At 43.1% G+C, this 115343-nt stretch carries 104 protein-coding genes, 1 pseudogene and 1 other annotated feature (2 of these 106 running past the window's edge); of the genes and pseudogenes, 94 read left to right on the top strand and 11 right to left on the bottom strand.

What is annotated here, in order from left to right; genetic code table 11:
• The 30 genes from MKY19_RS27015 to MKY19_RS26870 form a co-directional block, all read left to right on the top strand.
• Positions 1-446, top strand: the 3' portion of a protein-coding gene (locus MKY19_RS27015) for a zf-HC2 domain-containing protein (protein ID WP_042192079.1). Its footprint begins 169 nt before the window's first position; only the last 446 of its 615 coding nucleotides appear in the window; its start codon lies beyond the left edge, outside the window; its stop codon occupies positions 444-446.
• 218 nt (positions 447-664) lie between these two features.
• Positions 665-1495: a diadenylate cyclase CdaA gene (cdaA, locus tag MKY19_RS27010; RefSeq protein WP_042192076.1), complete on the top strand. Its 831-nt coding sequence runs from the start codon at positions 665-667 to the stop codon at positions 1493-1495.
• Positions 1488-2945, top strand: coding sequence for a CdaR family protein (locus tag MKY19_RS27005; protein WP_339798803.1), 1458 nt, complete (start codon positions 1488-1490; stop codon positions 2943-2945). The genes cdaA and MKY19_RS27005 overlap by 8 nt, the downstream gene beginning before the upstream one ends.
• 111 nt (positions 2946-3056) lie before the next feature.
• A complete protein-coding gene (glmM, locus tag MKY19_RS27000) occupies positions 3057-4397 on the top strand; it encodes a phosphoglucosamine mutase (protein ID WP_042192071.1) in 1341 nt (446 codons plus the stop codon).
• A gap of 633 nt (positions 4398-5030) precedes the next feature.
• Positions 5031-6863 carry a glutamine--fructose-6-phosphate transaminase (isomerizing) gene (gene glmS, locus MKY19_RS26995; RefSeq protein ID WP_042192067.1) on the top strand — a complete coding sequence of 611 codons (1833 nt, stop codon included), beginning with the start codon at positions 5031-5033 and terminating at the stop codon, positions 6861-6863.
• 132 nt (positions 6864-6995) lie between these two features.
• Positions 6996-7235, top strand: coding sequence for a hypothetical protein (locus MKY19_RS26990; RefSeq protein ID WP_339798800.1), 240 nt, complete (start codon positions 6996-6998; stop codon positions 7233-7235).
• Positions 7236-7755: 520 nt separating this feature from the next.
• The gene (locus tag MKY19_RS26985; protein ID WP_076285552.1) at positions 7756-8310 is read left to right on the top strand and encodes an RICIN domain-containing protein; all 555 of its coding nucleotides are present in this window, start codon (positions 7756-7758) and stop codon (positions 8308-8310) included.
• Between the two features lie 412 nt (positions 8311-8722).
• Complete coding sequence (locus MKY19_RS26980) at positions 8723-9541, top strand: helix-turn-helix domain-containing protein (protein WP_339798796.1); 819 nt, start codon at positions 8723-8725, stop codon at positions 9539-9541.
• Positions 9542-9565: 24 nt separating this feature from the next.
• Positions 9566-10741, top strand: coding sequence for an MFS transporter (locus MKY19_RS26975; protein ID WP_339798793.1), 1176 nt, complete (start codon positions 9566-9568; stop codon positions 10739-10741).
• 264 nt (positions 10742-11005) lie between these two features.
• Positions 11006-11377 carry an iron chaperone gene (locus tag MKY19_RS26970; protein WP_339798791.1) on the top strand — a complete coding sequence of 124 codons (372 nt, stop codon included), beginning with the start codon at positions 11006-11008 and terminating at the stop codon, positions 11375-11377.
• Between the two features lie 295 nt (positions 11378-11672).
• Positions 11673-13424: a sensor histidine kinase gene (locus MKY19_RS26965; protein ID WP_339267351.1), complete on the top strand. Its 1752-nt coding sequence runs from the start codon at positions 11673-11675 to the stop codon at positions 13422-13424.
• Entirely contained in the window at positions 13421-14224 is an 804-nt protein-coding gene (locus tag MKY19_RS26960) for a response regulator (protein ID WP_042192060.1), read from the top strand. Before MKY19_RS26965 ends, MKY19_RS26960 begins: the two co-directional genes overlap by 4 nt.
• A gap of 63 nt (positions 14225-14287) precedes the next feature.
• Complete coding sequence (locus MKY19_RS26955) at positions 14288-15547, top strand: extracellular solute-binding protein (RefSeq protein ID WP_339798788.1); 1260 nt, start codon at positions 14288-14290, stop codon at positions 15545-15547.
• Positions 15548-15759: 212 nt separating this feature from the next.
• Positions 15760-17157, top strand: a complete 1398-nt coding sequence (locus MKY19_RS26950) for an ABC transporter substrate-binding protein (protein ID WP_076300954.1) — start codon at positions 15760-15762, stop codon at positions 17155-17157.
• Positions 17158-17219: 62 nt separating this feature from the next.
• A complete protein-coding gene (locus MKY19_RS26945) occupies positions 17220-18206 on the top strand; it encodes a sugar ABC transporter permease (RefSeq protein WP_339798784.1) in 987 nt (328 codons plus the stop codon).
• The gene (locus MKY19_RS26940; RefSeq protein ID WP_042192048.1) at positions 18196-19050 is read left to right on the top strand and encodes a carbohydrate ABC transporter permease; all 855 of its coding nucleotides are present in this window, start codon (positions 18196-18198) and stop codon (positions 19048-19050) included. The genes MKY19_RS26945 and MKY19_RS26940 overlap by 11 nt, the downstream gene beginning before the upstream one ends.
• Positions 19051-19246: 196 nt before the next feature.
• A complete protein-coding gene (locus MKY19_RS26935; RefSeq protein WP_339798782.1) occupies positions 19247-20212 on the top strand; it encodes a glycoside hydrolase family 43 protein in 966 nt (321 codons plus the stop codon).
• A gap of 572 nt (positions 20213-20784) precedes the next feature.
• On the top strand, positions 20785-21324 hold the full coding sequence (locus MKY19_RS26930; RefSeq protein ID WP_339798780.1) for a hypothetical protein: 540 nt from the start codon (positions 20785-20787) through the stop codon (positions 21322-21324).
• A gap of 174 nt (positions 21325-21498) precedes the next feature.
• Positions 21499-22032, top strand: a complete 534-nt coding sequence (locus tag MKY19_RS26925; RefSeq protein WP_339798778.1) for a hypothetical protein — start codon at positions 21499-21501, stop codon at positions 22030-22032.
• 212 nt (positions 22033-22244) lie between these two features.
• The gene (locus MKY19_RS26920) at positions 22245-22481 is read left to right on the top strand and encodes a hypothetical protein (protein ID WP_339267333.1); all 237 of its coding nucleotides are present in this window, start codon (positions 22245-22247) and stop codon (positions 22479-22481) included.
• A 338-nt stretch (positions 22482-22819) separates the two neighbouring features.
• Positions 22820-23725, top strand: coding sequence for an NAD(P)/FAD-dependent oxidoreductase (locus tag MKY19_RS26915; protein ID WP_339798776.1), 906 nt, complete (start codon positions 22820-22822; stop codon positions 23723-23725).
• 104 nt (positions 23726-23829) lie between these two features.
• The gene (locus MKY19_RS26910; protein ID WP_339804520.1) at positions 23830-24330 is read left to right on the top strand and encodes an isochorismatase family protein; all 501 of its coding nucleotides are present in this window, start codon (positions 23830-23832) and stop codon (positions 24328-24330) included.
• 106 nt (positions 24331-24436) lie between these two features.
• Positions 24437-25105, top strand: a complete 669-nt coding sequence (locus tag MKY19_RS26905; RefSeq protein WP_339798774.1) for a Type 1 glutamine amidotransferase-like domain-containing protein — start codon at positions 24437-24439, stop codon at positions 25103-25105.
• 215 nt (positions 25106-25320) lie between these two features.
• Positions 25321-25809: a DUF2199 domain-containing protein gene (locus tag MKY19_RS26900; protein WP_339267327.1), complete on the top strand. Its 489-nt coding sequence runs from the start codon at positions 25321-25323 to the stop codon at positions 25807-25809.
• A gap of 548 nt (positions 25810-26357) precedes the next feature.
• A complete protein-coding gene (gene yidC, locus MKY19_RS26895) occupies positions 26358-27200 on the top strand; it encodes a membrane protein insertase YidC (protein WP_339798771.1) in 843 nt (280 codons plus the stop codon).
• Between the two features lie 299 nt (positions 27201-27499).
• Positions 27500-27748 (top strand): DUF6678 family protein, encoded by a 249-nt coding sequence (locus MKY19_RS26890; protein WP_339798769.1) that lies wholly within the window; start codon positions 27500-27502, stop codon positions 27746-27748.
• A 373-nt stretch (positions 27749-28121) separates the two neighbouring features.
• Positions 28122-28526 carry a GNAT family N-acetyltransferase gene (locus MKY19_RS26885; protein ID WP_038573410.1) on the top strand — a complete coding sequence of 135 codons (405 nt, stop codon included), beginning with the start codon at positions 28122-28124 and terminating at the stop codon, positions 28524-28526.
• Between the two features lie 70 nt (positions 28527-28596).
• Positions 28597-29025 carry an SRPBCC domain-containing protein gene (locus MKY19_RS26880; RefSeq protein WP_339798767.1) on the top strand — a complete coding sequence of 143 codons (429 nt, stop codon included), beginning with the start codon at positions 28597-28599 and terminating at the stop codon, positions 29023-29025.
• A gap of 246 nt (positions 29026-29271) precedes the next feature.
• Positions 29272-29769 (top strand): LURP-one-related family protein, encoded by a 498-nt coding sequence (locus MKY19_RS26875; protein WP_042192030.1) that lies wholly within the window; start codon positions 29272-29274, stop codon positions 29767-29769.
• Between the two features lie 425 nt (positions 29770-30194).
• Positions 30195-33716 carry an alpha-amylase family glycosyl hydrolase gene (locus MKY19_RS26870; protein WP_339798764.1) on the top strand — a complete coding sequence of 1174 codons (3522 nt, stop codon included), beginning with the start codon at positions 30195-30197 and terminating at the stop codon, positions 33714-33716.
• An 82-nt stretch (positions 33717-33798) separates the two neighbouring features.
• Here the strand turns inward: MKY19_RS26870 and MKY19_RS26865 are convergent, their stop codons facing one another.
• Positions 33799-34392 (bottom strand): YdeI family protein, encoded by a 594-nt coding sequence (locus MKY19_RS26865; RefSeq protein ID WP_339267314.1) that lies wholly within the window; start codon positions 34390-34392, stop codon positions 33799-33801.
• 188 nt (positions 34393-34580) lie between these two features.
• Entirely contained in the window at positions 34581-35501 is a 921-nt protein-coding gene (locus MKY19_RS26860) for a phosphotransferase (protein ID WP_339798762.1), read from the bottom strand.
• Positions 35502-35703: 202 nt separating this feature from the next.
• Here MKY19_RS26860 and MKY19_RS26855 point away from each other — a divergent pair, with 202 nt between their 5' ends.
• The 13 genes and pseudogenes from MKY19_RS26855 to MKY19_RS26795 all read left to right on the top strand — a co-directional run bounded on the left by MKY19_RS26855 (position 35704) and on the right by MKY19_RS26795 (position 48259).
• The gene (locus tag MKY19_RS26855; protein WP_339798759.1) at positions 35704-36582 is read left to right on the top strand and encodes an aminoglycoside phosphotransferase family protein; all 879 of its coding nucleotides are present in this window, start codon (positions 35704-35706) and stop codon (positions 36580-36582) included.
• A 230-nt stretch (positions 36583-36812) separates the two neighbouring features.
• The gene (gene ahpC, locus MKY19_RS26850; RefSeq protein WP_042192019.1) at positions 36813-37376 is read left to right on the top strand and encodes an alkyl hydroperoxide reductase subunit C; all 564 of its coding nucleotides are present in this window, start codon (positions 36813-36815) and stop codon (positions 37374-37376) included.
• Positions 37377-37390: 14 nt separating this feature from the next.
• Positions 37391-38920: an alkyl hydroperoxide reductase subunit F gene (ahpF, locus tag MKY19_RS26845; protein ID WP_339798757.1), complete on the top strand. Its 1530-nt coding sequence runs from the start codon at positions 37391-37393 to the stop codon at positions 38918-38920.
• A gap of 200 nt (positions 38921-39120) precedes the next feature.
• Entirely contained in the window at positions 39121-39816 is a 696-nt protein-coding gene (locus tag MKY19_RS26840; RefSeq protein WP_339798755.1) for a methyl-accepting chemotaxis protein, read from the top strand.
• Positions 39817-39930: 114 nt separating this feature from the next.
• Positions 39931-40647 carry a purine-nucleoside phosphorylase gene (deoD, locus tag MKY19_RS26835; protein WP_076300941.1) on the top strand — a complete coding sequence of 239 codons (717 nt, stop codon included), beginning with the start codon at positions 39931-39933 and terminating at the stop codon, positions 40645-40647.
• Between the two features lie 280 nt (positions 40648-40927).
• Entirely contained in the window at positions 40928-41905 is a 978-nt protein-coding gene (locus MKY19_RS26830) for a cation diffusion facilitator family transporter (RefSeq protein ID WP_339271802.1), read from the top strand.
• Positions 41906-41978: 73 nt separating this feature from the next.
• Positions 41979-42299 (top strand): metal-sensitive transcriptional regulator, encoded by a 321-nt coding sequence (locus MKY19_RS26825; RefSeq protein WP_042131123.1) that lies wholly within the window; start codon positions 41979-41981, stop codon positions 42297-42299.
• Between the two features lie 107 nt (positions 42300-42406).
• The gene (locus MKY19_RS26820; protein WP_339798753.1) at positions 42407-42643 is read left to right on the top strand and encodes a glutaredoxin family protein; all 237 of its coding nucleotides are present in this window, start codon (positions 42407-42409) and stop codon (positions 42641-42643) included.
• Between the two features lie 104 nt (positions 42644-42747).
• Positions 42748-43076: pseudogene (locus MKY19_RS26815) on the top strand (four-helix bundle copper-binding protein).
• 206 nt (positions 43077-43282) lie between these two features.
• Positions 43283-45715, top strand: a complete 2433-nt coding sequence (locus tag MKY19_RS26810; protein ID WP_339798750.1) for a heavy metal translocating P-type ATPase — start codon at positions 43283-43285, stop codon at positions 45713-45715.
• A gap of 32 nt (positions 45716-45747) precedes the next feature.
• Positions 45748-46371, top strand: coding sequence for a nitrite reductase (locus MKY19_RS26805; RefSeq protein ID WP_339798747.1), 624 nt, complete (start codon positions 45748-45750; stop codon positions 46369-46371).
• 238 nt (positions 46372-46609) lie between these two features.
• Entirely contained in the window at positions 46610-47608 is a 999-nt protein-coding gene (locus MKY19_RS26800) for a globin-coupled sensor protein (protein ID WP_042192005.1), read from the top strand.
• Between the two features lie 33 nt (positions 47609-47641).
• Entirely contained in the window at positions 47642-48259 is a 618-nt protein-coding gene (locus MKY19_RS26795; protein ID WP_339267304.1) for a dihydrofolate reductase family protein, read from the top strand.
• Positions 48260-48323: 64 nt separating this feature from the next.
• Here MKY19_RS26795 and MKY19_RS26790 read toward each other — a convergent pair whose 3' ends face one another.
• Positions 48324-48494 (bottom strand): hypothetical protein, encoded by a 171-nt coding sequence (locus MKY19_RS26790; protein ID WP_156113190.1) that lies wholly within the window; start codon positions 48492-48494, stop codon positions 48324-48326.
• Between the two features lie 192 nt (positions 48495-48686).
• Between MKY19_RS26790 and MKY19_RS26785 the strand changes: the two genes are divergently transcribed.
• From MKY19_RS26785 to arsC, 12 genes are all read left to right on the top strand, one after another.
• Complete coding sequence (locus MKY19_RS26785) at positions 48687-49496, top strand: CPBP family intramembrane glutamic endopeptidase (RefSeq protein WP_339798744.1); 810 nt, start codon at positions 48687-48689, stop codon at positions 49494-49496.
• 136 nt (positions 49497-49632) lie between these two features.
• Positions 49633-52020 carry an ATP-binding protein gene (locus MKY19_RS26780; RefSeq protein ID WP_339798741.1) on the top strand — a complete coding sequence of 796 codons (2388 nt, stop codon included), beginning with the start codon at positions 49633-49635 and terminating at the stop codon, positions 52018-52020.
• Positions 51998-52654, top strand: coding sequence for a response regulator transcription factor (locus tag MKY19_RS26775; RefSeq protein WP_076285527.1), 657 nt, complete (start codon positions 51998-52000; stop codon positions 52652-52654). The genes MKY19_RS26780 and MKY19_RS26775 overlap by 23 nt, the downstream gene beginning before the upstream one ends.
• 62 nt (positions 52655-52716) lie before the next feature.
• Positions 52717-53244 carry a DinB family protein gene (locus MKY19_RS26770; protein ID WP_339798737.1) on the top strand — a complete coding sequence of 176 codons (528 nt, stop codon included), beginning with the start codon at positions 52717-52719 and terminating at the stop codon, positions 53242-53244.
• 16 nt (positions 53245-53260) lie between these two features.
• A complete protein-coding gene (locus MKY19_RS26765; protein WP_179085821.1) occupies positions 53261-53404 on the top strand; it encodes a hypothetical protein in 144 nt (47 codons plus the stop codon).
• Between the two features lie 370 nt (positions 53405-53774).
• Positions 53775-55736: an ATP-binding cassette domain-containing protein gene (locus MKY19_RS26760; RefSeq protein ID WP_339798734.1), complete on the top strand. Its 1962-nt coding sequence runs from the start codon at positions 53775-53777 to the stop codon at positions 55734-55736.
• Between the two features lie 27 nt (positions 55737-55763).
• A complete protein-coding gene (locus MKY19_RS26755) occupies positions 55764-56432 on the top strand; it encodes a response regulator transcription factor (RefSeq protein ID WP_042191977.1) in 669 nt (222 codons plus the stop codon).
• Complete coding sequence (locus MKY19_RS26750) at positions 56433-57758, top strand: HAMP domain-containing sensor histidine kinase (RefSeq protein ID WP_339798729.1); 1326 nt, start codon at positions 56433-56435, stop codon at positions 57756-57758.
• Between the two features lie 49 nt (positions 57759-57807).
• Entirely contained in the window at positions 57808-58356 is a 549-nt protein-coding gene (locus tag MKY19_RS26745; protein WP_339798726.1) for a GNAT family protein, read from the top strand.
• Between the two features lie 82 nt (positions 58357-58438).
• On the top strand, positions 58439-58765 hold the full coding sequence (locus MKY19_RS26740) for a metalloregulator ArsR/SmtB family transcription factor (RefSeq protein WP_042191975.1): 327 nt from the start codon (positions 58439-58441) through the stop codon (positions 58763-58765).
• Between the two features lie 89 nt (positions 58766-58854).
• Complete coding sequence (locus MKY19_RS26735; RefSeq protein ID WP_339267290.1) at positions 58855-60144, top strand: arsenic transporter; 1290 nt, start codon at positions 58855-58857, stop codon at positions 60142-60144.
• Between the two features lie 21 nt (positions 60145-60165).
• On the top strand, positions 60166-60585 hold the full coding sequence (arsC, locus tag MKY19_RS26730; protein WP_339798721.1) for an arsenate reductase (thioredoxin): 420 nt from the start codon (positions 60166-60168) through the stop codon (positions 60583-60585).
• A gap of 89 nt (positions 60586-60674) precedes the next feature.
• Here arsC and MKY19_RS26725 read toward each other — a convergent pair whose 3' ends face one another.
• Positions 60675-61886 carry an oxalate decarboxylase family bicupin gene (locus tag MKY19_RS26725; RefSeq protein ID WP_339798718.1) on the bottom strand — a complete coding sequence of 404 codons (1212 nt, stop codon included), beginning with the start codon at positions 61884-61886 and terminating at the stop codon, positions 60675-60677.
• Positions 61887-62055: 169 nt separating this feature from the next.
• Between MKY19_RS26725 and MKY19_RS26720 the strand changes: the two genes are divergently transcribed.
• The 9 genes from MKY19_RS26720 to MKY19_RS26680 all read left to right on the top strand — a co-directional run bounded on the left by MKY19_RS26720 (position 62056) and on the right by MKY19_RS26680 (position 72175).
• On the top strand, positions 62056-62910 hold the full coding sequence (locus MKY19_RS26720) for a copper amine oxidase N-terminal domain-containing protein (protein WP_339798715.1): 855 nt from the start codon (positions 62056-62058) through the stop codon (positions 62908-62910).
• A 49-nt stretch (positions 62911-62959) separates the two neighbouring features.
• Complete coding sequence (locus tag MKY19_RS26715; RefSeq protein ID WP_339798712.1) at positions 62960-64516, top strand: tetratricopeptide repeat protein; 1557 nt, start codon at positions 62960-62962, stop codon at positions 64514-64516.
• Between the two features lie 68 nt (positions 64517-64584).
• Positions 64585-64845: a binding site (T-box leader), on the top strand.
• Positions 64846-65025: 180 nt separating this feature from the next.
• Complete coding sequence (locus tag MKY19_RS26710) at positions 65026-66705, top strand: glutamine--tRNA ligase/YqeY domain fusion protein (RefSeq protein ID WP_339798709.1); 1680 nt, start codon at positions 65026-65028, stop codon at positions 66703-66705.
• Positions 66706-66779: 74 nt separating this feature from the next.
• Positions 66780-66986 carry a DUF2933 domain-containing protein gene (locus MKY19_RS26705; protein WP_339798706.1) on the top strand — a complete coding sequence of 69 codons (207 nt, stop codon included), beginning with the start codon at positions 66780-66782 and terminating at the stop codon, positions 66984-66986.
• A gap of 219 nt (positions 66987-67205) precedes the next feature.
• On the top strand, positions 67206-68513 hold the full coding sequence (locus MKY19_RS26700) for an Nramp family divalent metal transporter (RefSeq protein ID WP_339798703.1): 1308 nt from the start codon (positions 67206-67208) through the stop codon (positions 68511-68513).
• 81 nt (positions 68514-68594) lie between these two features.
• Positions 68595-69230, top strand: a complete 636-nt coding sequence (locus MKY19_RS26695) for a TrkA C-terminal domain-containing protein (RefSeq protein WP_231573348.1) — start codon at positions 68595-68597, stop codon at positions 69228-69230.
• 194 nt (positions 69231-69424) lie between these two features.
• Complete coding sequence (locus tag MKY19_RS26690) at positions 69425-70564, top strand: ABC transporter ATP-binding protein (protein WP_339798700.1); 1140 nt, start codon at positions 69425-69427, stop codon at positions 70562-70564.
• On the top strand, positions 70561-71217 hold the full coding sequence (locus MKY19_RS26685) for an ABC transporter permease (RefSeq protein ID WP_339267275.1): 657 nt from the start codon (positions 70561-70563) through the stop codon (positions 71215-71217). The genes MKY19_RS26690 and MKY19_RS26685 overlap by 4 nt, the downstream gene beginning before the upstream one ends.
• A gap of 43 nt (positions 71218-71260) precedes the next feature.
• Positions 71261-72175, top strand: coding sequence for a glycine betaine ABC transporter substrate-binding protein (locus MKY19_RS26680; RefSeq protein WP_339798695.1), 915 nt, complete (start codon positions 71261-71263; stop codon positions 72173-72175).
• Between the two features lie 72 nt (positions 72176-72247).
• Here the strand turns inward: MKY19_RS26680 and MKY19_RS26675 are convergent, their stop codons facing one another.
• Positions 72248-73399 carry an N-acetylmuramoyl-L-alanine amidase gene (locus MKY19_RS26675; RefSeq protein WP_339798692.1) on the bottom strand — a complete coding sequence of 384 codons (1152 nt, stop codon included), beginning with the start codon at positions 73397-73399 and terminating at the stop codon, positions 72248-72250.
• Between the two features lie 157 nt (positions 73400-73556).
• Here MKY19_RS26675 and MKY19_RS26670 point away from each other — a divergent pair, with 157 nt between their 5' ends.
• Together MKY19_RS26670 and MKY19_RS26665 are read left to right on the top strand one after the other, a co-directional pair.
• On the top strand, positions 73557-74564 hold the full coding sequence (locus MKY19_RS26670; RefSeq protein WP_042191948.1) for a TIR domain-containing protein: 1008 nt from the start codon (positions 73557-73559) through the stop codon (positions 74562-74564).
• Positions 74561-74797: a hypothetical protein gene (locus MKY19_RS26665; protein WP_076285512.1), complete on the top strand. Its 237-nt coding sequence runs from the start codon at positions 74561-74563 to the stop codon at positions 74795-74797. Before MKY19_RS26670 ends, MKY19_RS26665 begins: the two co-directional genes overlap by 4 nt.
• Before the next feature lie 368 nt (positions 74798-75165).
• On the opposite strand, the gene MKY19_RS26660 is transcribed toward MKY19_RS26665, so the two are convergent.
• A complete protein-coding gene (locus MKY19_RS26660) occupies positions 75166-76251 on the bottom strand; it encodes an LLM class flavin-dependent oxidoreductase (protein ID WP_339798687.1) in 1086 nt (361 codons plus the stop codon).
• Positions 76252-76493: 242 nt separating this feature from the next.
• Here MKY19_RS26660 and MKY19_RS26655 point away from each other — a divergent pair, with 242 nt between their 5' ends.
• The 10 genes from MKY19_RS26655 (at position 76494) to MKY19_RS26610 (ending at position 87126) form a co-directional block, all read left to right on the top strand.
• Positions 76494-77831, top strand: a complete 1338-nt coding sequence (locus MKY19_RS26655; RefSeq protein ID WP_339798684.1) for a PQQ-binding-like beta-propeller repeat protein — start codon at positions 76494-76496, stop codon at positions 77829-77831.
• 166 nt (positions 77832-77997) lie between these two features.
• Positions 77998-79281 (top strand): ArsB/NhaD family transporter, encoded by a 1284-nt coding sequence (locus MKY19_RS26650; protein WP_339798682.1) that lies wholly within the window; start codon positions 77998-78000, stop codon positions 79279-79281.
• 181 nt (positions 79282-79462) lie between these two features.
• Positions 79463-80239: an ABC transporter ATP-binding protein gene (locus MKY19_RS26645; RefSeq protein ID WP_339798679.1), complete on the top strand. Its 777-nt coding sequence runs from the start codon at positions 79463-79465 to the stop codon at positions 80237-80239.
• A gap of 104 nt (positions 80240-80343) precedes the next feature.
• Positions 80344-81147 (top strand): ABC transporter permease, encoded by an 804-nt coding sequence (locus tag MKY19_RS26640; protein ID WP_076285507.1) that lies wholly within the window; start codon positions 80344-80346, stop codon positions 81145-81147.
• A gap of 36 nt (positions 81148-81183) precedes the next feature.
• The gene (locus MKY19_RS26635; RefSeq protein ID WP_339798676.1) at positions 81184-82071 is read left to right on the top strand and encodes an ABC transporter permease; all 888 of its coding nucleotides are present in this window, start codon (positions 81184-81186) and stop codon (positions 82069-82071) included.
• Positions 82072-82094: 23 nt separating this feature from the next.
• On the top strand, positions 82095-83702 hold the full coding sequence (locus tag MKY19_RS26630; RefSeq protein WP_339798673.1) for an FAD-binding protein: 1608 nt from the start codon (positions 82095-82097) through the stop codon (positions 83700-83702).
• Complete coding sequence (locus MKY19_RS26625) at positions 83699-84031, top strand: ferredoxin family protein (protein WP_042191931.1); 333 nt, start codon at positions 83699-83701, stop codon at positions 84029-84031. Before MKY19_RS26630 ends, MKY19_RS26625 begins: the two co-directional genes overlap by 4 nt.
• Positions 84032-84079: 48 nt before the next feature.
• Positions 84080-85138 carry an ABC transporter substrate-binding protein gene (locus MKY19_RS26620; protein ID WP_339798668.1) on the top strand — a complete coding sequence of 353 codons (1059 nt, stop codon included), beginning with the start codon at positions 84080-84082 and terminating at the stop codon, positions 85136-85138.
• A gap of 39 nt (positions 85139-85177) precedes the next feature.
• Complete coding sequence (locus MKY19_RS26615) at positions 85178-86788, top strand: FAD-binding protein (RefSeq protein ID WP_339798664.1); 1611 nt, start codon at positions 85178-85180, stop codon at positions 86786-86788.
• Complete coding sequence (locus MKY19_RS26610) at positions 86785-87126, top strand: 4Fe-4S binding protein (RefSeq protein WP_076285502.1); 342 nt, start codon at positions 86785-86787, stop codon at positions 87124-87126. Before MKY19_RS26615 ends, MKY19_RS26610 begins: the two co-directional genes overlap by 4 nt.
• A gap of 204 nt (positions 87127-87330) precedes the next feature.
• On the opposite strand, the gene MKY19_RS26605 is transcribed toward MKY19_RS26610, so the two are convergent.
• A complete protein-coding gene (locus tag MKY19_RS26605) occupies positions 87331-87876 on the bottom strand; it encodes a glutathione peroxidase (RefSeq protein ID WP_042191922.1) in 546 nt (181 codons plus the stop codon).
• Between the two features lie 680 nt (positions 87877-88556).
• Here MKY19_RS26605 and MKY19_RS26600 point away from each other — a divergent pair.
• The 6 genes from MKY19_RS26600 (at position 88557) to MKY19_RS26575 (ending at position 94860) form a co-directional block, all read left to right on the top strand.
• Complete coding sequence (locus MKY19_RS26600) at positions 88557-89633, top strand: bifunctional 3-deoxy-7-phosphoheptulonate synthase/chorismate mutase (RefSeq protein WP_076285501.1); 1077 nt, start codon at positions 88557-88559, stop codon at positions 89631-89633.
• Between the two features lie 258 nt (positions 89634-89891).
• A complete protein-coding gene (locus MKY19_RS26595) occupies positions 89892-91268 on the top strand; it encodes a SulP family inorganic anion transporter (protein WP_256716398.1) in 1377 nt (458 codons plus the stop codon).
• A gap of 188 nt (positions 91269-91456) precedes the next feature.
• A complete protein-coding gene (locus MKY19_RS26590) occupies positions 91457-91939 on the top strand; it encodes an Rrf2 family transcriptional regulator (protein ID WP_042191916.1) in 483 nt (160 codons plus the stop codon).
• 21 nt (positions 91940-91960) lie between these two features.
• Positions 91961-92959 carry an LLM class flavin-dependent oxidoreductase gene (locus MKY19_RS26585; protein WP_076285499.1) on the top strand — a complete coding sequence of 333 codons (999 nt, stop codon included), beginning with the start codon at positions 91961-91963 and terminating at the stop codon, positions 92957-92959.
• 188 nt (positions 92960-93147) lie between these two features.
• Positions 93148-93921, top strand: a complete 774-nt coding sequence (locus MKY19_RS26580; RefSeq protein ID WP_339798658.1) for a hypothetical protein — start codon at positions 93148-93150, stop codon at positions 93919-93921.
• A gap of 105 nt (positions 93922-94026) precedes the next feature.
• Positions 94027-94860: a prohibitin family protein gene (locus tag MKY19_RS26575; RefSeq protein WP_042191910.1), complete on the top strand. Its 834-nt coding sequence runs from the start codon at positions 94027-94029 to the stop codon at positions 94858-94860.
• A 75-nt stretch (positions 94861-94935) separates the two neighbouring features.
• Here the strand turns inward: MKY19_RS26575 and MKY19_RS26570 are convergent, their stop codons facing one another.
• Both MKY19_RS26570 and MKY19_RS26565 read right to left on the bottom strand, forming a co-directional pair.
• Positions 94936-95928: a 3-oxoacyl-ACP synthase III family protein gene (locus MKY19_RS26570; protein ID WP_339267253.1), complete on the bottom strand. Its 993-nt coding sequence runs from the start codon at positions 95926-95928 to the stop codon at positions 94936-94938.
• A 10-nt stretch (positions 95929-95938) separates the two neighbouring features.
• The gene (locus MKY19_RS26565; protein ID WP_042191906.1) at positions 95939-96280 is read right to left on the bottom strand and encodes a hypothetical protein; all 342 of its coding nucleotides are present in this window, start codon (positions 96278-96280) and stop codon (positions 95939-95941) included.
• Positions 96281-96602: 322 nt separating this feature from the next.
• On the opposite strand from MKY19_RS26565, the gene deoC reads away from it, so the two are divergent.
• The 6 genes from deoC to MKY19_RS26535 all read left to right on the top strand — a co-directional run bounded on the left by deoC (position 96603) and on the right by MKY19_RS26535 (position 104083).
• Complete coding sequence (gene deoC / locus MKY19_RS26560) at positions 96603-97280, top strand: deoxyribose-phosphate aldolase (protein WP_339267252.1); 678 nt, start codon at positions 96603-96605, stop codon at positions 97278-97280.
• Between the two features lie 312 nt (positions 97281-97592).
• Entirely contained in the window at positions 97593-98885 is a 1293-nt protein-coding gene (locus MKY19_RS26555) for a homocysteine synthase (RefSeq protein ID WP_042131076.1), read from the top strand.
• A 210-nt stretch (positions 98886-99095) separates the two neighbouring features.
• Complete coding sequence (locus MKY19_RS26550) at positions 99096-100172, top strand: hypothetical protein (protein ID WP_339267250.1); 1077 nt, start codon at positions 99096-99098, stop codon at positions 100170-100172.
• 545 nt (positions 100173-100717) lie between these two features.
• Positions 100718-102682, top strand: coding sequence for a heavy metal translocating P-type ATPase (locus MKY19_RS26545; RefSeq protein ID WP_339798652.1), 1965 nt, complete (start codon positions 100718-100720; stop codon positions 102680-102682).
• A 156-nt stretch (positions 102683-102838) separates the two neighbouring features.
• Positions 102839-103780: a thioredoxin-disulfide reductase gene (trxB, locus tag MKY19_RS26540; RefSeq protein ID WP_042191901.1), complete on the top strand. Its 942-nt coding sequence runs from the start codon at positions 102839-102841 to the stop codon at positions 103778-103780.
• A gap of 69 nt (positions 103781-103849) precedes the next feature.
• Positions 103850-104083, top strand: a complete 234-nt coding sequence (locus tag MKY19_RS26535; RefSeq protein WP_042191899.1) for a glutaredoxin family protein — start codon at positions 103850-103852, stop codon at positions 104081-104083.
• Between the two features lie 265 nt (positions 104084-104348).
• On the opposite strand, the gene MKY19_RS26530 is transcribed toward MKY19_RS26535, so the two are convergent.
• Both MKY19_RS26530 and MKY19_RS26525 read right to left on the bottom strand, forming a co-directional pair.
• Positions 104349-104549 carry a hypothetical protein gene (locus MKY19_RS26530; protein WP_042191897.1) on the bottom strand — a complete coding sequence of 67 codons (201 nt, stop codon included), beginning with the start codon at positions 104547-104549 and terminating at the stop codon, positions 104349-104351.
• A gap of 215 nt (positions 104550-104764) precedes the next feature.
• A complete protein-coding gene (locus tag MKY19_RS26525; RefSeq protein ID WP_339267246.1) occupies positions 104765-105925 on the bottom strand; it encodes an ROK family transcriptional regulator in 1161 nt (386 codons plus the stop codon).
• 376 nt (positions 105926-106301) lie between these two features.
• On the opposite strand from MKY19_RS26525, the gene xylA reads away from it, so the two are divergent.
• From xylA to MKY19_RS26495, 6 genes are all read left to right on the top strand, one after another.
• On the top strand, positions 106302-107618 hold the full coding sequence (gene xylA / locus MKY19_RS26520) for a xylose isomerase (protein ID WP_042131068.1): 1317 nt from the start codon (positions 106302-106304) through the stop codon (positions 107616-107618).
• 272 nt (positions 107619-107890) lie between these two features.
• The gene (gene xylB / locus MKY19_RS26515; protein ID WP_339798647.1) at positions 107891-109387 is read left to right on the top strand and encodes a xylulokinase; all 1497 of its coding nucleotides are present in this window, start codon (positions 107891-107893) and stop codon (positions 109385-109387) included.
• A 217-nt stretch (positions 109388-109604) separates the two neighbouring features.
• Entirely contained in the window at positions 109605-111392 is a 1788-nt protein-coding gene (locus MKY19_RS26510; protein ID WP_076285491.1) for a sensor histidine kinase, read from the top strand.
• A complete protein-coding gene (locus MKY19_RS26505; protein ID WP_076300668.1) occupies positions 111389-112930 on the top strand; it encodes a response regulator transcription factor in 1542 nt (513 codons plus the stop codon). The genes MKY19_RS26510 and MKY19_RS26505 overlap by 4 nt, the downstream gene beginning before the upstream one ends.
• Before the next feature lie 786 nt (positions 112931-113716).
• A complete protein-coding gene (locus tag MKY19_RS26500) occupies positions 113717-114652 on the top strand; it encodes an ABC transporter permease subunit (protein ID WP_231573511.1) in 936 nt (311 codons plus the stop codon).
• Positions 114653-114717: 65 nt separating this feature from the next.
• A protein-coding gene (locus MKY19_RS26495) for a carbohydrate ABC transporter permease (protein WP_042131063.1) crosses the window boundary here: on the top strand, positions 114718-115343 show its 5' portion. 280 nt of this gene lie beyond the right edge of the window; 626 of the gene's 906 nt are visible here — the first part of the coding sequence; its start codon is at positions 114718-114720; its stop codon lies beyond the right edge, outside the window.

Raw genomic sequence — 115343 nt, 5'->3', positions numbered from 1 at the left:
ATCCTGTTGCCTCAGATGATCTTGTGAGCCGGATAATGAGTTCATTGCCAAAGACCAAGAAAGAAAATGCTTTTGTTACCTGGATCAAGAGACACCCTGCACTTACAGCGGCATCTCTGTTTCTTGTCGTAATGCTGATGAGTTCCGTAACTTTTTGGAGTCCAGATAGACAACTTGTAGTTAGAGGTGCAGATCTGGATCAAGTGGTTATCAAAGGGGATACTGTAATCGTACCTTCCGGCAAGATTATTACCGGTGACCTTACCATAGAGAATGGTAAAGCACAGGTATATGGGGAAGTGAACGGCAACGTAACAGTCATTGACGGTTCTCTGTATCAGGCTTCAACAGCTCATATTTCTGGGCAAGTCAAAAGCATAGACCAAGCGGTAAGTTGGCTCTGGTATAAAGTGACGAACATGTTCTCTGAAGTTGCCTACCGTTAAAGAAAGCGACAGTGGTTACCTTGAGCTGGAATATTATTTTGCGCCTCTTTTTCCGGAAAGATGGCGCTTTTTTGTTGCCTAAATTTAGAAGAATTAGAAAATGGGTGAGTGGCTAAACTTGCAACTGGAGCCCGAACGTTATAACCTAGATATTGATACAGATCTAACAGACATTTTACATAAACCCAGCTAATATGAAATGACGGGGGTTTTAGGCAATGAGTTATTTTACAGACTTAACATGGAAAGATTCCATTAAAGATATTATTGATATACTGATCGTCAGCTACATTATTTATAAAGTGCTTAATATGGTCCGCGGAACTCGAGCGATTCAGCTGCTGAAGGGGATTCTGGTCCTGGTTTTGATTTGGGCTGTGAGTACCATGCTAGACCTCTATACGCTCAAATGGCTAATGAATCAAATGTTTACATTCGGGGTGCTTGCGGTCTTTATCATCTTTCAGCCGGAACTACGAAGGGGACTGGAGCAGCTTGGACGAGGTAAATTTTTCGGACGGGCTGGGGAAAGTGATGAAGAACTCAGTAAATTAATTGGCGAAGTGATTAAAGCCGTAAATTATTTATCACATAGAAAAATAGGGGCATTAATCGTATTCGAGCGAGAGACAGGCCTTAATGAATATACGGAATCGGGTATCGCCATGCGTTCTTTAGTCAGCTCTGAGTTGCTGATTAACATCTTTATACCTAACACCCCTCTGCATGACGGAGCCCTTATTATGCAGGGGAATCAGATCGCCGCAGCTGCATGTTATTTACCTTTGTCCGAGAACCCTTTTATTAGCAAGGAACTGGGGACAAGACATCGCGCGGCTATCGGGATTAGTGAGGTTGCGGACTCTGTGTCTGTCATTGTCTCGGAGGAGACAGGACAGATTTCTCTGGCCATCAATGGTCAAATTGTAAGGGACATTAAGGAAGAATCAATGATTTCGAAGCTCCATCAAGAGCTGAGTGTAAGTTCATCGCTGAAGGAGAAAGGTTCAACTTTCTGGAAACGGAAGGGGGACAAAAATCATGGATAAGTGGATGAACAATAACAATTTCAATAAGATTCTAGCCCTTGCATTTGGGATCATACTGTTTACTATGGTTCGTATCGACACTGCGCCTGTTGGACAGACCACGGTCGATACTAAATCGAAGATTATTGAGAATGTAAAGATCGAAGAGATCGGTCTAGATAAAGATAAATTTGTACTGGAATACAAGGATGTAGATAGTGTGAGTATGGAGGTTAAGGGGAAGAACTCGGATATCTCTTTTCAGTTCTCGGACGACTATAAAGTGACCCTTGATCTAAGTAAGGTTGAGCCTGGAGATAATACGTTGCCACTCTCATATTCATTACCTAGAGGTGTAACTCTTGTCAGAATGACTCCTAAAGAGGTCAACGTACATGTAGAGCTGCGAAATACAAAATCTTTTCCCATAACATTGGTTACCAAGGGAGAACCAGCAGCGGGGTATCAATTAGGTACCCCAGTTTTGCAGCCTACGGATACTGTTGAGGTTACGCTGCCAGATAATGAGTTAAGCAAAGTGGTGAAGGTACAAGGCACTATTGAGCTAAATGGCGAGAACGAAACCTTTAAAGAGAAGAAATTGAAGCTGCATGCTTATGATAATGAAGGAAAAGAAGTGAAGGATGCCGTCATTGAGCCGGCTACCGTTTCGGTGGAATTGCCAATTACCTTGCCTTTTAAGAGCTTACCGCTGGATATCGGCTTTACCGGACAACTTCCGGGTTCTCTCGTCTTATCAAATGTAACGCCTGAGCTGGAATCAGTCGTGGTATATGGTCAAGCCAATGCGTTAGCTACATTATCTACCTATGAAGCAAGTGTCGATCTTAGCGCTATAGATTCTGCAGGAACGAAGCAGCTGAAGGTAGAACTGAAACCTCCGGCAGGAACTGAGAAAGTAATGCCTGAAACCGTGAACGTTTCATTAACGATCTCAGAAATTGCTGAACGGACGGTTGAAGCGGTACCCATCAAGTTACAGGGTGTCGGTGATGAGTTTGAAGGAAGTATTGTTAATCCAACAAGCAAGGATATAGCCCTTACCTTAACAGGTGCACCTACTTTGCTAAATCAACTAAATAAAGACGATATAGGTGTTGTGGCTGATGTGACTGGCCTGACTGCCGGGACTCACGAGGTTTCTTTACGGGTATCACTGCCTAAATTCATCGCACTGGCTAATCCAAGTGTGCCTCTTACGGTAACTGTACAGTTGCTGTCACCTGCAACGCCGGTGCCTACGCCTCATCCAGACACGGGTAGTGTAACTACTCCTGAGCCAAGCTCTGAACCTGTTATAGGCGATGAGGAGGCCACTGAGAAGCCTACCCATAGCGGAGAAGTTGGAGCTACAGCGACGCCTGTCCCCACGGATAGCAGTCCAGAGAATAATGGCACAGCTAACACAAGTACGAATTCCGAGAATCCTGTAGGTACAGGGGGAACGTAACCTTTTATTGAAATACGTCTTTTAGGATATGTCCCAAAGGTACACCAAAATAGTATTCAAATCATAGGATAGAACATTAAGCTAATGTAGCGTATTCAAAGGAGAAAAATAATGGGGAAGTATTTTGGAACTGACGGTGTGCGGGGAGTAGCAAACCGTGAATTAACTGCAGAAATGGCTTATAGCATTGGTCGCTGTGGAGGATATGTACTAGCGGGTAACGTGCATAAACCAAAGGTTGTCATTGGGATGGATACACGTATTTCCGGACCTTTGCTCGAATCGGCTCTTATTGCTGGTTTGCTGTCTATTGGGGCAGATGTAATCCGTATAGGTGTAGTGAGTACACCTGCTGTTGCTTATATTACGAGATTATTAAAGGCAGATGCAGGGGTCATGATTTCGGCATCACATAATCCGGTTGAAGATAATGGCATTAAGTTCTTTGGCGGAGATGGTTTCAAGCTTACGGATGAAACTGAGCTGCGTATTGAAGAACTAATGGATGCTGAAGTTGATGAATTGCCTCGTCCTATCGGCTCTGGTTTAGGTATGGTTACGGTTGATAATGACGCCAAGTACCTCTATCTGGAGTATTTGAAGACAACCATTTCTCAAGATTTCAAGGGAATTAAGGTTGTACTCGACTGTGCTCACGGCGCAGCGTATGAACTTGCACCAAGATTGTTCAGAGAACTGGGCGCTGAGGTTATTTCTATTGGTGCTGAGCCTGATGGATTGAATATCAATGCTGGATTTGGTTCGACACATCCAGAGACTTTGCGTGAGGAAGTATTACGTCATGGAGCGGATTTGGGACTTGCTTTTGACGGAGATGCTGACCGATTGATTGCGATCGACAATAAAGGCGATGAAGTGGACGGAGACTTTATTCTCTGTATTTGTGGGGATGCAATGAATCGTGCTGGTAAGTTGAAGGATAGCACAATCGTATCAACGGTTATGAGTAATATCGGATTCTACAAGGCTACCGAGAAATTATCCCTGAACACTGCTAAAACAGCTGTAGGCGACCGGTATGTGATGGAAGAAATGCGCCGTGGTGGTTTTAATCTAGGTGGAGAACAGTCTGGACATGTTATCTTCCTTGATTATAATACAACAGGTGATGGTATTCTGACGGCTATCCAACTGGTAGATACGCTTAAAGCTTCTGGTAAGCAACTTAGCGAGGTTAAGAGCATGATGACGAAATACCCGCAGGTGCTGGTCAATGTTCGTGTACAAGATAAGACCAATTATCCTAACAACCAGGCTATCGAAGCAGCTATCGCTGAAGTAGAAGGCAAGCTAGGCGACAATGGCCGTGTGCTTGTACGTCCATCGGGTACGGAGTCTCTAATACGTGTCATGGCAGAAGGCCCTGATAAGGCAGATCTAGATCTTTATGTGAATCAAATTGTAGAAGTTGTTCAACGCGAATTGGTATAATTCATTACCATACCTATATAGCCGGTGTAGAGAGCGATTCGGACTCGTTACACCGGTGTTTATTATTTTTGGATGGATCGTCTGAACAGGGATTTGTGAAATTTAGGTTGGTGCAGCATTGCCAAAGTAATGTAAGGTGCATATAATAGATTAAGTGTCATTCTAGAAGGAAAGCGGGGATTGTGAGGTTTGCAATAGCAAGCGCCAGAGCTTGGTCGAGCGCGGGGGAGAAGGGAAAGCTGCTACATGGTTATGTAGACAAGGGCTTGAACGGATCACGGCAGACGTAAGCTGACGAGGTGGAGGTGTTCGAAATGTTCGGCGGGGACCTCCCGGTGATGCACCAGAGCCGTAAATGGAGACGGAAAATGGAAGGGCGACCTTTCACACAACGTTTTCATGGGTGCATAAGAAATATAAAATTCATGTGTGCGCGCATCGTAAAGAAACACGTTGATTCTGCCACGGCAGAGAAGAAGGCTGTGCATTTCATGAACATAAGATGTAAGTGACAGTTTATTTTGTTGATCCAAAAATACAACAGAATATTTGCTTTTTCTCAAAAACATGCCGCACGGCACGTTTCTTTCCTTATGCCGCCACATTACGATAACTCGGACGGGGGAAATAATAATGTGTGGTATTGTAGGATATATTGGTAATCAGAATTCGCAGGGGATCTTGGTTGAAGGTTTGAAGAAGCTGGAGTATCGGGGATATGATTCCGCTGGTATAGCTGTATTCACTGGGGAAGGACTGCAGGTAGTGAAAGCACAAGGCCGTTTGGCGAATCTGCAGTCGAAGCTGGAAGGCAGCCCACTGGCAGGTAGCGCAGGTATCGGACACACACGCTGGGCAACTCACGGTAAACCATCCGATGAGAACTCCCATCCACATACGGATAACAGCATGAAGTTCTCTGTCGTTCATAACGGTATTGTCGAAAACTATCTGGATCTGAAAGAAGAGCTGATCGCTGGCGGATGCCACTTTGTCTCCGAAACAGATACAGAAGTTATTTCACACCTGATTGCTCGCGAATATGATGGAGATATCGTGAAAGCTGTGCAAAAAGCGATTACCTTCATGCGCGGTGCTTTTGCATTAGGCGTCCTGACTGAATATGAACCAGATAAATTGGTGGCTGTGCGTCAAGCAAGCCCGCTCATTATCGGTCTTGGCGAAGGAGAAAACTTTATCGGGTCAGATATTCCTGCACTGCTTGAATATACCCGTAACGTATATATTTTGAACGACGGCGAAATGGCAGTCTTGACAAGAGATGCTGTCGAACTGATGACGATTGAAGGAAACTTTATTTCTCGGGAAATGATTACTGTCGATTGGGATGCAGTTACCGCAGAAAAAGGCGGCTACGAGCATTTCATGTTGAAAGAAATTCACGAGCAGCCTAAGGCTTACCGCGACACTATGCGTGGTCGTATTAATGCTGAAGGCAACAAGGTTGTTTTGCCAGAGTTGAACATCACAGAAGAACAAATCAAGAACATCCGTAACATCCAAGTTGTTGCTTGCGGAACGGCATACAACGCTGGTGTGGTAGGACGTACTATGATCGAATCTTTGGTTCGTATTCCAGTAGAGAATGACATTGCTTCGGAATATCGTTACCGTTCACCAATCGTGACCCCGGAAACTTTGGTTATCGTTGTCAGCCAATCCGGTGAGACTGCAGATACTTTGGCAGCTCTTCGTGAAGCGCAAGCTAATGGTGCACATGTTCTGGCAATCACAAACGTAGTGGGCAGCTCTATTGCTCGCGAAGCGAATGATGTGTTGGTAACCTTGGCAGGTCCAGAAATTGCTGTTGCCTCGACCAAAGCCTACACTTCACAATTGGTCGCTTTCGGATTGTTTGCTCTTTACTTGGCTGAAGTTCGCGGTACACAAACCGAAGCTCAAGTGGCTAAGATTCTAGCAGCTATGCAAGCTCTACCAGAACAAGTGGAAGAGATCCTAGCTCAAAAAGAAGCGATCAAAGGTTATGCAGAGCAAATTTCTGAGCACAAGAACCTGTTCTTCATCGGCCGCGGCGTAGACTATGCAGTTGCTCAAGAAGGTTCCTTGAAGCTGAAAGAAATCTCTTATATTCACTCCGAAGCTTATGCTGCAGGTGAATTGAAACACGGTACATTGGCTCTGATCGAGGAAGGCGTTCCGGTTATTGCCCTGGCAACTCAGGAAGCTGTGCTTGAGAAGACCGTCAGCAACATCAAAGAAGTGAAAGCTCGCGGCGCAGACGTGCTTGCGATCACTCACCAAGAGCATTTGACTGACCTGCTTAGATCAGTGGATCAAGTGTTTGTTATTCCTAAGACATTGCCAATGCTGACAGCAGCGTTGTCTGTAGTACCTCTGCAATTATTGTCTTATTATGCTTCTCTTGCGCTGGGTCATGATGTGGATAAACCACGTAACTTGGCGAAGAGTGTTACTGTGGAGTAGGAATTGTTGGGAATGATGATGTAATGTCTGGTGAAAAAAAGTTAGGAACCAGTAAATAAAGTTTAGAACCGCTAAAGTCAGTCCCGATGATGCTCATGATATCATCGGGATTTTTCTATATAGGGAGTTATTATGTCAACTATTGGAGATAGAATTAAAAAGGGTGGATTTAAGCCAGCCTTAGATATTTTATTGGAAATAAATAATAAACCTAGCTTGGATTTATATTGGTTGTTATATGGTGAGAAACAAACAACGAGACAGAAAAATAATGCTGAAGGGAAATTTAATATAAAAGAAACTGACATGATTGAGAATTTTGATAAGCTGAATTTAGATGATCAGGACGAAATAATTGAATTTTTTAAATGAAAGTAAGCCGTTACATATAGATAGGAATAAAGTTTTTGATTATTGAATAAGAGGATTAGACTAACTGCAGTCGCCACAAGGGCTCAAGCTAGTGCTATTCCATTAAAGAGAAGTGACTCACCGGAGCAAAATCAAAATCCTCGACTCGACAACCTTGCCGTCATTGCAACTCAGCTCCAGTGCCGCCAGCGGATACATTCCGACATGTACCATTTCAACATTGTTCTCTAGCTTAACATGTTAACCTAGAGGATTTAATTGACATCTATTTTGTAAACAATGTATAATTAAGGAATATTTACCTATATTTTAATTAATTTCTTCTAGATCTATTTCTATGAACCTCATTGCGAGCGCTCGCCTTCAAACAATAGAAATAGAACCCCATCATGCGATTTGTTGAAATGGGTATTAATTACTTCTTAACAAAGGAGGCGACATTCTAATCTTCTATAATGGCAGTTTGATTGGGAGAAGTTGAAATCTGACTAAATGAAAATTAAAGGAGTGGACTTATCTTATGAAACGGTTATTCAAGAGTAAATGGTTGATAGCGATTCTGGCACTTGTATTTATTGGATCCGCAGCACCTGCTGTATTCACTCAGACGACGCATGCTGCCGGCACGCCGAACCCTCATGTCATTATAAATGTAAATAGCAATAAAACATTGGGAGTCAGTGGATGGGATAAACAAGCGGATGGCGCGCTTATCATACAATGGAATTTTAATTGGAATTCCATTGTTAATGATCAAAAATGGTATTTGGAAGCTCTAGGAGACGGCTATTATCACATCAGAAACGTAGAAAGCGGAGATTTACTGGAAGTCAGCGAATCGTCTACATCCGATGGTGCTAATGTGATTCAATGGCCGGATAATGGGGGATGGAACCAACAGTGGAGAATTATTCCAACCAATCAAGATAGAGGTGACTCGTCGTATATTATCAATCGAGGTAGCGGCAAGTATTTGGATATGTCGGGACAATCGACATCCGACGGAGGACAGGCTGTCCAGTGGGATTTTAATGGCGGCGCCAATCAGCGTTGGTTCATTCCGCCTGCATCGTAACACATATGAAGCTAATGCCGCGCCGTTTCTATACTTAGAAACGGCGCGGTTTTTTAGATAGAGAAATCCAAGTTGACACATAAATGCAATCACTAGCGTTGCATAGTTCTAGATTGACGTTGCTTCATAAGCTATAGGGCAGGATAGATTAATAAATACCGAGAGGATGCCGTGATAAGTGGCATCCTTTTGTTTCGCTAAAGGACAGTTTGGCTATAGCTAGTGCTACAATTGGCATGAGGGAAATTTCTTGAATAAATGAGTTGTTAAAATGAGCAAAACGAAAGTAATGGCATACTTCAGCAATTTTAGGGAGGATATTCCATTGAATTATAAAAGCATTCTCATCCTTGACTTTCCCCTGCACGGGAAACTGTATACTCACATTATGTTATAGATTGGAGATGATATTTTGTTCAAAATCAGTGTATTTTCCAGGCTAAGCAAAGTCTCCTTAAAAACACTGCGCTATTATGACCAGATTGGCATACTAAAGCCGAGAAAGGTGGATCACGATACTTGCTACCGTTACTATTCCGCAGATCAGCTACTAGAGCTCAACCGAATCTTAATCTATAAGGAATTGGGTTTTACATTGCCCCAAATTAAACAGCTGCTCCAGGAAGATATTACATTGGAGAATATTCAAGGGATGTTTAAGCTGAAAAGAAGCGAAATACAGCAAATCATCGATACGGAACAAGCCAAACTCGTCAGGATTGAGGAGCGTATGCAGCTTATAGAAAAAGAGGGGCAATTCGAAACGGGTCAAGAAATCAGAGTCAAAGCAGAGGGTGCTCAATTATTTCTTTATCAGAAAGCATGCGGGAAAGAAGAGGACATTCCGGATTTGCTTCGTCAATTTGATCAGTTTATAACGACGGAAACTCGTCAATTAATTCAAGGTCCTCAGGTTGTTTTGTGGAAAGAAGTCGAAGGAAAAGAGGATGAGTTTGAGTTTGAAATCGGGTATTTTTTAAACTCTGAGCTGCGATCATTTCCAGAACCGTTTCAGCTACGGACTCTTCCTCCTGAACCGATGATGGCCACAATGGCTTTTCACTCAAATTCTAATTTTGATTGTGCGGCCTGTGTTCATTTAGCGAAATGGATTGAGAAAAACAACTATCAGATCAAGGAAAACGAATCGGGTAGGGAACTATATTTACCGTTATCTCCAGAACGAGATGCACAATTCATAGAAATACAAATTCCCATTATAAATAGATAACTGAAGAAGGTGGAGTGGGGGAAATTGAAAAATAAACGGATCATTTATATTCTGGCACTGGCTGTTTTTCTGATTGGAACCATTGAATATATTATTACGGGAGTTATTGAGATGATCGCTGTGGACTTGGGAGTATCTACTTCAGAAGTTGGATTATTGGTGACTGTGTTTGCTCTCTCCGCAGCCATTGTCACTCCGGTTTTGATTGCATTAACGATCAATGCAGATCGCAAGAAACTACTAATGACCACCCTTGGTGTGTTTATTGCCAGCAACGGACTTATGTTTGTAGATCTTGCTTATGAAACAGTACTATGGATACGTATTATCCAAGGGGCTAGCGGAGGAATCGCTACTGTTGTAGCCATGGCAATAGCGACACGACTCGTTGAAAGAGAAAAAAGGGGCAATGCCATCGGTATCATTTTGATGGGGCTTAGCAGTTCGCTAGTGCTCGGTGTTCCTGTGGGCACATTTTTTAGTGAGATGTTTGGATGGAGAGTGCTATTTGTTTTAATTGGATTATTAAGTGTTCTTCCATTACTTATCATCTATAAAAAGGTTCCGGCAATAAAAGAAGAAGAAAAGGTTACCCTTAGAATGCAGCTCTCTATTTTAAGAAATCCAACCATTCTGATGGCCTTGGCTATTACGTTATTTTATGTCGGCGGCTATTCTACACTGTTTACTTATATTACTCCTTTCTTGCAAGCCACGTCCTCTCTTTCCATGACCGAAATTAGCGGTGTTCTGTTCCTGGCGGGCATTTGCAGCTTTGTCGGATCAAGGCTGGGCGGACAATTGGCAGATGCAAAAGGATCGAAATTCACCATTTGTCTCGGACTCCTGTTACAAGGGGCAACTCTTCTTTTATTCGCTCTAGCCGGTGTCAATCTCTTGGTATTAATCTTGGTTTTAATGATTTTTATGTTAGCAACGTGGAGTATTTCCCCGGCCCAGCAACTGTATCTGGTTACTCTGGCACCTCGAAATCCGGACATTGCCCTTAGTGTAAATACTTCGTTCATCCAATTTGGTTTTGCACTGGGATCTGGATTAGGCGGGCTAGTCATCAGTCGTACATCTGTCCTATATTTGAATTGGCTGGGCTTTGCCGCTGTAAGCATAGCTTTACTTCTTGCCATCTTACTATTTAAAAAAATGAGCAGTAGGACTGGAACTCCTATTGTTACTAGATAAATACGAAATGGACTGAACTAGGGTGAAACTAAAATGATATTCCGTCTTATTGAAGTGAGACAATCATGTATTCCTCATCTCTTAGAGTGAGCAATGATGTTTCTATTTTCCACCCTAAATGGTGTATAAGACAGTATAACTCTTAAGTCATAACGTTATAAAAAGTTGCACCCTATCACCCCGTTGGATATGATTATCTAACGGGGTGTTTTTTTTGTAACTACGCCTGAGCAAAAGGCGATTCTGAGGTTAGGAGTGATCGACATGGAGGTTTTTGCAGACTATTTAGCGCAAATTGATAACCCACAGCATCGGGAGCGAATGGAAGAGGTGTTGGCTTGGGTAACTAAGAAATTCACAGATTTAAAACCAAAAATTGCGTGGAATCAGCCTATGTTCACTGATCACGACACCTATATTATTGGCTTTAGCGTATCCAAACAACATATGGCTGTTGCGCCTGAAATCGCAGGAATTAATCATTTCTCAGATGCAATTGTACAGGCAGGCTATGATCACACCAAGCAGTTGTTACGGATCCGATGGGATAGTCCGGTTGATTTCTCATTACTTGAGAAAATGATCGAGTTTAACATTATGGACAAGGCAGAGTGTTCAACTTTTTGGCGAAAATAAAAAATTAGTTAGCCTCGATGATGAATACATCATCGGGATTTTTTTAATTAGGAGTAAGACACTCCTACATAAAAGGTTGCTAGAAATGGAGCTAATTACCCCGTCTGTCGGTATGGGGGGCGAAAATATTAGTTCTTTTTGTCGAATCCATAATTCTTTCTTAGCGGATCATTAGCAAACATGCTAATATAATGACTGAAAAGGTTGAAAGCCCTTACTTTTTTACGCATAGGGGCGATCATCTCATGTTCACATGATAAAGAGGGGAAGAGACTGCATGCGGCGGATACTGTCGATGTTAAAGTTAAATACGCTGCGAAATCAAATGTTGCTCGGTTTTCTCGCCGTCATGCTCATCATTCTGACGTTCGTTGGAGGGATTACGTTCCATTCAGTCTCGACGCTACTCAAGAATAATGCGGAGAAGCATATTCAGCAAACCGCGATTCAGGCTAACGGCCGTTTGGAAAGCGTTCTCGAACAGATTAATTCTCTGACGACGCTGGTCTCGACTAACGATTATATCCAGCAACTCCTTTTACGCGATATAGAGGGTCATCCCGCTACCTTTACGGAACGGCAAGCGCTGCCATCTATTATCAATCTGGTCCAAATCTACACGGACGGCATCAAATCTGTTGAGCTTTATAATAAAGACGGAGTGAGGCTGTATCCTCTCGACGGCAGCACCCTTAGAGATAAGGTACCCGAAGATTGGATCGAAATGGCGACGAGAAAGGAAGGTAGTCTCGTTTGGTTCGGTATTGATCCGCTCGATCCTACATCGCTTGTGGCGATTCGACAGATCAGCCTTATTGATCGGCATTTCACAACTGGAGGCTATTTACTCATTCGCTCAGACCGAGACAAGTTTGCACTTAAAGACTCTTTATCCGGGGAAGGGGACGGAGAAACAGTATTACTCCTCGCTCCTGATGGGCAGTTTATTACGTCTAACGATGACAGTATTTCACAAAAGACAGCAGCAAAGCTGGTGGAGGAATCTGACGATCAGAATGTTTCCATCGGCAAACGGTCCTTTATCGTTGTCAAACAGCGGTCTTCCGTGACAGGATGGACGCTACTCATCTTAACCCCGGTTAACGTCATCACCAAGGGGATTTCGGTCTTGCGGACGACCATTGTCGTATCGGCCTTGATGGGTACCTTACTGTTCACCTTGCTTTCGTTTTTCCTGTCTATACTTATTACCAGGCCTGTGTTCAGGTTGATCAAAGCTATGAGAAGTACCCGTCTAGGCATCCTGAAGCCTATCGAGAATGTATCGTCCACTATGGAAATCCAGGAACTGAATTATTCCTATAACAAAATGGTTGATAATATCAACGAGCTGATCCAGTTAGTTTATGAGAAGGAGTTATCCCGGAGTCATACGGAGTTGAAGGCACTTCAAGCGCAGATTAATCCGCATTTTTTGTTCAATACCCTAGATGTTCTGTACTGGTCACTGTTGGATAGGGATGAAGATCAACTGGCAGAGTATGTTGTTGCCATGTCTGATTTATTCCGCTATACGATCACCGGCTCGAGTAAAGGGGGATGGGTGAAGTTACAGGATGAGCTGGAGCATGTAAAGCGATATTTGCTTATTATGAAGATGCGATTTGAAGATCGCTTGGAGTGGGAAATTGAGGCTCCTTTTGAATTTTCGAATGTGGAGTTACCCCGACTGTTGCTGCAGCCCCTTGTAGAGAATGCCGTATTGCATGGGGTCGAGAGCAAGATTGAACCGGGATGGATAAAGCTAACGGTTGCTGGAGATGAAGAATGGGTCACCATTACGGTGGAAGATGACGGGATGGGAATGGACGAGGAGATGCTGCGCTCTCTTGTGGAAGGGCTGGATAGCGGAAAGGTATCTTCTTCAAAAGATTCCGGTGTCGGAATCGCTAATGTGCATAGAAGGCTTCAACTATTTTTTTCGAGAGAGAATGAGCAGGGTGCGGCAATGACCATCGATAGCCAAAAAGGTCAAGGCACCCGTATAAACATCAAAATTCCTGTTCGAGGAGACAAAATGCCATGAGAAGCCGAACAATTCTTATTGTCGACGATGAACCGAGATCTAGAGAAGGAATGAAGAAAATACTAGAGGTATGGGCAGCCGGTCATTATGAAATCCTTACGGCAAGTAATGGGATCTCGGCTATTGAAATTTTGGAGGAAATACCGGTGGAGCTCATGATATCGGATATCCGCATGCCGGGAATCAGTGGTCTTTCTTTAGTTAGCCAAATAAGGGATAAAAAAATACAGCGTCAGCCATCCGTTATTCTCATCTCCGGTCATGCCGAGTTCGAGTATGCTCAGCAAGCGATTCAGTTGTCCGTAGTTGAATATTTGCTCAAGCCAGCCAGTCGGGAAAAGCTAATCGCATCTGTGGAGAATGCCCTGAAGGCAGGGGAGGAGCAGGAACATATCGGCTTCATGCGGAAGATGGCTGATCCACAATTAATGGCCATAAGAGATGAAGATGCCGCATTAAGCGATCCGGTCCGTCAGGCGATAGACTATGTGGAAATGCATATAGAAGAGGCGATCAGCCTGCAGGAAGTAGCCGGACTTGTTCATCTGAACGGGAGCTATTTCAGTTCTCTTTTCAAGGAGCAATGCCAAATGAATTTCAGCGAATATGTCGCCCGTAGAAAATTGCAGAAAGCGAAGGAATTACTGTTGAAAACGAATCTGCCTATAGCGGAAATTGCCAGCCTTACGGGTTACCAGACGGTTAAATATTTCAACAAGCTGTTCAAGGAATACGAAAGAATGAGTCCAGGGCAGTATCGTTCTTCCATGAGGAATGGTATAGAAGCGAACATCCAATGACGGCTCGGCAAGGGGGGAATATCTACGAAGAGGATCGGATTATCCATCACCCTTTTCTTAACATTGTTGTTGATAACAACAGCTTGTAATGGGGATAAGGGGAATAGCAGCAAGAGCGACGGCGAGAAAATCACTTTAAAAATGATGCATCTATGGCCGGATAGCAATAACTCCGCGCAAAACAAAATGGTAAAAGAAATCATCAGAGAATTTGAAGAAGCTAATCCGAATATCACCATCAAGACAGAAGTTCTTGAAAATGAGCAGTATAAAAGCAAACTGAAGGTACTTGCCGCTTCCAACGATCTACCGGACATCGGATTCACTTGGGCAGCAGGCTTTATGGATCCTTATGTTAGGGGAGATAAATTTGCAGCCGTGGACGATCTTTTACAGGATGAGTTGAAAGGAAAATTCGTAGCTGGTACGACGGAGGGGTACTCCTTTGATGGGAAGACGTATGCCCTTCCTGTCGAACTAAATATAGTTCCGGTCTACTATAATAAAGAAATATTTTCAGAATTTAATCTGCAGCCTCCCCAAACCTTGGATGATCTCAAAGCGATCATTCGAACACTGAATAACAATGGCATAACACCGGTTACTCTTGGAGGCAAGGACGGTTGGCCGGCTTCCTTCTGGTACATGTATCTAGCTGATCGTATTGGGGGACCTAACCTGATGGATAAAGCTGTTGCGGATCAGGACTTTACAGATCCTTCCTTGCTAGAGGCTGCAAGACAAGTGCAAGAGTTGGTAAACCTGAACACATTCATCAAAGGCTACAACGGATTATCCAATGATGAAGCCAAGGTACAGTTCATGAACGGAAAGTCAGCCATGTTCGTTACTGGGACTTGGGAGCTGCCAGATTTCACGACCACAACAAATATAGCCCAAGAATTTAAAGTCAACATCGGTTATTTCAAGTTCCCGACAGTTGAAGGCGGCAAAGGCAACGTGGATGATTGGGTCGGTGGTCCGGGCACTGGACTATTCGTTTCCAAAAATTCTAAGCATGCTCTGGAGGCCAAAGAATTCGTCAGCTTTTTCGTTCAAAAGTGGGGAGAGCATTCTGTTGTCAATGCAGGCGTAATCCCGGCTACCAAAGTAGATACTGCGGCCATCAAGCTACCGCAAATGTTCATTGATCTATTAAACGAGTTAAATAAGGCTAATAAAGTAACTCTTTATCTGGATACACAAATGAAGCCAGTCGCATCTACTATACACATGAATCAGATTCAGGCATTGTTTGGTGAAGCCGTCACACCAGAAGAATTCATCAAGAAACAGGATGATGCGCTAAAAGCGGATAAGTAATGATCAGAAATATAAACAGATCATGGAGACACCAAGGGAAAGATCCCTTGATGTCTCTTTTTTTTGCGCTCTATAGAACTGAATCTAAAAATAGTGGAAGTTTTCCTAAAGAGGGTGTCCTTATGCTTAAGGATTGCAGGCTCTATAATAATGTATGCGGTTACAAAAAACCGAAGTAATAATACAAAAGGGGAGGCAAAGATATGAAAAGTATGAAACGTAGTTTAGTGGGGATCTCTACATTGCTCGTGATGTCATCTGCTCTCGCAGCATGTGGTGGGAACTCGAATTCTAACTCATCTAGCTCAAGCCCAACGACTGCACCAGCAGCCAACGCTACCGAAGCTCCATCAAAAGGAACAGGCGAGAAAGTCACTATCAATCTCTGGAGCTTTACAGATGAGATACCTAATATGACCAAGAAGTATATGGAAACTCATCCGGACGCGAATGTTGAGTTCAAAACTACAGTTATTGCAACCACCGACGGCGCTTATCAACCTGCGCTTGATCAGGCTCTGTCCGCTGGAGGAAAAGATGCTCCGGACATTTATGCAGCTGAATCAGCATTCGTACTCAAATATACACAAGGGGACGCATCCAGCTATGCAGCCAACTATTCTGATATGGGCCTTGATGACCAAATGGTTAAGGATGCTGGCATCGCGCAATACTCGGTTGATATCGGTAGCTTAGACGGTAAATTAAAAGCCCTCGGCTATCAAGCGACTGGTGGTGCCTTTATCTATCGCCGTTCCATTGCGAAGGATGTTTTTGGAACCGACGATCCAGCCACTATCAAAAATGAAATTGGACCAGGCTGGGATAAATTCTATGATGCAGCCGCGAAGTTGAAAGCTAAAGGATACGGCATCGTTTCTGGTGATGGCGATATCTGGCACCCAATTGAGAACAGCTCTGACAAAGGTTGGATTGTTGATGGTAAGCTTCATATCGATCCGAAGCGTGAAGAGTTCCTGGATCTTTCTAAAAAGCTGAAAGACAATGGCTATCACAACGATACGACAGACTGGACGGAAGCATGGTACGCGGATATGTCCGGTGCCGGTGCCCAACCGATCTTCGGTTTCTTCGGTCCTGCTTGGCTCATCAACTACGTGATGAACGGTCAAGTAAAAGACACGAATGGCGACTGGGCGGTTTCCGAACCACCGACAGGCTTCTTCTGGGGTGGCACTTGGCTGCTTGCCAACAAAGACGTTACCAAGGACGAAGCCAAGAAACAGGCTGTTGCGGACTTTGTGAAGTGGGTTACACTCGACACCTCCGAAACGGGACTCCAACATTACTGGGCTAACGGTACGATGAAGGAAGGCGAGCAAGGTACGAAGGACAGCGTTGCTTCCTCCGTTGTCATGTCGAAGTCAAACGGTGAAGTTCCACTGCTCGGTGGTCAGAACATGTTCGACGTGTTTGTACCGGCCAATGCAAACGCTTCAGGTAAAAACTTGACACAGTACGACGAAACAATCAACAAGCTCTGGCGTGATCAAGTGCGTGAATACACCGCGGGCAATAAGGACCGTGCCAAAGCGATCGAAACCTTTAAGCAACAAGTCAAAGACCAACTTGGCATTGAAAGCGAATAAGAAGGATTCGGAGGGGCGGGGGAGTAATCCCGCCCCTTCATATCAACTAAAGAGGTGAGAGCATGCGCCGCAAAAATGTGAACTATTCGAAATACGGTTATATTTTTACCTTTCCGTTTGTCCTGGCATTTCTGATTTTCTCACTGTATCCCATTTTATATACCGCAGTCATTGGATTCACCGATATGAAAGGAATCATACCAAAACCGATCCATATTCTTGATAATCCTTTTCAGAACTTCAAAGATCTTCTCTTTGATAATCCTTCGTTCCGGAAGTCTTTGATCAACACTGGATTGCTCTGGATTACTAACTTCGTTCCCCAGATGCTTCTCGCGCTCTTGCTAACGGCATGGTTCACGAATAAGCGTCTCAATATAAAGGGACAAGGCTTGTTCAAGATTCTGCTCTATATGCCTAATATCATCACAGCGAGTACGATTGCCGTGTTGTTCAGCACTTTATTCGCCTATCCGATGGGTCCTGTAAACAGTTTGTTTCAAATGTTGGGATGGACCGACGCTCCGGTGTTCTTCCTGCAGGATAAGACGACAGCACGGGGCATTGTCGCGTTCATCCAGTTCTGGATGTGGTACGGCAACACCATGATCGTCCTGATTGCTGGCGTTATGGGTATAAATCCTGCTCTCTTCGAGTCTGCATCGATTGACGGGGCTAACGGGTTTCAAACCTTCTTCCGCATCACACTGCCGAGTCTGCGTACGATATTGCTGTTCACACTGATTACATCGATGGTGGGTGGTTTGACCATGTTCGATATTCCGCAATTATTCCTTGCAGGTGGACCGGACGATTCTACACTTACCACGTCCATGTTTATCTACGGGCAAGCATTCAAGGGCAGCTATATGTATAATCGTGCAGCAGCAGCGAGCATGATCATGTTCTTGATTTCGGCAGTACTGGCTGGAATATTGTTCTATGTGATGCGTGACCGCGATGCGTCAAGACTTAAAAAAATACAAAAACAAAAGTATAGAAAAGCTGCTATAGCAGCCCGTGAGGGAGGTGTAACACATGGCAAATAATCAGAAAAGCGGAACCGTTAACCGAAAGATCAACAAGACAATTATCTATGTTGTTTGCATCTCTTTGGCGGTGCTCAGTATCCTGCCGTTTTGGATCATGTTTGTAAATGCCACACGCTCTACACCGGAAATTCAAAGCGGACTTTCTCTGCTTCCTTCGAGCCACATGATGAGCAACCTGAGAGTGTTGCTCGATAAGAGCTTCGATCCGCTTCAAGGGTTCCTAAATTCATTTATTATTGCCAGTTCTGCAACCCTCTGTACAGTCTATTTCTCGTCCTTGGCGGCCTATGGGCTCGTCACTTACAGCTGGAAGCTACGGGGGCCATTCTTTACCTTTATCATGTGCGTGATGATGATTCCTTCCCAAGCAAGCGCAATCGGATTCTATCAGTTCATGTATAAATTACATTGGACCAACAATTTTCTCCCGCTGATTCTACCAGCAATTGCTGCACCGGCGGTGGTGTTCTTCATGCGCCAATACTTGCTCGCAACTCTGTCGATAGAGATCGTGGAAGCTGCGCGTGTAGATGGGTCTGGTGAATTCTTCACTTTCAACCGGATTATCTTACCGCTGATGATGCCGGCAGTAGCAACACAAGCTATCTTTGCCTTTGTGGCTAACTGGAACAACCTGTTCATGCCGCTGATATTGCTGACACAGAAGGAGAAATATACTATGCCAATCATGGTAAGCTTGCTCCGAGGTGATATCTACAAAACGGAGTTTGGCTCGATCTATATGGGTCTGGCTTTGACGGCTTTACCGTTGTTTATAGTTTACTTCTTGTTATCCAGATACATTATCGCGGGCGTGGCACTTGGTGGCGTCAAAGAATAACCCAGGCAAGCTAGCTTCGAATAAGGCAGCACCGTGGAACCAATCAATTCCAATCTAGGCCTGTTGATTAGCTAAATTAGTCTACTCATGTTCTGATATTTCTCGCAGAAACGGAACCGTCCCTATGAGGACGGTAAAATCCATTTCTGCTTGGCTAATCAACAGGCGTAATCTCAATCAGGAGGAGAGTCCTATTATGGCAACAAAAAATGAACCGTTAGTTACCCATCTCTATACAGCCGATCCCTCCGCTCATGTATTTGAGGGCAAGCTGTATATTTACCCATCCCATGATATTGACCATGATGGACCTACGAATGATAATGGTGACCAATATGCGATGGAGGATTATCATGTGTTTTCCTTGGAAGATCCTTCATCCCCCTGTGTAGATCACGGAGAGGCGCTTCATCTTCGGGATGTGCCTTGGGCTTCGAAGCAAATGTGGGCGCCCGATGCCGCGTACCGGCAGGGGACGTATTATTTGTTTTTCCCGGCCCGGGACAAGGAAGGTATTTTCCGTATCGGAGTGGCTACGTCAACTTCTCCGTCTGGTCCTTTCCAGGCTCAAGAAAGCTATATCGAAGGGAGCTTCAGCATCGATCCCGCCGTATTCGTGGACGAGGATGAAAGAGCCTACATGTATTTTGGCGGCTTATGGGGCGGACAATTAGAAAAGTGGCAAGAAGGTATTTTTCAACAAGATGCGGTAGAAAAGGGCTCAGAGGAACCGGCTTACGGTCCTTGGGTGGGCGAGCTGAGTGAAGACATGCTGTCATTCAAATCTGACCCTCAGGAGATCTCCATTATTGATGAAGAAGGGAACTCAATCCTTGCGGGTGATGAAGACAGGAGATACTTCGAGGGTCCATGGATGCACAAGTATCAGGGGAAATATTATCTCTCATACTCCACGGGTACAACCCATAAGATTGTCTACGCGGTAAGTGATAAACCTTGCGGACCCTTTGTTTTTCAAGGAACGATCCTGAATCCAGTCGTTGGCTGGACGACCCATCATTCTATCGTGGAATTTAACGACAAATGGTATTTATTCTATCATGACGCATCGCTTTCTGGCGGCGTGGACCATAAACGCAGTATGAAATTTACGGAGCTCCATTATGAAGAAAACGGCAAAATCCGGTCGGTAATGCTTTAATTGAACGGCTTATTTTCAATTTTTACCTACTCTGAGGATCTTTATGTGTTAGATCTATAAAACGTTCATAATCCTAGCGGAAGACAGTCTATTGGAGTCCGTCTAATGTGAGGGAGATTTATCCGCCTTGGTAGGAATATCATGGAAATGCTTCTCAAAAATACCCTAAGGTGTACTACTATAAAGTGGGCAGACCGAAACAATAAACCTCTTTCTACAATAAAGGTTATTTTTTTTACAAAAATAATACTAATTTTCCTGATTGTGTCTCTCTGAATCGAAATATGATTTCTATGGAATTGCGGAAGCACCGGAAGACAGATCACTCTAATGAGTGATTTGTCTTTTTTATTTGAATTTTCAGTACACGATATTCAATATTTTGAAAGGTAAATGGATTGATGAAGGCGAACATATACTGATTAGTTCTCAAGTTAAGTTGGATTATGCAGAGAATCGAGATGTGATTGTAGAAACAACTATATGAAGTTTGAATCAAAGCGATTAGAAATGTTTCTGGTAGGAGAGGGGAGGATAATTGTTGTACCGTTAAAAATATAATTCGTAGGAGAATGATGATGAATATTTTTTTTGCCCCAGCGGATGATTTTAAAGAGCAACTAATTAGTATTGTTGTATTGGTATTAATATGTGGCCTCTTATTCACCTTTTTTTTTCGAAAAAGAGAAGGAAGATGGGAGCACACAGGGCTTTTCGTTGACTTTGTAAAGATAGTTTTCTATGGTTTACTTGCCTATCTTACTCTTTATTTGCAATATGATGAATCTACAAGATCTTTTAGGTTAAGCTTAATTAATAGAAAACTATCTCTAGGCGAAATGCTGGTTATACTATTGGCAGTACTTGAAGTTGTGGCGAATATTGTAGGTATGATCATCAGAATTGGAAATATACTCAGATCCAATTCAAAACATTTCGATAGAGTATTTGAAAACATTGAAGAAAATAGAGTTGAACAAAATCAAAAAAAACAATTAGAAATAGAAAGAAAAAATAATAAGGAACTTGAAGAAAAACAATTTAAAGAAAGACTCATTGCTATCAGGAACGAAAGATTAAATAAAATTAAACAGAAAAAAAAGTGCATATAATATTGGAAGCTATGTAACGAGGGTATTTCCTTCTGGCTAATTTCGGGTCGACACGCCACCACTAGGTCTGTGTGGATTATTATCAGAAAAGATGATTCAGTGGACACATCTGAAATTCGTCGGAATGTTTGAATACCAGAATGTTATATGAAATCGGGAAGGAAAGGAAATAATATGTTAAACACACACACAATAACAAAGTTTATTGGATTAGGATTATTTTTTCTTGGGTATTGGACAATAACAGGGTTTCTAGAACTAGAGACAAGATTTGTACTGAGTTTTTCAGTATCTGGATTTCTGTTTATTTTATTTGATTTTCTGAATTTTGGGCTCGAGCGATTAAAAAAGTCAAAACAAATAACCAAATATTTAATTTATAAACTCAAAGCTTACAAATATTCCAGTCAAATAGCTTTATTACTTTCCGTTTTATCTATTGTCGTTTTACCTCATTTACCTATTAAGTGGGAATCAGAAATTATTCTGCAGATAAACGATTCTATCGTACTTTTAGGTTTAGGAATCGTAATGTTTTTAATTGGCCTTAAATCTGATGCTGAATTTGATGATATGTTAGATAGAATTAAAGCAGTCACAAACAATATCCATGAACCCGAAGAAAGACATAATAAGTCTTTGAAACAACTTGAAATAGAATTAGAAGATATTAAAAGATTATTGAATGAAAAATCTAATAAAATTTAAGTTTTACAGGGAAGCCTCCAAAATCATCTAACAAATCATTCCTACATAGTTCACTAACGCTCCCTAGATCGCCGAGGAGATTTACGGAGTAGTAAAATCGGGCGACACATCCAATCGGCTAAGTGGCAGAGAATCTGTTCCCTTTGGTTACTTAAGCTGCTTAAACGTCAGCCGGACTTATTATTAGATTTTTAAAAAAACAGAGGTGTTTTATGAGCAAATACGGAGAAGCGGCTGTGAAAACAGTTCAATACATAAAAGAAAATAAATTAGAAAGTCCCAAAATAGCTTGGGAGATTATTGCTAAAGAGATCTTCGGGGAAGGGACTGCATCACAAAAGAAGGGCTGTCCAAGAACAATGTTTCTAGGATTATGTGAGACAGGAATTGTAACAGGTATACCTGATGGAGCTTATACAACATCACAAAAAACAAAGAATACGGCTTGAAAGCCTTAGAATTTATTAGGAAGAACCCAGATTTAATACAGGATAAGACAACCCTATGGCTAAAAACGATAGGACATGAAAAAAAGGTACATAACTCACAGATGGATGTAGTAATAGAACTTTGGAAGAGTCAAATGATTGAATAATTTAGTGGAAATTTAAAAGAGAGGGGAAGATTGTATAAAATAAACCCTTGCCTTTTAAATGTATTGAAGTTATTATGGATTCGTAAAGTCTATAATAAATGGGTGGGATTCGCTCTTTTTTTGGGGGTATTACAGATAACATAAGTCTCTAATATCTTTAATGCAAATTGAAAAGCGAAGGGGAGAATTAGTATGACTCATGATTGTGTAATTATCGGTGGAGGACCGGCAGGTCTAAATGCTGCTCTGGTGCTAGGCAGGGCAAGAAAAAGTATGGTTGTTATTGATGAAGGACGCGCACGTAATAGGGTTACTCGAGAAACGCATGGCTTTCTTACTAGAGATTATATAAGTCCAGGCGAATTTAGGAGGATTGCGAAGGAGCAGATTAGTGCCTATCCATCCGTTACTTTTGCGGAAGATACCGCCCTATCGATTACGGGAACCGATGGCGATTTTCAAATTACGACGGTTCAGGGTCAGACTTTTCAAAGTAAAAAAGTGCTCTTCGCCATAGGGATGAAGGACCTCCCGATGGATATTAAGGGACTCTCAGACGTATATGGTAAAAGCGCCTTTATCTGCCCCTATTGTGATGGATGGGAACTAAGAGATCAGCCTCTTGTCGTAATTGTTAAGGGAGCCGATGCAACGCATATGGCCCAAGTGTTATCTGGTTGGACAAAAAAGATTACCATATGTACTAATGGATCTGATGACTTAACGGATGCACAACGCGAGGAACTTCAGCAACATAACATTCCTGTCTTTGACACACCGATTCAGTCGATCGAATCTGACAATGGCATGGTGCAGCAAGTTGTGTTGAAGGATGGTACTAGCATCGTATGTACGGGGATATTTTTTAGACCGAAGCTTATGATCGGGTCCGATTTGCCACAAGCCATTGGTTGTGAACTCACAGAAACAGGAACAGTCATCGTCGATAATCTCGGTAAAACGAACGTTCCAGGCGTTTATAGTGCCGGTGATGCAGCAACACATCTTCATCAAGCCATTATTGCCGCTTCTATGGGCTCCTTAGCTGGGGTCGGCATTAACAACGAACTAAATGAAGAGGAATGGCGTAACATATGATGTTATTGTACAAAATAGTCTAATTCATTTATTCCCTTGAGCTGAATCTTCATCCAGATTAGTATAGAAACTAGCTATATTTATTCTGAGAGGGGTAGTTCAAAATAAAAATTGGATTTCTAATTATTGATATGCAAAACCTTTTCTTACACGATCATATGGAGAAGTTAAATGTAAGTGAGGCTTGTGAATACATTAATCATGTGTCTGGGTTACTTCGTGCGAAGGACCAAATCGTCATCCATATACAAGACATGGAAGGGGCGAATGCGGATACGGATCCAGAAGCAAGAAATAGTATACCGGAAATTACAGTAGCACCGACAGATATCCAGATGGCAAAAGAATATTCTAATGCTTTTTGGAAAACGGATTTGGAACAACTGCTACGTGAACATGGTGTTGAATTCATCATCGTTGCGGGATTCGCCGCAGAACATTGTGTAACCTTTACTATTAACGGTGCACAAGAAAGAGGCTTTCAAGCAGCCCTTTTACAGAAGGCAATCCTTAGCACACGGCCTGATGCTATTACCTCGATTTACCGTGATCGGCATATGATCTCTTACCCGGTGATCGAGTTTTTAATGGAGACCATTGGTTGAAATTCTACTAATAGAAGCTAATGAAAATAAATGGAGTTACGTATTAGATTACTAATATGTAACTCCATTTTATAATTGTAAAAAATACATATGGAGGTAATTAAGTTTGACTACTCACTACTATCTCAGTTGGTTTAATAATTTTTTTCCAGAGAAGCTGGTCCATTGTTTGCATGAGGATATACAAGACAGAAAATCGCTTGTTATGATTAGCGCTGAACCGTCTGGTTATACAGGTGAGCAAATTAACATTGATGATGTTTCTGAATGTACATGGTTAAATCAGGCTAACATTATTTTTGATGAATATCATTTCATTGATTATCGCATGCAGAAGAAAGAGGCCCAGCGATTAATTCACAACGCTTCTGTCATTTTTTTATGCGGTGGAGATCCTGTTTTGCAAAACGATTTTTTGGCGGATTATGAATTATCAAATGTTATTAAGAACAGCAATGCCGTTATAATGGGTGCCAGCGCCGGTGCGATAAACATGGCTGCAAAATGGTTATGCTTGAAAAACACTGGCAATGAAGTTGAAACAAGTACTATTTATGATGGTATTGGATTTGATCATTTTGCCTATGAATCTCATTCTAAACGCGACTATGCTACGTTTGTTCAAGGTTACCTGTTCCCCTTGTCTGAAGAGATTGATGTTTATGCGGCAGAACAGGAGAGTGCAATGCGTATAAAGGACGGAAAAATAGAAATAATGGGTCCTCTATATTTAATTTCCCACTCAAAGATTAAGAAATTGGTTGAGACGCTCTAATTAGGCTTACAGCGAATCATCTCAGGTTTTTAAAATCCCCAGGACTTATTGTTGGGCAAAAATGATAAATTTTTTAGACCGCCTTCAATGGCGGTCTTTCTATGTCCGGCAGATGCTAGCTGCCCATTTTATTGAAGTAAGGGGCAGGATAACTCAGTAATTTCGCGAATAAGACGTTATAAGAAATCAGCGAGAAACTATAAGGAGCAGAAAACATGAAATGCCCTCACTGTAACAACGAATTAAATGAACTTCCTTTATGTTACGGAAGTGAAGCACCATATTATTTTTACACTGTACCAGAAGAGAAAAGAACAGAATTAATTAGAGATTTTTGTGTAATTGATGAACAGCATTTCTTTATTAGAGGACATATTGAAATACCAGTAATTGATAGTAAAGAGAAATTTATATGGAGTGTTTGGGTTTCTCTTAGTGAAGAGAACTTTTTGAAATCTAATGAATTATTGCACGTAGAAGGAAGGGAAACTGAAGAACCTTATTTTGGTTGGTTATCGACTGAACTTTCAATATATCCAATAACTACATTATCGTTAAAGACAATGGTACATACACAAGAAGTTGGTGCTGTTCCGTTAATAGAATTAGAACAAACGAATCATCCACTTGCAGTTGAACAAAGAGAAGGAATTACAATGGAGAGAGTTAAAGAAATTGCTCATTTAATTAATCATAGTCTGTAAGAGAAGGATTTGAAAGTTGCTCTCCTTGGTCTGCTAAGGGGTTTCGGTGAAACGTAATCAGCAGACAACCCCGCAAGGCTAAATCCTTTGGACTCGGTGCGTAATGTCGATTAAGCTAGCGGGGCGCATTAGTGGAATAGCGGTTGCTTCGGCAGCCATTTTTTTATTTGTTCAACTAACGGGCAGGTTAGTGAAACCACACAGTTTTCTCTAACGTATAATCATTATTCAAATTTTTCCAATATGGCTCATACAGAGGTGAACTTGGCTGGAGCATTTTTATGACTTGGTTCAATTGGCGTTCTCGATCGCTCTCATCTATTCCTTAGTGTCAATTCCATTCACCTATTTTTCTACACAAGAGATACACTGGGGTTATGAAATTGCTCCAGCCGGTTTAACTTGGTTTGTAGCTGTCAGACTGTCACAACCGAGCAGCATTCAGCGGTGGATAGTACGTACCGCCAGACGAAGAGAAGCACCTAATGAAGAAGACCATAGTCCTTCCCCACATTGATATTCCATACTTTCAATTAGGGAGGACAACGATGAAAAAGATTTTGTTGTTTCAAAAATGGGCCAAGCCCATTCTCGTCATGTTGATTGGAGTTATTCCGATCATTGTGCTCAGCGGGTGTTCGACAGCATCCCAATCAAACTCGATTAATGCCGATTCAGCAGGGGTATTTAACCACTTTTTTATTTATCCATTTTCGATCTTGATCAAATTCTTCGCGAATGTATTTCACGGAAACTACGGATTATCGATCGTGCTGATGACTTTCATCATCAGACTCGCGATCATGCCGCTCATGATGAATCAAACCAAGAAACAAATGGACATGAAAGAAAAGATGGCCGTCCTCCAGCCGGAGTTAACTGCACTTAAGGAGAAGTATAAGAACGACGTCAGTGCGGATGCAAAAAAACAACAGCAAGTCGAGATGATGCAGCTCTACCAGAAGCATCAATTTAATCCCTTAAATATGGGGTGTTTACCGATGCTTCTCCAATGGCCGGTCACCCTCGCATTTTACTACGCCATTCGTCGTACCCCAGAGATTGCAGCGGACGATTTTCTGTGGTTTAGCTTGGGGAAAACAGATATGATTTTGCCGCTTATTGCCGCTGCGGTGTATTACGTTCAGTTCCGCGTGTCTCAATCCGTTTCAGCGCAGTATCAGCAAAATCAAAATAACCAAATGGCTTTCATCGGATTGTTGTCACCGATCATGATGGGTGTATTTTCTTTTCAGATGCCCGCCGCGTTACCATTATATTGGGCAGTTGGCGGTATATTCATTATCGTGCAAACGATCATACTCAATAAAATGTACACGAAGCCAAATGTAGTGAGTAAAAACTTACCCACCGGTGTAGAAGATTTATAAAATTGAACCAGGTCATAAAACAATACTAAATACAAGGCATCTGAGGCGCGACCTCAGATGCTCTGTTTTTTATGTTGGCGGCTCGTTAACGGGGAACATAGTTCAACTTAATGAGAAAAATGAAAGGGCCATCCCACAAAAGGATGGCCCTAAAACTTACCGTTACAGACAGCGCGGAGAACTGTATCATAAATAACGATTAAGCTAATGGGAAACTATAGCTCAATAACACCAGAACGAAGCTGCCGACTTAAATCGGTAGCTTTGTTCTGCTAACGGGCAGTTTTGTACAAGAGAAAATGATAAAATGGAGGACTAAAGACATTGATACTGGCTATATCAGCCTTTGGGATGGAGATTGGTATTACCATTTTTCAGATGGCGGCTACAAATTAATTGAGTGGTTAGAAATTCATGCTGAAGATGACTTGATAAAAACTGATTTAATTCAAATCCTAAAAAAAATACATGTTCCAGGTGAAGTAACTACCGACTCCATCATAATTTATGGATATAACAAAACTAATGAATTCATTGATTATATTTGAATAATTACACCAACGGGTAGCGTTAGCTCAAATACGATTAGGCAGCCGTCAGTCAACGCGATCAGCTGCCTTTATTCAACTAACGGGCAGATTAACGCTATAAACCTCTTAGGATTAGTATGCTTAGGTAAAAGAAGTATTCTCATGAATTCTCTAATGTAAATAAATACAAATTCCACTTCAGTTAATCCATTTTCTATACATATTTTTAAGAGTATATTGAGGTAAATAAAGTAATTATTCACTTTGATAAATCCGAAATTGCTATGTCGGTATTATTTTATGGCTTCGTAAGGATTGCAAAACCATCGAAATATGGGAGTTTAAAACAGATGTTGTACCGTAGTTAGTTTTATGAAAGGAAGGTACAGGGGTGAGTATTTATTACGCTTCAAGCAAAGAGGATATCACTAAGGATGCACTCCAAGAGTTATTTCTTTCAGTAGAATGGGAGTCTGGCAAGTACCCAAACGAGCTTTTACAAGCAATCGGAGGATCTCATTCAATTGTTACCGCTTGGGAAGGAGGAAAGCTTGTCGGTTTAATAAATGCTTTGTCAGATGGTGTTTTAACGGTATATTTTCATTATATGCTTATTAATCCTAGTTATCAGAGTATCGGTATAGGTAAGGAAATGATGAATATAATGCTTGATAGATATAAAGGGTGTAAAACAAAAGTATTAATTTCTTATCCTCATGCAGTGGATTTCTATAATAAATTTGGCTTTAATACAGAGGATGGAGCTACACCAATGTTTATCTCAGAGTTGATATAATTGATGGTATAATTTTCGTATACAAATAATTACATAAATTAGATCCTTATAAAAAAGGGGAATGAGCAATATGGCAAATATCGAGCACTTGCAGACCGTGAATGTTCCAGCTTCAAAGGTATATGAAGCATTAACCACTGCAAAAGGACTTTCAGAAATATGGACAAATGAACTAATAGTCAATGATCAGATCGGTTGTATAAATGAGTTCCTATTCGGCGGAAAAGGCTTAACAAAGATGCGAGTTGATGAGCTTGTTCCCGATAAAAAGATTTTGTGGCAGTGTGTTGATTCAGATCCAGAATGGATAGGTACGACAATTTCTTTTGATATGAAGGAAAAAAACGGGAAAACTTCAATCATTTTTCGTCAGATGAATTGGGAGGAAGTGACCTCATTTTATCGCGTATGTAATTATAACTGGGCTATTTTTTTGTACAGTCTTAAACAGTATTGCGAAGAAGGCGAGGGTCTCCCATATCATAAACGGAAGTTTTAGAACCATTGAAAACACGGTTGGGTGACTAAAGTACAGGATCCCGAGAAATGATTTCGGAAGTACTGGGTAAGTACGAAGAAGTTTTTACCCAAGTTTTTACAATCATTCGGTTCAACTATTGGGAAACTATAGTTCAATAATGAGAGGGTTAACGAAAGGTAGTTCATGGTTAGGTGGCTATCACTATTAATATCTATGATGAAATCTGCGCTTTAATAATATGCTTATATCGAAGGAGGTATTGGAATGAAGCAGCTTTATATAAAGCAGAAGGTATTCAGTCTAAGTGGTAAATTTACGGTAAAGAATCAGCAGGAGCAGGATGTCTATTATGTAGAGGGCAGTTTTATGCAAATACCAAAGACGTTCTCCATTATGAATACAACAAGAGATGAAGTCGCACTTATTACGAAGAAGGTATTTAGTTTTTTACCGAAGTTTTTTGTTGAGGTCAATGGCCGAGAGGTGTTAACGATTAAGAAGGAGTTTTCTTTCTTTAAAGCACGCTATACGATTGATGCGGCTGACATTGAGGTACATGGTAACTGGTGGGACATGGATTTTCAGGTCTTGCAGCATGGTGTAGTCATAGGTAAAGTGAATAAGGAGTGGTTCACTTGGGGTGATAGCTACAAGGTTCAAATACTAAATGAGGAGATGGAGGCAATCATAATTGCGTTCGTTGTTGCAATTGATTGTGTAAAAGCTGACCAAGCAACTGCTTCCTCATCAGCGACGATTTAATTTAGGGACATACAAAATAATATATTTAAGGAATTAATATTTCATAAAATCATACTAGAATAGTTACGAAAGTATAGAGCCTAGTTCTATAAATAGCGGTAATTTAAGATTTTAATATGCCTTGAACAGCTGATGAATGAAAACGATTGAACTTTTGTATTTAAACCATTAAATTTTTATGTTTTTAGCCTAAAAGATGCATTGACCCGGAAAAGGTTGGAGCCTATAATCATAAACAGGGAAAATTCATTAGATATGGAGCTATCTGTAACCTGAGGATTTCTCAATAGTTCTATTTGTAAACGCATACAATGAGGTTTTTCCATATTTTCTAAGAAGGAGGAGATTGGATAAGTTAGATTGTTTCTTTTTTTCTCATTTTTGCAAACGTTTGCACAACGTAATTTAATGAGGAGGTTATTTAATTGGTACGAAAACAATCTAGGCGGTTTGTTTCTTGGTTGATCATTTTTTCGCTAATCTTTAGTTTATTCGGTTTATCGGGCGGGGCTTCAGCCAGCAACACTGATTATACAGTCTCCTATACGAACACCACAGCATCTTCTGTGACACTGCATTGGACTACGAATAATTGGACGAATACTACGGACACAGTCATGTCTAAAAGTGGGACCACGTTTACGGCCAACCTCAATGTTCAGGAGGGCGCAACACTCATTTATTGTTATCACATCACAGCCCCGACGGATAGCTGGGACAGCAACGGAGGGAAGAACTGGACGGTAGTTATTCCGGTTGCTGGGAAGTATGAAGCTGAGAGCGCAGCCTTGTCAGGTGGCGCAAAAATAAATACGAATCACACCGGATATACCGGCACCGGTTTTGTTGATGGATACACAACCACAGGAGCAACCACCACCTTCAATGTTCATTCTTCCGCTGCAGGCGCCTATAATGCCACGCTTCGCTACGCCAATGCGACTGGCAGTGCCAAGCAAGTTTCCATTTATGTGAATGGAGCAAAGGTAAAGCAGACCACTTTAGCGAACTTGGCAAACTGGGATGCATGGGGGGACCAAACAGAAACGCTCTCCTTACAGGCAGGAAATAATACGATCGCTTACAAATATGACTCGGATGATACTGGGAATATCAATATCGACTATCTAACTATTTCAGCCACAGCAACGCCAACGCCTACCGCAACACCAACACCAACAGTGACGCCTACGCCAACACCAACCGTAACACCAACGCCAACAGTGACGCCTACACCAACACCAACCGTAACGCCAACACCAATAGTGACTCCTACACCAACACCAACCGTAACACCTACACCAACGCCAACTTCGGCTGGCTTAACGGTTCATTTTAAGAAACCAGCAAACTGGAGCTCAACGATCCGAATCCATTACTGGAAGCTGAGTCCGACAACAGTTCCAACAAGCGGAGCTTGGCCAGGAATTCTGATGAAATCGGACGGGAACGACTGGTACAGCTATACTATTGCCAACGCCACCGGCACAAGCCTTATCTTTAATGATGGCAACGGCAAACAGACCGCCGACTTATCCCGCAGTATAAAAGAGGGCTGGTATTCCTCGGATAATGTGTGGTATGACGCTAATCCAGAAATTCCGAAGATCCCTGTGATTTCAGTCTCTCCTACACCGAAGACATATGATTCTGCCCAAACTGTGAAGCTCTCCAGTATCAATACTGGCGATAAAATCTACTATACGACAGACGGATCGACACCTACGACATCCTCTACCTTGTATACCACTCCAATCCAAGTGGCCTCTACTATGACTATTAAGGCTTTTGGTGTTAACTCCATCGGTCAAGCAGGCAGTGTAGGCACTTTTGCTTATGTCATTGACCTAAATCTCGACCTGCAGGCCCCAACGATAACCGCGAATTTACCTGTTGGGAATTCAAGCTCTGCCGTTACCGTCTCTTTTAATATAAAAGATAACAAAGCAGCAACGACCACCGCATATTACACAGATAATGGGACAGAACCAACTACCAGTTCAAATCTCTATGTCTCGGGCAATGCTTTAACTGCTCTAGCTGGACCGTCCATTCTTATTAATAAGACGACGACACTGAAATTCCTGGTGGTTGATGGTGCCGGAAATGAAACGAAACAGAGCTTTATCTATACGATTGGAAATAAAGGCGATTTCCGTGAAGACACCATTTATTTCGTAATTACTTCACGATTCTATGATGGTGATCCGAGTAACAATGTACATTCATGGGAGGATGCTAAAGCAGGAAATCCGGATTCAGACCCAGCTTGGAGAGGTGACTTTAAGGGTCTGATTCAAAAGCTCGACTACATCAAAGCGCTCGGATTCAGTGCCATTTGGATTACGCCAGTGGTGCAGAATGCCAGCGGGTATGATTATCACGGCTACCATGCGATTAATTTTTCCAAAGTAGATCCAAGGTATGAATCAGCCGGAGCCTCTTATCAGGAATTAATTAATGCAGCTCATGCCAAAGGGATAAAGGTTATTCAGGATGTTGTTGTGAATCATACCGGTAATTTTGGGGAAGAGAATCTGTTGCCTATGTTCAAAAAAGATCCGACTGCAGCGGACACCGTAAATAACATGCTTAAAATTACGGATAAACTGCCAGCTAACTATGATACGATGACCCCTGATCAGCAATATCAGGCCAGACTCGCAATCATGAAAAATGCGGAAACCAACAATAACATGTATCATACCGAAAAAAGTCTTTCCTGGGAATCTTACACCGTACAGACAGGACAGATTGCAGGAGACGCTGTGGACTTGAATACGGAAAATCCTGTAGTGAATCAGTATCTAATTGACAGCTATAATCAGTATATTGATATGGGTGTTGATGCTTTCCGGGTCGATACTGTGAAGCATGTAAGTCGGTATATTTTTAACAAATACTTTGTTCCTGCTTGGAAAACAAGAGGGGGCTCAAACTTCTTTGTCTTTGGTGAAGTGGCTACTCGGTACAGAGATGTATGGAATAGTGGAATTCCGGCAATATCGACTCCATTCTATACATGGAAAAGCTCGAAAGCCTATCCGGGTGATGGACAAAATGACTACGCTTCCAACAAGCTGTCAGTGGAACAAGAGTGGGCAGATAACTCTACTACAGCAGGGCAGCCAACCTCGAACAATGCTTTTTTAATAGGCAATAATTATCACGCGCCTGACTATTCGATGAAATCGGGTATGGATGTTATTGATTTCCCGATGCATTGGGCATTCAAGACTGCACAGGAAGCATTCAGTATGAAGAGCGGTGATCAATATTATAACGATGCTACTTGGAATGTAACTTATGTTGACTCTCATGACTATGCACCTGACCAAGCCCCAGAGAATCAACGATTTGCAGGGACACAAGACACTTGGGCTGAGAATCTCTCGCTGATGTTCACTTTCCGGGGAATACCTGCGATCTATTACGGTTCTGAAATCGAGTTTAAAAAAGGATCAGTCATCGATGTAGGCCCGAATGCACCACTTAGCTCAACAGGGCGTGCTTACTTTGGAGATCAAATTGAGGGTAGCGTTACTGTTCAGGACTACGGTAAGTATACAAATGCTACTGGCACACTTGCCGATTCATTAAACTATCCTTTGGCAAAACATATTAGACAACTCAATTTAATCAGAAGAGCTGTTCCAGCCTTGCAAAAAGGCCAGTATTCCACAGAAAATGTATCCGGTGATTTGGCATTTAAAAGAAGATATACCGATAGCGCTAAAGGTATTGATAGCTTTGCGTTAGTTACGATCTCAGGAAATGCGACATTTACCGGAATTCCGAACGGAACTTACGTGGATGCGGTGACTGGCGATACCAAAAACGTTACTAACGGTACAATCACTCTGGTATGCTCTGGAAAAGGAAACGCTAGAGTGTATGTATTGAACGGTAGCGGTGGAATTGGAGTAACCGGAACCTACCTGAAGTAGTATAAAGTCTTTTAGTAAAAAGAGAAGAAGCAACCTCAGTTCGGATTGTTCACCGATCTAAGGTTGCTTCTTCATATACAACTTAATCATTTAATCCTTTTCCATCCAGAATTTGCGGCATCCATTTTTCAACCCTAGATACTCGAGTTTTGGATTGCTTGGGTTCAGAAAAATGATGAAGGTATGCTCTTTGCCGCCCGGGCGTCAAGGCTTCAAAAGCATTTTTCAAGGCAGGCATTTCATCAAGTTTAGTTTGAAATTCATCAGGAATGATGAAATCTGTATTCTTTTTGAATTCCACTTCCAAACCAGCTTTTTCAACCTCGATGGCTTCATAAATATATTCTTTTATGATGCTTTCTTTTTCAAGGATTTCTTGAACATTGGTGAACCGGATCTGGCGTGCAGCTTGTACATTCTCCGTTTGTTGAATCAGAATTCCATGGGTATCCTTTAATAAGACACCTTTATGAAATAGCAGTGCAATATATTCTTTAAATCCATGGATTAAGACTATGTTTTTGTTCTCAAACGTGTAACAAGGATGCATCCATTTAAAGTCTTCGGTCAGCTCACAGTCAAGAACGATATTTCTCAACGTCTCGTATTCTTCCTGCCACTGTTTTACTTTCCTTAGAAATCCGTCCACCTTAGGATTCGTTTTACTATTAGTCATTAAGGAACACCCTTCTTCCTCGTAATCATATTAAGATTTCAACTTGCTTAGCTTGTCCCTTTTGTGGCTGATCTAATTGCATAGTTTGCATACAGACACTAGTAAAGCTAACATAATATTAGATGTCTCTTATGGAAATGGCTAGTAAAACTTATGTTAGCGAGGTATTTATGAACCGAATAGAAGTATCAATGTTTAATGCAAACTTCCTGCCACTTCATAAGCCAGTGATATTGTTGATCGCAAAATTCTTTAGATATACATTGTAATCCTTGGCACTGTACTATTCTTGAGATAATTTGAAAATGTCTGATCGCAATAAAATCGAAAATCGTAAGAATCTCTTGGTCGCTCAGTGTACGTATTTTACTATATCCCTTATAAAAGCGTTCGTATAAACGTAAGGTTTGATCGTACATTGATTCATGAAATTCATTAAAATGGGTATCATCACACATATATGCAACATCCATACTAGAATAATCACCTGAAGCGTCGTCAAAGTCAAAGAGAACATATTCGCCATGCTCGTTTCTGATCATATTTCCCGTATGAAGGTCACCGTGACAAAAGTTTTTTGGGAGCCTAGTGATGCGTTCCCATAATTCATTACCGTATTGATTAAGTTCTAGAATTTTTTCTGGATCAAAATGGAGTTCTTTCATATTGGAGATATAGCCATCGATGTAATCGACTTTCGTCCTGTTAATAAGTTTATTGGGATATAGTTTCATTAGGTTATGGAGTTCTGCAATCTGATTTCCGATACTCTCGGCCTCAAGCTTAACCTCGGGCATTGCGCCCTCGACATAATCGTATAATATACCTACGCAGCTACCAACCTGATTACTAAGCATAATATGGCTATCATTTTCGACAGTTCTAACCACAGATACTGCTGGATATGAATTTGCTTTTAAATAATCTAAGATCTGAACCGTCTGCAAGGCGTCATCCGATTTAAAGTTACGGTATATTTTAAACATATACTTTTGTTCTTGATTCTGTAAGTAATATACTTTACCGATCATTTCTCGATGAAGTTCGATATTCTCTATATTTATTTGATAGGCTCGCTTGATTTCACCGATAAGACTATCAACTTTCATAAGCTGAATTCTCCTTTGAGTAGAACTTGGGCTATATAAATTATCTTTACTGTATATCCAATATGTAAATACTAACGATAGCTTATGTCACAAACAAATATACGGAAGTATTTTACAATAATGACAGCGAAGTTGAATATGGGCTGTTCAGCGATATTTTTTATGATAGGTGACAAATAACTTTTGTTTGGAGAGATAAACATTGAATACAATTACCGTCGATTTAGTTGCAAGATTAATTAATGAACAATTTCCCGCGTGGTCCGATTTAGAGATTAGGCCAGTAAAATTCAGCGGGAATGATAATCGTACGTTTCATTTAGGTGAGCATATGAGCGTGAGGTTACCAAGTGCAGCAGCTTATGCTCCACAAGTAGAGAAAGAGCAACGATGGTTGCCCATATTAAGTAAAGAACTCACGTTACCTATTCAAATACCATTAGTCAAAGGGAAGCCTAACGAAGAATATCCATTGCCGTGGTCTATCAATAAGTGGGTAGAGGGTGAGACATTAACGCACCAAAATATTAATGATCTTAACCAGTTTGCAAGAGATTTGGGAGCATTTTTAATTGAATTACAATCTATTGATGCTAGTAGGGGGCCTTTAGCAGGAGAACATAATTTCTATAGAGGTGGATCTTTAGCTGTATATGATGAAGAGTCTAGACATGCGATTGAGCATAATAAAGATATTTTTAAAGAAGATCTATTGAGAGAAATCTGGGAATTAGCATTAGATTCTAAATGGAATTCCAAGCCGGTTTGGGTTCATGGAGATATTGCGCCAGGAAATTTACTAGTCAAAGATGGAAAGCTGTGTGCAGTCATTGATTTCGGAATCTTGGGTGTAGGCGATCCTGCTTGTGATGCGGCAATGGCATGGACCTTTTTTGATGAGGATAGTAGAAAGGTATTCAAGGATGTATTAAATATGGATGAAGAGACCTGGAACAGAGCAAGAGGATGGGCTTTATGGAAAGCGCTGATCACCTATAATGGAAATCGATATACTAATCTAGAGGTAGCGAGAGAATCCTTAAATACTATCAATGTAATAGCAGATGACTTCGAATTGTAGAAATTGCCCTACATAAAACGTGTAAACTGACCCATACTAGTTCATAAGTATGATAATTTATGAACATTTAGCGACTGACAACGATTATCATATTAGAATTATTATAAATAACTTGACAGGCCTTAATTTGGTTAATTATAATAATTACAAATAGTATTCAGATATGTGATGTTTGCAGATTTGAATATTGTATCCACAAAAAAATAAAACTTAAAGGAGATTTAAATAATATGTCACTTATCGGAACAGAAGTCCTACCATTCAAAGCAAGCGCATTTCAAGATGGGAAATTCATCGATGTATCAGAAGAAAACTTTAAAGGTAAATGGAGTGTAGTTTGCTTCTACCCAGCTGACTTTACATTCGTATGCCCAACTGAACTTGAAGATCTGCAAAACCAATATGAAACCCTAAAACAATTGGGTGTTGAAGTATATTCCGTTTCCACAGATACTCACTTTACACATAAAGCATGGCATGAAAGCTCTGCAGCTATTGGCAAGGTAAAATACATTATGATCGGCGATCCTTCTCATGTAATTTCCCGTAACTTTGATGTTCTGATCGAAGCTGACGGTCTTGCTGATCGCGGTACATTCATCATTGATCCAGACGGTATTATCCAAACCGTTGAAATTAACGCAGGTGGTATTGGTCGCGATGCTAGTGCACTTGTTAACAAAATCAAAGCCGCACAATATGTACGCAATCATCCAGGTGAAGTTTGCCCAGCGAAATGGTCCGAAGGTGCAGAAACTCTTAAACCAAGTCTCGATCTTGTAGGTAAGATTTAAGGAGCGAAAGCTAAATGAAATTAGATCAAGAAATAAAAGCTCAACTAGCTCAATACCTAGAACTCTTGGAAGGCGACGTAGTACTGAAAATCAGTGCAGGCTCTGACGAAGCATCTCAAGAGATGGAAGCGCTGGTTGATGAAATTGCCAAAATGTCAGCTAGGATAACGGTAGAAAAAACCGAACTGCCTAGAACCCCAAGCTTTAGCGTAAATCGTGTGTGTGAAGATACGGGCGTAACCTTTGCTGGAACTCCGCTAGGACATGAGTTTACTTCATTAGTGTTGGCTCTATTGCAAGTTAGCGGAAGAGCGCCTAAGGTTGAGCAAAGTGTTATTGATCAGATCAAAAGCATTAATGGCGAATATAAGTTTGAAACTTATGTCAGCCTAAGCTGTCATAATTGCCCTGATGTTGTACAAGCACTGAACCTAATGAGTATCTTCAATCCTGGCATTACCCATACGATGATTGATGGCGGAGTGTTCAAAGAAGAGGTAGAACGCAAAGAAATTATGTCTGTTCCAAGCGTTTACCTTAACGGTGAATTTTTCGAAAGTGGTCGTATGACGGTTGAAGAGATTCTAGCTAAAATGGGTAGTACTGTAGACGCATCAGAGTTTGACAATAAAGCTCCTTATGATGTTCTTGTTGTTGGCGGTGGCCCAGCAGGTGCAAGTGCAGCAATTTACGCAGCGCGTAAAGGAATTCGCACAGGGATTGTCGCTGAACGCTTAGGCGGACAGGTTAACGACACACTTGGCATTGAGAACTTTATCAGTGTAAATTACATTGAAGGTCCTCAGCTAGTGGCTAAACTCGAAGAGCAAGTGAAAGAGTATGGCATTGATGTGATGAAGTTACAACGTGCCACACGTTTAGATAAGAATGATTTAATTGAAGTTGAACTCGAGAACGGTGCTGTTCTAAAGAGTAAGACGGTCATTCTGTCGACAGGTGCTCGTTGGCGCAATATGGGTGTGCCTGGTGAAGCTGAATTCAAGAATAAAGGCGTAGCCTACTGCCCACACTGTGATGGTCCTTTGTTTGCAGGCAAAGATGTTGCCGTTGTCGGCGGCGGTAATTCAGGGATTGAGGCAGCAATTGATCTAGCGGGTATAGTGAAGCATGTAACGGTTCTGGAATTTGCTCCAGAGCTCAAAGCAGATGCTGTACTGCAAGATCGTCTCTACAGCCTACCTAACGTTACTGTGCTTAAGAACGTGCAAACGAAAGAAATTACCGGAACTGATAAGGTAGATGGTATTTCTTATATCGATCGTGCGACAGAAGAAACTCACCATATTGAATTACAGGGTGTATTTGTACAGATCGGTTTGGTTCCGAACACAGATTGGTTAGGTGACATGGTTGAACGTACTCGCGTTGGCGAGATCGTTGTAGATAGCCATGGTGCTACAAATGTACCAGGAGTATTTGCTGCTGGCGATTGCACTAATAGTGCTTATAAACAAATCATCATTTCGATGGGATCCGGTGCAACTGCAGCTTTAGGTGCATTTGATTATCTGATCCGCAACTAATCGATACTGTTAATAAAAGCAAGTAACCCAAAGCCCTCACTTTTCACAAAGTGGGGGCTTTTTTGGATGTTATCCGTATGATGTGGGAGAAAAAAGGGGATTTGTAAACTTTTTTGGAGGATTTTATGAGAATATCTCGAATACATATTTCAAATATGAATTAAGTAAAATTGAGAATTAAGCACGGTTGGAAAAACCTTTTGCTGGATAATTTAAACATTACCGAAGGACAGCTTTTAAACAAAGAAGAACCGCTTTACATAGCTATCCGAGAGAATCAAGAATTAAAGTCCGATGTTCCGGCCAACTTCTATGGATTTGAGTTTACGGGTACAGCGACACCTCTTCATGATCAAAACGGTCAGGTCATTGGCGGGATTGCAGTTCAGATTCGTAGACAAAGTGAATTAAAGGCTATTGTAGAACAAATCTCAGAATCACTGACCCAAGCTAATGAGCAAATCAATAATATTTCGTATGGATCCAATTCACTTGCGGATTACTCTCAGCAACTACTTATTCAATCCCAACAAGCTGGTAGAGATGTGGAGAATACTACAGAGGTCCTATCGATTATTAAAAAGGTTGCTGACCAAACGAATTTACTCGGGCTGAATGCAGCAATAGAAGCAGCTCATGCAGGTGAGAAGGGAAGAGGGTTTGAAGTCGTAGCTAAGGAGATTCGGAAATTTTCACGGGAAACCGTTTCTTCAACTCAAAACATAAATGAAACCATGTTACAGATTAAGGGGATTACGAACCAAATGGCTAATTCGATAGAGAAGATAGCGGCGATCGGACAAGAACAGGCTGCATCTGTTCAGCATACTTCTGCATTTATTGAGGAAATAAAAATAATGTCCCAAAAGCTTAACGAGTTTGCGAATAAATTGTAGCAAGAGAATCAGTTCTTTTTTTGTTGAAACAAAAGAATATTTTAAACGTATATTTAAATTCATGGATGGTATAGTAAGATAGTAGTTGAGTAACAAACTTAGGAGGAATAAATTATGTCAACGCCGCACAATGCAGCACAAAATGGTGAAATCGCCAAAACAGTATTAATGCCAGGAGATCCGTTAAGAGCGAAGTATATCGCAGAAACCTATTTGGAGAACCCAACCCAATTTAATACGGTACGGAATATGTTTGGATATACAGGCACTTACAAAGGTAAAGAAGTGTCAGTAATGGGTTCGGGAATGGGAATGCCAAGTATCGGTATTTATTCTTATGAACTATACAAAAATTATGGTGTGGAAAACATCATTCGCATCGGTAGTGCAGGTGCCTACACAGATAAATTGAATTTATTTGATGTGGTACTGGCGGATAGTGCGTGGAGTGAATCTACATACGCCTATGTGCAAAGTGGTGTAGAAGGAGACGTACAGCTGCCAAGTAAAGAATTGAACGAAGTCATTGAAGAAGCGGCTAAACGTATTAACAAGCCACTTTTGACGGCAAGAATTCATTCAAGCGATGTATTCTATCATGAAGACAACGTGCCAGGCCACAATGAATTTTACAATGAACATGACTGTGTATGTGTAGAAATGGAGAGCTATGCATTGTTCCATAATGCGAAAGTATTAGGTAAACAAGCAGCATGTATTCTTACTATTTCAGATTCATTAGTTACTCATGCAGTAACCACGGCAGAAGAAAGACAAAATTCTTTCAACAGCATGATGGAAGTTGCATTAGAAGCAGCGATTTCTCTTTAAGATTAAGAAGTGAAAGATAAACTAAAACATCTTTATACAGAAATTGTATAGAGGTGTTTTTTTTATTTTTATTTTTATAAACTTCTAGCTGAGGATATACCCTTAGGTTTGTTATTGACAAGAAGAAAAATCCAGATCATAATAACATATGAGCACTTGTTCATATGTTATTATGATCTGGAGCTTTTGAATACCACTGCGCGCGCATACAAATACTATCTTGCTGAAGGTAAATAGGAGGTAAATCATGAAGGACAAGAAGAATAATCACAATCATCAGATGGAGCACGTAGACGGGCAACACTCCGATCACGATCACAGCGATCACAATCACTCCCATGCAGGACATGATCATTCCCATGGGCCTCACGGTCATCATCATTTTGATCCTAGCGGAAACAAAAAAGGACTAATGATTGCATTAATAATTACAGTAGGAATTATGTTTTTGGAGTTTTTTGGCGGACTGATCACTAACAGCTTAGCGCTGCTATCGGATAGTGGGCATATGCTAAACGATGCAAGCTCCTTAGCATTAAGCCTAGTAGCGGTCTGGTTTGCAACTAAACCTGCATCTCCCAATAAAACATATGGATTTCATCGGTTTGAAATTCTAGCGGCACTATTGAATGGGGTCACCTTATTTGTAGTTGCTGGTTTTATCATCGTGGAGGCTTATGGCCGATTCTTCGAGCCGCCTACGGTTGCAAGTGGTTCTATGATGCTGATCGCATGTATAGGTCTTTTAGCCAATGTTGCTAGTGCTTGGTCTCTTATGAGAAAAGGAGATGTAAAGAATAACATTAACCTTCGCAGCGCTTATCTTCATGTGCTTGGCGATGCTTTAGGCTCGGTAGGTGCTATTATTGCAGGTTTAGTTATGATGATTTTTGGCTGGTATATTGCTGACCCGATTATAAGCGTACTAGTTGCTCTATTAATTCTTAGAGGTGCTTGGGGAATCATCAAACATACCGTTCATGTTCTTATGGAAGGTACACCGATTACAGTGAATCCATCTGAGGTGAAGGCAGTTCTAGAAAGTATCGAGGGCGTTATAAATGTTCATGATCTTCATGTTTGGACAATTACCTCGGGTCTTGATTCACTAAGCTGCCATCTCTTAATCAAAGATCAGGAAGATGATCAACGTATTTTGCAGCAAGCCATTCAGTTAATAGCGGAACGCTTCAAAATCCAGCATACTACTATTCAAATTGAGACATCGGTGATATCCCATGAAGTGATGAAAGTCTAATTATATTTTATATTTTGAATAGATTAGGGGGGCTATAGTATAATAAAACTATATGGAAAGGAGTGATTGGTGCATGGAAGATCATACGCACGAGCACGAATCATGTAGCACGGGTGAACGAAAAAGTCATCACTCTGAGAAGACTAAAAAGAACCTGGTTAGCCGACTCAATAGAATTGAAGGACAAGTAAGAGGGCTAAAGGGATTAATTGAGAAGGACACCTATTGTGATGATGTGCTGCATCAAATCTCTTCGGTCCAATCTGCTTTGAACGGCGTAGGAAAGCTTTTGTTAGAACATCATATGAAGAGCTGTGTCGTGGAACGAATTCAAGATGGTGAAAATGAAGTGTTAGATGAGTTATTAATTACCATCAATAAATTAATTAAATAATTGTTAATAGAAAGGATTCGTTGGAATCCTTTTTTATTTAGATTCATATATAGTGTAGGGGGGTATACTAATGTTGTTGGAAAATATAATTAAGGAGGACGACCCATATGAACGTAGAGGTATTTACAACACCGACTTGTGAGGATTGCAGAAATTTTAAAAAGTTCTTAAGTGAGCATCATATTCCATTTACTGAATTTAATATTGCAGATCATCCTGACCATGCAGATACGTTATTTAATCGAACGGGAAAAAGATTGGTTCCCACCATTTTCATTAACAATCAGGTATTCTTCGGATTTGTGTTCAATCGTCAAGAAATTGAGAAACAGCTGAATGTCTAATGTTCAGTTCGGACAATTTCTCTGAGCATGATAAGTTAGCTCACGATTGGGTAAATATAGAGTAGGGGACTATACTAAATTACATCTTGAGAGGAGTTTTTATGATGTCACATCAAAACTACAAAGCGTGTATTGAAGAATGTTTAAAATGTATGGTGGCTTGTAATCACTGTTACTCATCTTGCTTGGAGGAAGATCATGTTGGATGATGAAGGAGTGCATTCGCCTGGATCGTGAATGTGCAGAAATATGCGGATTCACTGCACATGCCCTGTCGATGAACAGTAAATATGCCAAGGCCTTATGTTTAGCTTGTGCAGAGGCTTGTGAAGCCTGCGGCAACGAATGTAAAAAGCATGACCATGATCATTGCCAGCAATGTGCAGAAGCATGTTTTGCCTGTGCGAAAATCTGCCGTGAAATGGCTGCTTAACTCAGTAGGACTCTCTTCAGAGAGGACAGATTCATGAGGGAGTTTTCTCAGAAACAGGATTTCTGTTACTGAGAAAACTCCTTTTTAAGTATTTAGAGTATAGCTTGTCGCTTGACATAATATAGGGTAGGGGGGTATACTAACATCAAGAAGAGGATGATGCAAACAATGGAAATCATCACAAAAGTGGAAGAGGTGTTTATATAATGACTACTGCTGCGGCGGGACAATCGCAAACATCATTACAAATCACAGGGATGACTTGTGCTGCTTGTGCAAACCGCATAGAAAAAGGCTTGAACAAGTTAGAAGGTGTAACAGAAGCCAACGTAAACTTTGCAATGGAAAGGGCTACAGTGACTTATGATCCGAATATAGTGGACGTAAGTAAGATGGAAGCAAGTATTCAGAAGCTAGGGTATAGCACGGCTAAAGAAGCTGTAGATTTACAGCTTGTAGGTATGACATGCGCTGCTTGTGCATTGAAAATTGAAAAGACTCTGAATAAACTGCCTGGCGTAAGCACTGCCAGTGTGAACTTTGCGATGGAAACAGCACATGTCGAATATAATCCCGTTGAAGTTTCTGTATCTGACATGCAGAAGCGGGTGGAGAAGCTTGGATACAAGGCTGTTCCCAAACAAGAGCAAGGTGACCCAGCGGAACAGCGACAACAAGATTTATCCAAGCAGAAACGTAAGCTGCTGATCTCCGCGATTCTATCGTTTCCACTGCTGTGGGCGATGGTGAGCCACTTTTCCTTCACTTCGTGGATATGGCTGCCTGATCTTTTTATGAATCCATGGTTCCAATTGATTATGGCAACACCAGTTCAATTTTATATTGGTAAACAATTTTACATCGGTGCTTATAAAGCACTCCGTAACGGCAGTGCGAACATGGATGTTCTAGTTTCACTTGGGACCTCAGCGGCCTTTTTTTACAGCCTTTATTTAACCATAGTTTGGGCTGTCGATGGTGGGAGCGCGCATCATGGACCAGAAATGTATTATGAAACGAGTGCAGTATTGATTACTCTGGTTCTAATGGGAAAATTGTTCGAATCCTTGGCAAAAGGACGGACCTCGGAAGCTATTAAATCCTTGATGGGCCTGCAGGCCAAGACAGCTTTAGTTGTTCGCGACGGTGAAGAATTAAGCATTCCGGTAGAGGAAGTTATTACTGGTGATATAGTACTTGTTCGTCCAGGGAATAAAGTACCTGTAGATGGTGAAGTTCTGGAAGGGATCTCTTCAGTAGATGAATCCATGCTGACCGGAGAAAGCCTCCCTGTTGAAAAGAAAGCCGGAGATTCCGTCATTGGAGCGACGATTAATAAAAACGGTATGCTTAGAATCAAGGCAACAAAAGTAGGTAAGGAAACTGCTCTTGCGCAGATCATCAAAGTGGTAGAAGAAGCGCAAGGTTCAAAAGCTCCTATTCAACGGGTTGCTGACGTCATCTCCGGTATCTTTGTTCCTATCGTTGTTGGGATTGCCGTTATTGCATTTTTAGTGTGGTACTTCATCGTAACACCGGGTGATTTTGCAGGAGCTTTGGAAAAAGCAATCGCCATTCTGGTTATCGCTTGCCCTTGTGCTTTGGGTCTGGCTACGCCAACCTCCATTATGGCTGGTTCCGGACGTGCAGCTGAACTGGGAATCCTGTTCAAAGGCGGAGAGCATTTGGAGCAAACACATAAAATTGATACGATTATCTTGGATAAAACAGGCACAGTAACAAAGGGCAAACCTGAGCTTACCGATATTTTGGTCGAAGGCAACGAGACAGAATTTCTTAGACTGGTGGGTGCAGCCGAGAAGAATTCAGAACATCCACTTGCAGAAGCTATTGTCGCAGGCATCTTGGAAAGAAATATTGAATTGCCAGGGACAGAATCTTTTGAAGCTATACCGGGTTTTGGGATCAAGGCTGTCGTGGAAGGCAAGGAGCTGTTAATTGGTACTCGGCGTCTCATGGACAAATACGGTGTAGAGGCAAGTCATGCTTATAACATCATGTCTACTTTAGAAGAATCCGGTAAAACAGCAATGCTTGTTGCTATAAATAAAGGGTACGTAGGTATGGTAGCCGTTGCGGACACCATTAAAGAAACCTCTCAGGCTGCTGTCAGTCGCTTGAAAGGAATGGGAATCCAGGTCATTATGATTACCGGAGATAACGAACGTACGGCAAAGGCGATCGCTGCCCAAGTTGGCATTGATCATGTACGCGCTGAAGTGCTTCCAGAAGGAAAAGCGGAGGAAGTGAAAAAATTACAAGCGCAAGGAAAGATAGTAGCTATGGTCGGCGATGGTATTAATGATGCTCCAGCTCTAGCTACTGCAGATATTGGGATGGCAATCGGTACGGGTACGGATGTGGCTATGGAAGCTGCAGATGTTACTTTAATGCGAGGCGATCTATCCAGTATTCCTGATGCCATCTACATGAGCCGTAAAACGATGACTAATATTAAACAAAATCTATTCTGGGCGCTTGGATACAACTCCCTTGGGATTCCAATCGCAGCACTTGGTTTCCTGGCTCCATGGGTAGCGGGTGCAGCAATGGCGCTCAGTTCGGTTTCCGTTGTACTTAACGCGCTTCGTCTACAACGTGTGAAGATCCGTAACTAAATCGCTTGAGGAATGGAGACGGAGATAAGGATATGGGAGAGATAACGAAAATCGCAGTTGCGCCTCCAATTCAAGTGGGAGGAAGCCTGTTCACACCAGAGCAGCTTGCTACTATTGGAGCTATTGTAGGGACAAATGCAAGAATTGAAATGACATCTTTTAAACAGCTATATCTGGAGGTACCTCTGGAACATCGTGAAGAGATTGTGGAACAACTTGAGCGTACGGGCTTGGAAGTATATCCAGCGGGTTTTGTCACGAAAAGCCTGATTGCTTGTAATTTTTGTAAAGGGGCTGAGGAAGCAGGTCTGGCAGTTGCACAGAAATTAAATCAGTCCATCGCAGGGATTGAAACACCTATGCCACTGAAGATTGGTTATGCGGGCTGTGCACTCGGAACAAGCGAGCCTTTGTTGAAAGACATCAGCGTTGTGAAAATGCGTAATACCTATGAGATTTTTGTTGGAGGAGAACCTAAAGGACTTAAGACTTCAATCGCACAATCTCTTAGATCAGGGCTAAGTGAAGATCAACTCATTCCAGTGATTTTGTCATTGATTAACTACTATAAAGCCAACGCCAAAGGCAAAGAGAAATTCAGGAAATTCATTGACCGGACGACGATAGAATTGCTGCAACAAGTTGTTGCTGTGTAGGATAAGGTTTTAATTTTAAGAGGGGCTTCCTTTATAGGAGCTCCTCTTTTTAGTGTGATCTAAGAATAATGCTACGAAATGCAAAGTTTGTAAAATTAATAAACTATTTAAGTAAATAAAGTGTTAAAATTTATAAAAATAATACCTTTATTATCAAGATAAATAGATGCCATAGGGGATGGCATGGAAGATGCGATGATCATTATATAAACAGAATGAGAGGGAAGTTGACCAAATTATGATCAATCTTAGTTCAGAGCGACAACAGCAAGTTAGCTATATTGGGATTACTGAGGCTGATTTAAATGTATTGAAAAGTAAGGAAAAAGAATTCAAGCAAATCGTAAGCTCCCTTGTAGATGAATTGTATAAGCAGATGATAGAGGAACCTGAGCTACTCCACATCATTGAACAGCACAGTACGCTTGATCGATTGAAGGAAACGCAGCAGTGGTATTTTTTATCCATGGCATCGGGTGTGATTGATGAAGCATTTATTGAAAGACGACTGCTTATAGGTAAAATTCACTCGCGTATTGGTCTGACAACAAATTGGTATTTGGGCACTTACATATTATATTTGGATCTCGCTACAGCTTATTTTGAACGGATATTACCGACTGATTGGAAACCCGTCATTCATGCATTAACCAAGATGTTTAATCTGGATTCACAGTTGGTTCTGGAAGCCTACGAAGTCGATGAAAAAGCAAAAATAGAAAATTTATTAGAAAAGCAAAACCACTTGCTTACAGGTGTTAGTTCTGCGGTTCAAGAATTAGTATCCTTAATGGTTCAACTGAAAGATAGCAGTGAATCCATCGAGGAATTAGCTAGTAAGAATGCTGATTATCAAGAGAAAACACATCAAACTGTGTTATATCTTGACAAAGAGGTAGAGTCTATTCATCAAGTGGGTACAATGATTAGGGAGGTTGCTGATCATACGCATCTTTTGGGCTTAAACGCAGCCATTGAAGCGGCAAGAGCAGGGGAGTACGGTAGAGGCTTTGAAGTCGTCGCGAATGAAGTACGCAAGTTAGCTCGTCGCTCTAAAGATTCAATCGGAACGATTGATGAGAAGCTGAATAATATCAACTCCACACTGTCCAAGGTGAAAAAAGAATCGGAACACAATTCCATGTATTCTAGAGATCAGGTGAAGGGCTCTCAAGAACTGGCCTCCTTCGTGAATCTGATTGAAAAAGTGACCGTCGAGTTAGAAAACTTGAAATAATCAAGCATGTCCTCATATTGCGGATCGAATGTTATGTATTCATTTCTGGTACAAGGAGCGATGAGTGTGCCTGTAGATCATCATGAACAAGATGCAGAAAATTCATCTAGAAAGATTGTGGCAGGTTTATTCATATCGCTGGATGGAGTGGTAGACTCACTTGAAGCCTCACCTAAGAAGTGGGGGAGCAATGAAATGAATGAGACGATTGCTGCCGGTGTTGCACAGGCGGATACTGTACTGCTTGGACCACGTACTTACAAGATGTTAGCCCAGTTCTGGCAGCATCAGAGTGACAATCTACCCATGGCAAGATTCCTGAACCATTCTGACAAATATCTGGTCTCCAGTACGATTACGGAGGACATGCTCGAATGGCAACCTGCGAGCCTGATCAAGGGCAAGCTCTTCGAGGAGATAATGAAGCTAAAGCAACGGCCTGGAAAGAACATTCAGATCCCTGGTAGTCCGAGATTAGTCAGATCCCTATTACAAAATGGATTGTTAGATGAGCTTAGGCTTAATATCTGTCCCGTAGTCATTGGCTCTGGAATGCGTCTTTTTGACGAGATCACGAATCAAGTCCCACTTCATCTTGTGGACTCAAAAACTTACAGCAACGGTGTAGTAGGCTTAACGTATCGCATATAATCTTTGAAATGAAACACTCCTTCAGAATATTCTGAGGAGTGTTTTTTTTGTTTAGCAGTGCGGTTTAGACGTCGGTTTTGGAAACACCATTTAAGCTGGGAACATAATCGGCAGCTTTATCAATGTTTACCATCTGAGCCGCTTCATTAAAGTTATTGTTATTCTGTGCATTGTTTTTCTTACTTGGTTGATGTTTGCCTGGTTCACCTTTGGGACTGGCGTTATTTTTTGGCATGACATTCACCTCCATATTCTCCCCATAGTATGAGAAGGTAGTTTGAATTTTATGCCAGACAAGGAGGTGATGGGGTGCACCACCGCAAAAGATTTGCGGTTTTAACGGCAGTTATTTTCGGTGAAATGACCTGGATGTCATTGTAGAATTGGATTAAATGGGAAAAATAGCCGTTTAATTATAAAAAGGTAGGTGAGAATATTGCTCTCTGACAAGAAACAATCTCTTCTATTTATAATTATTGTGTGGGCAATGGCACTTGGGATGCTGCTACTCCCAGAATCAGCACAAGGTCTGTACGGATTTACCCCGTTACTCACAGTATTTCTCATGATGTTCTTGATTGTACGAGATGGTTATCGTGCTGATGGCTGGAAAAGGTTAGGTTTCAGATTTAGAGGAGGGAAAGAATACATATTGGCTTTGGTTATTCCCTTAATTTCACTGGGAGCGGGTTATGCTGTTTATTGGACAGGATGGGTATCAAGCTTGATCCCTCCAGATTCATGGATCAAGACGGCTATATATTTGGTCGTTTATATTGTTCTGGGCTCGCTATCTGCATTGGGGGAAGAAATAGGCTGGAGGGGCTGGCTGCTTCCGCGCTTTCAATGGATGGGAAGAGTTAGTTCCAGTATCACAATGGGTTTTATCTGGGCAATATGGCATTATCCAGCGATTCTTGGCCCACGTGCCTATCATTCTTCAGGGAACCGCTGGCTTGTGTTGACCCTGTTCACCTTATCCGTTGTATTTGCGGGAATTATTATTAATGAACTGCGTCTGATCTCTGGTAGTATATGGCCGGCAGTGCTTTTACATGGAACTAATAATGCAGTAGATAGTGTGTTGCGCAATATTACTGCGAGTTCATCACCGATGCTAGAGTATGTAGCTGGAGAGAGTGGTTGGGTCCCGGTAATTTTATATGGCGCTGTAGCAGTTTGGATTCTGAATCGAAACCTCAGGATAAAACGGCAGCCGATCAGTTTAGCGCAATAACACTTGCGTTCGTTTATAAATGAAGGAATATCATGCATAAAAGTATATTATTCCCTATTGAATTCATTTAAAATGGTATAGGATGCATGATTCTGAATTACAAATATGTATAATTTTGTTCTTCCGGGGGATTCAAATGAGAGTGAAACTCCGTTATTTTTTCATATCAGGGTTACTTTGCGTTTTTGCCTTTCTTATCATTCATTTTGTGGGAATCATTTACTCCAATATCTTACTTGAAGTTGGTCTGGAGCAGAATGAACAAGGACAATATTATATCGCAGAGGTCGACGTTTCCAGTGAGGGCTATAAGCAGAATTTACGGGAAGGGGATATTTTAGTAGCGGTTAATGGAACACCGATTGAAAAAGTGGATGGACCGGTGAGATACGGAAATCTCACGCAAGTTCAATCCATTGACCTCCTCCGTATATCTAAAGAGGGTACCCTGATCACAGAACATTATGATATCAAGAATAAATCCTCGGTATATCATACGTTCACACAGCTTGTAGTTCCTGGAGCAACCTTTGTTTTTTTGGTGGTGTTAAGTCTTCTTTTATATCGTAAAAAAAGTGGAGAACGCGCAGCTGAACTGCTAATTTTGTTCTTTTTATTGGTGGGAGTGACGTACTTCGCCGGATATGCCTCAAGCAGATCAGATCTCATCGGTAGAATTACTATGAGTGGCTTGCTACCTCTAATACCGCTGGTGTTTATCCACTTTGTCCAAGTACATCTGAAACGATTTAATGTTCTATTTCTTTCTACTTTTCTAATCAAGACATACTACGGATTCGTCATTTTACTTGGTATGGTTTCAAGCTTTAGTTTAGTTATTTACTCCTGGGATAGATCCTTGTATTCCTTTATGCGTCTGATCATTATTGGGCTCTTTGTTGTAGGCATCCTATACAGCATATTTAAGCTGCTCTATGTATACATCAATTATCGGAACACAGCACTTAAATCGATGCTTAAAATTATGTTAACTGGACAGATCCTTGCGTTTACACCGTTTGTTCTTCTTTCAGCTGTGCCGATTGCGTTTGGGGTCGAATTGATTCCTTATGAAATCACTACGATTTTCTTGTTTTTAATGCCAGTTACCTATTTTTATCTGCTCACTGCTAAACAGCTATTTGATATTGATTTCGCTTTTAGTCGATTTAAATATGATCTGTTCATTGCTTTCATTCCGGCGCTAATCATTGTGGTAGTACTGGCGATCATTCAGAGTAGGCCGGAATATGATTGGATCAAATGGGTTCAGATGTTTTTGGTGGTGTATTTATCGATTACGACTTTCTTATTTTTTAAGGAGAAAATAGATCATTATTTCCGGCCTAAGCTGGTCCATGAACTTCATCATTATCAAGGGAGTTTGGAACGATTCTCTAAGCAAATCTCAAAGGTTATGAAGATATCTGATTTGGAAGCTGCACTCAACAAGGAGATCAATGAGATTATACCGGTTAATCGGTCGGCTTTTTTTGAGATAGATGAGGATGAAAATTTGCATAGTCTCGAGCCAATCGTGGATGATTCAGGCCAAGACATCTATATACAATTTGTATCACAATACCCTGTTCTTAAAGTAGGGGAGGTCATTCAACTCCAGCAAGGGATCCTACTAGTGTTAGGTCGTCATAAAAAGAGTGTTCATCTCCTATGGATCGATCATAAGAAGAATCATATCAAGATGAATATGGATGAGCTAAATTGGTTAAATACCATCGCAAACTATGCAAGTATCGTCTATGAGAATTTATATCTGATTGAAGGTCTGATTGAAGACCTTGAAGTTGAAATGAAAAAAGATCAACATGGGGCACCCTGGGTTCTGCGCCTGATTTTTAACTTGTCAGAGAATGAGCGAAGAAAGCTGGCGGCGGATTTACATGATTCTGCCCTTCAAGATCAACTTATTTGGCTTCGTAGGCTGGAAACGCTGATCTCCGATCACGAAATTTCACCGAGAATCTTACCGGAGCTGCTTCAGATTAAAGAAGGACTTCTGGATGTTATCTATCAGATTCGGGAGACTTGCAATGAACTGCGTCCTCCGCTTCTTAGGGAAGCTGGGATTGTGAAGGCGCTGGAAATTTTATTTGAGTATGCTCAGCTGCAGTCCAATTATATTATTAGCTTTACATCAAGTCCGATAGGCGAGTTAAGTGATGAACTGGTGATAGCCCTTTATCGAATTGTGCAGGAACTTCTGAGAAATGCCGGGAAGCACGCTAAGGCAAATCAGATTGAGATTGAACTGGATCAGAAAGAGCATCTCTATTTCCGTTACAAGGATGATGGAGTAGGCATGAATATCGTAGATATTAAAGAATCATTTCATCATATGGGCTTGTCCGGCATCAAAGAACGTGTAGCGAGTCTAGAAGGGGATTGTACGTTTAACTCGAAGAAGGGTAAAGGGTTGGAGGTTATTATTTATTTACCGACAACGTCTTTTGTGGAGAAGAAAAATAGAGGAGGCGATGACGATGATACGTATCTTGTTGGTTGATGATCACCCTTCAGTTGGAGAAGGAACCAAGAATATGATTGAGCAGGATGCTGATATGGAGGTAACCTTTGTTTTGTCAGCGATGGAAGCTTTCGATATGCTGGAGCAGCAAGGATTTGATGTGATATTATGCGATCTTAATATGCCTACAATTAGTGGACTCGAATTCACCAAAAGAGCCGTTCAGCGTGATCCCGAATCTAAAGTGGTGATTTATACCGGATATGAAATCAGTGCGCATTATAACCTGTTGATGGAGTCAGGGGTTACAGGATTTATCTCTAAGACAGCTTCCAGAGAACAGTTGTTAAATACCATTCGTTGCGCACTAAGAAATGAGGCTGTCATTCCAGTTTCTTTACTAAAGCAGCTGCGCAGAAGTGATATCAAGATATCCAATAACCGGGATAATCAGTTCATTCAAGAAGTATCTATTAATCAAAAAGAACAAGAAATACTCCAAGAAGTTGCCAGTGGAAAAAGCAACAAAGACATAGCCAGCAAACTTTTAATGTCACAAAGGACTGTGGAGTATAATCTGACGAGAATCTTCGAGAAGCTGAGTGTACATTCCAGATCCGAAGCTATCGTAGAGGGAAAACGGCTGGGACTTGTTAGAACGGAGCAATTTTGAGCTGGACAAATACATAGTCTTGTAAATTTACAATTTCGAAGATATGAAGGAGAGATCACATTATGATCGACATGGACAAAATATATCTGATCGCTGATATCCCAGGTTACTCCCCACAAATTAGTCGTCTTTTATCCATGATGAACTATGCCAGACACACAACACTACAAGCCGTTGCAGGTCTAACAGTGGAACAACTGGACTACTTATTGGACTCAGAGAGCAACTCCATTGGAGCGTTATTATCACACTACGCTGCGGTAGAATATGCGTATCAAGTGGCTACGTTTGAGGGAAGAGATTTGTCTGAGGAAGAATTAACAATATGGAGGCCAGCGTTAAGCTTAGGAGACGAAGGGCGAGCGATGATTAAAGGGAATGATCTTAACTATTATTTAGACCGTTTAAATGAAGTAAGAGAAAGAACGTATGCATTGTTCGCAACCGTTGATGATGACTGGTTATATACAGAAGAGGAATTCTGGCATAACAAACAGGCGAACTACTATTTCATGTGGTTTCATGTATTCGAAGATGAAATTAATCACAGAGGCCAAATTAGATTGATACGAAAAAGAGCGCTAGCTTAAAGAAAGGGGAACATAAATGGAGTTCATAGAGAAGAGTATTAAGCCTTTATTTAACAAGTATCCGTTGCTCTCGAAATTTATCTTAGCAGTGCTAATCTTTGATATCGTCTATTACACAGGTAAAGAAGTTGGGCGAATTGCCTATTATATGACTCACTAAATCTTTATAAAATGTGCCTAACAGAAAAAGGCGAATTCGACTCCATGCTGAGTGAGAATTCGCCTTTTTCTATGACTTGACCTAAAAATAAACGGAGGAGAGTTACGAAGGGGCAATTTGGAACTGTAGGAGCGGTAGCGACCGCCTTTGTCTCCGAATTTCATCCGCTAACAGCGGTACAATTCAGGAAATTTGGAGACAACAGCGGCCGGATGTCCAAAAGTTCCCCGTAGTTACCACTTCCTCCTTAAATGTATTGTCTCAAGATGAGGAGGTATTCCAGTTCATTATCAGTTCACACAAATTTGTTAGGATTGGAAACATCAAAGGCAGAGAAAAAGAGCGTGACCCAGGAGAGGAAGAGATCGGAATGAACATATTAGAGGTTAAGAATGTTAAAAAATCGTATACTTTATATGGTAAGGAAAAGGTTCCAGTACTCCATGATGTGAATTTAAGCTTTGAGACAGGTGAATTTGTCTCTATCCTCGGTGAATCCGGTTGCGGAAAGTCCACACTAATGAATATTATTGGTGGAATGGACTCTGATTATGAGGGCGATGTCCTTGTTCGCGGGAAGAACCTAAGCAAGATGACCGAAAAGGAAATGGATGACTATCGCAAGAACAACATCGGCTTCGTATTTCAAAACTTCAATCTGATTCCACATTTATCAGTCTTGGAAAATGTTACGGTTGCGATGCAGATGACGAATACAAGTGAGAAAGAACGTAATAAGCGTGCTATAGAGATTTTGACTGAGGTAGGATTAAAGGATCATCTGAAAAAACGTCCGAATCAACTGTCCGGTGGACAAAAGCAACGGGTATCCATTGCACGTGCATTGTCGAATAATCCAGACATTATTTTGGCAGATGAACCTACGGGTGCGCTGGATAAGGATACAGGCGATCAAATATTAGTCTTGTTGGACAGCATAGCGAAAAGAGGAATCTTGGTCATTACCGTGACCCACTCGCAAAAAGTAGCTGATTACGGTAGCCGTATCGTTAAGCTTGAAGAGGGATTGGTGAAAGACGATATTCATTTGAAGGAGCGTTCCATGGCAACCTACGATGGGGGAGATGGTTCGGCCCGAAACCTCAGCTTAATGGCTTCTTTCAAAATGGCCCTTCAAAATATGAAGCTTAATGCCAAACGTAATGTATTGGTAGCTTTGGGTGGATCGATAGGTATTTTAAGTGTACTCTTGATGCTTTCCTTAGGAAATGGGATCACTAGCTATATTAATAATGAAATTAATTCAAGTATGGACCCTTTGCTGGTAGATATCACTAAGCCAAATCCAGAAGCCAAAGACATGAAGGGCCCAGAAGCGATGATGTTACCCGGCGTTACGTTTACAAAGGCCGATGTTGAGACGATTCGTAACCTTCCAAATGTAGATCATGTAGAGACCATAACAACGATTACTGGTAAGTCTACTACGGTTTTTGGAGATCAAACGGGTAGTCTCACACAATTAACCACCTTAAACGATACATTTGATAAAGCGACGATTAAAGCAGGGGCTTTACCGAAAGAAAATGAAGTGTTATTACCAACGAAAATAGCGAGTCAATTAAGCGGAAATGAGCAACCGAATGCTATGGTAGGGAAGTCTATTCATCTGTATATTAATGAAATGGATGCTCAACATAAACCGATAACGTTGGAAAAAGAAATCACGGTCTCTGGTGTTTATGAAGCCACTGATCCAAGAGCGCAAATGTCACCAACAGGATATATTCCAACACAGACACTGGAGCAAATGTATACTGATAAAGGGATTACCATTGGCCCGATTCAGGTTAATGCTTTTGCAACGGATATGAAATATGTGAATGATATTAATAAAGCGGCTGTTGATGCGGGCTTCTCGGGCTCCCAAACGGCAAAAATCATGGAGCGTATCACGACTTATGTGGATATGGCTACGATCGTTCTATCTGGTATTGCAGGGATTTCGCTCATCGTATCAGGGATTATGATATTGGTTGTACTTTACATTAGTGTAGTGGAACGGACGAAAGAAATTGGGATCCTTCGTGCGATTGGAGCAAGAAAGAAAGATATCAAGCGAATATTCTTTTCCGAATCCGCATTATTGGGTATATTTAGTGGTGTCTTCGCAATAATCTTTGCAGCTATTATTAGCTTTGGTTTAAATATACTTCTGGAAAATGCTTTTGGCGTAAAGCTTATTAACTTATCTGGATCTTATATCGTATTCGGATTAGTTGTAAGTACAGGGATTAGTATTGTCGCTGGTTTGATGCCTTCATCGAAGGCTGCCAAGCTCGATCCAATGGAATCTCTGCGATACGAATAAATACAATGTTGGAAAGGAAATTGATGTATGAGCACAATTCTAGTGGTTGATGATGATTCCCATATCCGCAAATTAATACGATTATATCTTGAAAAAGATCAGTTTTCCGTAGTGGAAGCGGAAGATGGTCAAATAGCATTAGACATTCTAGCTCATACAAAAATTGATTTAGCGATTGTGGATGTGATGATGCCGCATATCGATGGTATTGAACTGACAGAAGATATTCGATCTTATATTGATATGCCGATCCTAATGGTTACAGCCAAAGGAGAGTCTAAGGATAAAGTCAGAGGATTTAATGCGGGGTCAGACGATTATTTAGTAAAGCCGTTTGATCCCATTGAATTGGTACTGCGTGTGAAATCTTTATTAAAGAGATATCATGTAACCCCTTCGAATGTTATTCAATTAGGGGGAGTGACGATTGATCTAGGGAATTTAACAGTCGCTAATGCCGATCAAATGGTTGAATTGAAAAAGAAGGAATGTGAACTGTTATTTGCTTTGGCGGGTTCGCCAAGGCAAATATTCACCCGTACTCAGCTAATAGAGAATATATGGGGAATGGATTATGAAGGCGATGAGCGGACGGTTGATGTGCATATCAAACGATTGAGAGAACGTCTTGAACCCATCCCACAGTTCATTATTTCTACAGTAAGAGGACTTGGATATCGTCTGGAGCTAGCCTAGATGGTGAGAAAAAGTCTGCGTCTTCGAATCGTCGTTACGTTCATTGGTATTGTTTTAGTCAGTTTAATTATTTCCTTTTTTCTTTTTATGCAGTTTTCAGAAAAAAATAATACCCCAAACCATATGTTTATTAATATTGCTAAAGATATAGCAAAGGTGACAAATCTGATAGATGATCCGGAAAAAGTAAACGCATTTGCAGATCTGCTTAATCGATTTGGTATAGATATAGCGGTTGTTAATGAGCCAAGTGAATCTGTTTTTTCTTTAGACAAGGAGAAAGTTGCTAACTTATTCAATTCCAACACAACCGATGCGGTCTTTCTATCGGGTAGGGGTGGACTTGCTATCGTAGGGGTTCCTAAGATCGATGATGGAAAAGGTGCTTTCATTATTAAAATTGATTTTTCATCGACTGTAAGAGGCTTGAGAATTACGCTTCTGTTTACACTATTAGCTGTACTAATCATCGGAAGCTTGCTTATCTTGTTCATGTCCAGGTATATTGTGAAGCCTATTAAGAAGCTAACTGTTGCAGCGAAGGAAATGGCGTCAGGCAATTTATCTGTCCGATTGACTTATCGTAATAAAGATGAATTTGGTGAACTGATGGAGAGCTTTAATCGTATGGCTAGTGAGCTACAGAAAATGGACTCAGTTCGTGATGATTTTGTCAGCAATGTTTCTCATGAAATGCAGTCACCGCTTACATCGATTAGAGGATTTACAAGAGCGCTGCAAGACGGTGTCATTCCATTAGAAGAGCAAAAAGAGCATCTGGATATTATCTATGAGGAAACCTTACGCCTATCTAGGCTTAGTGATAATCTGCTCCGATTAGCCTCACTCGATTCGGAACATCATCCGGTTAATCCCACCACATTCCAATTAGACGAACAATTAAGAAGAACAATCGTATTAGCGGAACCACAGTGGGCACGGAAAGATATTATGATTGAATTGGATTTATTGCCTTGCGAGATCACGGTGGATAAAGATTTATTTGATCAGGTCTGGCAGAACTTAATAAATAATGCTATAAAATATACGGGGCAAGACGGTACCATTCATGTTGAAATTGAGATGAACGCGCAATTTGTGAAGGTATATATCAAAGATTCTGGTAAAGGCATTCCTGAGGAAGCACGTCCGCTTATTTTTGATCGATTTTATATGGTGGAGAAAGCGCGTAGCAGCGCTCTTAAAGGGAATGGACTTGGACTTTCCATTGTAATGAAGATTCTGAAAATACATGATTGTAATATTGATGTGGAGAGTAAAGTTGGAGAAGGAACCCAGTTTGTTGTAACGATTCCTAGAACCTAAACCACATGAATAGTTAATGGGCTAAAGCTAAAGGCAAACTTTGAGGGGGATGATGATGCAAGATCTAAATCCTATCTATTTACGCGAATTGAAGCATACGGACTGGAAAGATGTTCATTCGTATTGTTCACAGGATCGTGTGTGCCGTTTTCAAGCCTGGGGTCCAAATACTGCTGATCAAACTCGTTCATTTGTGAGCCAGGCACTAGATGACTCTCAAAAAGTTCCCAGAACTCGGTTCGCGCAAGCCATAGTTGCAGTAGGAACTGAAAATTTGATCGGCATGGTTGAATTAAATATTAGAAGCCATACGGACAGAAGCGGTGAAATCGGCTATATTGTCCATCCTGATGTCTGGGGACAGGGAGTCGCTACAGCAGCAGCCGGACTAATGTTGAAGTTTGGTTTTGAAGAACTGCATCTACATCGAATATACGCGACCTGTGACCCTCGAAATAGTGGATCATCCAAGGTGCTCACCAAGATTGGCATGACCTATGAAGGCAGATTAAGAGATGCTTTACTCATAAAAGATGGCTGGCGAGATTCTTTAGTGTTTAGTGTATTGGAGCAAGAATGGGATAAGGAAGTGCGCTAAAATAAAGTCTTGCTTCTAAATGTCTAGTTCATTACAATATAAGTATTCGCTTATATAAGTGTTGGAAGGAGGAGAAGTAGGGATGCAGTCACTGACGGATATTGCAGATGATTTGAAGCTCTTAGGAGATAAGACGCGACTGGCCATGCTTTCACTTTTGAAAGAACGGGAATGGTGCGTGTGTGAATTCCTTGATATTTTTGATATATCCCAGCCGGCGATTAGTCAGCATTTACGGAAATTGAAGAATAGAGGGATCGTGAAAGAAAGCAAACGAGGGCAGTGGGTGCATTATTCATTAAATGTCGAGGATAAACCACATCTTAAGGCTGTTCTTCAACAAATGCCCAGCTCAGCCGCGATATTGGCTAGTTTGAATAAAGAAGTTAAAGCACCGTGCTGCGACTAAAATATAGTTGTAGTTTTTTAGAGTGTATATAACTATATAGTTATATGGTGATATAGGATTTATTCGTAGATTATAGGAGTGTTGAGAAAGTGGTCATGCTAGCCATACTTATTTTTATGGTAACTTTAATTTTTGTAATCTGGCAGCCTCGAAATTTATCGATTGGATGGTCAGCCTGCGGCGGAGCGATCATTGCTTTACTAGCTGGGGTAGTTAGCTTTAATGATGTTCTGGATGTAACACAAATGGTGTGGAATGCGACGTTGGCGTTTGTTGCAATCATCTTAATTTCCTTAATTTTAGACAGTATTGGATTTTTTGAATGGGCAGCGTTACATATGGCACGAGCAGCACGGGGGAACGGAACACGAATGTTTGTCTATGTCATCGTTCTTGGTGCATTGGTTTCTGCCTTTTTTGCAAATGATGGAGCGGCGCTAATACTTACCCCTATTGTACTTGCTATGGTTAGAGCGCTGAATTTTGATGAGAAAAAAGTATTTCCATTCATTATTGCTAGCGGCTTTATTGCGGACACCACCTCATTACCGCTTGTGGTTAGCAATCTTGTGAATATCGTATCGGCTGACTTTTTTGGAATTACCTTTATGGAGTATGCGGGGAAAATGATTGTACCTACGCTATTCTCATTGATAGCGAGTATCGTGGTGCTTTATTTCTTTTTTCGCAAAAGTATTCCGAAGCGATTTAATGATTCCGAGCTAAAAGATCCGCAAGAGGCTATTAAAGATAAGAAGATGTTCCGTCTATCATGGATTGTACTGGCTATTCTTTTAATAGGGTATTTCGTTAGTGGATTCTTGAAGATTCCGGTATCAGTGGTTGTGGGAATCATTGCAATTTTGTTCATGCTCCTCGCGAGAAGAAGCCCTTCCGTCAAGGTGAAACAAGTGCTTACAGGAGCACCTTGGGCGATTGTGTTCTTCTCCATTGGAATGTATGTCGTGGTATATGGACTTCGGAATGCGGGTCTAACTGATCTACTCGCTAAGGCGATAGGAATGATTGCTGATCAGGGTCTATTCGCTGCAACTATGGGTATGGGGTTCATTGCTGCATTGATCTCATCATTGATGAATAATCTGCCCACTGTAATGATTGACGCACTCGCAATTGATGCAACGCATACAACCGGAGTTATTAAAGAGGCATTAATATATGCGAATGTTATAGGTTCAGACTTAGGGCCTAAAATCACCCCGATTGGCTCACTAGCAACGCTGCTGTGGCTCCATGTGCTTTCGGCCAAAGGTGTGAAGATATCCTGGGGAACGTATTTTAAAACGGGTATTATATTAACTATCCCAACGTTGTTTATTACACTTTTAGGTCTTTATCTGTGGTTGTTGATTACTTAATTTGAAAAGGGGAAGATCAGGATGGACAAGAAAACGATTTATTTTTTATGTACAGGAAACTCTTGCCGGAGTCAGATGGCTGAGGGCTGGGCAAAGCAATATTTAGGGGGAGAATGGAACGTGTACAGCGCTGGAATTGAAGCCCATGGTCTAAATCCAAAAGCTGTACAAGCTATGAGCGAAGTAGGCATAGATATCACTGGACAGACCTCGGATATGATTGATTCTAATCTGCTGAATAATGCTGATTTAGTCATTACGTTATGTGGGGACGCTGCGGATAAATGTCCAATGACGCCTCCGAAGGTCAAACGGGAACACTGGGGCTTCGATGATCCGGCAAAAGCGCAAGGGACCGATGAAGAGAAGTGGGCAGTGTTCCAGCGTGTGCGTGACCAGATTGAGGAAAGAATCAAACGATTTGCGGAGACCGGCGAATAGTTACCAGGTGAAGCATCCTATTCTTTTAAAAATATAAGAAAGTATAAGTTTCACACTATACCTTATCCTTATATTTCTAGCAAAAACGCTTACCGTCCTTTAGGGACGTCGGAGGCGTTTTTGCTTGGCTTAGGATATTTCACAACGGGCCATTTCACTTTCCTTAAGGCGTTCATTACCTCTGGTCCAACGTTCAGGTTACTTTGAACCAATTCATGGGGAGTGAGAGCCATCCATTGATTCAGAGAAACGTCGGCAAAACGATCGCTTTTGAACATTTCAAGGAACCATAAGGAGTCGTCGCCTGTATTCTGAATATAATGTCCAAACGCAAAAGGAACATATCCTACATCGCCCGCTCTGTAGTTGAAGGTACGTGCTACACCATTTCCAGCGAATACGGTCATGCGTCCTCTTCCGGTAAGATAATACTGCCATTCATCGTTATTTGGATGCCAGTGCAGCTCTCTCATCCCTCCGGGTTCAATTTCTACCAATGCGGCAGCTACGGTTTTGGAGATGGGAAAGTTACTGGAATCGACTATTCTGACGCTCCCGCCGGGAGTTTTCAGCGGAGGTTGAGCCAATAAAGAATGTTTAAAGGTTTGTGGGATCTCTCCGTATGGAGATTCTACCCTTTGACTTTGCAATGAACCCGGAACCTGATCCTGATAAATATAGACCTGTTCGGTGGGAATAGAGTCGAATGCAGCGGCAGGCACCCCAAAGTTAGCCGAAAGAACTTCTTTAGGAGTATGGGCAAACCAATCGGAAATGGACAAGGTGTTTAGATCAGAGAAACTTCCATCGTCGAATACAAGCAGAAACTCACAGCCTTCTTCAAGACCTTGTATAGAGTGGGGAATACCTGGCGGAAAATACCATAGATCACCTGGCCCCACATCTGCTATGAAGTTTCGACCATTTTGATCTACGGCAGTAATTCGAGCTCGACCTAGCAGCATATAAGACCATTCCGCTTGCTGATGCCAATGGAGTTCACGAACTCCACCGGGGGTTAGGCTCATGTTGACGCCAGCTAGTGTAGTGGCGATGGGGAGGTCTCTGACCGTCACCTCTCTCGACCAGCCACCATGATTAAGCTGCATATGTGCATCGGAGAAAGAGAATTTTAAATTGGGGACGAGACCGGCATCGGTCACGGGAGGGACAAACATGTCGGGATTCTCCAAATCCCGCATTATATCACGTGGTCCTTTATCTAATCCCCCTGCGCCATCGCTTCGAATGGGCTGAGGGATATTTGTCTTTCTTGGCGAATCCTGTCCATCTGCAGTCATCCATCGCACTCCTTTCATGATTCTAAATAACTCAATGAAAATATATGCGGAATCCTGTCTTATATGATGAATAACAAAAGTGGAACAAGTTGACATGCGCAAGGGGATCATTGATTATTACTAATAGAGGCTTTGTTCTAGACGGAGTAGAGAGGGAGAGGGGTTTGAGATGAATCACATTAAGGAGTCCTTACAACGATTAGGGAGAATAAGAGCCTATGTCATAGGTCTATTGGTAATTATGTTCGCCGCGGGTTCCGCGGTTACACCTACATCGGTGTCGGCGGCTGTTCAGTTAGGGACTCAGGTAATGCCACTGTCATATGGGGGGTATTACGTCCTTTTTCCAGGTAAACTCGCTCCTTATTTTAAATCAGGTAAATTAATGGTGCCGATTCGGGCTTTCTCGAGTGCGATTGGTGCAGATTTGCTCTATGACGCATTAACGAACAGCGTTACGGTTTCACTACTGGATCGCTCTGTAGGGAAGATTAAAGCAGGGCAGCTAGAGGCAGAATTTAATGGGGAGACAGAAGATTCATTAGGGATCGCCCCAGAGATCAAGGACGGAATCCTGTTTGTTCCAGCATCCCCTATTCTAGAGGGGTTAAAGACATTTCGCTGGGAAACTCAGTTCAATAACGTGAATAAATTAACCCTTGGCATTGGCGCCAGAAAAGGGGAGGAATGGGCAAAGCCTGAGGCGGATCGAGCGCTTGCCCCTTACCCAGTGGAAACAACAGCACATCCATATCCTTTATATCCGTTTAAGCTAACACAGACTCAATCTGGGAAAGAATACAGACTAACCTTAGGCGTGCAAAATACCTCTGGTTTTGTTATCCCTAAAGGTAATGCGGAACTGGAGCTGGTGAGTGTGGACAGTAAAGGGAACTCTTACTACCAAACGTTAAAAGGACCTGACTCTTTAACCTCCAAGGCGGCATTATTATCATTTTCCGTTTCCATTCCTACAGAGGCTGAATACGTCATTTTCAGATCACGTACATTGAGAGCGGAATAAGTATCATAGGTGTTCTAACAAGATATACAGAGAGCAGGTTAAGAAATAGATGACAGGTAACGAAGGGCAGCACTATCGCTTCAGTGAAGCACCCATTTGGGAATTGCAGCGGGCTTATTATGAAGAACAGGGATTAAAGGCTTGGAATAATGATCAGGTTCCGCAGTATATTACGAGTAATCCTATGATTGCGACAGCATATGCGGAAATGATCTTCGGATTCCTGCAAGATCGGGCTGGACAAGGACATCTCTCTGAAACAGTCACTATACTGGAATTGGGAGCTGGAGCGGGTCGGTTAGCGTTCCATATCCTTAAGAAGCTATGCGAAATCATAGATTATGCGGGGACTCCACTTCCTCCTTTTCGTTATGTGATGAGTGATTTACCTGTTAAAAATATAACCAGCTGGCAGCAGCACCCAAGCTTACTTCCATTCGTAGAGCAGGGTATACTGGATTTCGCACGATTTGATGCTGTACAGGATACTGAACTGTATTTAGTACAGGCTAAGCTCAGCATCAAACCTGGTGATTTACAGCAGCCGCTGCTGCTTGTGGCGAATTATTTTTTTGACAGTATCCCGCAGGAATTAATTTATGTGGATGAAGGTAAAATATTTGAATGTGAGGTGTCGATTCAGTATTCAGAGTCTGCAGGATCGGACAACCCCTCTGATGTACTCGGTACAATCATCCCACAGTATCATTATGTTCGAGCGGCTAATTACGAAGTAGAAACCTACCCCTATCACGATGTTATAAAGCTCTATCAGCAGAAGCTGGAGGATTCCCATATTCTGTTTCCTGTTGTGGGGCTTACTTGTTTGGAGCGGCTAGCTAAGTTGTCTATAGAAGGGTTCGTACTCCTTACAGCGGATAAGGGAGATCACCGAATAGAGAATTGGGAATTTGCGGAACCCCCTTTGCTGATTCATCACGGTAGCTTCTCCTTAACGGCGAATTATCATGCAATTCAGTATATGTTGGAGCAAAAAGGAGCACACTCCTTATTTACCACTCATCATTACAAAAACTTGAATATCGGATGCATTCTTATGTTGGACGCGCCGATGAGCTATACGAACACTCGGTTAGGTTACAAGCGGTTTATAGAGCGTTTTGGCCCGGATGATTTCTTCAGTATGAAGGAATGGATGGATCAGCAATTAGATACAATGGGTCTCCAGCAGATTTTGGCTTTTTGGCGCTTAGGTGGGTATGATGCAGAATGGTTTATCCATAGTGCAGAACAGATTTCGGAGCTGCTGCCGGATGCCAGTGATGAAGAAATGCTGGATCTTCAGCAGGGAATACGATTAATGTGGACAGGTTACTATCCGATGGAACAGAGCTATGACCTATCACTGGATGCTGGGTTACTGCTGTATGAAATGGATAAGTTCGAGGAGGCGTTAGCCTACTTAGAACGGTCTATGCATGCCAATTCGGAAGAACCATTAGCCTCGGTGCTTTATAGTATGGCGATTTGTAATTATGAGCTTGGAGCTGAAGGGGCTGCACTGGATTATGCGTGTAGAGCTTTGGCTGTAGAGCCTGATAATGAAGTAGTGTTGGAACTGATAACGGCTCTGAGCGAGGATTAAATTGTAAGAAGACAGAAGTACAGCACCATTTACACAGGACCATCAATTTGGTATCCTATACAAAATAATTAAACGCGATGACGAGAAGAGTAAATAAAATCATTCCTTCACAGAGAGCCCTGGATGATGAGAACAGGGTATGGGCGATATTATTGAAACAAGCCTCTGAGCGGCATATCGGAACCGATCGACGGGGATGGTATGACGGGAGCTCCTGTTATAGAGCTAGAGTATAACCAATGCGTAAGATGCATTGCCGTACTTGATGAGATTAATATGGCGACATATTAATGAACCTGGGGTGGTACCGCGAGAATTTCGTCCCCAAGACCATAAGTCTTGGAGGTGAGGTTCTTTTTTATTTAAATATAAGAAAGTATAAGTTTCACACTATACTTTATCCTTATATTTCTCGCTTAAACACTTACCGTCCCTATAGGACGCCGAAGGCGTTTATGCTTGTGCAGAATAATCAGGCGGATATCACTTATAAACAGGAGGTAATACCAATGAACAAAGAACCGGAAGTATTAGCAGAGAGTTACATCGACAGATTGATTCAAGAAGAGCTGGAAGCTGGAACTTACAGTAGAGATATTTGCACGAGATTCCCACCGGAGCCTAATGGGTATTTGCATATTGGCAGTGCGTATGCTATTCACACGAACTATACGACTGCGAAAAAGTATGGCGGGAAGTTCCATTTGCGGTTCGATGACACCAATCCTTTAAAAGAGGATCTGGAGTATGTAAATGCTATTTGCGAAGATATGTTATGGATGGGCTACCCGCCAGACCATACTTTCTACGGATCAGACTATTCGGAAAAAATATATAATAGCGCGGAAAAGTTAATCCAAAAAGGAAAAGCCTACGTCTGCGATTTATCACCTGAAGAGGTGTCAGCTTATAGAGGAACGCTTACTGAACCGGGAAAGAACAGCCCTTATCGGGAGCGTTCTGTGGAAGAGAATTTGAAGTTATTCACGGAGATGAGGAATGGAGCCTATCCGACGGGAGCCAGAGTATTACGGGCCAAAATAGATATGAGCTCACCTAATATCAACTTGCGTGATCCAGTGATTTACAGAATCATTCATGCGGAGCATTATAGAACCGGCAACGATTGGTGCATCTATCCGATGTACGATTTTGCCCATCCTATACAAGATGCGATCGAAGGGATTACGCATTCCCTATGTTCTATTGAGTTTAAGGATCATCGACCACTGTATGAGTGGGTACTGAATGAACTGGATACCCCTGAGGCTCCAAAGCAAAGGGAGTTCGGACGCGTAAATATCACCGGCGTCGTTACTAGCAAACGGTATATTAGACAACTGGTTACAGGACATTATGTGGATGGCTGGGATGATCCAAGACTTCCAACGCTTCGCGGACTGCGGAGAAGAGGTTTTACGCCGGAGAGTATTCGGAATTTTGTGAAGGAAATTGGTTTTGTTAGAAATAGCACCATTGTAGATATTGCCATGTTAGAACATTCGCTTAGACAAGATTTGAAGGCGAAGGCAACTAGCGTGATGGCTGTTCTAAAGCCTCTAAAGGTGGTTATTACTAACTACCCTGAGAATCAAAGCGAATGGCTGAAGATTGAGAATAACAGTGAGGATAAGACGCTAGGGGAAAGGGAAGTTCCTTTTTCACGGACGCTTTATATTGAACAAGAGGATTTCATGGAGGAGCCACCCAAAGGTTATCACAGGCTGACTATAGGGAATGAGGTTAGGTTAAAGGGCGCCTACTTCATTAAGTGCAATGAGGTGCTCAAGGACGAAGCAACTGGAGAGGTTATAGAGCTTCGCTGCACCTATGATCCGAGAACGAAGAGTGGAAGTGGATTTAATGAACGGAAGGTTAAAGCGACTATCCACTGGGTATCGGCAGAGCACGCGACCAAGGCGGAAGTTCATCTATATGAGCGGTTGCTAAAAGATAACGACGGTCCTAAAGAAGAGGATGAGCGCTGGGACGCGTATCTTAATCCAGATTCCCTAACCATTCTGAAGGATTGTTTGTTGGAGCCTTCCATGGCGAGTGCACTTCCAGAAGATAAATTTCAATTCATCCGGCATGGATTCTTCTGTGTGGATAAGAAATATACCACAGCAGATAAGCTGGTACTGAACCGAATTGTGCCGCTGAAGGATACATGGAAGAAAAATTCGTAATTCACAGCACATCCTTTCTCCACAACTTTTCTTTATGATATAGAGGTCATAATGAAATTGTAGGAGGTAATGTTATGAATTGGTCTTGGGTAATCACATTGATCTGTCCTTTGATGATGTTATTTATGATGTTCGGACTGGGTGGGAAACATGGACACGGGCACGGGCATGGGTCGAGAAAGCAAACGTCGCCTGATTATCAGGAGCTTCAGAAAGAATTGAATGAGCTGAAAATGCAGAATGAACAAATGAGAAGAGATATTCAAAGTCTTACACTATAAACTTTTCGGAGTAATTGGCTTAAGCTGGGCGAAGATCGGGTAATTTCTGATCATCGTCCAGCTTTTTTGTTCTTGGTCGTAGGTGGACAAGCATATGAAAATTTCTTATGAAACATATTTACATTTTTCAGAAATGAGCATATACTTTAAATATAAGTTGCACAGAGGAAACTTTCGTGTATATAGACAACTTTTTTTTGGGCAAGAGGAGGAATGGACATGTTGGAACAAACTTTAATAGAAAAACCACATATAGAACAACCGCATATAAGACAACATAAAAACTCCATTTCGGCGCAAGCCGTACTTAATGGGGAGACTAAAGGAATTAAAAGATTACTTCCTTTCTTAGGTCCAGCGTTTATTGCTGCAGTTGCTTATCTGGATCCAGGTAATTTTGCCACGAACATTACGGCGGGTTCAAAATACGGCTATCTTTTATTATGGGTGATTGTAGCCTCGAATTTAATGGCCGTTCTTATTCAGGCGTTATCTGCCAAGCTTGGTATTGCTACAGGGAAGAACCTGCCGGAGATCGCTCATGATCGTTTTCCGAAGAGTGTATCGATCTTCTTATGGATTCAAAGTGAACTGGTGATTATAGCTACGGATCTGGCGGAGTTTATCGGGGCAGCATTGGGGCTTTATTTATTATTTGATATTCCCATGCTGCCGGCAGCACTCATTACTGCGGTCGGTTCATTTGCTATTCTAGAGCTTCAGCGCCGGGGTTACCGTTCCCTTGAGGCAGGAATTGCTGCAATGATCCTTATAGTTGTATTAGCCTTTGCTTTTCAAGTGATTGTAGCTAAGCCAGATATGGGAGCTGTTGCTGTAGGCATGTTTACACCTAAGTTTGAAGGGGTAGACAGTATTCTCTTGGCAGCAGGGATTCTAGGTGCAACAGTGATGCCACATGCCATTTATCTACATTCATCACTTACACAGAACCGTATCGTAGGAGTAAATGAAGCGGAGAAGAAACAGATCTTTAAACTGGAATTCATAGATATTATTATTGCGATGATTATTGCAGGGGCAGTGAATCTGGCGATGGTTATTGTCTCAGCCGCATTATTTTTTAAAAATGGTATCGTGGTTGAGGATTTGGATGTTGCGTTTCAGCAATTTAGTCACTTAGCTGGACCCGTAACGGCCATCTCCTTTGGCTTAGGACTACTCATCGCAGGACTATCGAGCTCTTCTGTAGGAACTATGGCTGGCGATGTGGTAATGCAAGGCTTCATCAACAAAAGAATTAACCTGTACTTACGCCGTGCGATTACGATTATTCCACCTTTGGCTATCATTGGTTTTGGTGTAAATCCAACGAAAGCACTCGTTATCAGCCAGGTGATCTTGTCCTTTGGGATTGCCTTTGCTCTGGTACCACTGGTTATGTTTACAAGCAATCGTCAGATTATGGGCGGGTTAGTGAATCGTAAGATGACAGCTGCTCTCGGCTGGCTTATCTCTGGTCTTGTTGTATCGTTAAATTTATTTTTGGTATATCAAATATTTGGATAAGGCAGGACATCTTTATTTGGTGAGTGAAAAAAGGTATACTTGAGCATGTTTATAATTCACGCCAGAGTAAGGAGATCGACAATGTCCATGCAAGAAATATCCGGTTATAAGTCTATAGCCCTTGATATTGCACAAAGAATTGTAAGCGGGGAATTTCCCGTACAGAGTAAGCTATCCGGGCGTTCTCTATTGGCAGGGCAATATCATGTTTCTCCAGAAACGATTCGTAAGGCTATGGGATTATTGAAGGATGAGAATATAGTGTTTGTTTCGCAGGGGAAAGAGATTATTGTCATCTCTGATCAAAAGGCGTATGAGTATATTACTAGGAATAACTATCTGAAATCAGCTTATTCGTTGAAACAGGATCTAGAGCAATTGTTGCTTGAAAAGAAGAAGCTCGACGGCAAGTTCGAGAGGGTACTAACTGGAATTATCGAGGCATCAGACCGGATGAAGAATTTAAAGCCGTACCACCCGGAAGAAATTACAATCCATGAGGAATCACATGTGGTTGGCAAAACCATTGGAGCATTACAATTTTGGCAGAATACAGGTGCTACGATTATAGCGCTTCGCCGGGGTGCGAACGTAACAATCTCCCCAGGTCCACATGTCATACTCAGAGAAAATGATGTACTTGTAGCAGTTGGTGATGAGAAAATGTACCAAAGAACAGAGCAATTTATTAATAAAAATGCAGAGAATCATTTATAATAATAGATCAAAAAAAGGCTATCCAGCGGGGTTTATCACTGGATAGCTTTTTTTATAATTACAATATTACAGTTATTTACAAACAACTTATTATAATGACATAGGTTGTCAGTTGGGGAGTTGTTTGTTATAGTTTAACTTACAGAGTCGCCCGGTGAGATGATCTGACGATAGAAATAAGAAGGAGAGACCCTATGCTGAAATTTGAAAAAGTAGGTAAGAAATACCCGAATGGTTATGAAGCAGTTAAGAATATTAGCTTTGAAATTGAAGCTGGAGAAATACTAGTATTGATCGGTCCGAGCGGTTGCGGAAAGACAACAACGATGAAAATGATAAATCGTCTTGTTCCGCATACTTCAGGCCATATTTATATCCACGGCAAAGATATCAACAAGGAGAACCCCGTAACCCTCCGCAAGAACATCGGTTATGTTATTCAACAAGCTGGTTTGTTCCCGCACTACACCATAGAAGATAATGTAGGCTTGATTCCCGACCTAAAGGGCTGGGATGTGAAGAAGAAAAAAGAACGGGTGCTCGAAATGCTCCGCCTAGTCGGACTTGATCCGGCCATATTTGCCAAACGTTATCCGAAACAATTATCAGGTGGGCAGCAGCAGCGTGTAGGTGTAGCCCGTGCATTGGCTGCTGATCCCGAGATTATATTGATGGATGAACCGTTTGGTGCTTTGGACCCTATTACCCGTGAGCAGCTGCAGGATGAACTGCTGCGCATGCAACAAGAAGTGAAGAAGACAATAGTATTTGTAACACATGATATGGATGAAGCACTGAAGCTTGGAGATAAAATCGCTATTCTTAAAGATGGTGAAATCGTTCAACTAGATACACCTTATGAGCTGCTCAGCCGGCCTGCTAATGATTTCGTAGAATCATTTATCGGCAAAAACCGTATTTACCAAAACCCTGAGTATATCCCCGTAACAGAAGTTATGCGCGACAATCCATCTACATCTCTTCCCGGGCGCACGCTGGGTAAAGCTCTTACCTTTATGCGTCAACGCAAAATGGATACATTACTGGTTGGAAACGAGAAAGGTAAGCTGCTTGGCATAGTCTCCGCTTATGATGTTACCGCCAAAATGGAACAAAGCCTTACTATCGAGGAAATTATGACACCACCTGGGGTGGTGCTGCAGGATACAGCAACAGCAAGAGACGCATTATCATTGATTACGGAAGCTCCATACGGCATTATTCCGATTGTAACCGCTGAGGGGAACATTGCCGGGATTGTTACAAGAGGTAGTCTTCTGACGGCGTTTGCAGCACAATGGGGAGGCGCGAAAGAGGAGGAAGTGTCTGTATGAGAGATCAATCGTTATGGCAACAACTCATATATCAATTAGATTTACGTAGGGATGATTTGGTTCATTCTATGGGAGTGCATATGCAACTTGTGCTCTTGTCCATGTTATTTGCAATTATTGTTGGCATTGCGCTTGGAATCATGATTACACGGGTTAAACCACTGAAAGGGATTACGCTTGGTGCTGCGGGGATTCTTCAGACAATACCTAGTCTGGCGATGCTCGGATTTATGATTCCTCTATTTGGCATAGGGATGAAGACGGCAGTTGTAGCTTTGTTTCTGTATTCACTGCTGCCAATCATCCGCAACACCTACACGGGAATTACTGATGTGGATCCGTCTATAGTGGAAGCGGCCCGGGGAATGGGAATGAAGAGCTGGCAAATTCTATTCAGGGTTCAACTCCCTTTAGCTTTAAGTGTAATTATGGCGGGGATCCGTACTGCTGCAGTTATAAATGTCGGGACAGCAACACTGGCAGCCTTTATCGGTGCTGGCGGATTGGGTGAATTTATTTTCTTAGGTATTCAACGGAACATCGAAGCTCTAACCTTACTTGGCGCTATTCCGGCCGCGATTCTTGCACTCGTGCTGGATTATCTACTCGGATTGCTTGAAAGATTAACGACTCCAAAGGGATTGAAAGTATAACTAAAACTCTAGTCTTGAAAGAATATAAAAGGGGAGATTATATATGAAAATTCCAAAATTGATGACAGGCGTTCTAACTACAGTATTAATGGGGACGTTACTTACTGGGTGTGGTGGCGGGGATAATAACGCTGCTGCGGGTAACAGTGGAGAAATCACGATTGGCTCCAAAAACTTCACGGAGAATGTTCTACTCGCTCATATGATGGCAGATTTGATAGAAGATAAAACAGATATTAAAGTGAAGCGTCAGATGAACTTGGGAGGCTCTAATGTAGCTTGGAGTGCGCTTGAGAATAATAATATCCAGCTATATCCGGATTACACCGGAACCATTGTAGCCAATTACTATCAAGAGGAGACGGGAAACTCTGAGGAATCGTTGGCAAAAACCAGAGAACTGCTTGAAAAAGATGGACTGGCCTTTCTGGATCCATTCGGCATAAATAATACCTATACTTTAGCTGTTAGTCGTGAAACGGCTGAGAAGTACAATCTAAAGACTTTCAGCGATTTGGCCAAAGTATCTGGAAATATGGTTCTTGGCGTAGAGTTCGAGTTCTTGGATCGTGAGGACGGATACCCCGGTATCCAAAAACTCTACGGAATGGATTTCAAGCAGAGCAAAGGAATGGACCATGGTATCATGTACCGTTCGATTGACGATGGGGAAACAGATGTAACCAATGCATACGCGACGGATGCACAAATTAAAGTACATGATCTGGTGATTCTGCAGGATGATAAGGAATTCTTCCCACCTTATGATGCAGGACCGATTATTCGTCAGGAAACGTTAGATAAATACCCTGAATTGAAAGGCGTCTTAAATCAATTGAACGGACAAATCAGTGACGAAGAAATGCAGCAATTAAACGCAGAAGTTGATGTGGATGCGCTCAAGGAAGAGGATGTAGCTCGTAATTTCCTGATCAAAAAGGGATTAATAGAAGGCTAAATATGAAATATAAACTAAAGCAGGCTAGGGAATTTCCTAGCCTGCTTCTTTGCTGATTACTTATAGGTCTGTCTAGTTTCTGAAGTAGTCTGCCAATCCTTCGGCGATAGCCTTGGCTGCTTTTTTCTGATAGGAGGATTTACGGACAATTGACTCATCTGTAGGGTTGGTAAGAAATCCGAGTTCAACTAAGGTAGCTGGAGTTCGATTCTCCCTTAGGATGTGATAATCACCAAAGGATAACCCATTGCTCTTTAGACCGATGCCTTGTCCCAGCCGGGTTTCAATCGCCCGTGCCAGCTTTAGATCATCGGATTCGGAGTAAAAGAAGGTTAGTGTCCCAGATACTTTTTTCGGAGAGGAATTATAATGAATGCTTACAAATGCATTTGCACGCAGGTCCTCACTCATCTGAACACGCCGTGCGAGCGTAGGCTTCTGATCCTCCCGGGTACGTGTCATCTCAACCCGTGCACCTTTAGCTAAAAGGGCATCGCGGAGATAAATTGCAGTTTGCAGATTCAAATCCTTCTCCATGGTGTTATATGTAGTGCCGAGCATTCCCGGATCACTGCCGCCATGACCGGGATCTACGACGATTAATTTTCCTCGTAAATTTCCTGTGTGCGAAATGCTGCTTGTAGTGCTTGTGCTTCTTGGCGTGGTTCCAGATCGGATGTATTGTGCTGCGACCCAACCGATGTCACCGCTAGCTGTTCGAATTCGTGCCCAATCGTTCTGACGAAGGAGGAGGATAGCTGTATCCTTAGCTTTTAAAGAACCGAGTACCTTATATTGTGTGCCTGGACCGCTTCGTACGCGTAGTGAATCTGCCGTAACTGTAACCTTTGTGGTACTACTCAAGGTGCTGGTTGAGGTGGAAGAAGTAGTGCTGGGTTTGGAAGCTACCGATGATCCAGAAGCGCCAGATTGCTTGGAGCTATTGTTCACCTTTTTAAGGTAATAGCCGGCTACCCAGCCAGAGGTGTTCCCCGTCTTAACCTTCAACCACCCGTGTTGTTCATCGGTCACAGTTACTTTTGCTCCGTTCTTAATAGATCCTACAACAGTTGCATTCTTTGCCGGCTCATTGCGTACATTTAAAGAGTTCGCGTATACCTGAGCGGTATAACTAACTGCTGCTGTTTTAGCTTCAGCAGGCTGTGACGCTGTTATACCCATAAGGCTTGCTGCAAGCAATGTGACACCTATCATTTTTTTCATAGTATCCTCGCTTTTTCAAAGTAGTCGTAATTTTTTACCCACTTTACGAGGTTTAGAATAATATTTTTTGAGAAATTTATGAGAACTTGGCCTCTTTTCCGGTGGTCTAAAGACTTGTATAATTATTACATATTGGGAAGGATGAAGGAGCACTGCCGTGACTAAACCAAAGCTATTCATTGGATCTTCCAGAGAATCCATACGTTATGCAAGAGCGATTCATGAGCAGCTGAAGAGGGATGCTGAAGTACATCCTTGGTATGCCAATGCCTTTCGAGCGAATGAATACACGATGGAGGCACTGGAGAGAAATTTGGATGAGAGCGATTTTGCCGTATTTGTGTTCTCGCCAGATGATGTCGCCAAAATTCGCGGTAAATTTTATTATGTGACTCGTGATAATACGGGGTTTGAAATGGGATTGTTTTGGGCCAGATTACGGCGTAATCGTGTTTTTTGCTTAGTGCCGGATCAGGTGACTGCCCGCGACGATTTAATCCCTGGACAGAATGTTGAAGAATATCATCTGTTGTCCGATTTGTCGGGAATTACAGCTTTAGAGTATGAGATGCACCATGATAATCCTACGGCTGCTGTGGATGTGAGCTGTGGTAAGATTATTGATAGTGTCCAGGGGTTTGGAAAATTCCGTGACCCGGTGAAAGATTTAGAGCAGCTAAAGATGGAATTAAGGCGCAAAGAAAGTATCCTTCATTTTTTTTGGCAATATAATAGTAATGTGACCATCTCTGAGGATGGAGAGAAGTATCACGCACTCAGTGAGGCGATCCGCAATTCTTTCTTACCTCCGAAGCATTGTCGTGTGATCGGTGCTGCGATTTGGCAGGCTCAAGAGAAGGAACAGCTTGTTCAGGTGGGAGGGAATGTCGGACGTGGGCACTCCTATTCCTTGACTGTTACGAAAGGGAATGAGAAGCAGCCTAGTGTGGTAGATGCATTTTTATCGAGCAAATGGACTTTTTTTCAACGCACGGAAGTTGCGGAGGTATATATCCTATGCTATCCTCTAGGTAAGAAGTATGTTCTTTCCGTACACTTTTCAGGGAGTGATGGATTATCTGCGGATGATCTTAAGGCGGTAGTTGCGAATAATCAGGATTTATTCCGTACCATCAATCATTTAGTAGGGGAGGATTCAGCATGAAGCGAATAAAGGGTATTAACAACTTATCGGGTGCTGTTCTCCGTTCTGCAAGTGGTGGAAGCAGGAGTGCAGAAGATAATAAGAATACCACAAGTAAAACAGGGTCGAGCCATTCCGCTCAGCAACCAGCTTCAGCTCAAATTTATACTGCGCCTTCTTTAGATGGCGGAGACGATGAATATAAGAAGCTTATTAGCGGGAAGGTAGACAACAATAAACCATCCTTTGCGTGATGAGCATAAGTGCTGTCTCAAAAGTAGTGATCTACTTGTGGGCAGCTTCTTTTTTTTGAGAGTAATTAGGGAAAAGCTCCCTGAAAATAGCTGATAATTACTCTAAATGAGTGAAATCAGGGAATTCCTCCCTAAAAATCGGGGAAATATCTATATTTACCGCCGAATCAGGTTAATTATAGGGAGGTATTCCCTAATTGTTAGTCTATTGAGTAGAAATCTCCGATTTTCAGGGAGATATTCCCTAATTCTTGAGCAGAGCTTCCGGTTCACTTCTTACAGCAAGACACAATGTTGCAACAGCACAAAAAGCACTTCTCCACGAGCGGGAGAAGTGCTTTTTTATTAACTGGTACAGCCCCTCAGTTCTATCGGCTATTCTTCTTGGCAATCTCGCGTCGTACGACAGGGGCGACCTCAGTTGCCAATAGTTCAATAGCTTTGGCTACCTTGGCGTAAGGAAGGCCGCCGATGTCGAGCTGAGTCATAAAGCGGCTATGGCCGAACAGCTCATGCTGATAGAGGATTTTTTCAATAATTTGCTGCGGGCTACCTACAGCCATCGTGTTATCAGCAGATACATATTGTCCAAAGTCGTTACGAGATACACTGTATTCTTGACCAGGTTTTGGGCTGATGGAATTACGATAACTATAGTAGTATGGGTAATATTCATCGAGCGCTTGCTGTGAAGTTTCGGCAATGTAGCCGTGGCTAGTAATCGCAATCTTTAAAGATTCAGGGGCATGACCCGCCTGAATTCCAGCGCGTCGATAAGTTGCAGCAAGCTCTTGGAAAGGTTCTGGACTACCGCTAAGAATGGCGATGGCCATTCCAGTCCCGAGTACCCCAGCTTTTTCCGCGCTTTCAGGAGAACCACCTACACCAATCCATACAGGAAGGCTTTGCTGAAGAGGGCGTGGTGCAATCTCAGAATCCTTCAAGGATGAGCGGAAGGAACCCTCCCAGTTCATAATTTCATGCTTATTAAGCTCGAGAAGCAGATTAATATTCTCGGCGAATAGTCGATGATAGTCTTCAAGTTCGTACCCAAAGAGCGGAAAAGATTCCACAAAAGCACCACGTCCAGCAATAATCTCTGCACGGCCATCTGATAGTAAATCAAGTGTGGCAAAATCCTCGAATACGCGCACGGGATCAATGGTGCTTAATACAGTAGTGGCGCTCGTCAACTTGATTCTGCGGGTAACCTGGGAGATGGCTGCCAGCACGACTGGAACCGAAGAAATTGCAAAATCAAGACGATGATGCTCACCTACACCGAATACATCAAGCCCCGCCTCATCCGCCAGTTTGGCCGCTGCTAGAACTTCGTCGAGTCGTTGTTTCGGGCTGATCTTATTACCGGTATGACAATCAGCTACAATGTCTCCTAAGGTGTAGATACCGAACTCAAAATCGGATGCTGGTGCTGTGGTTACCTCGTTACTCATAATTACAAACCCCTTGTTATTCATATATTTGATAAAGCTTGTTCGTTTATAGAAGAATGTGATTATTATAACACGATGACTTACAAATTGTAAGTTTATGAGTAAATGTTTTGATTTCTGCTCTTGTGGATGTCAAAATGAGGAATAATAATCCATGTTCTTACATCCTGCTCGTCTTTAGTATTATATTTTATTTTGAGAATCTATCCAATTGAAGCATTTATATAAGGAGGCGTGTGGTGGTGAGAGGAATATTATTGAAGTCATATCTTCGTACTGCGATTATTGGTTTAGGGGTATTGCTTATGGTAAACCCGGTACAAGCTGCTGCGGTTGATTCGCACAGTTCCTTTATAGGCTCGAATTTAGATGATTATTATGTAAATTTGTCTGCTGCGAAGGTTGAGTGGTCCACTACGATGGATTTGCCAACGCTAGGAGATATACCGACGGACTACATTATGGGCAAGGGCGTTGTTGCAGTTGGTGCGGGCAAAGCTTTTATCTTACAAAAGGGTCAGCTTTTAGCCATTAACGCTCAGACGGGAAAAGTAATGTGGAAATATGGCTCCAAATTAAAGACACCGTTACTTTACCAAGATGGTGTGGCCTATGTGACTTCAGAAGCAGGCACAATCTATGCAGTCAACGCGGCTACTGGAAAAAATAAATGGAGTTCATCGGCAAACAGCAAAGGCATCAGCCAATTAGTTATTGATAAAGATCAGCTTTTTGCTGCCAATGGCGATATTCAAGCCTACAATCTGAAGGATGGGAAACTGCAGTGGCGTGATAATTTCGGTGAAAAGCTGTATGAACCGTTCATGGTTGAGGGAAACCTGATATTAGCTCAAAACTCAGAATCCGGAGCGTATACGTATGACATTCTACATGCCTTTGATCGAACAACGGGTAAAGAGCTTTGGAATAACAGAGATCATTATTTTCCGATTACTGAGATTAATGGAACGCTTATAACACAACGGAAGGCTACCTTATTCGACGCTCTTCCTCTTACTACACTCGACAGTTTGGATGTTAAGACAGGTAAAGTAGTGAAGACGGTAGTTTATAACCCTGCTAATATTGACCCGAATGATCCCGAAGCACCAAAGGGGGGCATTGCTTGGAGTGACGGTGACAGAATTTTCATAACAGGACAAAAAGGTGTCTACAGCTATCCAGTCAATGCTGATCCTGCTACCGTAACACGCGATAATTATTCTTACGAATCCATCGGAGCTAAGTTATCCTACGCCGCTGGTCCTTATGATGGAAGAATTCTTTTTAGTAACGAACAGAGCATTTATGGTGTTAAAATAGCGAATAAAACAGCGGTTCAGTACAGTGGAATCAGCAATCCGATTGCCCGCTTCGATCTGCTCGGACATGGCATGTATGTAGCCCAGACTGACGGCAAATTAATCGCGATAGATTTGATTTCCGCAAAACCGGTTGTGCAGCTCAAAACATCAGGTAGAGTGTTCGGCCCAACCTTGCTGGAAAGCGGTATGATTATTGTGCAGAGCAAAGGTATTTTGACCGCTTTCAAGGAGCCTCAGGTTTTGAAAATGAAATAATCGACTCCATAAAAAACGTCTCTCCGATAAATACTCGGCAGAGTCGTTTTTTATGGATTACTCCACAATTCCAGTGCGAAAAATACAAATCTATTTTATGATAAATAGGTTATATAATGAGTAGGTTATACATTAACGAAATTAAAGAGAAGGACCGGGGGATATCATGGAACAGCAAGCGATTTGGGCGATAGGTATTTTTCTACTGATTTATGGACTGATTATTTCTGAGAAAATTCACCGTACAATCTTAGCGATGTTAGGCGCTATTGTTATGGTAGCGATGGGTATTGTGGATCAGGAGACGGCACTGCATCATATTGATTTTAATACCATCGGATTACTTGTAGGCATGATGATGATTGTAGGGATTACTGCAGAGACAGGACTTTTTAAATATGCGGCAGTGAAATCAGCAAAGCTGGCGAAAGGGAAGCCGAGAAGAATCCTGATTGCTTTGTTTGTTGTTACTGCTGTGGCTTCTGCTTTCTTGGATAATGTTACAACAGTGCTACTTATGGTGCCTGTTACCTTCAGTATTACAAGGCAACTGCGCATAAATCCGCTGCCTTTTTTGATGTCACAAATTATTGCATCGAATGTCGGTGGGACGGCAACATTGATCGGAGATCCACCGAATATTATGATCGGAAGTGCTGTGAAAGAGCTGACTTTTATGTCCTTTATCAGCAATCTAACACCTGTGATTATCATCATTATGTTAGCGTATATCCCGCTTTTACTACTGATGTTTGGTAAGCAAATTAAATCCACTCCGGAATTGCAGCAAAGTATCATGAACATGGATGAGAAGGCAATGATTACAGATCATAAGCTGTTGCGAAAATGTTTGATCGTACTTGGAATTACGATTACGGGCTTCTTTTTACATCAGGCGTTACATTTGGAGTCAGCGACGGTTGCCTTAGCGGGGGCTTTTTTACTGCTCTTATTAACCGGAGGAGAACACATGCTGGAAAAAGCTTTTCACAGCGTGGAATGGATTACGATCTTCTTTTTTATCGGACTGTTTGTTTTGGTATCAGGACTCGTCGAGACAGGTGTCATCGCGGAGCTGGCTGCCAAAGCGATTGATTTAACGGGTGGGGATGTGCTCATGAGCTCGATGATGATCTTATGGGTCAGTGCAATTGCTTCTGCGTTTCTTGATAATATTCCTTTTGTAGCAACGATGATTCCTTTGATACAGGAGATGGGGCAGATGGGGATCACCAATCTGGAGCCCCTCTGGTGGAGTCTAGCCTTGGGTGCCTGCTTGGGTGGCAATGGTACATTGATCGGTGCCAGTGCTAATCTGATCGTTGCTGGTCTAGCTGGAAAAGAGGGCTATCCGATTACATTCATGAAGTATTTGAAGGTGGGTTTCCCTTTAATGCTGCTGTCCATTGTGATCTCAAGCATATATTTATATTTAAGGTATCTGATGTAAACAAGTGTGTCTGAAAAAAGTTTTATTGTTGACAGCTTTTCAAATGGATGATATTTTAAATATTATAATTCCAATTGATTTACTTTGAATAAAAATTACCGACTGTTCCTACAGAGGTATTGCGAATGTAAAAGCGCAATACCTCTGTTTTTTTGTATACAGAATTGAAGGAGGGGTCACGATGGGAGAAGCGTTGCTGTCGATTTCAAATCTAAATAAACGTTTTGAGTCGACCGGAGGTCATGTTCAGGCACTGTATAATGTTGATCTCCATGTGCAAGAGGGTGAATTCATTACGGTCATCGGGCCCAGTGGCTGTGGCAAAAGCACGCTGCTGCGCATCGTGGCCGGTTTGGACAGTGGATATACGGGGAGCGTTACCTTAGGAGGGACGGGGATTGGGGGTCCCGGAATCGATAAGGGATTTATTTTTCAAGAGCATCGTCTCTTTCCTTGGCTCACCGTAGAGAAGAATATTGCTTCTGATTTGCCGCTAGGCAACAAAGAAATTAGACGTAAGGTCGATGAGTTGATTGATCTCGTCAAGTTAAATGGGTTTGAGAAATCCTATCCCCGGGAGTTATCGGGAGGGATGGCCCAACGGGTGGCGATAGCCCGTGCGCTACTGCGAAATCCCAAAATCCTGCTGCTGGATGAACCGTTTGGTGCACTGGATGCGTTCACTAGAGCGCATATGCAGACGGTGTTACTGGACATTTGGCGGGCCAACAAAACAACCATGATTTTTGTAACGCATGATATTGATGAGGCTGTATTTCTAGGTAATCGGGTAGTGATTCTAGAACCTCGCCCCGGGAAAATACGTAAGATTGTCCCGGTTGATTTGCCGTATCCACGTAAAAAAACAACGTCTTCTTTTCAAGAGTTACGCCTGAAGGTGCTGAATTATTTTGAAAAAGTCGATGAGCTTGAGCTTATTGACGGGGCAGGAATATAAATATGTCGACCATACCAATGGAGACCTCCGAAAGTGTTCAATATTCGAGGGTCTCTTTTGTTATTTAAAGAGATTGTAAAGCTAAAAAAAGGTGGGTGCAGAGCATGTCAAACCGGGCTATAGCCGTAAGAACTTCCGGACGCCCCGGAAAGGTAACAACATTGGGACTGGGCCTTCTGCTGCCGGGCACCGTGCTGATTCTGTGGCAGACCCTTGGACACTATGGAATGATCTCAGAGATGCTGTTCCCGACGCCGTATACCATTGCTGAATCATTTGTAACTCTGGCTGCTTCAGGGGATTTATGGCCGAACTTTAGGATCAGCTTGGTCAGAGCCCTTTCCGGATTCCTGCTCGGTGGTGGACTTGGTCTGCTATTAGGCATTCTCGTAGGTCTGTTCCGCAGATCAGAGAAATTGCTAGATCCATCCCTGCAAATGATTCGCATGATACCAAGCTTGGCGGTAGTGCCGCTATTCATTTTATGGTTCGGGATCGGTGAGGAGTCTAAAGTGCTGTTGATTGCTAAAGGAGCATTTTTTCCGCTTTATATTAATACGTTCATGGGCATTCGCGGCGTGGATAACAAGCTGTTCGAAGTATCTCGAGTGCTTGGATTCAGCCGGTTAAAACAGGTTGTAAGACTTGTACTTCCAGCGGCATTGCCGAATATTATTCTCGGAGTGCGCCTTTCCTTGGGGCTCTCTTGGTTAGGTCTGGTAGTCGCAGAGCTGATTGCTTCCACTTCAGGCATTGGGTATATGATGTCGGACGCGCGTCAATTCGCGGATACACCTGTGGTGTTCGTGGGAATTATTATTTTTGCCATTGCAGGACTGGTGAGTGATTCTATTGTTCGCTACATTGAACGTCGGCTGCTGAGATGGCAGGACAGCTATCGCGGATAAACAGAAAACGCGCAAGAAACGAAAGGGGGATGCGCCATGAGCGATGGAGCAGAAGCTATTTTGAATAACACTACAAGAGCAAGAGAATCGCTAGATAGCAGTGATATTGCTCCTTTATCGACTAAGAAATTGGAGAAATCCGCGGTACCTATAGCATGGAAATCTCTACTGTCAGATTGGGGAACGGGCGCTATCATTCCGGTGGTGACAATAGTAATTTGGCAGCTGGCAGGAAGCACCGGACTGATCTCCGCGCAGTTTCTGCCGACTCCATTGTCGATCGCCAGAGCTTTTACAGGCCTATTGGTGACTGGAGAGTTAACTCATCATCTAGGTGTCAGTATGGGGAGGGCGGGAGTTGGATTTCTTATCGGAGGTGTTCTAGGCCTTTTATTCGGAGTACTGACTGGCTTGTTTCGCAGTGTGGAATATGTGCTCGATCCTAGTGTACAGGTCCTTAGGCTTGTTCCTCATCTAGCTATAGCACCGCTAATTATTTTGTGGTTCGGCTTTGGGGAGATGTCCAAAGTAGTGATCATTCTGACAGGGTCATTCTTTCCGCTCTATATTAATACGTTTATGGGCATCCGCAATGTGGACAATAAGCTGTTTGAGGTGTCCCGGGTGTTAGGATTTAGCCCTTATCAGAGGCTGCGCAGGCTGATATTACCGGCAGCATTACCCGGGATTTTGTTAGGATTGCGGCTGTCATTGGCTGTAGCATGGATCGGTCTTGTTGTAGCTGAACTCATTGGATCACAATCCGGCATTGGATTCCTGATCAATGAGGCGAAGCAGAACTCTAATACAGAGGTTGTGTTTGTAGGCATTATTATCTTTGCTATTGTCGGGAAGCTAATCGATTCTTTGTTCCGAATCATTGAACGCAAGTTCCTGTTCTGGCGCGATAGTTACGAAGGGTAAATCATTTGAGGAGGTCTTGAGCTATGAGTGGATCGATACAAAAAGGATCGTTGAATTTGGTGGCGGATGTGCTTGTTATAGGTGGAGGACCGGCAGGAACATGGGCAGCCCTTACGGCCTCAGCGAAGGGGGCGAAAGTTGTCCTCGCAGATAAAGGCTACTGCGGTTCGAGCGGTGCAACGGCCCCCTCAGGAACAGGAGTCTGGTATGTGAAGCCGGATGAGAAGCTCCGTGAGGAGGCCAAAGCAAGTCGTTATACATTGGGCGGTCAGTTGGCTGAATCCCGCTGGATGGACCGAGTGCTAGACCGTACCTATGCCAATATGAACAAACTTGGCGTTTCAGGATATCCATTCCCTGTAGATGAGCAGGGTAACCAGTATCGTAAGAGTCTTCAGGGACCCGAATATATGAAATTAATGCGTAAGCTGGTGAAACAAGCGGGCGTTAAAATTCTAGATCATAGTCCAGCCATGGAGCTCCTAGCGGATGAGCATGGCGTAGCTGGAGCGGCTGGAGTCCATACGCAGAGTGGTGACACCTGGACTGTTCAGGCAGGAGCGGTTGTCATTGCAACTGGTGGGTGTGCTTTTCTAAGTAAGGCTCTCGGCTGTAACGTGTTGACCGGAGATGGCTATCTATTTGCAGCTGAAGCTGGGGCGAACTTGTCCGGCATGGAATTCTCCAATGCCTATGCTATCTGCCCTACGTTCTCCTCTGTAACCAAGACAGCATATTACAACTATGCCAGCTTTTATTATGAGGATGGAAGCATTGTGGAAGGGGCGGGTTCCAAGAAAGGGCGTTCAGTTATCGCTCGGAATCTGCTAGCAGGCAATCAGGTGTATGCCAAGCTGGATGGAGCGCCCGAGGATTTAAGACCGCTGCTGCGGGTGGCGCAGACGAATTTTTTCTTGCCCTTTGATCGACAAGGGATCGATCCTTTCAAGGATGCTTTTCCGGTTACGCTTCGTCTCGAAGGAACGGTTCGTGGGACGGGTGGTATTCATATCACGGACGAAAGCTGTGGCACAGGTGTTCCCGGACTTTATGCGGCAGGAGATGCAGCTACCCGTGAGCTAATTTGCGGGGGATTTACTGGTGGTGGCAGCCATAATGCGGCTTGGGCTATGTCATCCGGCAGTTTTGCAGGAGAAGGGGCAGCTGTCTATGCGCAGAGCCTTGGCTCGAATGCAGCGTACCGTAATCCAGTCGGCTTATCATCTTCTCCACTGGTTCATCAAGAAGTGAAGCCTGGAGTATCAGCTCATACGTCAGAGGTTGTGTCTGCTGTGCAGGCTGAAGTGAAGCCGTATGACATTAATTTATTCCGTACGGATAAAGGGCTGACCTCTTCATTAGGTCGTCTGGATGAATTGTGGAAAGATCAGCGTAGCCGTGAGATTCAGCGAACACCTGAAGGGGTTAAAGCGCGTGAAGCTGAAGCCATGACTGCAACCGCCCGCTGGATGTACAATTCCGCGCTTGCCCGTACGGAGACGAGGGGCATGCATAAGCGTGAAGATTTTAAGGGAACGGATCAAGAACAGCATCATCGCTTGATTAGCGGTGGATTGGATCAGGTATGGGTGAAGACAGAAGCCGTGGCCAAGGAGGGTGTTCTATCATGATTGAGGTGATCAGCGCTGCCAGATGTGTAGAGTGCAACCAATGTGTATCGGTCTGCCCGACCAATGTCTTCGAACGGGTAGAGGATGGCATTCCTATTATTGCCCGGCAGAGCGATTGCCAGACTTGCTTTATGTGTGAGCTGTATTGTCCTGTGGATGCTCTCTACGTTGCGCCAGATTCAGAGAAAGTGATTGGGGTGACAGAGGCAGGGCTAGAGGAGCAGGGATTACTTGGTGGTTATCGTGAAAAGGTAGGCTGGGGCAAAGGCAGACAACCGGTAGCAAGTCATGACTTTATGTACAAATTGGCGTCGAGGGCAGGGTTCTGACCTTGATTAAGATTAAGATAAATAACATAAATCTAGGGGGAGAAAGAAATGAAACCAGCGTACAGAGAGATTCAAGGGAAACGTTCTAAAAGGATACGATGTGCACTTTTAACTACGATTATGATGGTTATGCTGGTTCTTCAGGCTTGCGGAAATAACGCTGGAGGAAATGGAGCATCTGCATCCGGCGGCTCTAGTACAGAGAAATCTGGAGGCAAAGCCGAAAGTAACGTTCCAGCGGTACTGAACTTTGGTTTTATAGGCTCTAATAAGCTGAATGTGCCAGGTGGCGCGGAGGGCTGGGGCTTTTATAAAGGGATCATTCAAGAAGAGTTGAAGAAATATGGCATTACTGAAGTGAAGCTTACGGGCTTTCCAAACGGTCCTGATCAGACAGAATCCTTAATTAGTGGTCGATTAGATATCGGCAGCCTTGGGGATACACCTGCTATTATTGCTTATGCTTCTGGGGCCAAGACACGTCTGATTTCACAATCCTCAGCCAACACTATCGGTTATCTAATCGGTAAGAAGGATGGACCAAAGACGGTGAAGGAACTGCAAGGGAAGACTATAGCCATTCAAAAAGGCTCTTTCATGCACCGCTATGTGGTTGGGTTACTTCAGGAGGAAGGCGTAACTGACTATAAACTCGTGCATATGCTCATTCCGGATGCTACCGCAGCTTTGGCCCGTGGAGATGTAGATGCTACGACTAATTTGGGTGTACCTGCGCTGAAGTTAATTGACCAAGGTTACACTCACTTAGACGATGCCTCGAAGCATCCGAACTTGCTTGGCACTAGTGCAACTGTCGTGTCCGAGGACTATCTGACGAAATTCCCTGACTTTCCGAAGGCGTGGAACGAAGCCCGTGAGAAAGCCTTGGCGGATTTGAAACAGCACGAGGATGAATATTATCAATTTTTGGCTGAAATCGGAGATACAACGCCAGAGCTGGCAAAGCAAGTAAATCCAATCAGTGATATCAAAGATACCGCGTTCACTGACGAAGGAACCAAGCTACTGGAGGGTACCAAGAACTTCCTTGTGGAAGAGAAATTAGCGAAAAAAGACTTCAATATTAGCGATTGGCAGCTGAAATAACAGTTGTTTGGAAAGCGCAAATGCTTGGGAGGAAAAGATATGTCGCAGCTTAAGAAGGAAATGACAGTGGATGTGCTCGTGCTTGGCGGAGGTCCCGCAGGAGCTTGGGCGGCATGGAGTGCGGCGTCGCAAGGTGCAAAAGTAGTCCTGGCCGATAAGGGCTACTTGGGCACAAGCGGCGCCACTGCTCCGGGCGGTACAACGCTGCTCGTTATCCCTCCAATTGCCGAGCTGCGTGAGCAGGCGGTTCAATCCAGACTAAAAGCTGGTGGATATCTGTCGGAGAATGCTTGGATTCACCGAGTGCTGGATCAGGTAGAGCAGAATCTGGCTCTAGTCGAGCAGTGGGGTTATCCTTTTCCGAAGGATGAAGAAGGTAACTCACTACGTACACATCTGCATGGACCAGAGTACATGCGGATTATGCGAAGAGTTGTCCGCAAAGCGGGGGTCACGATCCTCGATCAGTCGCCAGCGCTAGAGCTTCTTCATGATGAACATGGGGTTGGCGGGGCACGTGGGATCAACCGTCTGACAGGGGAGTCTTGGGAAGTGAAGGCCAGTGCCGTTGTGATGGCAACCGGAGGCTGTGCTTTTCTCAGCAAAGGTCTTGGCTGCAACGTACTGACAGGCGAAGGGCTGTTGATGTCCGCTGAGGTGGGAGCCGATTTGTCAGGCATGGAATTCAGCCGCCAATACGCTCCGAGCTTTGCAGATGGGACTGTAACACGTGGCCGTATGCTAGCTTGGGCAACGCTTTATGATGCGGACGGTCATCCGCTGCATAAAGGGGATCGGACCTTTGGCAGCATCCCTGAAATGATGCTCAAGGGGCCGGTTTATGCTTCGCTCGATCTGGCAGATACAGCGGAGAAACAGGATTTTCTGCGAAAAGCGCATCCGATTTTCTTTATGCCGCTGGAGCGTGCGGGAATTGATGCGTTTAAGCAGAAATTCCCGCTCACCCTGCGCTATGAGGGCACGATGCGCGGCACTGGGGGTCTGCGCTTGAGCGGCACAGACTGCCGGACGACCGTGCCCGGACTCTATGCGGCCGGAGATGCCGCATCTCGCGAGAAAGTGACCGGCGCCATCTCCGGCGGCGGGGCTTATAACGCTTCCTGGGCCATATGCAGCGGAAGCTGGGCAGGCCAGGGAGCCGCGCAGCATGCGCGGTCCAGCCGAGGGCAGGCGAACAGCCGCAAACTGACCGCAGCGGGACGCTACGGTTTGACGGCTGGCACCGACACCTCGGAAACGCTGGAGGTGAAGCCGCTAGTCGCGGCGATCCAGCGTGAAATCTTACCGCTGCAGATTAATTATTTCCGCAGCGAGCCGGGCATTTCTTCAGCCTTGAAGCGGCTGAATGCCTTGATGCCCTTGTTGAACGGGCGCGTTCCCGCCACCGTACAGGGCATCGTGCAAGCACGCGAAGCCGCGGCTATGCTCGCGGTCGGCAGATGGATGTACACTGCCGCGCTGGTACGGAAGGAGACGCGCGGCCTGCAAAAGCTCGCGGAATATCCGGAGCTTGATCCGCGTCAAACCCACCGGCTGATTGTATCCGGCATAGAGCAAATAAGCATCGGTACCGAGGCTGTGCCCCATGCTCATGAACTGAATTTACTAAAGGAGGGGCAGGCGATATGATTGAACTAATCAGCGTGGAACGCTGCGTGGGTTGTAAACTGTGCACGAAAGTATGTCCGACAAACGTATTCGAAATGCAGGGGAAGATTCCGGTTATTGCGCGTCAGGAAGATTGCCAGACTTGTTTTATGTGTGAAGCTTATTGCCCTGTAGATGCACTTTATGTAGCACCACAGGCAGATCAGCTGATCGGTGTAAATGAGGAGGCGCTAATCCAGACAGGGTTGCTAGGGAGCTGGCGGGCTGAGATCGGCTGGGGACCGGGTGCTAATGGCTCAATGGCTGAAAGGGATACCACCCCTTATTTTGAAGTGTTTACCGAGCAGTACCGCACGTGAAAAAGCCGCCCAGAGTTGGAGTCTGGGCGGCTTATTGTTGTATAGAAATTCAATCTATGTAGGCCTTTGTCCCGGGATTTCCACCGCGAAGAGCGGTTTCCATCAAGAAATCTGGGGACAACAGCGGCCGGAAGTCCAATTATTCACCGCAGTGACTACTGTGCTTTAAGTTGATATCATTAGTTCGGTATATATCTAAAAAAACTATAGCAGTGCTTCGATCGCTGGCTCAATATCCAGCGGATCCACAGTAGATTCGAATCTTGTAATTACATTGCCTTCGCGATCAATTAGAAATTTAGTAAAGTTCCATTTGATTTCGTCATTGTTCAGTGCTTCCGGATCTTTGCTCTCAAGCATGCTTTGAAGCAGCTTTCCTGAAGAATGGTTCATGTCGAAGCCTTCAAATCCAGCCTGCTCAGTAAGGTGAGTGAAGAGGGGATGTTTATTTTCGCCCTTTACTTCAACCTTCTCAAAGAGAGGGAACGTAACGCCGTAATTGATTTGGCAAAATACATTCACTTCTTCATTGCTGCCAGGTTCCTGTTCCCCAAACTGATTGGAAGGGAAACCGAGAATTTGGAAGCCACGATCTTCGTATCGCTCATAGAGCTTTTGCAGGTCGGAGTATTGGTGGGTAAACCCACACTTACTTGCTGTATTCACAATCAAAAGTACTTTACCTTTGTATTCCTCAAGTTCGATCTCTTTTCCTCGAATACTGCGTGCTGTATATGGATAAATGCTCATGCTGCTACATCCCTTCAGTTATGTATTGTCAACGCTAAAGCTGCCAGTGAATAAGAATAGGAAATATTTTCAATGATTTAATTGTAAACAATCAAAATATCGCTGTCAACTTCATACATAGAAAGGGATTGGAACCTTTTAAGCAGTGGCAGAATAGTATGGGTATGGGTTATTTCATACTTCAAAGCCTATTCTAGTGAGTTGTTATAAGAATAATTGTATCTCATGTGATTTTATTGCGTTAAAGCTACTCAGCGTTCCATTATTATCTTGCATCGGAAACATTTTTTGATTAAGATAGCAGAAACCAGCGCAAAAGACACGCTGACATAAATAAGACTATGACGAAGAGAGTAAGCATTATAGCGGATCTTAACAGGGAAGGCGTGCCGGAGACTGAGAGCACCCTCATGAGACGATTAATGCCGAAGTTCACTTCCGAGTCGGCCCCTGAAGTAGTTTGTCACAGGTCGTGACAGGTATGAGTAGGGAGGCCCGCGCCCCGCGTTACCGGGTTTAAGATAGAGTTAATCTTTAGTCGAGGGAATCCGATTTTCTATTCCTTTGTGCTAGTTTAAGGGTTAATTCTAAATAAGGGTGGTACCACGGCTCCTCGTCCCTTGCGACGGGGGGCCTTTTTGCGTTTCAAATTATAAATAAGAAGAGGGAGTGGAAGGGTAATGAGTAACGTAGAATTGGATGTTCTTAGAGGTCGTCTGGATGAAATTAATGGGCAATTACTGGAGCTGATCTCCGAGCGGGCTAAAATTGTGCAGGAGATTGGAGTAGTTAAAGAAAAGCAAGGTGTGCCTAAATTCGATCCAGAACGTGAAAAGAAAATGCTGGATCAGCTCGTAGCGAGCAACAAAGGACCTTTCACTAACGGAACCATCCGCAGCCTCTTCAAACAAATTTTTTCAGCATCTCTGGACTTACAATCCGATGAACATAAAAAAACTTTACTAGTAGCGCGTAAGAGTCACAAAGAAGACACTGTGATTGTTCTGCCGGGAGATGTTACTGTTGGCGGTCCTTCTTCACTGATGGTAGCTGGTCCTTGCTCTGTGGAAAGTGAACTACAGACCCGCACCGTAGCTGCAGCACTGCAAAAAGCTGGTGTACGTGTTATGCGTGGAGGTGCCTTCAAGCCGCGGACTTCTCCTTATGATTTCCAAGGTCTAGGTATGGACGGCCTAAGAATATTACGTGAAGCAGCAAATGATTATGGTCTGCTGACCATCAGTGAAATTGTAGATCCAAGACATATTGAAGAGTCCTTAGATTATGTAGATATCATCCAGATCGGTGCTCGGAACATGCATAATTTCGAGCTGCTAAAAGCGGTCGGAGAAGTCAATAAGCCTGTGCTGCTGAAACGCGGATTGGCTGCTACGCTCGATGAATTCATACATGCAGCGGAATACATCATGTCTCGTGGTAATACACAAATCATGTTGATTGAACGCGGAATTCGTACGTATGAAAAAGCGACCCGCAACACGCTCGATATCTCAGCAGTGCCTATTCTTAAGCAGGAATGCCATCTGCCAGTATTGGTCGATGTTACTCACTCCACAGGACGCAAAGATATTCTTATCCCTTGTGCAAAAGCTGCACTCGCAGCCGGAGCCGATGGTATTATGGTCGAGGTCCATCCTGATCCTGCAACTGCGTTGTCCGATGCCGCGCAGCAGCTGAATATTGATGAGTTCAACAACTTCTTTAATGAAGTGAAAGCTTCCGGACTATACCGGTAATCTAGAAATATAGAATTTGAATGATATTTTAAGGATTGGCTAGAAAATGAGGTGTATAAGCGCTTACAAGTCTAACTAATCTTTTTGTGAAGGTGAAGGTGGGTCGAGTACAATAAGCAACATTAGCGTTGCACCGGCCCCGGGTCTTTTTGAAAAGGCCTATATACCTTATTAGTCACAGGAGGAAATTAGATTTTGAAGCAGCTTACCTTAAATAATGGGTGGTTTTCTAACACTCGAACCGATATTTTATCGGGGATGACCGTAGCCGTTGCACTGATTCCTGAAGCGATCGCTTTTTCGATCTTGGCGGGAGTAAGTCCGATGGTTGGTTTATATGCCTCTTTTTGTATTGCAATTGTAACCGCACTTGCCGGAGGCAGACCCGGAATGATCTCGGCGGCTACAGGGGCTATGGCCCTATTAGTCGGAAGTCTCGTACTAGAGCATGGAATAGAGTATCTGTTCGCGGCAACTGTACTGGCTGGTGTGTTTCAGATATTGATGGGGATGCTAAAGCTGGGCCGATTCATCACTTTTTTGCCACAGCCGGTCATGACGGGGTTTGTCAACGCGCTGGCGATACTGATTTTCATGGCGCAGCTTACCCATTTTAAGGGACAAGGCTGGGTGATGTATGGACTGGTAGCTCTGACATTGCTTATTATCTATACGGTTCCTCGGTTTACCAAAGCCGTACCCTCAGCGCTTGTAGCGATTGTTATCGTTTCTATTCTTAGCATCGCTCTTCATCTGGACGTAAGAACCGTAGGGGATATGGGGAATATTACAGCAACTTTGCCACTATTCCATTTACCGCAGATTCCGTTCACGCTGGATACGCTGCTTATTATTTTGCCATATTCACTCTCGCTGGCCGTAGTTGGGCTATTGGAATCACTGATGACTGCCACCTTAATAGACGATATTACGGGCACAGGTAGTGATAAGAACAGAGAGGCGAAGGGACAGGGGCTGGCGAATGTAGTCACTGGTTTTTTCGGAGGGATGGCAGGCTGTGCGATGATTGGCCAGTCAATGGTTAACATGAAGTCAGGAGGACGCACGCGTCTGTCCACGTTTGTATCAGGGATCTTTTTATTGTTCCTCATTATCGTACTTGGCGATGTGGTTAAGCAGATTCCGATGGGCGCGCTCGTTGGCGTAATGATAATGGTCTGTATCAGCACCTTTGAATGGGGCTCGCTTAAATCTCTAACCCGTGTTCCGCTTAGCGATGCGTTGGTTATGATTGTGACGGTGGTCACCGTGGTGGCTACAGACAATCTTTCTATTGGCGTTTTGTTTGGGGTTCTGCTAAGTGCTTTAACGTTTGCTTGGAAAATAGCTTCGATCCGCCTAACAGTTCAGGAAGCTGCCTCTTCCAAAACATATGCGGTTACCGGCCAGCTGTTCTTCGGCACGACAAGCCACTTCATTCATGAATTCGCCTACGATAGCGATCCCGATCATATTATTATCGATTTTTCACATTCCCATGTGTGGGACCAATCCGCAGTTCATGCCATAGCGAAGACGATGAGCAAATACGCCGAGCGTGGCAAAAAAGTCACCATTACCGGACTTAATGATCAGAGCTCACAGCTGGTTCAGCGGGTGGGACTATCCATATGAAAAAGATTGCGCTATATGCGCGATCTTTTTTTTATAGCAGATATTAACTGTAAGAGAAGACGAGCAGGGTTTTACTTTTGGTGCAAACTGATATAAAGTATAAAGTGGATAATGTTTATCCGCTTTATACGCGGGTGGTATAGTCTACAGTTTATATTAAGCAATTTATGTAGATCGAGGTGCTGTACATGCATATGAAAACAGGGGTAGAACAGTCAGTGTATGCACTGGTTCTGCTTAACATGCTGCCGGACAAAGCGGTGTTGTCTGGAGAAGCGATTAGCCAGCAGCTCGGAGCATCGGCGACCTATTTTCAGAAACTGTTAAGAAAGCTGGTAACCGCAGACATCATCACGTCTGTTCCCGGCATTAAAGGTGGCTTTAAATTAAAGAAGAGACCTGAAGATATTCGTGTATATGACGTTTACCTTGCGGTGGAAGGACAGCAGTCGCTGTATTCATCCAATGGTATTCTGGTAGACATGTTGGATTTAGAAAAAGAAGATAGCTGCTGCCTGTTAACCAATCTGATGGAAGAAGCTGAATCCTCTTGGAAAGCTGTATTAAAGCGGGAGACTATTGCTTCGTTGTCGGAGGAAATGCGTGGTGAACGCTTTAAAGATAAGATTGCAGCCTTAGAGGAATGGATCAGCAATAAAATGGTCATCTGACCAAAGAAGGGATGTATTCGCATGAGATTAAGCGTATTGGATCAGGCACCCGTGACAAGTGGTAACACAGCGGAAGGTGCTCTGAATAAAGCAGAAGAACTAGCTATTTTAGCAGATGAGTTGGGATATAGCAGAATGTGGATGGCTGAGCACCATGGCGGAAATACATTTGCTAGCTCAGCTCCGGAAGTAACGGCAGCCCGTTTAGCCGCTAAGACCAACCGTATTCGAATCGGCACCGGCGGTGTAATGATGATGCATTATTCTCCACTTAAGCTGGCGGAAGTATTTAAAACGTTAAGTGCTTTTTCCCCGGGGAGAATTGATTTCGGTGTGGGACGAGCTCCTGGTGGCGATACAAGTGCCATGTACGCTCTGTCTGAAGGCCGCGAGTTAATGCTGCATAACATGTATGATAAGCTTGGCATTACTATGCAGCTGCTTAGTGATCAGATTCCGGAAAATGAGTTGTATGCCAAAAATCTTGCCGCTCCAACGAAGGTGGCGCTCCCTGAGGTATGGTTGTTAGGCTCGAGCGGCAACAGTGCGCGAAAAGCAGCACAGATGGGAGTCGGATACTCCTTTGCGCAATTTTTTAATGGTGCGATGAGTAATGAGATTTTGGATCAATATCGGAATAACTACCAGCCTTCTATCTTCATGGACAAACCTGAGATTAGTGTATCCTATATGGTAACCACAGCAGAAACGAAGGAAGAAGCTGAGTATGAGGCATTACCGCAGGATATTTTTCGGTTGATGATGAGCAAGGGCAGAATTACTCAGGTGCTGACACCAGAAGAAGCTCAGAACATATCGTTATCGGAAATTGACCGGATGTCAATCAAGGAAAGCCGTAAGATTCATTTGGTTGGTGCGGTTAAAGACATCGCCGCACGCTTGCAAGAAGAACAAGCTCAATATGGTTTCCAGGAAGCGATGATATGCAGCATTCCGCATTCGCAGGAGAAACGTCTAGAGGTTTACCGACTACTGGCGCTTGAACTGCTAGGTTCTTGATACTTTCCACTCAAACCCGCATTTGATGCGGGTTTTTTGTATGCCCATTTAGCCTTTTGATCGACGCATGCCCTCAAAAGACAATAAATTAACCCTCCCGCCCCCTAAAAGTAACAATTGAAATTCTAACTTCATCTATGATTAATGAAAGATTTAATTTTAAAAAGAGGATAGGAAGTGAATAGGAGATGTTTCCTTTACATAAATCCGTTACGCTGACAGTTTTGCTTCTAATGAATCTGCTGGCAGGTTGCCAACATCAGGTTGACCCATCCCCCCTTCAATCGGCTAACGATTACCACACATCAAGACCGAAGCCAACAGACACCTCTGCTAACCTCATGAAGCTGGAGTGGATGCTGGTGGATACAATCCCCGTAGTCTCTCAACTAAGTGCTCCACCTACAGGCGCTACTTTGATTACAGAGAAGAAGCTGGATAATTTCGGAGGAGTCAAAGTGAAGGTGTATACGATGGCTAGTGACGAAGACTATGTGTATGCCAACATTTCTACTTCCAAAGGACAATACAGTCTAGGGGCGATAGGAACTTATAATTATCGTCAGCCGGAGGATATCAAGGTAGAAGTGGTGCGGATTTTTAGCGAAAAGGTGCTGAAAATCACCGGTGGACTAGGAGCAAATAACTCGCTCACTAACTATTATTTAATCGACGAGAGTGGTAACCCCTCGGGATTGCTGCAGATAGATACCGGACATTCCAAAGAGCTGGATGTTGATGGGGATGGATCTATTGAGGGTGTAGCCGCGCATGGAAATCCAATGAGTGCCTACATTTACCGCTGGAATGTTGATCATGCTGAGGTAAGTTACGTTAATGATGCTTTAAGGGCGGACTCCGTAGTGCTAACGGATGAAGGAATATATGAAGCTTTTAATATCGGGGACAAGCAGAGCAAAAGATTCCGATTGACCCTAGAAGGACTGATCCCAGAGCGGTAATGCCATGACTACTGCTGCTGAAATACTTCCTGCGACCAATTCCCTCGAACCTCCGTATAGACGATTAAGCTTAAATGATTATCCATAATCTAGGAGGGGTATTGGATGAATATGCAAATGAATCCGAAATTGAAACAGCTGCGACCGGGGAAAATAGTTAGCGGTGTTGCAGCGGTGCTCATTGTATTGTTGATTGGCGCGAACTCTTTTGTATCTGTGGAATATGGGCATGTAGGTTTGTACAAAACCTTTGGTAAATTAAATGACAATACGTTGTCACCTGGTATTCATTTTAAAGTTCCGTTTATTCAGACGGTGATTCAAGTCAATACGCAGGTAACGAAAGCGGAGACCGATACTTCAGCCTCTTCAAAAGATCTTCAGCCCGTATCCACACATGTAGCGGTGAACTATTCCGTAAATAAGGCTTCTGCCTTTAATCTGATGAACAATATCGGAGGTAATTTTGATAATGTAATTATCAATCCGGCCATTCAAGAAATCGTTAAAGAAGTGACAGCCAAATATCCAGCAGAGGATTTGATTACACGCCGTGATGTAGTGTCGAGTGAGATCAGTGAGCACTTAACCGCTAGGCTGGCAAAATATGATCTGATCGTCAACGATATTAACATTGTTAACTTTAAATTCTCTGAGGCGTTTAACCAGTCGATTGAAGCGAAGCAGGTCGCCCAGCAGCAGGCGCTGAAGGCCGAAAATGATCTCCGGCGGATTGAAATCGAAGCGAAGCAAAAGATCGCACAAGCTCAAGCCGAAGCCGAATCTTTAAGACTTAAGAAGCAGGAGGTTACACCTGAGCTGGTGCAGCTGAAGCAAATAGAGGTTCAGGAGAAAGCGCTGGAAAAATGGAACGGCGTACTGCCATCTGTAACAGGGGGAGCCACTCCATTTGTGGATGTTCAATCCCTGACTAAATAATTCATTATTAGATTTCTGATTTGTTTCCTCTGATGAGAAAGCCCTACTTCTATAGAAGTAGGGCTTTTTATGCTATTAATATTGATAAAGCATTGTAGGAATTTGCCAACCAGCACCAACCGACCAGAAGAAGACATAGTCGCCACGTTTGATTCGTCCGTCTTCGACTCCGCGTTGAAAGGCGATAAAAGGACTGCTTGTAGCTGTATACCCGAACTCGTCACCTACATAGATGAATTTCTCATCAGTAAGTCCAAGACCCTCTTGGATGAGCTCGATATTTTTGAGAGAGAATTGTGAAAGGCAGAAGGCAGATATATCATCTGTAGTCAGGCCGTTTCTTGAGAGAAGCTCTTTCATGTCTGCAACCGCCGCATTTACACAAACTGTACCGTCAAAGGGTGTCCAGCGTATCCGAATTTGCTCAGGTGTAATGTCTTCGTGATAAATATTCGATAAACCGCAAGCAGGGAACATAATATTCTCAGATCCCTCAGAATCAGTGTAACAAAGGGAGTCAATGAAGCCTGATTGCTCGCTACTTCGTTCCAGAATGACAGCTGCTGCGGCATCCCCGAAGTTAGGGTAAGTAATTTCATCATCCGTATTGCAGTGCACTGAGCTATAGTCGCTTCCCACGACGAGTGCGTACCGGATACTAGAATTAGCTTGCATATAACGACTTGTCTGCTCTACAGCAGACACCATTCCTGCACAGTTGGCATTGGAATCTTGCGTAATGGTCCGATGTTTACCTTGTAGCATGCGGTGCAGCAGGAGTGCGTTGGTAGGATAGGTATATTCCGGTGTCTGTGAAGCGAACATGATCATATCCATATCTTCACCTTGTAAATTGGCTTCTTGTAGCGCTTTTTGGGCGGCCTTGAGTCCCATCGTTAGGGCATTTTCATCCTTATCGTTTACGATGTATCTCCGGTCACGACCCATGACTTCTAGGAATCGCTTAATGTCCTTGCCCATACTCTGGAAATGCTCCAGATAATAATCATTAGATACGACATGTTCCGGATGGTAATAAGCGGCTTGGCGGATGGTTATATGTCCCAAATGAAACCTCCTATGCTTCAATAATTTCGTAATTTTCTAATTTCGTTGCCCGGGCTACTCGGCTTAGCTGCATTTTTAGGACAGGGCTTTTGGCAATAATGAAGGTTACTTTTTTAAATCCTGATTCTTTATACAGTATGTAGCATTGCTCAAGCATAGGAAGAGTGTCGGGCGAGGATACGTTTAATGTCTTGCAATCTAAAATGATCTCATATTGTGCTGGGTCAAATGTACTTACGATTTGGTTGTACTCCTGAATGAAGCGCCCGGCGTCCTCCGGTGACATAGAACCTTCTACTTGTACATTCAGTTTTTGGGCTGCAGCGTTTGAGGTGAAATTAAAGTTTCCCATTTTAAATCGATCTCCTCCTAAATATGATGAAAGAAAAATTTAAATAAATAGGCTAAAAAACCCATTTATATAGATATTATCGTATTTTTTAATGGGAAAGTTTAGGGGGATTATCCTTTATATTTTAAAAAATACAAGAAGGTATAAAATTAACTTGAAAAGATAATTTAGTAAATAATGACCTTCTCTAAGTGTATTTATATGAGTTAATCGAGGTTAGGGTGGGTCTGATCGTCCAGTCGACTTTGCAAAGCAGAGTTCTATTGGTATGATTACAGAGATGAAAAAAATTCACTATCCAAATCATGGAGGAATGACAAAAATGAGCGAAATTACATTATCGCGGATCATTGATCATACACTGCTTAAAGCTGATGCACGGAAAGAAGATATCGTTAAATTGGCAGAGGAAGCAAAAGCATATAAGTTTGCTTCAGTCTGCGTAAACCCTGCTTGGGTAGCTACTGCCCATGAAGTGTTGAAGGATACGCCTGAGGTTAAAGTCTGCACAGTTATCGGCTTCCCGCTCGGATCCTCGACAACAGAGACCAAAGCATTTGAGACTACCAATGCTATCGCTAATGGTGCAGGTGAAGTGGATATGGTCATCAACATCGGAGCGCTGAAAGATGGTGACAATGAGTTGGTTAAACGTGATATTGCAGCAGTTGTAGACGCAGCTCGCGGCAAAGCACTGACTAAGGTCATTATCGAGACCTGTTTATTAACGGAAGAAGAAAAGGTTCGTGCCTGCAAGCTTTCTGTTGAAGCTGGAGCAGACTTCGTAAAAACATCCACAGGATTCTCTACAGGTGGGGCAACGAAGGAAGATATCGCGCTGATGCGTGCAACGGTTGGACCTAATGTGGGTGTGAAGGCTTCCGGTGGTGTTCGTAGTGCAGAAGATGCACATGTAATGGTACAAGCTGGTGCAAGCCGTATTGGTACCAGCGGCGGTGTAGCGATTGCTAAGGGTGAAACAAGTCAAAGCAATTACTAAAAGAAGATAAGTAAAATGGTAGCGGTGAGATGAGGTGGATAAGCTTTATCCGCCGCTATTCTATTTTTTATTGCGTAGACGTTCTGTGTCAGGTACATATGGTTATACACGTTTCTTCGGCTTAAAAATTTTTATTGAAAGCGTTATCTGATATTCATCGGACATGCTTTCCTTCGAATAAATCAAAATATAATAATTCGCACCGGAATAATGAGATTTTTTTCTTTTCAAATGATGTCGTTTATGAGAGAATGGGTACAATTATTATTTGTTAAAGATTTCTATTCTTATTTATAAAGGGAGGAAATACCTATGTCAGAAGACCGTAAGCTGTCATTTGAAACTTTGACTGTTCATGCAGGCCAGGAAATTGATCCAACTACTTTCGCACGTGCTGTACCGCTTTATCAGACCACGTCTTATGGATTCCGTGATGCTGATCATGCAGCGGATCTGTTTGCGCTTAAAGAATTCGGTAATATTTACACTCGGCTGATGAATCCGACTACAGATGTATTTGAACAGCGTTTGGCAGCACTAGAAGGTGGAGCAGGTGCACTTGCTACAGCTTCCGGGGCAGCGGCTATTTCTTTCTCCATTCTAAATATTGCGGGCGCTGGGGATGAAATTGTATCTGCGGCAAGCCTATACGGTGGAACTTATAATCTTTTTTCTACAACGCTGCCTAAGCTTGGTATTAAGGTGCATTTTGTGGATTCGGATAATCCAGAGAACTTCCGTGCTGCGATTAATGATAAAACCAAAGCTTTGTATGCAGAAACTATTGGTAACCCACAGGGGAATGTACTAGATATTGAAGCCGTTGCAGCAATCGCACACGAACATGGAATTCCTCTTATTGTGGATAATACGTTCCCAAGCCCATATTTACTGCGTCCGATTGAGCATGGAGCTGACATCGTTGTTCATTCGGCAACTAAATTCATCGGCGGGCATGGTACATCTATCGGTGGAATTATTGTAGACGGTGGTAAGTTCGATTGGAAGGCAAGCGGTAAGTTCCCAGGACTTACAGAGCCTGATCCAAGTTATCATGGCGTTGTTTATACGGAAGCTGTTGGACCGATTGCTTATATTATCAAAGCCCGCGTTCAATTACTTCGCGATTTAGGTGCTTCTATTTCACCATTTAACTCTTGGATGCTGTTGCAAGGGCTCGAGACACTTCATTTGCGGATGGAACGTCACAGCCAGAATGCACTAAAGGTTGCGCAATATTTGGAGGCACACGCAGATGTAGAATGGGTAAGTTATTCTGGACTTCCTACTCATCCATCTCATGAATTAGCGCAAAAGTATTTACCTAAAGGTCAAGGCGCGATCCTTACCTTCGGTATTAAAGGTGGAAGTGCTGCGGGACGCAAGCTGATTGAAAATGTGAAGCTGTTCTCGCATTTGGCGAATGTCGGTGACTCCAAGTCATTGATTATCCACCCTGCAAGCACAACACATGCACAGCTGTCGGATGAAGAGCAAACCACAGCAGGAGTAACTCCGGAATTGCTCCGCTTATCGATTGGTACGGAATCTATTGATGATATTATTTATGATCTGGAACAGGCCATTGCCGCCAGTCAACAATAGAACAACGAAGTTCAAGGAAGGCATCTGCTGCTATGCGGCAATGCCTTTTTTTGTGATTTAATAAGGCTAATTATTCATATGATTTGGCAACGCTTGCATATTTCATGGGAGGTTCCCGTATTTATAAGTGTGGTAATAAGATGTCGGTGGCTTGATGTTTATTTACTAGGCGTACCGGCAGCAATCCAAAGATAAAGGGTGGGTGCGAAGATGAAGGGTGAACGTCAGCAGGATGGTTTTCGGAGTAGTGAAGAGCGCCCGTTCAAGTTCATGTATAAGGCCGGTGATCGGGCTGTTGGGATGGAAATGAGCCAAGCCGGATCCGTTGCCTCCGCTGCCGCAGAATTTATCACCGGAGTAGAGCAGAAGGATGTCTTAGAACCTTTGAACCGTTCTTATTTTAAGCGCCCTGGAGAACAGTCGGCTTTCTTAGTGCTGCGTGAAGGACGAGAAGAACGTGAAGAGCGCCCTACTACAAGAGAAGGAACAAGATCCGTTCAAGCTGGACCTTGTCTGATACGAAGTGAGGAATGGCTGCTTGAACCTGAATTGTTCTGTCTTTATGAGAACTGGTTATCCAGTGAAGATGAGCTGCAGGCTAATCGAATGCTGCAGCGGATTTATTATCGATTGCAGGCAGCGACCACAGCGCTGCTGGAATCGCCGGATGGTGAATGGGCAGCGCTCACCCTGCTGCATCCAGAGGAGCTTGCGGCGCAGCCCACAAAGCTCACCGCGCTTCAGGACGCGCAGCTCGAAGCGCTTTTTACTGCGGTGGCGGAGAGCCAGCGGCAAGGCGGCGATTGCCGCCTTGACCTGCTGGTCGCCTACACCGCAAGCGGAGCCGAATTCGCCGCAAAGCGCGAATTCATCGAGGTCGTGGCCGATCAGACACTCGGCCACGCTTATGCGGCGGCGTGCCGCATCGGGGCGCTGATCGCGCCCGATGTGGAGCCCTCCGCCGCCGCGGAAATCGCGCGCATCGCCGATTTCCTAGTGCTCGACGGCGCGGCGAGCGAGCTCGCGCCGGAAGGGGCCGCCGCAGAGGGCTTCACCCTGTCGGCGGGCGAGATCCTTGCCGCCGTGCGGAGCGTGAAGCCGGCGGCGGTAGTTCTCGCCGCGGGGACTCCGGCGGCGTCGGCTTTGGCCGATCTGTATCAGATCGGCCTCAGCGGGATCTTTTGCAGCGCAGGTCAGCGGACCGAAGCGCTGCTTAGAGCAGCCTGTCTGATCTGGATCGCCAGGCAGCAGGAAACACTGGATACTGCCGCCGGTGGAAGGCAGTAAGACAACAACGAAGCGGCTGTCACATAAGCCGCTTTCTCTTCTAAATAAGACGATACGTTTCATTTAGAATCGATAAAAAGACAAAAGAGCAGTGATTCTGCCGTTATTGGAGAATCACTGCTCTTCGTTATTGAATGATCACTGTAATTTATTGTTGGGAGCTCTTCTTCAACAGAGCTTTTAGATAAAATTCGCCACTAAATGGGTAGCTAACACATATTCTGAAATAAATGGCGGTTAGCTGAATAGATAGGCTTTACTTTTTAATTCCTGGTGGTATGATTAAAATATAAGTTGCACTAAGGAAATATAGTTGTACTATTGCAACAATGATTATCATTCTCACTACCTATAGTTTTCAATCATGCTGTCCCGGCTAAGCCGGGGCAGCATGTGTCATTTTAGGGGTCTTAATAATGGCTCTCATTCTCACTTGGCAGAAGTAAAACTCCACAAAACAAAGCGTATGCTCACGAAGCAAGTTTTGTTGCGAAGTAGAGTCAATGAAGTAAAACTCCACAAAACTTTAAAGGACGGCGATTATTATGCAAGCAACATCAAAACATTTACCCAAGCAGTCATCTATCTCTGGCAGCATGAAGAAGCCAGGCGCTCCAAAGCGCCGGTTCGATCCGCGTGCCATGCTCAGCAATTCTGAAATGCAGGCTGCACTTGGTAGCGGACTGCTTATGCTTTTCGCTTGGTCAGTTGGTGGATGGTCAGAAATTCTTTCCATAGCGCTCTATGTCATTTCTTATACGATTGGTGGCTGGAACAAGGCAAAAGAAGGCGTAGAAACGCTCGTCAAAGAACGAGATCTCGATGTGAACCTATTAATGATTGCAGCCGCACTAGGCGCAGCTTCCATTGGATACTGGAATGAAGGTGCTATGCTTATTTTCATTTTTGCACTTAGTGGAGCATTAGAGAGTTATACGATGGAACGTAGTAAAAAGGATATTTCCTCGCTGATGGCACTCAAACCGGCCACGGCTATGCGCATTGAAAAAGGAAGTATGAATGAGGTTAATATCGACCAGCTGGTGATCGGAGATCTGCTGCTTGTGCGCCCGGGGGATTTGATTCCGGCAGACGGCAAGGTATACCGGGGGGAATCAGCAGTAGATCAGGCTTCCATTACGGGAGAATCGGTTCCTGTAGAGAAATGTGCCGGTAGTGAAGTTTTTGCAGGCACTGTGAATGGAGAAGGCCCCCTTTATATTGAGGTAACGAAAGCAGCTGAGAATACCCTTTTTGCTAAAATCATCAAAATGGTAGAAGAGGCAGAAACGGAAGTTCCTAACTCCCAGCGTTTTATTAAAAGACTAGAAGCCATCTATGCACGGGTTGTCGTAGCCTCGACAGTGGCACTGATTATCCTTCCACCGTTTTTGCTGGACTGGAGCTGGAGCGCAACCTTCTATAAAGCGATGGTCTTTCTAGTAGTAGCATCACCTTGCGCTTTGGTCTCTTCCATTATGCCAGCGATGCTGTCAGCCATCTCCAAAAGTGCGCGAAAAGGGGTTCTGTTTAAAGGCGGGGTCCATCTGGAAAATATGGCTCGCACAACGGTTGTGGCATTCGATAAGACAGGTACGCTCACAGAGGGAACTCCTCAGGTAACTGATTTTATTGCAGGTGAAGGCTACAGTCGGCAAGAGTTGCTAACGGTTAGCGCATCCATTGAGCATATGTCCCGTCATCCACTGGCGGAAGCGATTGTGCGTAAAGCAGAAGAGGAAGGTTTAGCGCTACAGGGAGTAGAAGACAGTAAAACCATCACAGGTTGGGGAATTGAAGGTCAAATCGACGGACATCTCTGGAGAATCGGAAAGTCTAATTTGCTCGATGAGCTGACTCCATCTGCTATGAATCCTGAACTAGAGCATTGGAAACTTAAGCGGCAGCAGTTGGCTGAAGAAGGGAAGACCGTCTCCATCATTCTGGACGGTGAGCAAATTGCCGGAATGATTGCTTTACAGGATACGGTTCGCCCACAAGCAGAAGCCGCAGTGCGTAAGCTGCAGGAGCTCGGGATTAAAGTGGCAATGCTTACCGGTGACCGTGACGCTACAGCTCAGGTTATTGCAGGTACTACTGGAGTGGATATGGTATTTGCCGATCTATTACCGGAGGATAAAGTAAAGCATATCAAAGCACTACGTGAAAAGTATGGTCACGTTGTTATGGTAGGTGATGGTGTGAATGATGCACCAGCTTTGGCGACAGCAACCGTAGGCATGGGGATGGGCATGAAAGGAAGCGGCGCAGCACTTGAAATAGCCGATGTAGTGCTTATGAATGATAATATAGAAGAGATCGCTTCAACGATATCATTGGCGCGTCGTTCGCAGCGTATTGTGAAGCAAAATATGATTTTTGCTGTGACTGTGATTGCAGTGCTTATGATCAGCAACTTTGTGCAAGGGATCGCACTTCCTTTTGGCGTGATAGGGCATGAAGGCAGTACGATATTAGTGATTCTAAATGGACTAAGATTATTGAGATAATATTTTTTGAAATTAAATTGTTCACAAAATAGTTTCGGAACTTGGGAGTCTGGCATATTGACATATTTGCTTTCAGTTATCATAATTAACACTACATTATAATTATTTTAAATAAGAAGCGACGTCAATGCCGTTTAGCTCAAGGAGGACATAGATATGTATAAATCAATAATTGTTGGTACTGGACCGGCAGGATTAACCGCCGCTATCTATTTGGCTCGTGCCAATTTGAACCCACTAGTCATCGAAGGACCTCAACCCGGTGGACAATTAACCACAACTACAGAAGTGGAGAATTTCCCTGGATTTCCTGAAGGAATCATGGGCCCTGACTTGATGGATAATATGCGTAAACAAGCTGAACGTTTTGGTGCAGAATTCCGTACGGGCTGGGTGAACAGTGTAGAACTTGGAGAGCGCCCTTTTAAGCTGAATGTTGAAGGAATGGGTGTTCTTACTACAGATACATTGATCATTTCCACAGGCGCTACAGCGAAATACCTCGGTATCCCAGGGGAGCAAGATAACGTAGGACGCGGTGTGAGCACCTGCGCTACCTGTGACGGATTTTTCTTCCGTAATAAAGAGATCGTGGTTGTTGGTGGCGGAGATTCCGCACTTGAGGAAGCGGGTTTCTTGACTCGTTTTGCTTCCAAAGTGACTTTGGTGCACCGTCGTGGAGAATTGCGTGCTTCGAAGATCATGCAGGATCGTGTACGCGCTAATGTTAAAGTAGATTGGAACTTGAACCGTACTCCTCTGGAAGTGACTTCGAGCGAAAGAGGCGTCAATGGACTAAAAGTGCTTAACAATGAGACTGGTGAAGAAGAAATCATCGAAGCAAGCGGCGTGTTTGTTGCGATTGGCCACCACCCTAATACCTCTTTCTTAGGTGGACAGATCACAACCAATGCGGATGGCTATATCATGACGAACCCAGGCACTTCCGAAACTAATATCCCAGGTGTGTTCGCATGTGGTGATGTACAGGATACTCGTTACAGACAAGCGATTACTGCAGCAGGTAGTGGATGTATGGCAGCTATGGATGCTGAGAAATATATCGAAAGCTTGGAGCACAGTGCAGTTATTCTATAATTTGGTTTGAAAAACCCTCAATGCTACAATTGATATCATCACTGTATATCTTTTATAGGAGGTCATACCATGGAGAATGTAATTGTATATACCTCAACAAATTGCCCGCATTGCCGTCAGGTGAAGAGCTTTTTAAGCGAAAAAGGCGTATCCTACGAAGAACGCAATGTCGAGCAGAACGATGATTTTGCTCAGCAAGTATGGGACATGGGAGTGAGGGCTATTCCTGTAACTGTAATCGGTGAGCATAAAATTGTTGGCATGAACAAAACTCAGTTCGACAAAGCACTCGCGACTGTTTGAAAATATAAGAATTTATATGCTGCACAACTATAATATTCTTATATTTCTACGAGGAGCCGATGTCGTCTTAATAGGACGATAAAGTCGTTTCTTCTTGTTAAATAAGATTTCCATAAGGAAATTGTAATGGGCCGCTTCCGATTAGGAGGCGGTCTTTTTTGAAATATAAGAAAGTATAAAATACCTGCGAGCTTTAGCATACAAAAAATAGTCTGACGCATCTGTGCGCAGACTATTTTTATGAAAGTAGATCTAGAAGTAGAGTTTAGGTTTGAGTGAAAGATGTAATGAGCTGAAATAGTACGTATACAGCAGCGCCGCTGCCAATAAGAATAAATCCTGATTTCTTTTTAGCTTGAAAAAAACGGAGCACGCCGAGGCTGATCAAAGGGGCAATAATGAGCAGAAAAAGCAACACAGTGATGAACATCTGTGCCGAGATATCAGACGTATCAACATAGGTCATGGACTCGCTCTCCATTTCAAAAAAGGGGTTGTAGTGATAAATATCACACTAGCTTGACCTTTATTATATAGGATTTCTGTTCTTTTTACTGCACTTTTGATTCACTCAAATGCGTCAATTTTACGTCAATTATTTCAAAATATAAGAATGTATATGTTCCACGCTATAAATTATTCTTATATTTCTCACATAAACGCTTCGCTTACCGTTATGGATTATAGGGTCACCCGAATATCGCCCAGGAAATGCATAACAGCAGAGAAACCTGCGCCGATCATCGTTCCACGGCTGCCGAGCTTAGAGAATGTAATTTCGAGTTGCTGCTTATGGTAAGGAAGAGTACGCTCAGCTACAACCCGGCGCAGCGGTTCGCCTAGCCATTCTTCAGCCTCAGACAATGCCCCACCGATCACAATAAGCTCTGGATTGAAGCTATTGATTAGATTGGTCACCCCGATACCGAGATATTCACCCATCGTTGAGAAGTGATGCAGGGCGTCTTCTTGCCCGCTGGCTGCATAGCGAACCAGCTCTGGCGTAGTATGGGCAGGGAGGGAGAGATCGGGATTATCATAAGTTTTCTCAGAGGCATATAACTCCCAACAGCCACGACTCCCGCAACTGCAAGGCTTGCCTTGGGCTTCAATCGTCATATGTCCGGTTTCGCCGGCATATCCTCTAGCACCCTTGTATAGTTCTCCACCAATAATAATTCCAGATCCGATCCCTGATCCCGCACTGATGTAAAGGAGATGCCTTACCTCTCGTGCCGCTCCAAAGTTGAGTTCACCCTGTGCACCCGCGTTCGCTTCGTTATCAATGGTGACAGGAACGGAAAATTCAGCTTCGAGTATCGCTCGCAGCTCGACCATTTCCCAGCCAAGGTTGGGAGCGAAGAGTACAACACCATTTTCATCCACCATCCCGGGGACACCTACTCCGATGCCGACGATGCCGTAAGGGGATTCTGGAGCGTTGATAATCAAGCCTGAGATAAGTTTTTTCATTTGTTCCAGAACGTAAGGGAAATCATGGTTTTCTAAAGAAAAATCGCTTTCGTAAAGAATGCCCCCGCTCAGATCACATAAGACCGCTGTTAGCTGCTTTACCCGTAATTCTATGCCGATTACACTACCAGCCATCGTGTTAAAATGCAGCATTAACGGTTTGCGGCCACCGCTTGATTCCCCAGGTCCGACTTCAGTTACCAATTCTTGCGTGCACAGCTCGGCTACCAAATTGGACACAGTAGCTTTATTCAGTCCGGTCATCTCTGAGACCTTCGCGCGCGAGAGTGGAGAGTGTCTTCGAATGGTATGTAGTACAATCGATTTATTTATTTTTTTGACCAGCGCTTGGTCTCCAGTAACCTTCACAAATCACACATCCTTCTTAAATTATAAGAAAGTATAAGCTTCACGGTATACTTTCTCCTTATAATTCTCGCATAAACGCTTACCGTCCTTAAAAGGACGCTAAAGGCGTTTTAGCTTGGCATAGTTCCCATTTGTTGTATGCCACTTAGTCTAGAGTGATGTGCTGCAAATTGCAATACGTAGCGTCCAGAGGAAATTTTCCAACAGGGATCTCCTATATTTGGGAAGAGGAGAGAGGAGGCTAGACAGGGGCCCAAAAAATGGACAAAAAAAACTTATCAAAACTTTGTTTAACCAATATACAAAGTCCGAAAGATGTGTTAAGATGATCCTGTAAACGCTTGCGGGCGAAGCATAAATTGAGGAGGATTACACAATGGCTTATTTTGAGACAGTGAACAAAATCTCTTACGAGGGAAGCCGTTCCACCAACCCTTTCGCATTTAAATTTTACAATCCTAAAGAAGTCGTAGCCGGCAAAACTATGGAAGAACATCTGAAATTTGCAATGGCTTATTGGCATACATTAACTGCTGGCGGTTCTGATCCGTTTGGCGCTGAAACAGCAATTCGCAGCTGGAACAAATTGAACGGTCTGGACAAAGCTAAGGCTCGCGCTGAAGCAGCATTTGAATTTATGGACAAGATGGATCTGCCTTACTTCTGCTTCCATGATGTAGATATCGCACCTGAAGGCGCATCTTTGCGTGAATTCTACAGCAACATCGACACCATCGTTGATATCCTTGAACAAGGCATGAAGACTTCCGGCAAGAAATTGCTGTGGAATACAGCTAATATGTTCACTAACCCACGTTACATGCACGGTGCAGGTTCTACACCTAACGCTGATGTTTTCGCACATGCAGCAGCACAAGTGAAGAAAGGTCTGGAAGTTGGTAAACGTCTGGGTGCTAGCAACTATGTATTCTGGGGCGGTCGTGAGGGTTACGAAGAATTGCTGAATACAGATATGGGTCTTGAACAAGACAATATTGCTCGTCTGTTCAGCATGGCTGTAGATTACGCTAAGGAAATCGGCTTTGACGGTCAGTTCCTGATCGAGCCTAAACCAAAAGAGCCTACGAAACATCAATATGATTTCGATGCAGCAACAACGATCTCTTTCTTACAAAAATACAACCTCGACAAGCACTTCAAGCTGAACCTTGAAGCTAACCATGCTACGCTTGCAGGTCATACTTTTGAACATGAGCTTCGTGTAGCTCGTATCAACGGCATGCTCGGATCGCTTGATGCTAACCAAGGTGATACATTGCTCGGATGGGATACAGATGAATTCCCAGTTAACATCTACGATGCAACACTTACACTGTATGAAGTACTCAAGAATGATGGTCTTGGCAAAGGCGGAATCAACTTTGACTCTAAAGTACGTCGTCCTTCCTTTGAGCCTGAGGATCTGTTCCTAGCACATATCGCTGGTATGGATACTTATGCAAAAGGCTTGAAAGTAGCTGCTAAATTGATCGAAGATCGCGTATTCGAAGATTTCGTTGAAAAACGTTACAGCAGCTTCAATGAAGGCGTTGGTGCGGACATCGTATCCGGCAAAGCAACTTTGGCTTCCTTGGCTGAATATGCTTTGAACAATGAGAACCCACGTCCTAACCAATCCGGACGCCAAGAATACCTGAGAGCTACCCTTAACCAATACATCTTGGCTGAGTAGTCTTTACAGGGAGCTTGAAGCTTAGGCTTTGAATCCAGTTTGAACAAATGCAACGGGGGTTGCTGAAGAGAGCATTCTTCGGCAGCCCCCTTTTTGTACAAAGATATTCTAGAAACGCTCATAAAACTAAGTGGATGCTTACGAAGTAAGTTTTACTCGAAGTAATTCAATGAAGCCTATGCTCATAAAACTAAGCAGGATGCTTTCGAAGTAAGTTTTATTGCGAAGAGAATCAAGTAGCTAAGCTCCATAAAACTTTTAGGAGGTCAAAAATGAAATACGTTATAGGTGTAGATTTGGGCACTAGCGCAGTGAAGACTGTTCTAGTGGACCCACAGGGCAAGGTGGCTTTTGAGCATTCCGAGTCCTACCCGCTAAGCAGACCGCAGCCGAACTGGAGCGAACAAAATCCTGAGGACTGGGTAAAAGGCACGCTGGTCAGTCTTCGTCGTTTGATTGAAGTATCGGGCATAGATCCATCACAAGTTGATGGTCTTAGCTTCTCCGGGCAAATGCACGGATTGGTACTAGTGGATAAGGAAGGGCAAGTGCTTCGTCCGGCCATTCTTTGGAATGATACTCGTACTACTGCACAGTGCAGAAGAATTGAGAAGACGCTCGGAGCAAAGCTTATTGAGGTTGCTAGAAACCGTGCGCTGGAAGGCTTCACACTTCCTAAAATTCTATGGGTACAAGAGAATGAACCTGAGGTATTATCACAAGCGCATCAGTTCCTGTTGCCAAAAGACTATGTCCGTCTCCGGTTGACCGGTGATTATGCGATGGATTATTCCGATGCTGCAGGAACGCTTCTATTAGATGTAGGTTCTAAAACGTGGAGTGCTGAAATTGCTGAAGCTTTTGAACTGCCGCTTTCCCTTTGTCCTAGACTGGTAGAGTCCTTTGAACAGACAGGAACGTTATTGCCGGATATTGCGGAAGCATCAGGTCTTTTATCATCAACAAAGGTATTTGCTGGTGGTGCGGATAATGCATGTGGAGCACTTGGAGCAGGTGTCCTTGGTGAAGGTCGGACGATGTGCAGTATTGGTACATCTGGTGTAGTTCTTTCCTATGAGAGCAACAAAGATTTAAATCTCGAAGGCAAAGTCCATTTCTTCAACCATGGTGAAAAAGATGCCTACTATATCATGGGCGTTACTCTAGCGGCTGGTCATAGCCTTACATGGTTCAAAGAAACCTTTGCGGCAGACAAAAGCTTTGATGAATTGCTAAGTGGAGTAGCTTCCATTCCAGCGGGTAGCGGCGGACTGCTCTTTACACCTTATATCGTAGGGGAACGTACACCTCATCCAGATGCGAATATTCGCGGAAGCTTTATTGGTATGGATTCAGGGCATACGTTGACTCACTTTACACGTTCTGTATTAGAAGGCATTACCTTTTCGCTACGTGAATCTATTGAGATTGTACGTGATTCAGGCAAAGAGATTACAGAAATCATTGCGATCGGTGGCGGGGCTAAAAATGAGGCATGGCTCCAGATGCAAGCAGATATTTTCAATGCATCCATCGTGAAGCTTGAAAGTGAGCAGGGTCCGGCTATGGGAGCAGCGATGTTGGCAGCTTACGGTAGCGGCTGGTTCACTTCTCTTAGTGCATGTGCAGAAGCTTTCATCCGTCCTGCGGATGTGTATAAACCAGATCCGAAGCAAGCGGCGATCTATGACGGTTTATTTAACCTCTATCAGGAAGTCTACGGTCAGACCCGTGAACTGAATAACAAGCTGGCAGCGTACCGCCAATAATTAAGGACGCCGAAGGGTTTATGCTTGATATGTCTGATAAAAAAGGTCTTTCGCATATGGCGAAGGACCTTTTTATGACCATCTCGTTTATTGATCTGAGGATAGGCTGTATTCGTAGTTGTTGCCGTTCCTATTTTTCTTCTGTAAAGTATGGGGTATCTCCAGGGCAGCGTTAAACTCTGCATGAGATAGTGAAGGTTTCGGGGGGCGGAAGGCCATGTTCCAATGGATTGTTAAGCTGTTGAATGACATCAAAATCCGCAATAAGCTGTTGCTTGCTTTTTTACTCACTACGTTACTTCCGGTATTACTGGTAGGCGGTTATCTTACGTTTGAGATGAGGACCATGGCGTTTCAGAGCGCACTGGAACAAGCTTCAATCAACGTAGATCGGGTAAAGAAAAGAACAGAAGAAGTCATCGGTGTATCTCAGGATATCGCATATCGCTTGAGCAATGATGCACGGTTGAAGAGACTTGCCATACGTCAGTATGTTAGCACTTATGATGTGGTGGAAGCTTACCGCGATTATTCGGATATGCGTGAGTATCTAAGGTTGTATAAAGATATATCCAACATTCGCTTATACACTGACAACGCTACGCTGCTTAACAACTGGGAGCTGATCAATCCATCACCTGAGATTAAAGAGAGCCAGTGGTATCAGAGAGCACAGCGGTACGATAGTCTTGTCGGTTGGGAATATATCGAAGATGAGCGTGATAAGCGGAATTATTTAAGTCTTGTCCGCAAAATCGAGCTGGAGGGCTCCAGTAAGATCGGTGTACTCGTTATTAATGTGAACAGTCAGCAGCTTGCATCCATTCTAAGCCAGGAATCTTTTGATACCATGATCGTCGATGATCAAGACAATATCATTGCAGCGAACCGGAAAGATCGGACAGGTAAAAAGCTGGTGGATGTTTCTTTTGACACGAAGCTCTTGGGTCAGGGAAGTGGAAGCTATGAAGCAGTAGTAGATGGTGAAGCTTCCAAAATTGTGATCGAGGAGCTTAAACCACAAGCCAGCCGAAATGCACTACGAATTATATCTGTTTTTTCGATTGAAAGTATAGTTAAAGAACCCAATCAAGTGATTAAGCTTTCGATTACTGTGGTTGCGATAAGTGTTCTATTGGCCTTTTTAATTATATATAGCTTCTCCTCGTTGTTTTCACGACGATTGCTGCATTTAAGCAGACATATTAACCGAGTCAGTACTGGGGATTTTGATACGACATTAAAGATTGATGGCAAGGATGAAATCGCCCTGTTAGCTCGTCAATTCAATTCCATGGTACGCAGCATTAATGATTTGATGTATGAGGTACAGGAATCCAATGCTCAGAATAGTCTGCTGGAACAGAAACAAAATGATATACGATTCAAAATGCTGGCCAGCCAGATTAACCCGCATTTCTTATTCAATGCACTAGAAGCGATTCGGATGGAAGCTCACATGAAGGGGCAAGTGGAAATTGCCCGTGTGGTACGTCTTCTAGGTAAAATGATGCGCAGTAACCTGGAGGTAGGCCGAAGTAAAATTTTGCTTAGTCAGGAATTAGAAGTGGTACGTTGTTACTTGGATATTCAGCAATTCCGTTATGAGGAGAGGTTGAAATATCAATTTACTGTAGACCCTGCCGTTGAATCTCTTTATATGCCCCCGCTTCTTATTCAACCACTCGTTGAGAACGCAGTAATCCACGGACTGGATAATAAGATGGAAGGTGCATTTGTGACGGTGGAAGTTGTACAAGTTGGGGATCATGCTAAATTTACGATTACAGATAACGGAGTAGGAATATCTCCAATTCAACTGGAGGAATTACTGAACACGCTTGAGCGTAAGGAAGAGCGTGAAGGTGAGCGAATTGGACTTCGTAATGTACATGACCGGCTAAAACTATCCTACGGCGCAGAATATGGGCTAACGATTGAAAGTAGACCTAATGTAGGAACGGTTATTTTCTTCTGCATACCAATGGAGGACAACAATCTATGATAAAAGTGATGATTGTCGATGATGAGCCGAAGCTACGGGAAGGACTTCGAAGTCTGATCCCATGGGAGAAGCTCGGTTATACGGTGGTAGCTACAGCAGCTAATGGCTTGCAAGCACTTGAAAAGTATCATACCTTCTACCCGGAGCTGATCGTTGCTGATATTCGTATGCCTGGAATGGATGGTCTGGAAATGATTAGTGAGCTTCGCAAAGAAGGCTCAGAAAGTCATGTACTCATTTTGAGTGGACATGCTGATTTTGAATATGCTAAGCGGGCGATTGGTTATCGGATCGACGGCTATTTGCTGAAGCCAGTGGATGAGGATGAGATGATCGTATGTCTGGAACAGCTACATGAAACGATTGAGCAGGAGCAGCGGTTCAGTGACTGGAATGAGGAGGAGCCCGCTCGTAATAGGGAAACTTTACTCCGAGCGCTTCTACAGCCAACCTCAGAGGAAGAACTGGAGGAGGACCTTAGCAGACATGTGGATGCGCTAGGACTCGATCAGGGAAATTATGAGGTCATTCTCATTGAGTTAAGAAAAACAGCTGGTGCAAATGATGAGGATCTCCGGGGAATCAAAACAGTAATGGAACAGCATTTTAGTAATCATCCTAATGCATCATTCTTTACATTGTCACAGTATTTGGGCATTCTCATGAAGGATCCGGACCAGAGCGCGAGCAAGCGGGAAGAATTATATAAGGGATTATCTGCAGTGATAGAACCAAAGGGTTACGACTTCATTGCAGTAGCGGGGGGAGTAGTACCTCGACCTGAAATGGTGGGAGAATCGTTTAATTCAGCACGTGAACTGTTAAGACGTTCCTTCTTCTTCAAAAAGGGGATCATCATCAGTACAGATCCTTCAGGATTTCTGATGGAGATGAAGGAGAAGACTGAAGAGGATCAGGAGACGGAGAGTCGTCTGCTGCTTGCAGTAGAAACCGGAAGTCTGAGCGCGATTCGACCGATAGTGCTGACTATCTGTGCTGAACTTGTATCTGCGGGCAGCGACGAATTGCGAATTAAAGAGACCTTTGTGAGACTCCTTAGTACTGTCCTGGCCCGTCTGGAGCCTACGTATCCGGAAATTCGCACTTATGCAGCAGAGCATTCCCCTCCAATAGGGGAGCTTTATCAAAGTTATTATTTGTCTGATTTGCAGGATCAGGCTGTCTCATTTCTCGAAGAAATTGCGGGCCAGATGACCAGTGGGCGTGGAAATGAAATTAAGAAGATCACAGAAATAATCAACCGTCGCTACAATGAGAACCTAAAGCTGGAGACCTTATCCGAGTTATTCTGCTACAACAGCGCTTATCTCGGTAAAATGTTCAAGAACACCACAGGAGAATACTTCAATACGTATGTGGATAAAGTGCGGATTGAGAAGGCTAAGGAATTTCTGACGCAAGGTATGAAAGTATACGAGGTGGCTGAGAAGGTAGGATATATGAACCCTGATTATTTCAACGCTAAGTTCCGTAAATATGTAGGAATCTCACCAACTTCTTATCGTAAAAGCATCTAAGGATGGTGTGGTATTCTTGTCTTGTCTGTTATACCCGTGGCTGAGTTCAGGTGGTTTTCTGAACTTCAGTCCACGGGTCTTTTTTTGTTTTCCCTACTCCCACCAATTGTACGTGGTGAAGTATTAATGTAGTTAAATAGACACCTGCTTAAGCTTATGCGGGTGAAGGGTTAATGCAGTTTCTTTTGATTTTCGGTTCAATAAAATCTGCTGGGAAAGGAGTTAAGAGGAATTTTTGAAACTGTAGAAGCGTTGAAAGCTTCTAATTTTAAATTGGTGACTGGTAGAAGAACGAAGAGGAATATTTGGAACTGTAGAAGCGGAGCGTTCGCCCGAAAGCTTTTCGTAGAAAAGCTAGCTTCGAAAGCATATGCTATCCTCGGATTTCTACCGCGAGAAGCGGTTCAAATCAGGAAATCTGAGGATAACAGCGATCGGAAGTCCAAATATTCCGCGTAGTGGCTGGTTACCAGAAGCCTAGTTAGAAATTTCGAAGAACCAGCGATCAAAAGTTCGAACATTCCTCGTAGTGACTAATATCCAGCAAGCAAAGTGTTTTTAGGAGTCCAATCCAAAGAATAATGCAAACGCCAGCAGCATTAGCCCCCCTGTGTCGAGGAGCGAAATGAGAATTCACCCCGGACAAAAATCTCTAATTTTCACCTGATTTTAAGTCGAATTTATAGGGTACTGCAATCGCTTACAAAGTTTTAGAATTAAGGCATAGAGAGGAGGGGCTTTATGAAAGCGGACACAGTAACTGCTCAAATCCCGCCGGACACCCGAATGCGCAACAAAAAGCCTGCTTCAGGAGGACGGTTTTGGAGAAGCTTTAAGAATCAAAAGTATTTGTGGCTGATGTCGATACCTTTTGTAATCTGGGCATTCGTCTTCAGTTATCTCCCATTATGGGGCTGGACGATGGCTTTTCAAAAGTACAAGCCCGCACGTGGCTTTTTTGAACAAGAATGGGTAGGTTTTGAACACTTTAAGACACTGTTCAGTGACTCGCAATTTCTTCTGGCGCTGCGTAACACGCTGGCGATGAGCGGAATGGGCTTGGTCGCAGGCTTTATCTTTCCGATAACGTTTGCAATATTGCTCAATGAATTGCGTCTTGGATTTTTTAAACGTTTTGCTCAGACCGTCTCGTATTTGCCTCACTTTGTATCATGGGTGGTTGCAGCGGGAATTGTAACTAAAATGTTATCTAGCGAAAATGGTCTTGTAAACGATCTCTTGTTAACAATTGGATTTATAGACTCACCTATCCAGTTCATGGCTCAGGGCCATCTCTTCTGGGGAATCGTTACTTTATCAGATGTGTGGAAAGAAACCGGATGGAATGCGATCATCTACCTTGCAGCCATCTCGGGTATTGGACCTGAACTGTACGAAGCGGCCCGAGTAGACGGTGCCAGCAGGCTCCGCCAGGTATGGCATATTACCCTTCCAGGTATTCGGCCGACCATTACAGTGCTACTCATTATGTCGATTGGTAATTTGCTGAATATCGGCTTTGAGAAACAATTCTTGCTTGGAAACAACCTCGTTACCGACTATTCTCAAGTGCTGGATCTGTATTCTCTGAAATATGGACTTGGCATGGCGAGATATTCCTACGGTACCGCGATCAATATATTCAACTCAGTGATCAGTGTAATCCTGCTGTTTACGATTAATGGAATCTTCAAACGTACAACTAAAGAGAGCCTTCTGTAACACAGAAGGCCCTTCTAACAATCGTGGCAGCAAAATTGCCCTTTTCTTGAAAGGAGAGCGTTACAGTGGGAAATACAGCTATCACCGGAAAGTCGTGGTCAGACCGGATCTTTGACTTCATTGTATACTTTGTAATACTGTTCGTGGTTGTAATCACGATCTATCCGTTTCTGAACGTGCTTGCGATCTCGCTGAATGATTCAGTGGATAGTGTGCGCGGCGGTATCACCATCTATCCTCGGGAATTTACCTGGGACAATTACTTGAAAATCTTCAGTTTCTCAGGGCTGATCACCGGGTTTAAAATATCCGCTTTGCGGACAGTCGTCGGTACTTTGTTCGGTCTGATCAGTGCCTCGATGCTAGCATTTACGATCAGCCGTCCTGACTTTGCAGGCCGAAAGTTCGTCTCCACATTCTTGGCGATGACCATGTATATCTCTGGAGGAATGATTCCAATATACATGCTGATCAAGGATCTCCATATGATGAACAGCTTTGCAGTCTATGTATTACCTGGACTGGTTAGTGCCTTTAACGTCTTCGTCATCCGCTCCTTCATTGACGGCCTGCCGTATGCACTGCAAGAATCGGCGAAGCTGGATGGAGCTAATGACTTTACCATCTACTGGCGTGTCATCCTGCCGCTGATGAAGCCGGCTCTAGCAACAATCGCGTTGTTCCTAGCGGT

It is taken from the genome of Paenibacillus sp. FSL R5-0744, from assembly GCF_037972555.1.
GTDB lineage: Bacteria > Bacillota > Bacilli > Paenibacillales > Paenibacillaceae > Paenibacillus_AQ.
Note: the sequence above shows the minus strand (reverse complement) of the source record. Positions and strands in the feature narration are given on the sequence as shown.

Coding starts and splice junctions, on each gene's coding strand:
- cdaA (WP_042192076.1), top strand. CDS start 665: ATGAGTTATTTTACAGACTTAACATGGAAAGATTCCATTAAAGATATT.
- MKY19_RS27005 (WP_339798803.1), top strand. CDS start 1,488: ATGGATAAGTGGATGAACAATAACAATTTCAATAAGATTCTAGCCCTT.
- glmM (WP_042192071.1), top strand. CDS start 3,057: ATGGGGAAGTATTTTGGAACTGACGGTGTGCGGGGAGTAGCAAACCGT.
- glmS (WP_042192067.1), top strand. CDS start 5,031: ATGTGTGGTATTGTAGGATATATTGGTAATCAGAATTCGCAGGGGATC.
- MKY19_RS26990 (WP_339798800.1), top strand. CDS start 6,996: ATGTCAACTATTGGAGATAGAATTAAAAAGGGTGGATTTAAGCCAGCC.
- MKY19_RS26985 (WP_076285552.1), top strand. CDS start 7,756: ATGAAACGGTTATTCAAGAGTAAATGGTTGATAGCGATTCTGGCACTT.
- MKY19_RS26970 (WP_339798791.1), top strand. CDS start 11,006: ATGGAGGTTTTTGCAGACTATTTAGCGCAAATTGATAACCCACAGCAT.
- MKY19_RS26965 (WP_339267351.1), top strand. CDS start 11,673: ATGTTAAAGTTAAATACGCTGCGAAATCAAATGTTGCTCGGTTTTCTC.
- MKY19_RS26960 (WP_042192060.1), top strand. CDS start 13,421: ATGAGAAGCCGAACAATTCTTATTGTCGACGATGAACCGAGATCTAGA.
- MKY19_RS26950 (WP_076300954.1), top strand. CDS start 15,760: ATGAAACGTAGTTTAGTGGGGATCTCTACATTGCTCGTGATGTCATCT.
- MKY19_RS26945 (WP_339798784.1), top strand. CDS start 17,220: ATGCGCCGCAAAAATGTGAACTATTCGAAATACGGTTATATTTTTACC.
- MKY19_RS26940 (WP_042192048.1), top strand. CDS start 18,196: ATGGCAAATAATCAGAAAAGCGGAACCGTTAACCGAAAGATCAACAAG.
- MKY19_RS26935 (WP_339798782.1), top strand. CDS start 19,247: ATGGCAACAAAAAATGAACCGTTAGTTACCCATCTCTATACAGCCGAT.
- MKY19_RS26930 (WP_339798780.1), top strand. CDS start 20,785: ATGATGATGAATATTTTTTTTGCCCCAGCGGATGATTTTAAAGAGCAA.
- MKY19_RS26925 (WP_339798778.1), top strand. CDS start 21,499: ATGTTAAACACACACACAATAACAAAGTTTATTGGATTAGGATTATTT.
- MKY19_RS26920 (WP_339267333.1), top strand. CDS start 22,245: ATGAGCAAATACGGAGAAGCGGCTGTGAAAACAGTTCAATACATAAAA.
- MKY19_RS26915 (WP_339798776.1), top strand. CDS start 22,820: ATGACTCATGATTGTGTAATTATCGGTGGAGGACCGGCAGGTCTAAAT.
- MKY19_RS26900 (WP_339267327.1), top strand. CDS start 25,321: ATGAAATGCCCTCACTGTAACAACGAATTAAATGAACTTCCTTTATGT.
- yidC (WP_339798771.1), top strand. CDS start 26,358: ATGAAAAAGATTTTGTTGTTTCAAAAATGGGCCAAGCCCATTCTCGTC.
- MKY19_RS26890 (WP_339798769.1), top strand. CDS start 27,500: ATGATAAAATGGAGGACTAAAGACATTGATACTGGCTATATCAGCCTT.
- MKY19_RS26880 (WP_339798767.1), top strand. CDS start 28,597: ATGGCAAATATCGAGCACTTGCAGACCGTGAATGTTCCAGCTTCAAAG.
- MKY19_RS26875 (WP_042192030.1), top strand. CDS start 29,272: ATGAAGCAGCTTTATATAAAGCAGAAGGTATTCAGTCTAAGTGGTAAA.
- MKY19_RS26865 (WP_339267314.1), bottom strand. CDS start 34,392: ATGACTAATAGTAAAACGAATCCTAAGGTGGACGGATTTCTAAGGAAA.
- MKY19_RS26860 (WP_339798762.1), bottom strand. CDS start 35,501: ATGAAAGTTGATAGTCTTATCGGTGAAATCAAGCGAGCCTATCAAATA.
- ahpC (WP_042192019.1), top strand. CDS start 36,813: ATGTCACTTATCGGAACAGAAGTCCTACCATTCAAAGCAAGCGCATTT.
- ahpF (WP_339798757.1), top strand. CDS start 37,391: ATGAAATTAGATCAAGAAATAAAAGCTCAACTAGCTCAATACCTAGAA.
- deoD (WP_076300941.1), top strand. CDS start 39,931: ATGTCAACGCCGCACAATGCAGCACAAAATGGTGAAATCGCCAAAACA.
- MKY19_RS26830 (WP_339271802.1), top strand. CDS start 40,928: ATGGAGCACGTAGACGGGCAACACTCCGATCACGATCACAGCGATCAC.
- MKY19_RS26825 (WP_042131123.1), top strand. CDS start 41,979: ATGGAAGATCATACGCACGAGCACGAATCATGTAGCACGGGTGAACGA.
- MKY19_RS26820 (WP_339798753.1), top strand. CDS start 42,407: ATGAACGTAGAGGTATTTACAACACCGACTTGTGAGGATTGCAGAAAT.
- MKY19_RS26810 (WP_339798750.1), top strand. CDS start 43,283: ATGACTACTGCTGCGGCGGGACAATCGCAAACATCATTACAAATCACA.
- MKY19_RS26805 (WP_339798747.1), top strand. CDS start 45,748: ATGGGAGAGATAACGAAAATCGCAGTTGCGCCTCCAATTCAAGTGGGA.
- MKY19_RS26800 (WP_042192005.1), top strand. CDS start 46,610: ATGATCAATCTTAGTTCAGAGCGACAACAGCAAGTTAGCTATATTGGG.
- MKY19_RS26795 (WP_339267304.1), top strand. CDS start 47,642: ATGTATTCATTTCTGGTACAAGGAGCGATGAGTGTGCCTGTAGATCAT.
- MKY19_RS26790 (WP_156113190.1), bottom strand. CDS start 48,494: ATGCCAAAAAATAACGCCAGTCCCAAAGGTGAACCAGGCAAACATCAA.
- MKY19_RS26780 (WP_339798741.1), top strand. CDS start 49,633: ATGAGAGTGAAACTCCGTTATTTTTTCATATCAGGGTTACTTTGCGTT.
- MKY19_RS26775 (WP_076285527.1), top strand. CDS start 51,998: ATGATACGTATCTTGTTGGTTGATGATCACCCTTCAGTTGGAGAAGGA.
- MKY19_RS26770 (WP_339798737.1), top strand. CDS start 52,717: ATGATCGACATGGACAAAATATATCTGATCGCTGATATCCCAGGTTAC.
- MKY19_RS26765 (WP_179085821.1), top strand. CDS start 53,261: ATGGAGTTCATAGAGAAGAGTATTAAGCCTTTATTTAACAAGTATCCG.
- MKY19_RS26760 (WP_339798734.1), top strand. CDS start 53,775: ATGAACATATTAGAGGTTAAGAATGTTAAAAAATCGTATACTTTATAT.
- MKY19_RS26755 (WP_042191977.1), top strand. CDS start 55,764: ATGAGCACAATTCTAGTGGTTGATGATGATTCCCATATCCGCAAATTA.
- MKY19_RS26750 (WP_339798729.1), top strand. CDS start 56,433: ATGGTGAGAAAAAGTCTGCGTCTTCGAATCGTCGTTACGTTCATTGGT.
- MKY19_RS26745 (WP_339798726.1), top strand. CDS start 57,808: ATGATGATGCAAGATCTAAATCCTATCTATTTACGCGAATTGAAGCAT.
- MKY19_RS26740 (WP_042191975.1), top strand. CDS start 58,439: ATGCAGTCACTGACGGATATTGCAGATGATTTGAAGCTCTTAGGAGAT.
- arsC (WP_339798721.1), top strand. CDS start 60,166: ATGGACAAGAAAACGATTTATTTTTTATGTACAGGAAACTCTTGCCGG.
- MKY19_RS26725 (WP_339798718.1), bottom strand. CDS start 61,886: ATGACTGCAGATGGACAGGATTCGCCAAGAAAGACAAATATCCCTCAG.
- MKY19_RS26720 (WP_339798715.1), top strand. CDS start 62,056: ATGAATCACATTAAGGAGTCCTTACAACGATTAGGGAGAATAAGAGCC.
- MKY19_RS26715 (WP_339798712.1), top strand. CDS start 62,960: ATGACAGGTAACGAAGGGCAGCACTATCGCTTCAGTGAAGCACCCATT.
- MKY19_RS26710 (WP_339798709.1), top strand. CDS start 65,026: ATGAACAAAGAACCGGAAGTATTAGCAGAGAGTTACATCGACAGATTG.
- MKY19_RS26705 (WP_339798706.1), top strand. CDS start 66,780: ATGAATTGGTCTTGGGTAATCACATTGATCTGTCCTTTGATGATGTTA.
- MKY19_RS26700 (WP_339798703.1), top strand. CDS start 67,206: ATGTTGGAACAAACTTTAATAGAAAAACCACATATAGAACAACCGCAT.
- MKY19_RS26695 (WP_231573348.1), top strand. CDS start 68,595: ATGTCCATGCAAGAAATATCCGGTTATAAGTCTATAGCCCTTGATATT.
- MKY19_RS26690 (WP_339798700.1), top strand. CDS start 69,425: ATGCTGAAATTTGAAAAAGTAGGTAAGAAATACCCGAATGGTTATGAA.
- MKY19_RS26685 (WP_339267275.1), top strand. CDS start 70,561: ATGAGAGATCAATCGTTATGGCAACAACTCATATATCAATTAGATTTA.
- MKY19_RS26680 (WP_339798695.1), top strand. CDS start 71,261: ATGAAAATTCCAAAATTGATGACAGGCGTTCTAACTACAGTATTAATG.
- MKY19_RS26675 (WP_339798692.1), bottom strand. CDS start 73,399: ATGAAAAAAATGATAGGTGTCACATTGCTTGCAGCAAGCCTTATGGGT.
- MKY19_RS26665 (WP_076285512.1), top strand. CDS start 74,561: ATGAAGCGAATAAAGGGTATTAACAACTTATCGGGTGCTGTTCTCCGT.
- MKY19_RS26660 (WP_339798687.1), bottom strand. CDS start 76,251: ATGAGTAACGAGGTAACCACAGCACCAGCATCCGATTTTGAGTTCGGT.
- MKY19_RS26650 (WP_339798682.1), top strand. CDS start 77,998: ATGGAACAGCAAGCGATTTGGGCGATAGGTATTTTTCTACTGATTTAT.
- MKY19_RS26645 (WP_339798679.1), top strand. CDS start 79,463: ATGGGAGAAGCGTTGCTGTCGATTTCAAATCTAAATAAACGTTTTGAG.
- MKY19_RS26640 (WP_076285507.1), top strand. CDS start 80,344: ATGTCAAACCGGGCTATAGCCGTAAGAACTTCCGGACGCCCCGGAAAG.
- MKY19_RS26635 (WP_339798676.1), top strand. CDS start 81,184: ATGAGCGATGGAGCAGAAGCTATTTTGAATAACACTACAAGAGCAAGA.
- MKY19_RS26630 (WP_339798673.1), top strand. CDS start 82,095: ATGAGTGGATCGATACAAAAAGGATCGTTGAATTTGGTGGCGGATGTG.
- MKY19_RS26625 (WP_042191931.1), top strand. CDS start 83,699: ATGATTGAGGTGATCAGCGCTGCCAGATGTGTAGAGTGCAACCAATGT.
- MKY19_RS26620 (WP_339798668.1), top strand. CDS start 84,080: ATGAAACCAGCGTACAGAGAGATTCAAGGGAAACGTTCTAAAAGGATA.
- MKY19_RS26615 (WP_339798664.1), top strand. CDS start 85,178: ATGTCGCAGCTTAAGAAGGAAATGACAGTGGATGTGCTCGTGCTTGGC.
- MKY19_RS26610 (WP_076285502.1), top strand. CDS start 86,785: ATGATTGAACTAATCAGCGTGGAACGCTGCGTGGGTTGTAAACTGTGC.
- MKY19_RS26605 (WP_042191922.1), bottom strand. CDS start 87,876: ATGAGCATTTATCCATATACAGCACGCAGTATTCGAGGAAAAGAGATC.
- MKY19_RS26600 (WP_076285501.1), top strand. CDS start 88,557: ATGAGTAACGTAGAATTGGATGTTCTTAGAGGTCGTCTGGATGAAATT.
- MKY19_RS26595 (WP_256716398.1), top strand. CDS start 89,892: ATGACCGTAGCCGTTGCACTGATTCCTGAAGCGATCGCTTTTTCGATC.
- MKY19_RS26590 (WP_042191916.1), top strand. CDS start 91,457: ATGCATATGAAAACAGGGGTAGAACAGTCAGTGTATGCACTGGTTCTG.
- MKY19_RS26585 (WP_076285499.1), top strand. CDS start 91,961: ATGAGATTAAGCGTATTGGATCAGGCACCCGTGACAAGTGGTAACACA.
- MKY19_RS26580 (WP_339798658.1), top strand. CDS start 93,148: ATGTTTCCTTTACATAAATCCGTTACGCTGACAGTTTTGCTTCTAATG.
- MKY19_RS26575 (WP_042191910.1), top strand. CDS start 94,027: ATGAATATGCAAATGAATCCGAAATTGAAACAGCTGCGACCGGGGAAA.
- MKY19_RS26565 (WP_042191906.1), bottom strand. CDS start 96,280: ATGGGAAACTTTAATTTCACCTCAAACGCTGCAGCCCAAAAACTGAAT.
- deoC (WP_339267252.1), top strand. CDS start 96,603: ATGAGCGAAATTACATTATCGCGGATCATTGATCATACACTGCTTAAA.
- MKY19_RS26555 (WP_042131076.1), top strand. CDS start 97,593: ATGTCAGAAGACCGTAAGCTGTCATTTGAAACTTTGACTGTTCATGCA.
- MKY19_RS26550 (WP_339267250.1), top strand. CDS start 99,096: ATGAAGGGTGAACGTCAGCAGGATGGTTTTCGGAGTAGTGAAGAGCGC.
- MKY19_RS26545 (WP_339798652.1), top strand. CDS start 100,718: ATGCAAGCAACATCAAAACATTTACCCAAGCAGTCATCTATCTCTGGC.
- trxB (WP_042191901.1), top strand. CDS start 102,839: ATGTATAAATCAATAATTGTTGGTACTGGACCGGCAGGATTAACCGCC.
- MKY19_RS26535 (WP_042191899.1), top strand. CDS start 103,850: ATGGAGAATGTAATTGTATATACCTCAACAAATTGCCCGCATTGCCGT.
- MKY19_RS26530 (WP_042191897.1), bottom strand. CDS start 104,549: ATGACCTATGTTGATACGTCTGATATCTCGGCACAGATGTTCATCACT.
- xylA (WP_042131068.1), top strand. CDS start 106,302: ATGGCTTATTTTGAGACAGTGAACAAAATCTCTTACGAGGGAAGCCGT.
- xylB (WP_339798647.1), top strand. CDS start 107,891: ATGAAATACGTTATAGGTGTAGATTTGGGCACTAGCGCAGTGAAGACT.
- MKY19_RS26510 (WP_076285491.1), top strand. CDS start 109,605: ATGTTCCAATGGATTGTTAAGCTGTTGAATGACATCAAAATCCGCAAT.
- MKY19_RS26505 (WP_076300668.1), top strand. CDS start 111,389: ATGATAAAAGTGATGATTGTCGATGATGAGCCGAAGCTACGGGAAGGA.
- MKY19_RS26500 (WP_231573511.1), top strand. CDS start 113,717: ATGCGCAACAAAAAGCCTGCTTCAGGAGGACGGTTTTGGAGAAGCTTT.